A 115,343-nucleotide genomic window follows, 5' to 3' on the forward strand; every position below is an offset into this window, starting at 1 on the left:
ACGAATGCAGGCGCGGGTGCAGGCGGGGCGGCGGGCGCGGGTGCCGCGACGGGTGCGGCGGCGACCGGGTTTGGCGGAGCCACCCATTGCGTGGGCGGCGCGGGCGGCGCGGGCGGCGCGGGTGGCGCAGCATTCGGTGGAGCTCCCCATTGCGCGGGTGGCGCAGGTGGAGCCGCATTCGGTGGAGCTCCCCATTGCGCAGGCGGTGCAGTCGGCGACGGCGGCGCCGCATTCGGCGGAGCCCCCCATTGCGTCGTCGGCGTCGTGCTCGGCTGCGCGTTCCACTGCGCGGGCGCGGGCGGCGCCGCGTTGGGCGGAGCCCCCCATTGCGCCGTCGGCGTCGTGCTCGGCTGCGCGTTCCACTGCGCGGGCGCAGGCGGCGCCGCGTTCGGCGGAGCCCCCCATTGCGCCGTCGGCGCCGCGTTCGGTTGCGTGTTCCATTGCGCGGGCGGCTGCGCCGGTTGCGCCGGCGGAGGCCCACCCCAGCCCGCTTGCGGCGGCCCCGCGTTGGGCGGCGCTCCCCATGGCTGCGCCGGCTGCGCCGGGCCGCCCTGCGGGCTCCCCCAGGGCGCGTGTCCCTGCGGCGCCGCGGACGCGCTCGTCCCCCACGTCGACGGATCGTTGTGGTAAACCGGCACCCCGAAATTCGTCGCGCCGCCCCCCTGCTGCGCCCCCGGCGGAATCGGCCCGGACGTCGACCCCATCAATTGATTGAAAAACCCTTGCTGCTGCGCAGGCGCCCCCGGCATGGCCGGCATCCCCGGCGCTCCCGGCATCCCGTGCATCCCCGGCGCCCCCGGCATGGCCGGCATCCCCGGCGCCCCCGGCATCCCCGGCGCCGCCGGCTGCTTGAAGTGCTGATACGCCATGTACGCGAGCCCGCCCGCCGCAGCGACGCCGGCCGCCCCCGCGAGCAACGTGCCCGCGCCGATCCCGCTGTCGTCCTCGCGGCGCTCGTACTCCTCGTCGCGATCACGCCGACGACGACGGGAATCGCGGAAGTTCCCGTCTTCGATTCCATCCGAGACCAGCGCGCCCAGGATCCTCTGCGCATCGAACATGGACCGCATGTTCGCCAGAATGCGCGCAGCTTTCAAGGCCGGCGGGGTTGGGGGCGCCTCGCTGGGGCTTTGCCCCAGGCCCCACCAGGAGCTGTCCGCTCCTGGACCTGGACCAGCGCCCGCGCTGGACCGAAGGTCGATGAACTGCGCGATGCGCAGTTCATCGAACGGGCCGCGTCAAGACCACGAACGATCCTGCCCATCAAAACAGCCGCGCTGACGGTTCGATCGACAACGCCCCCCATGGTCTTGCCACCGGCCTGTGGGAAGAACTGCGCACCGCGCAGTTCTTCCCCCAAAGGTCCAGGGCTGGCCCTGGTTCGGGTCGAGGGGCGAACAGCCCCCGCGGGGCCCGGGGCAGCGCCCCGGCGCGGCGCTTCCCGATGATTCCGTCAGATCGACAGGTTCGCGATGTAGTCCGCGAGCTCGTCACGCGCGACCCGCACCGACGCCTCTGCTGCGTCGATCGTCCGATCGAGCTCGCCGATCCGATCCTCGGTCGACGCGAGTGCCGTCAGGTACCGCGTGTGCAGCTCGCTCCCTTGGGGCGCCGATGCCAGGTTCCTCCGCAGCCGGTCCTGGTCCGACACCAGCGTTTGCCGCTCGGTTCGCAGGAGCGCGAGTGCTTGCTCCCGCGATGCGAGTGTCCTCTGGAGCTCCGCCACGTGCGTCAGCGCTGCCCGCACCGCCGGCGACATCTCCGTTGAAGAGAGCAGCACCCCGAGCTCCTGCGCCGTGATCGACCCGATCACGATGCTCTGCTCGATCGGCCGCTCCAGCACGGCCTCCACGACCACGGTTTGTCCGGCTGGAACCTCACGCCGGATTCGCACGTGCGTGTCCGTCGTGCCGATCACGCCCTCTGTTGGCGCTGCCAGCGTAAAACCCTGGATGCGCGGGTGCTCCACGACGAGGACACGATCCTCGTCTGCTGCGCCCTTGATCGTGTAGTCCGTCGTGCGCCGCTCCACGCGACGCACCTCCAGCACGCCTCGCGCGATCTTTGCGCCGGTCACGACCTGCGCGAACTTTTCCTCGCGGTCCACGCGCACGTCGAGATCGACGGCGTAGCTCACGAGCCGATCTTCCCCGGCGGGCAGCGCGCCGAGCCGCGCGTCTCCGACGAATGCGGTCGGCTCGTTTGCCTTCGCGTTCTCGTAGATCGACAGGATCCCGGGCGGCAGCCCTGTCTCCGTGTCGTTCTTGAGCCGCACCGAGGCGAGCGGATTCTTCGGGTCGACGTCGTAGCGATACCAGGACACCCGCTCGATCGGGATCGACTCGCTCACGATCGGCACGAGCAGCGATTGCCCTCGCGGCAGATCCACGGGTTCCGGGAAGTGGAAGACGACCTGCGTCGCGCCCTCGGTGGGCTCGGCGATCGGCGACGGCGCGGGCGCCGGCGCCCCTTCGGCCGACTCCGACTCGAGCATCAACGCGTCGGCGGCCGAGGGCGCGGGCATGAAGCCGTGCATGAAGCGCCCTGCTCTGCCCGCTCCGTCGGCCTCCTCGGCCTTCGGCACGGCCCCCACGTCGACCGGCGGGAGCCTTCGCCCGAGCACCTCCACCGGCACCTCCGGTCGATTCACGAAATATGCTTCGTACACCGCTTGTCGCAGCGTCACGGGGTTGCCCGACGCCACCGACAGATCGACGTGGTTCCAGTCCTGCCCGCTCATGTTCTCGAGCAAGGCCCAGCCTTCGAGCTTCGCCTTGCCCTCGCCCTCGGGCAGCACGAGCCGATACGTCGACTTCCACAGCGGCGCGGCGACCACGTACCCCACGCGCACCGCCCGCTCTCCCTGCCCGTGCACGTCGATCGTGATCGTGCGCCGATCTGCGGCGGCGTGCTCTGCGATCGCGGCCAGCGCTTGCTCCACCTGGCTGCGCAGCCGCGCGTCCACGATGTCGATCTGGTCCGCCTCTTCGAGCACGAACTGCCGCATGCCCGTCGCCGTCATCAACGACACGCGGTTGCGCACGATCGTGCCTTGCCCCTCGCCGAGCGAGACTTTTTCCTCGGTCACCGAGACGAGCCGCCCCTCCATCGTCGAGCCGTGCGCCGACACGCGCAGCATTTGTCCTCGCAGCGCGCGGAGCAGCGACGCCGTGGAGGACAGGTCCTCCTGGGAGAACGGTAGATCCCGGAAGATCTCGGACAGCGGCGCGCGCCCTGGCAGGCTCGCTTGCCCGAGCCGACCTTGCGGATCCATCGCGAGCAGGCTCTTCAGCACGTCGCTCACCTGATCGAGCCGCACGTCGAACGTGAGCTCGGCGTCGCCCGACACCTGCGCTTCGTGCTCGAAGTACCCGACGCCGCCCGTCGACAGCATCACGCGCCGGAGCGCGAGTTCCTCGGCCGACGCGGTGCTTGCGACGAACGACGTGGTCATCAGCCCGAGAGCCCACGCGGCCCCGATCCTCGATTTTCTCATGTGCCCTCCCCTTCCGCGCCCCTCGGGCTCCGCCCGGCTCGCCCGCGCTCCCCCGGAGGCCTGCGCCCTTTGGCATGCCGCCCGAGCGCGCTGCCATGTTCGTCGAGCACGGGGCGAAGCTCGTCAATGCGCCCGAGCCCGCCTCCCCGCTTTTCGCTCTCTCCCGGGGGGCGCCCGAACATCGTGCCCCCTTTCGCTCGGCCTCCCGCGGCATACAATCTGAGCCTCGTGGAGCCGCGGTTCTTTTGTGACGCGATGCTGGGAGGGCTCGCGCGGTGGCTGCGCGCCGCGGGCTACGACGCCGCGTTCGAGCAAGGCATCGACGACGCTGTCCTCGTCGCGCGGGCCGGCGAGAGCGGGCGCATCCTTTTGAGCTCCGACGGTGGCATCTTCGAGCGCACGCCCGTCCGGGAGGGCCGCGTCCGCTCGCTCTACGTGCCGCGCGCGCTGGGTTTGTCGGGGGAGCTCCGGTTCGTCCTCGGCGCGTTCTCGCTCCCGCTCTTGCCGCCACGCTGCATGACCTGCGGCGGCGCGCTCCTCGAGCTCACGAAGGACGAGGCGCGCGCCGAGGCGCCGGCGAAGACGCTCTCGAGGATCGATACGTTTTACCGCTGCGAGGGCTGCGGCAAGCTGCTCTGGAGGGGCTCGCACTGGGAGCGCATCTCGCGCGTGCTCGCCGAGGCGGAGGACGCCGCGCGTGGGCGCCCGAGCGACGCGATCACGGCGTGCCCGGACGAACCTCGACGTTCGTGACCTTCGCGCTCCACGGACAGTATTGCTTCACCTCTTGGATCCACTCGGCCGTGTGCGCCTCGACGTACTCGGGCGTGCCGTCGCAGAGCTCGATCGTGAAGTCCGCGAAGGACACCTTCTCGGGGTCGACGTGGAAGGTCCACTTCGGATCGCAGTCCTGCCCGTCGACGACCACCTCGAAGTTCGGGATGCGCGCCGTGCCTTGTTCCTTCAGCAGAATCGCCTCGTCGATGAAGGCCTGGTTCGTGATCCAGACCGTGAACGACTGCCCGGCGACGTCGAACGTCACGAGCGCGCCGCCCGTCCGATCCTCGCAGAGCGCAGCCCCGCCGCCGCCCGCGCCGCCTTGTCCCCCTGCGCCGCCCTGCCCTCCGGCGCCGCCTTCCCCGCCCGCGCCACCCTGCCCGCCCGTGCCGCTCGGGGGCGGCCGTTCCGTGCCGATGCAGGCGCAATCCTCCTCGGGTGTGCAGCCTCCGAGGAACGCGGCGGTCGTGGTGAATGAAAGAGCCATTGCAAGAACGTGAATCCGTTGCATGCCCCGCCATCCAGCACGCTCCATGCCAGCGGAAAAATTGATTCTCGACACACCGGCGCCGCGCCGCGTCTGGCCCTGGCGCCGCGCGTGGCACAACCTGGGCCGGTCGAACGGCGTCTCGACGTCTTGCGGGGTGGGCGGGTGTTTCGTTTAGAATGCGCTCATGCACCCCACGCTTCGGCTCTCGGCAGGTTATCCTGACAAATCCCCGCACCTGCGGGACGAGGTGAAGATCCTCCAGCGCGCGCTCATGGGCTGGGGGTTCGATGTGCAGCCCGACGGGAAGTTCGGCCCCGGCACGGAGCTCGCCGTGCGCAGCTTTCAGCGGCGCCAGGGGCTCGTCCCCGACGACGGCGTCGTGGGGCCGAGGACGTGGGAAGCGCTCCTGCAGAAGAAGGCCACGCCCGTCGGCACCTCCGTGCGCGACACGCCGATCATCACGGGCAGCGAGTGCTTCCCGCTCAGCAAGCTCCCGTCGGTGAACTGGACGAGCTCGCCGCGCTCGTTCGGCTCACGCCGCAGCGGCGGCACGCGCGCGCACGCGGGCTGCGACCTCTACGCCTCGCTCGGGACGTGGATCCACGCCATCGCCGACGGCGAGGTGATCCAAGGGCCGTATCCGTTCTACTGCGAGACGTACGCGCTCGAGGTGCACCACGGCTCGTTCGTCATCCGGTACGGCGAGATCCAGAAGTTCACCACGGTGAAGACCGGTGAGAAGGTCAAGGCCGGGCAGCGGATCGCCAAGGTCGGGCACCTCGTGGGCATCAAGGTCCCGAGCGACATGCTCCACCTCGAGATGTACAAGGGCAACCTCTCCGGGCCCCTCACGCAACGCTCGGGCGGGGCGAAGACCGAGAGCGGCGCGTCGTTCCAGCGCCGCGCGGACCTCATGGATCCCACCCAGCACCTGCATCGCTGGTCGGGCAATTTGCCGCACGATTGACGCGGCTCCGCGGGCCGGGCCGCGCCGCTTGCCAAGCGCCGCGGATTCGCTGTACCAAGTTTCCATGCGCCCGCGTCGCCCGCCCTTCGCCCTCCTCCTCGCCTCGCTCCTCGCCCCCACGCTCGCCGGATGCGGCGGAGAAGAATCGCCTCCGGCCGCCACGCCCCCTGCGCCCACGCCGATCACCGACGATCAAGGCAAAGCGACGAACCTCTCGTGCCCGGGGGCGGTCGGGTGCGAAAAGGCCGAAGGCGACCTCCTGGTCGGCGCCTCGACGCAGAAGATCACGCCCACGATCGAGCCCTGGACCGATACGAACCAGAATGGCCTGTGGGACGAGGGCGAGGCATTCGAGGACAAGAATGGGAACGGGGCGTGGGACGGCGTCTGGCTCGCGGGTTTCGGCAATGGCCGCGCCGCGACGAGCGTGCACGACGACGTCTGGGCGCGCGCGGTCGTCCTCGAGAAGGGCGACGTCTCCGTGGGCATGGTCGCGCTCGACCTCGTGGGGTATTTCCAGCAATACGTGCTCGACATCCGCAGGGCCGCCGCGGCCGAGGGGCTCGATTTCGATCACATCCTCGTCGCCTCGACGCACGTGCACGAGGGGCGCGACACGATGGGCATGTGGGGCAAGAGCCCGAGCAGCACGGGCATCGATCCGGCCTACATGGACTACATCGTCAAGCAAGCCGTCCTCGCGCTGAAGGAGGCGAAGGCGGGCCAGAAAAAGGCCAACCTCGTGGTCGCGCAAGCCCAGTCGCCGGAGCTCGTGAACGACACGCGCAGGCCCTTCGTGATCGATCAGAACATCACCACGCTCCAGTTCCGGGACGAGAGCGACGCGGTCCTCACGAACGTGGTCTTCTGGGGCAACCACCCCGAGTCGCTCGGCTCGGACAACACCGAGCTCACCTCCGATTACCCGCATTTCCTCCGCGAGACGATGGAGGCGAAATGGCCGGGCGCCCCGGCGGTCTTCTTCAATGGCCCGCTCGGCGGCCTCACGACGACGATCGGGATCGTCGGTTGCCCGGATTTCAGCGGGATGGAGACGTGCAAGCAGGGGACGTGGGAGCGCGCGGAGTACGTCGGCAAGGGCGCTGCGGAGGCGGCGATCGCGGCGCTCGAAGGGGCGAATGCGACGAAGGACGAGGCGCCCTCCCTCGAGGTGCACCGCCGGGCGTTCCTCTTGCCCGCGACGAACACCTCGCTCGGGATCGCGGTCCTCTCCGGGCTCATGCCGCGCGACGTCTACTGGTCCGACGGACGACGCGTGACGGCGGAGGAGCAGCCGAGCCTCGGCGTCGGCCTCTTGCTGAACGGCGACGTCGTCATCGCGACCGAGGTGAACGGCATTCACATCGGCCCGGTGGCGATCGCGACCGTGCCCGGCGAGCTTTACACGGAGCTCTGGCTCCAGAAGCCGGACGGCAGCTCGTACATCGAAAAACCCGAGGGCGCCGATTACCCGGACGCCGTCCCCGAGACGCCGATCCAGGCCGTCTTGCCGAAGGACGCGATCAAGGTGATGGTGAACAACGCGAACGACGCGATCGGCTACATCATCCCGCTTCCGCAATGGGACGCCGTGCCGCCGTACGATTACGGCGACGACGACAACGAGTACGGCGAGGAGAACTCGTCGGGGTTTCAGGCGGGGCCGACGATCACGAGCGAGTTCGGCAAGATGTACTCGGAGTGAGGGCTCAGCGGTCCTTTCCCAGGATCCCGTCCACGGTCGCGACGTCGATTTCGGGGTTGAAGCTCGCTCGTTTCACGGGATCTGGACGCAACACCACGAAATCCGGGTGATCCGCGCGCGAATTCCCGGTCCACGCGCCTCCGCGCACGACGAAGCGCCGCCCCTCCCACACGCCGCTGAGGTCGTAGGTATATTCGCGGGTCGTCACGTCCGAGCCCACGTAATCGTACGTCTTCACGTCGGGGGTCGCGACGAACAGGACGGTCCGGACGTGCACGGTGTCGCGCGCCCTCGCGTCTCGCGTGATCTTCGTGATGGCCTTGTACACCGGCAGGTTCCAGACCTCGTGCCCGGCGTCCCTGTCGATGATGAATGGACGCTTCTTCTGGAAAAGCTCGGCGACGAGAACCCGATGGAACCTGTGCGGCAAGATGTCCGCGTACGCATCGTCCCACTCGCCGTCATTGCGATCGCCGATGGTGGGCGCGTCGGTCACGGCCTCGTACGTCTTGAGAAGGAGCGCCTTGAGGTCACCGACCTTGAAGCGCAGCGAGCCGTAGACCATCGGCTTCGTCGGCTCGGGCTCCATGATCGAGGCGAGCGCCCACGCGAAGCAGAGACCCGACCATGAATCGGCCCGCGCATCGTAAATCTTCTCGCGCTCGTAGGCCGCCGCCCTCGTCGTCTTGTGCAGGAGCGTGCTGTTGTAGAGATCGTATTTCTGGAGGGGCGACAGCTCTCCGTTCTTCTCCGCGAAGAGGAAATCGTCCACCGTCGGGAACCACCACGAGGACCAGGGCTTGATCGTCGCTTCTGCGGAGAACTCCCCTTCCGATATCACGAGGTTTTTCCGGGTGCTCCCACGTCTCTCCGTGACTTCCTCCACGGAAATCGCCATATCGCCGTCTTCATCCGGCGCGTCATCGCCGCACCCAACGAGCGTACCGAACAACATCAGCAAGAGGGCAGCATGATGGATACGAGACGCCATGGTGGAACACCTCCGTGCAAACGAGCGATTTGTCGCGTTCTGGACTCCAAGGGCTACAGACGGAAAGAGCCGGAGAGGCCGACCGCAAAGCGGCCTGCCTCCCCGGCGTGAGACGGATCCTTCTACCGCTGCGGCGTCTGCGTACCCTGCGCACCCTCGCCGCAGGTGTCGAAGTTGCGTATCTCCCTCGATCCCACGAAGGCCCACGCTCCCGGGGCCCCCTTCAGCTTGGCATCGCACAGATCGGCGACGCTGCTGAACGACAAGAGCTCATTGCAGTCGGAGACGGTCACATCACGGCTGAACGTGGTCTCCAATTCGGTGAACTCCCGACAAGGCGCGTTGACCACGATGGTCTTCGAGTGATCTTTATCGCCCATGTCGCTGACGCAGGCCTTCTCGCAGCTCAGCGTGGCATGCGTCGAGCTCGTCACCTCGAGCTCGATCGGCACGAAGAGATCCTTCTGCTTCCACGTGCGCTCCGTGCGCTCACACGAAATGCTGAACCACTTCGGTCCCCTCTGCCAGCCCATGGCTTGCGGGTTTCCGCACTTGTCCTGGAGGTCCGCGAAACTGAATTGCCTGGCGCAGGTGGCTTCGGACTCGATGGATCGCTGGTCTTCCTGCCCCGTGGCGGCCTCCGAGGTGGACACGTCCACGAATGCGAGAGAACCGAACGCGACGGCAGTCAGACCGATGGCGAAAATACGCTTCAACATGGCTTCCTCCGGTTTGCGTGGAAAGGGCGCCCGCTCGTCGAGAGCCACCCACGCTCGGCGTCCCCAATGCAATCGTTCTGCCGTGGGCAAACCCGGACGAACGGCACGCCATGGCCCGCGCTCTTCCGGACAGGCCAGGGTTGCCTGGCCTCGGACGCGATCGTCAGGGGCGCAAATTGCTCCGTGGGTAGGCCCCGCGCAGACGCGCGGGGCGTCGGGATCTCGCCGACGGCATGAACCGGGAGGGGAAGACCCGGGAGGTTGCGTATCGACGGCCGTGGAGGGGCGCAGCCGGGACGTCGTGGGGCCCTACGAGGGCTGCCTCGGCCTCAATGCGAATGCGCCTCGACGGGCGTGCCGACCTGGACATCGGCCATCATTCCGTTCTCGCTGTGCTCCGAGATGTGGCAGTGGACCATCCAGCGCCCGTGATTCTCGAAGTACGTGAGAATCGTGGCGGTCTCGTTGCCGCGCACCTCGACGGTGTCGCGCAGCCCGGGCTCGACGACCGGTTTTCCGCCGCGCTCGAGGATCTGAAAGAACTGGCCGTGGATGTGGAAGGGGTGCCGCGGGCTCACGTTGCTCGAGAGCGTGATCTTCACGGGCACGTTCGGTTCGAACGTGTCGAGCAGCACGTGCTCGTGCCCCTCGCCTACGTAGGACGGCACGCCGTTGATGGTGAATTGCACCTGGCCGTCCACGACCCCGCCCGAGAGCTTCCATTCGTGCGAGGCCGCCTCCACGTTCGTCGCGGGCAACGTGACCTTCGGATAGTTGGGCTCCGGCGTCTCGATTTCGCCCTCGATGGTGCCGCGCGCGAGCTCGAACGGCGCCTCGACGACGTTGTCGTTCTCGTCGACCACGAGGACGAGCGCCTCCAGCACGACCTCGGTGGCGTCCGGCTTCGGGCGCACCTCGAAATCGTAACGTTGTCCCGGCGCGATCTCGACGCGCTCCAGCGTGAAGGGTTCCGGCAAGAGCCCGCCGTCCGTGGAGATCACGCGGGCGTCGGCGCCGCGGATCCGCAGCCCGTACGACAGCGCGTTCGTCGCGAGCACGAACCGCCACCGCTCGATGGCCCCGCGCGGGATCGTGAACGTCACGGGCCCGTCACCGTCCTCGCCGTTGACGATCCGGCCATTCGAGAGGAGCCGGTTGCCCACGCGCCCCGCGCCGATGTCGGGCCCGCTCGTGAGAAAGCCCGAGACCTGGTTGTTCGTGGTCCGCAGCCGGATGTCGTCGCCCATGAAGATCCGCTCGGCCGAAAATGCGGGGAAATCGCGCTCGTGGACCACGATGGCGCCGTAGAGCCCGTATTCGAGCTGCTTGATCTGGTGCAGGTGCGTGTGAAACCAGAACGTGCCGGCGTCGGGGACGACGAAATCGTACGTGAACGACGCGCCCGCCTGCACCGGATTCTGGATCACGGGGGAGCCGTCCATTTGATCCGAGATGCGGAGCCCGTGCCAGTGCACGACCGTCTCCTCGGCGAGCTCGTTCTTGAAATGGACGATGACCCGATCGCCGGCGCGCGCGTGGAGCAACGGCCCCGGAAACTGATCATTGTAATTGAAGAGCTGTGTCGGTTCGCCGGGGAGGAGCTGCACGGCGTGAGGCCGCGCGACGAGGTCGACCTCCACGATGTTCGGGTCCGGGTTCAGGTCCGGCAGCGGCGTGAGCCCCGATACCTCGGGAAGAGGCGGCAACGCGGGGTGAACGACCTCCCCGCTGAACGGACCCGGCGCGGGCGCATCGTTCCCGCAGCCCACGAGGATCCCAACCAGGGCAAACACGCCCAAGATGTAACGATTCATGGAAGTTGAAGCTACCAGCCCCTGACCATGATGAAAATGAAAATCGTTCTCATCTTTGCGCGAGGGGGCGCCGGTGTTGCTAGCCACATCACACGAACATCGCGGCCTCGACTGCACGTTTTTGAACGAACCGCGCGAGCCTCGGCTCCCACTTGACGTCCTGCGCGTGCTCGTGTCCCGTCGGGGCCATGCGCACGTCGCTCGTCCTTCCGCTCTGTTTTGGTGTGGTGGTCCTCGGCTGTGGTGACTCCGGCGAGATCGGAGAAACCGCATCGGGATCGAGCTCGGTCGGGTCCGGAGGCCGCGGAGGAATGGGCGGCGGCGGCGGCGTGGGCGGCGAGGCCGGCAGCGGTGGCAATGGCGGAACCGGAGCCGGAGGCACTGGCGGCACTGGCGGCACGGGCGGCAATGGCGGCACGGGCGGCAATGGCGGCACCGGCGGCGCGGGCGGCAATGGCGGCATGGGCAGCGGCGGCATGGGTGGCAGCGGCGGCATGGGTGGCAGCGGCGGCATGGGCAGCGGTGGCATGGGCAATGGCGGCATGGGCAATGGCGGCAATGGCGGCGCCCCTCCGTTTTGCATCCCCGGCTCGGTCGAGCCCTGCTACACGGGCCCGCGCGGGACCCAGAACGTCGGCGTTTGCAAGGCCGGCACGATGACCTGCAATCCGGATGGAATGGCCTATGGCCCCTGCACCGGCGAAGTGACCCCGGCCGCCGAGGTCTGTGCGACGATCGAAGACGACGATTGCGACGGACAAACCAACGAGGAGGGCGCCGACTGTGTCTGCGCCCCCGGCACGTCCGTGCCCTGTTACAACGGACCCATGGGCACCGACGGCGTCGGGCTCTGCATGGCGGGCACCCAGCTCTGCAACGATCTCGGCACGGCCTACGGCCCCTGCATCGGTGAAATCACGCCCGCGGCCGAGACCTGCGCCACGCCCGGCGACGACGATTGCGACGGACAAACCAACGAGGAGGGCGCCGGTTGCGTCTGCCCGCCGAACGCCGTCCTCCCCTGTTATACCGGCCCGATGGGCACGCTCGGCGTGGGCATCTGCAAGGCCGGGACCGCCATGTGCGACGCGCTCGGCACCTCGCTCGGGCCCTGCATGGGAGAAACCCTCCCCGCGGCCGAGACCTGCGCCACGCCCGGCGATGACGATTGCGACGGACAAATTAACGAGGAAGGCGCCGGTTGCGTCTGTCTGCCGAATGCCGCCGTCTCCTGTTACACCGGGCCGACAGGCACACTCGGCGTGGGCCTTTGCAAGGCCGGGACCGCGATGTGCGACGCGCTCGGCACCTCGCTCGGGCCCTGCATGGGAGAAACTCTCCCGGCGACCGAGACCTGCGCCACGGCCGGCGACGACGATTGCGACGGACAAACCAACGAGGGCTGCGTCTGCTCCCCGGGCACGACGCAGAGCTGCTACACCGGGCCCGCGGGCACGGCGGGCGTCGGCGCCTGCAAGGCCGGCACGCGGACCTGCAATGCGCAGGGCACCGGCTACGGCGCCTGCACCGGCGAGGTCCAGCCGCAGCCCGAGACGTGCATGACGTCCGCCGACGACGATTGCGACGGACAAACCAACGAGGGCTGCGCCAACCAGACCTGCGCGGTCTACCAGGAGAACTTCGACGACGGCAACGCGAGCCCGCTCACCGCGGGCGTGTACAAGATCGACTGGTGCGACGATTACATCCCGATCGCCTCGAACACGCCTCCCTGCATGACGGGCCGCACCCTGCGGACGAACGACTCCACCATCGATCCCACGATCTGGGTCTACAAGGGCGACGCGAGCTGCACGTCCGTGCGATTGAATTACACCTATTATCAGTTCGCGCTCGCGAACCTGAACGTCTCCTACCAGCAGAGCAACGACACCGTCGAGTCTTGCGAAAAATCAGGCAGCTTCACGACCCTCGCGGGCCATACCCCGCTCCAGGCGTGCACGGCGCAGACGCAGCTCACGATCCCGTTCGGCAGCTCGAAGGGCGTTTACATCCGCTTCGACCACGGCACGGGCGGGAACGCGATCTGGATCGACAACCTCTCCCTGGAGCTCGTCGGCTGCGGCTGTTGAGCCTCGACGCGAGTCGCGTTATCGTCGGGCATGGCCTCCCGCGCCCGCCGCTCGCCCTCCCCTGCCCTCGCCGCGCTGCTCGCCGCTCTCCCCCTCGGATGCGGCGCGCCGCAAAGCCCGGCGAAGGTCGACGCGCCCCCCTCGAAGCCCACAGGCGCCGAGGTTCCACGCGCGAGCACGGCGCCGCCGCCCGCCGACGCGTCCTCCACGCAAGAAACGTCGGGCCCCGCCGCCGCATCTGAAAAACTCGCGCGCCCGCCGAGCCCCTTCCACCCCCTGGTCGTGCACGGGCAGTCGAGCTTTCGGATGATTGCGCTCCCCTCGTTCGTCGCGGCGATCAGCGGCGATTACCTCTCGACGCCCATTCGCATCGACGGAAGCGGCGCGCGGGTCGACGGGAGCCTCTACGCCGGGCTCAAAGGCCTCGGCGAGCCAAATGCATTTTACGTCATGTGGATCACGGGGGATCCGCCGAACCACGGCAAGCTCGGGCTCAACCTGCCCGGCGAGCGCGGCGGCGAGGACGTGTTTTATTCCTGGAAAGGCTCGGCCTGGGCGCGCGACCCCGACAAACCCATGCCGCCCGCCGTCTCGTCCGCGTATTACGCAGGCGCGATCTATTCGGCCGCGCCCTGGGGAGATCGGACGCTCTACGAGATCAACGATCCCAAGCTCGACGAAGCGAAGCCGATCTTCGTGCTCGGCGCCGGCGGGAGCAGCCCGCCCGCGCCCGAGATCGCGAAAGGCACGGGGCGCTGCAAGACGAAGCTGCTCGGGCACGCCGACCTCGAACGGCTCTCATCGGGAGATCTGATCGGGTTTGGAAAGGTATGCCGCGAGGGAGACGTACCCTCGTTTTTCGGGCAATCGGGCGCGGGGCCCCTCGCCGTGGAGCGGTGGGCCAAAGGCTCGCGCACGTCGGTGATCGACGTGCTCCCGGGCTCCGAGGCCGTGACCTCGCTCCTGCCCGGCTCGCGACTCCACGTCCTCGGCCCGAAGGATGTCCTCGTCGTGGCCCAGCCGGCCGACCATGGAGCCTACGTGGCGCACTGGAATGGCACGGCCTGGAGCGACATCTCGCCCGGAGGAAAGGAGAGCGTGAACGACGCCTTCCGCACGAAGGACGGCGCGCTCTGGCTCGTGCGCGAAAAAGGGCTCGATCGATATACGTCCGAGAAATGGACGACCTTCACGCCCGACGGCATCCACCACCCGCTCGAATGGGCGAAACTCGACCCGAACGGCACGATCTGGGCCGGGCGCACCGAGGAGCTTTTGACCCTCGAAAAGGAGACCTTCCGCGTCGTCCCGCTGCCGGAGCTCGATCCCAAGGAAGAAGGCACGCCGATTGACATCGTCTTCCGCGGCGACGAGACGCTCGTCGCGGCGCGCGCCGGCGGCCAGGTGACGGTGCTCTCCACGAAAAAGCCCACGAAGGTGCTGGATCTCGACGCCCCGGAGGAGCCCCGGGAGGGCGGGCCGCCTCCGCCGCGCCCTGCGGCAAAGAGCGAGCTCCACGCGTTCGCCCGCATCACGCCCGGCACGCCGGGCTGCAAGGAGCTCTTCGTCGTGCTCTACAAGCTCGCGAAGGTGGCCCCACCCGATTTCGACTTTCCCCTCACCCGCGCCGCGCTCAAGGGCCACACGGAGCTCTCGGGCGTGCGGTTCGCCGAGACCGAGGAGGCGGGCCGCCGCTATTTCGTGGCCTTCGTGCCGAGCTTTTCCATGGGCCAGAAGCTCGTGAAGACCGTGCAGGAAGGCGTGAAAAACGCGACGCCGCAGCTCCTGTGCGGAAAACCCGCCCGGACGAACCGGGACATCCGCATCGACCTGCGCACCGGGGAGATTGTCAAGGCGAACCCATGACCTCCGGAAGGCTCGTCCTCCTCGCCACGCTCGCCGCGGGGCTCCTCGGGCTCGCCGCCGCGCAATCGGCCGAGCCCACGAGAATGCCCGGGCCCGCGCCCGTGCCGCGCACGGCCCACGCGGTCGAGGAGAATGCCCGTTGCGAGGGTTGCCACGCGGACATCGCCGCGGAATGGCGCTCGTCGCTGCACAAGAAGGCGCACGACGATCCGGCCTATCGAAGGGCCCTCGCCATCGAGCCCCTGCCCTTCTGCCGCGGCTGCCACGCGCCGGAGGCCGATCCGATGCAGGATCCGCCGCCCGAGCTCGGCGCCCTCGGCGTCGCCTGCACCTCGTGCCACGGTGACGCTTCGCATGTCCTCGCCGCCCCGCGGAAAATCGAGCGATCGGCGCCGCACCCGGTCGTACGCGCGGCCGACTTCGCCTCGGCCTCCGCCTGCGCCCATTGCCACGAGTTCTCCTTCCCCGACCCCGAACGCCGCTTCACGCCGCTCTTCATGCAATCGACGGTGAGCGAGCACCGGGCCTCGCCGTTCGCCGGCGCGAGCTGCGCCGAATGCCACATGCCCCTCGTGGGCGAGGGCGCTTCGAAGCACCGCAGCCACGTATTTTCGGCCTCGCGGGATCCCGCGCTCCTGCGCGCCTCCGTCCGCATCACGGCCACCCGCCGAGGCGCGGGGACGGTCGCGATCCATCTCGAACCGCTCGCCGTGGGACACGCATTCCCGACGGGAGATCTCTTCCGGCGCCTCGCGGTCCATGCCGAGGCCGTGGGCCCGGATCAAAACGTCCTCGCCGAGGACGTCCGTTACCTCTCGCGGCGCTTCGGCCGCGGCAAGGGGCGTGACGGCCACTCCATCAAGGTGCTCACGGGCGACGATCGCGTGATGCCCGGCGCGCCGTCCGTCATCACGCTCTCGCTCGGCGAAAAGGCGGAAGGCGCGCCGATCCTCTGGCAAGTCGCCTACGAGCGGGTGGAGCACCCAATTGAAGAGAGCTCGGATCAGGCCGTGGTGGAGGGCGAAGTCGTCCTCGCGAAAGGCACGCTCGCCCCGCCCTGAACATTACGCGGGAATCTCCGATCCCGGCACCCACCACGCGTGATACCCGGTTGGCACGCGCTGCGGGAGTTTTACCCGCGCGAGGGGCGCTCGGGTGACGTCCTTCGCGTCGAGCACGTACGCCTCGCTCTCGCCGCTCGCCTCGTCGACGACGAACGTCACGAGGTACCCGTCGTCCTCGCCCGCCGAGCCCACGCGCGGGGCGAACACGGCCTCGCTGCCGAAGCGGCCCGCCGGATACGAATGCACGGCGCTCGTCCCGGCCTCGTAATCGTACTTGACCACGCCGTCGAAGAGCAGCGTCGGCGCGGACGCGTGGAGCCGCGGATTGTAGCTGTACCGCGTCTTCCGGCCGAGCGCGCGGTTATCCATGCGCGGGAACTCCGTGAGCACGTCGTCGAGCCGCGACTCCTTCACGGCGCCCGTCTTCAAGTCGAGCTCCCACCGATACAGGTTCGGTTCGAGCCGCAAGAACCCGATCGCCGGCACCTCTCGCGCCGGATTCCGCGGATCGCCGACGACGGGCGCGTCGATCTTGCAGCCGACGAGCACGATCCGATCCCCCTCCTCCCACGCATTGATCGTGTGGTACATGTAAAATGGCTCGGTCTCGAACCAGCGCACCTCGGACCCCGGCGCGTGGCGCGGGAGCACGCCGATGCGAGCAGGTTTGTCCCGAAAATATTTTACCTTCGTCTTGCCGACGGCGAGCAGCTCCGGGTCCCATTGCATCGACATGTCGAAGAACAACGTAAAATGCTCGGTGATCGCGAGATCGTGCTGGAGGCGCGGGCCAGGGAGGTCGATCTCGGTCCTGTGCACGAGCTCGCCCGAGGGCGAGACGACGGCGTACGTGAGGTACGGCGGGAAGGGCTTGTAATCGAAGAGCATCATCTCGCCCGTGATCGCGTCGACCTTCGGGTGCGCCGAGATCGTGGGCATCTTGCCGCCCCACGTCTCCGTGCCGCACGTGTCGAGCGACCTCGGATGCACGACGTACGCGGCGCCGCCGAGCCACCAGAGCGAATACAGCCGGCCCCCGTGAAAGACGAGGTCGGTGTTCGAGGTGTCCTTGAAAGGCCCGCGCGGATTCGTGAAATCGGGCCGCTCGGTGACGCCCGTCCAGAGCGACGCGCCCGCCTTCTCCTCCTCGAGGAACGCCCACGTGCGCACCCAGCGGTTCGCATACCGCGCGCGCCCGTCCTCGAAGCCGAGCGCGTGGATCATCCCGTCGCCGTCGAACCAGTGGTAACGCCCCTTCTGCCGGAATCGCGGGTTCGACCCGTTGCGCACGAACACGCCCGCGAGGTCCCTCGGGATCTCACCGATCACCGGCAGATCGTGCGCCGTGATCTCACGATCGACGGGCGCATAGTTACCCGAAAGATAAGGCGGCGCGGGGCTCTCGGCGCTCGAAGTCATGGACGTCGTCATGGCTCTCTCCGGCGTGGACGGGGCGGCTCGCGCGCCCTTCGTGTGCGAGTCGGGGAGGATAAGGAAGCCGGTTTCCGTGCGCAAGGGCCCACGCCCCCGCGAAACGATGCTCTCCGAAGGGGCGTGGCGGCGGCCCGCGCACGTGCTAGCCGAAAGCATCCCGTGGCAAAGCCTTCCACCGCTCCCGTCCTCGAAAGCCGCCCCGCGCACATCCCCGTCGGCCCACGGCTCGAAGCCGTGCTCGAGCTCGCCTATCGAGCGCGCCGCCCCGTGCTGCTCGAAGGGCCGACCGGCATCGGCAAGAGCGACATCGTCAAGAAGCTCGCCGATCGCCTCGGGATCGCCCACGTGGTGCTCGACCTGTCGCTGCTCGAGCCGCCGGATCTCGTGGGCCTGCCCGTCATTCAGGACGGCCGCACGCGCTACGCCGTGCCCGAGATCCTGCCGCAGGACGGAGCAGGCATCCTGATGCTCGAAGAGCTGAACCGCGCCGAGCGATACATCCAGCAGCCCGCCCTGCAGCTCCTCAGCGCGCGACGCCTGCACGGATACGAGCTGCCGCCGGGCTGGGCCTGCTTCGCCGCCGTCAACCCCGAAACCGAGGGGTATCACGTCACGCCGCTCGACAGAGCGCTCCGGGCGCGTTTTTTGAGCCTGCCCGTGCGCGCCGACCGCCCGAGCTGGCTCGCGTGGGCGCAGGTGAACGACGTGCACCCGGGCGTCATCGCGATCGCGCAGGCGCACGAGCGCGTGCTCGACGACGTCCCGCCGCGGACGTGGACCTATGTCTCGCACCTCTTGAAGACGCTGCGGCCCGACGAAATCGAGAACGTGGGCCTCTTGCGCGACGCGCTCTCGGGGTATTTGCCGGCGTCGTGGATCGAGCTCGTCGTTTCGAGCCGCGGCGTGTGGTCGAGCCGCCTGCCCTTCGACGTGCGCGCGCTGCTCGCCGACTACGATCGCCGCGTCGATCTCTCGCGCGCCGTGCGGGGCTTCGCCGAGGCGGGGCAGACCGATCGTCTCGACGAGATCACGACGCGCCTCGTGCGCCTGCTCGAAGGCCCGGAGGCCGGCGTGCTCGCGGGCGAGCGGCAAATCACGCTCGCCTCGTTCGAGGCGCTGCTCGGGGATCTTCCCGGCGATCAGCGCGACAAACTCGTGGAGGCGCTCGGGCGAAACCCCACGGCGACCTCGCTCATCGACGTCCGCCCCGAGGAGCTTTGCGAACGCTACGCGAATAGCCCCGCGCAACGAAAACTGCAAACCTGGGCCGCCGAGCCCTTGAAGCAGCACCGCGTGGGGCTCGCCGTGACGGCCCTCTCGTCGCACCTCGAACGACAAACCAAGCTCGCGGAGGTCAAGCGCAGCAACGTCGTGCGCGCGAGCCTCGGCGTGCTGCTCGCCGAGCTGCCCGAGCGATGGGCGCTCGATCTCGTGGCGACGTGCAAGCGCCTCGGCATCACCCCGATCCGCCCGGGTTGACGGTACATCATGGTCGATCCCGTCCGCGCCTTCCTCGACGATTTCGTGCAGACGAGCGATTTCGCGCGGCGCTACCCGTATTACACGGCCGTCCTCGCGAACATGGTGCCGGTGGCGGATCCATCGGTGAAACGGATGGCCGTCTCGCTCCACGAAGGGCGTTTTTTCCTGCACGTGAACGTCGACTCGTTCCTGCGCGAGCCGCAATGGCTGCGCGGCGTGCTCCTGCACGAGGTGCACCACGTGGTCCTCGGGCACCTCTCGCACCCCAAATTCGCCGATCCGGCCGAGCCGGAGCTGCTCGAGCTGGCGCTCGAAATGAGCGCAAACGAGTTCATCGAGGAGCCCCTGCCCGACCCGATCACGTGGCAAAAATACACGGCATTCGGCATTCGCGCGGGGCAGAGCAGCCTGGAGCGTTACGAAAAACTGCTCGAAGCGGCGCGGGCCGGCAAATTCACGGCCAAGCACGCGCCGGGCGGCGAGACCGTCGACGAGCACAGGCTGCTCCGGCGCGCGGCGGGTGCGCCCGGATCGGCGGAGCAAGCCCGGATGCTCGTGGCGCGGGCGATGGACGCCGCGGGGGACGTCGGGCCGGAGGGGCCGCCCGAACGCAGGTTGCTCGCAGGAAAGGAGCCGGGGCGGCTGCTCGCGGAGCTCGACGGCGTGCTCGGGCCGCCCGAATGTTTCGTCGACTGGAAGACGGCGCTGCGCATGTTCGCGTCGCGGCGGCGCACGCCCGTGGGCACGTTCGCGCGGCCGAGCCGGCGTTTTCCCTCGCGGATCGGCGAAGTCCCGGGGCGCGCGTGGTCGCCGCGCGCGATGGCGCGACCGCGCGTGCTCGTGACGATCGACACGTCGATGAGCATGACGGACGCCGAGCTCGCCGAGATCGCAAAGCAGCTCGCGCTGATTGCGGAGGAGGCGCGGATCACCGTCGTCGAATGCGATAGCGAGATCCAGCGCGTCTACCCGTTCACCGGCGCGATCACCGATGTGCAGGGGCGCGGCGGCACCGATCTTCGCAAGGTCTTCGCCGAGGGTTTTTGGCGCCCCCACGCGCCCGACGGAATCGTGTATTTCACGGACGGCGAGGGCCCGTTCCCCGAGGAGCCGCCGCCCGTGCCGACGCTCTGGATCCTCACGAAGCCGCAGAGTTTTGCGTGCCCGTGGGGCGAACGAGCGATCCTCGAGCGGCGCCCGCGTGCGGTGACGCATAGGTAAAACGATGGGAGCCTTCGACGACGTCCTCGGAATGGTGTCTTGCCCCGCGTGCGGCGCACGGCACGATCGTGGCCTGCAAACGACGCTTTTCGAGCCCGACTACCACGACCGCCCCGGGGGGACGTTCGAGATCGGAGGGGCGCCGATCCGGGTGCACCTCTCGGTCGAGCACTTCGAGAAGCGCGCGGGCCGCGAGGGCTGGGATGACGATTGGATCGCGCTCGCGCCGTGGCAGCGGGGTACGCCGCTCGTGGTCATCGCCGAAGATCAGGCGTTTTACTGCTCATGTGCCGCGTTTGTCGTGCCGGAGCTCCGCTTCGACCTCTGCGCGGACGGCGACCACACCGACGTCCGCCTCGTCGCCGTCGAATCGGAGCTCCTCTCGCGCGAGGACACGCTCGCCGGCGTTCATTTCTCCGAGCTGATTCCACCGGTGCTCGTCCCGATCGCGGAGCGTTCGCCATGGGCGAAGGCTCTGAAGGACGCGACGCCCGAGGAGCGCCGGCGGATCCTCGCGGCAAAGTATCGAGAGCATGCGTTCCTGCCGCTGGTTTCCGAGCCCCGGCGGCCGGCGAGCTTGGGGTCGGATTTCCTCTCGGGTCCGATGCGTTGCAGGGCGTGCGGCGATCGTCGGACGCGCTTTTGCCATACGTCTCTCTTTCAAGATCCGGAAGCGCCGACCTACGCGCAATGGATCGCGAGCGAAGTGATCCCCGTCCCGATTCCGCCCGGCAGCACACGCCTTTACCACGCAAAACGCCCCGTCGTCCTCGGCGAGCGATTCGGCGTCCTCGAAGCCTCTCATCGCTGGTGGTGCGCCTGCGGCGCCGGGCCGGTGATCCCGCTCCTCTGGTTCGCCGCCGGCCCGGAATCCGTGACGCTCATCGAGATGGAGGCGCTCGATCACGTGGACGACGAGACGCTCTCGCGCGTAAGCTTCGTCCACGTGGAGCATCTCTCGTCTCCGCGCCGAAGCTCCCCATGACGAAGCAATGCGCATGCGTCGGTTGCCGGTTGAACACGTTCAGCGAACAGGCCGGCATGTGCATGCAATGCGACGACGCCCTCTTTTGCCGCCATTGCATCGAGTGCGGGCGTAGGGAGTTCGAGATGCCCGATCGGGATCATCCACGCTGCCACGCGTGCGCCTCCGTGCGCGCCACCGAAACGTGCACCGTGGTCGTCTTCGGACGCGACAACTCGGAAAGGTTCGCCTTGGAATGCATGAGCGCGGCGCAGGTCGACGGGGTGTCCGTCATGACGGGCGGCAACACCAGCTACGTGCGCGGGCTGCGGCGTGACGCCTTCTCGCTCTCCCTTTATTTGTTCCCGGCGGGCGTGATGAAAGACGAACAGGAGGCACTCAGCTGGCACGGACGTGCGGACGTCGTGCTCCTCGTCCGAGGCACGATCGTGCCGCTCGACCTTCCGCGCGCGCCGCAGGCGCATATCGACAAGGACACGACGGCCACGGACCTCGTACGCGCGATCGAGCGCGAAGCGGTGAGGAGCGGCTGCTTTCGCCGCCCGTGGATCTCGGGGTGACCCTCTCCGCCTTCAGGGAATCGGTCGAGGCGTCGCTCCGCTGTCGGACGCGGCGGAACGCTTGTGCGCGCGGTTCTTGTCGATCACCGCGAAAATGATGAGGGCGTTCGCGACGAGTCGCACGAGGTACACATAGGGAAAATCGTTCTCGGGCAGCTTCACGATGGCGAGGAGGAGGCGGTTCACGGCCATGAGCGTGAACGAGAGCGCGAAAATGGCGAAGAGGCGATCCCGCGTGCTGCGCCAGAAACGCAGGAAAAACAGCGCGATCACCACGAATCCGAGGATCAGGGCCCCGCTGAATAGATCGTTCATCTCGGCATCCCCTCCCCTGCCCGCGCCTCAATCGCGCAAGTCGTACACCAGCCCATAAAGGAGACACGTGACCCCGATCAGGGCGGGGACCTGCCGCACCGTCGATAGGTCGTGCTCCGGAACGACGATGATATCCACGAAAAGGAGCACGTTGTTGAGCGCGAGCCCGGCGAAGCAGAGGCCGCTCCACAACAAGAGGCGCACCCTGCGCGCGGCATACGCACGCAAGAGCAGCGTCATCGCGATGAGGCTCGTGAGCGTGCATAAGATGTACACGACGGCCGGTATCATGCTCCCCCTCATTTTTTCTTCAGCATGAATGCATCCGCGAACGCACGGAGATCGCTCTCGGGACGCCCGTAGACGAGGTCGATCACGGCGAGCCGCCTCTCCTTGTAAAGCTTCGCCGTGGCGTCGATCAGCGCCGCGAGCTCCTCGGATGCAGGGCCGTGCTGGTACGCAGGTCCGCGCTCGGTGTGGCGGACACCGATGAAACGCTGCTCCGCGAGGTGCTCGAGGCGGCGGCCGATCGACATCAAGCTCGATCCGATCTCGCGGCTCACCTCGTCGGCGCGCCATTCCCGTGGCGCGGTGTCACGCAAGAGGCAGATCACCTCGAGCTGCTCGAGGGAGTGGACGTGCTCCTGGATGAAGCGCGCGAGCTCTGCCGGAATGGGCCCCGCGGGCATCCTGATCCCGCTCTCCGTCTTCGAGCCTCGATCGTGCGAATCCGCCATCGCCACTCATCCGCGCTCGCCGTCAGGGGACCTCGCGGAGGGCCACCGCCTCCACGGTCTCCACACGCGCGCAGGGCGCGCCCACGAGCCCCGCGATGGCGCGGACGAGCTCGGCAGGATCGATCGGCTTGGCGGCGTGGCGCTGGAAGCCAGCCGCGAGCGCGCGCGCCTGATCCTCCGCGCGCGCGTGCGCCGTGAGCGCGAGCGCGGGCACCGCGCCCCCGCGCTCGGGCGTGCGGCGACGGACGAAATCGATGAAGTCGTAGCCGTCCTCGCCCGGCATCGCGATGTCACTGACGAGCACGTGCGGTCGCGCGGCGTCGAGCTCCGCGATCGCCTCGCGCACCGTGGCCGCGATCCGGACGTCGGCGCGGTGCGCGGCGAGGACCTGGCGCAGGATCTCGCGCGTGTCCTGATCGTCGTCGACCACGAGGATGCGCAGGCCGCTGAGATCGGGCAGCGCGGGCCGCGATTTGCCGTAAGGCGGCGGCGTCGGGCCGTCGCCTTCCCGGGGCAGGAACGCCGAGGGCAGGCGCACGGTGAACGTCGAGCCCAAGCGCGGCCCCTCGCTGTGCGCGGAGACCGTGCCGCCGTGCGAGACCACGATGTGCCGCACGACCGCGAGGCCGATGCCGAGGCCGCCGTGCATGCGGCGGCTGGAGCTGTCGCCCTGGCGAAATCGATCGAAGACGTACGGGAGAAAGTCCGGGCGGATGCCCTCGCCGTTGTCGGCGACGGCGAGCTCGAGCTCGTCCCCCACGCGGCGCAGGCGCACCTCGACGCGGCCGCCGCGCGGGGTGAACTTGATGGCGTTCGAGAGCAGGTTCGTCGCGACCTGCCGCAGCCGCTCCGGATCGCCCTCGACCGAGTCCTTGCCCGCCGAGCACACGACCACGAGCGTGATGTCCTTGGCCTGCGCGGCAGGGCGGAGCGCGTCGACGGAGGCCTCGACGAGCGACGCGAGGCGCACCTGCCGCTGCTCCATGCTCATCTTGCCCGTGACGATCCGCGAGACGTCGAGCAGGTCCTCGATGAGCTTGTTTTGCGCCCCGGCGTTGCGATCGATCACCTCGAGCCCGCGCGCGAGCTTGGCCGCGTCGGGCTGGGTTTCGCGCAGGATCCGCGTCCAGCCGATGATCGCCGTGAGCGGCGTGCGCAGCTCGTGCGAGAGCGTCGCGAGGAACTCGTCCTTGAGCCGGCTCACCTCACGCTCCTCGGCGTGGAGGAGGTTCTGCAGCGCGACCGAGGCGAGCTGCGCGGAGAGCAGGAGCAGCGACTCGTCGTCCTCGCTGAAGCCGTCGGCCTCGCCGTTCGTGACCTCGATCCACCCGACGCACGTGCCGTCCGCTCCGACGAGCGGCACGGCCATGAGCGGCCCGGGTTCGTCCGCGTGCTCGGGATCCCTCTGCGCGCGCTCCGACGCGGACAACGTGACGACGCTCCCTGCGGTCGCGACGCGGGTGAAGATCCAGTCACTCGCGGGATCTGGAGGGACCGTCCGCGGCGCGGCGAGGCCGCCCGCCGAGGACGCGGCGGTCCCGTGCTTCGATCCGAGGACGAGCGCGACAAACGACGACCTCGCCCCGAGCGCGGCGCGCGTGCCCGAGGCGATGGCGTCGAGCATCGCGTCGAGCGATCGCGCCCCGTTGATCGAGAGCGACGCCCGCGCCAGCGCCGCGAGCTGACCGGCCTTCCTGGCGACCGCCTGCGCCGCGAGGTTCGCCTCCTCCGTCTTGCGGTAGAGCTCGACGAAGACGGAGACCTTCGCGCGCAGGATGTCCGGATCGACCGGCACGAGCATGTAGTCGACGGCGCCGAGCGCGTAGCCCTTCTCCGCCTGGATCGCGTCGCCGAACGCGGTGAGGAAGATGATCGGCGTCTGCCGGGAGCGCTTGCGCTGTCGGATGAGGCGCGCCGTCTCGAAACCGTCCATGATCGGCATGTCGACGTCGAGCAGGATGACCGCGAAGTCCTCCTGCAGGAGGAACCGCAGCGCGTCCCGCCCGCTCTGCGCGAGGACGACCCGCTCGTCGAGCTCGGCGAGCATGGTCTCGACCGCGAGGAGCCTGTCCCTGCGATCGTCCACGACGAGAATCCCGACCTTGTCGCGAGCGTGCTTCATGCCGCTCTCTCCTCTTGGTGGATGCTCCGCGCTCATCGATGCAGCCAGAACCGCAGCCGCGCGAAGAGCTGCTCGGGATCCACGGGCTTCGCGATGTAGTCGGTCGCCCCCGCCTCGAAGCACTTCTCGCGATCGCCCTTCATGGCCTTCGCCGTCACCGCGACGATCGGCAGCGCTCTCCACTCCTCACGCCCGCGGATCGTCCGGATCGTATCGTATCCGTCCATCTCGGGCATCATGATGTCCATCAGGACGACGTCGATCTCGGCGCTCTCTTCCAGCACCTTGATCGCGTCGCGCCCCGTCTCCGCCGCCTGCGTGATCATCCCCTGCTCTTCAAGGATGGTCGTCATGGCGAAGATGTTGCGGATGTCGTCGTCCACGATGAGCACGCGCTTGCCGGCGAGCACCTGCTGCGAGCTGTGAAGCCGCTCGAGCGCATGCCGTTGCGGCGGCGTGAGCTTGTCGAGCGGCAGATGCAAGAAGAGCGCGACCTCGTCGATCAAGCGTTCGTCCGAGCGGCTGTGCTTGAGGACCCCGATGTGACCGAGCCGCTCGATGCGCTCCTCGTCCGCCAGCGCCGTACTCCCGGGCGCGTGCACGATGAACGGCACGGTCGCGACCATCCCGATCGCGGAGGCGCGACGCACGAGGTCGAGCCCGTGCCCGTCGGGCAGATCGACGGCCGTGACGACGGCGTCGGGGCGCTCGATCGAGAGCATCTCCATCGCCTCGTCGAGCGTGCCGGCGACGCGGACGTCGACCATGTCGTGCTGGAGCAGGCGCACCTTGTCCGCGCGCTCCGGCCCGTCGGGCTCGACGACGAGGAGCGAGCGCCGCGGCGCGTCGATGAACTCGATGAGCCGCCCGATCGCGTGGGCGAGCGCGTCGCGCGTACGGACGGGCTTCGACAGCACGTCCCGCGCGCCCATCCGCAGCGCGCGCTCGCGCTCGTCGACGTCCGTCGTGATCACCTGCACCGGCACGTGCCGCATGCCGAGGTCGTGCTTGAGCCGATCGAGGACCCGCAGGCCGTCGATGTCGGGCAGATGCAGATCGAGCGAAACCGCGGCGGGCCTGAGCTCGCGCGCCATGGCGAGCGCGTCGGCCCCGCGATGCGCGACCACGGCCTTGAGCCCGCGCTCGCGCGCGACCTCCACGATGAGCCGCGCGAACGCGAGATCGTTCTCCACGACGAGGAGCGAGCGCTCCCCCGGCCGGAGGACCGTGCGATCGTCCTCGATCGACACCGGCAGGAGCGGCGGGGTGTCGATGAGCAGAGGCTCGGGCACCTCGTAGGCGGCGATCACGTTCGCGGACTCGAGCATCGCGGCCGGGCGCACGCGGGCCACGCGCTGCGGCGCCGCGTACACGTGCGGCACGTAGAGCGTGAACGTGCTGCCGCGCCCCGGATGGCTCGACAGGCGCAGCTCGCCGCCGAGCAGGTTCGCGATGCCGCGGCTGATGGCGAGGCCGAGGCCCGTGCCGCCGTACTTGCGGCTCGTCGAGCCGTCCGCCTGCTGGAAGGCCTCGAAGATGATCTGCTGCTTGTCGGCGGAGATGCCGATGCCGGTGTCGTGCACGCTGAACGCGATCGCCCAGCCCGCGCGGCCGATGTGCTCGTTCTCGGGGCTGTAGCCGTCCGAAACGGTGCGGACCTCGAGGCGCACCTTGCCGCGCTCGGTGAACTTGAAGGCGTTCGAGAGCAGGTTCTTCAAGACCTGCTGCAGGCGCTTGGCGTCGGTGTGGATCGAGCGCGGCAGCATGGGCGCGAGGTCGAGCTCGAACTCGAGCTTCTTCGCGTCCGCGACGTGCCGGAACGTGCGCTCCACGTAGTCGGCGAGGTCGCGGAACCAGACCTCGCCGACGTCGACGACGACGGTGCCCGACTCGATCTTCGATAGATCGAGGATGTCGTTGATGAGGCCGAGCAATTCGTTGCCGGACGAGTGGATCGTCTTGGCGAAATCGACCTGCTTGGCGAAGAGGTTGCCTTCCGTGTTCTTCGAGAGCTGCTCGGACAGGATGAGCAGGCTGTTCAGCGGCGTCCGGAGCTCGTGCGACATGTTCGCGAGGAACTCGGACTTGTACTTCGAGGTCAAAGCGAGCTGCTTGGCCTTCTCTTCGAGGGCCTGGCGGGCCTGCTCGACCTCGCGGTTCTTGCGCTCGACCTCCACGTTTTGCTGGGCGAGCAGGCGCGCCTTCTCGCCGAGCTCCGCGTTCGTCTGGCGCAGCTCCTCCTGCTGGCTCTGCAGCTCGCGGGCGAGGGACTGCGACTGCTTGAGCAGATCCTCGGTGCGCATGTTCGCCTCGATCGTGTTGAGCACGATGCCGATCGACTCCGTGAGCTGATCGAGGAAGGCGAGGTGCGTGGGGCTGTACCGCTCGAACGAGGCGAGCTCCAGGATGGCCTTCACCTGGCCCTCGAAGAGCACGGGCAGGACCACGATGTTCACGGGCGCGGCCTCGCCGAGGCCGCTCGTGATCGTGATGTAGTCGGGCGGCGCGTTGACGAGCAGGATGCGCTCCTTCTCGAGCGCGCACTGGCCGACGAGCCCCTCGCCGAGGCGGAACTGGTTGTCCGAGTGCTTGCGCTGCTTGTACGCGTAGCTCGCGAGCAGCTTCAGGATCGGCTCCTCCCGCGAGACGTCCATCGTGTAGAAGACGCCTTGCTGCGCGGAGACGACGGGCGCGAGCTCCGAGAGGATCAGCCGGCCGACCGTGAGCAGGTCCTTCTGGCCCTGGAGCATGCGCGAGAACTTGGCGAGGTTCGTCTTCAGCCAGTCCTGCTCGCTGTTCTTCAGCGTGGTGTCGCGCAGGTTCCGGATCATCTCGTTGATCGTGTCCTTGAGCGCCGCGAGCTCGCCCTGGGCCTCGACCTTGATGCTCCGCGTGAGGTCACCCTTCGTGACGGCCGTCGCGACCTCGGCGATCGCGCGGACCTGCGTCGTCAGGTTCGCGGCGAGCTGGTTGACGTTGACCGTCAGATCGCGCCACGTGCCCGCGGCGCCCGGGACGCTCGCCTGGCCGCCGAGCTTGCCCTCGACGCCGACCTCGCGGGCGACGGTCGTCACCTGATCGGCGAACGTCGCGAGCGTGTCGATCATGCCGTTGATCGTGTCCGCGAGCTCGGCGATCTCGCCCTTCGCGTCGACGGAGAGCTTCCGCTTGAGGTCGCCGTTCGCGACCGCGGTCACGACCTTCGCGATGCCGCGGACCTGGTTCGTCAGGTTGCCGGCCATCGAGTTGACGTTGTCGGTGAGGTCCTTCCACGTGCCGGCGACGCCCTTCACCTCGGCCTGACCGCCGAGCTTGCCCTCCGTGCCGACCTCGCGCGCCACGCGCGTCACTTCGGACGCAAACGAGTTGAGCTGATCGACCATCGTGTTGATGGTGTTCTTCAGCTCCAGGATCTCGCCCTTCACGTCGACCGTGATCTTCTTGGAGAGATCGCCGTTCGCGACCGCCGTCGTCACGGCCGCGATGTTGCGGACCTGCGCCGTGAGGTTCCCGGCCATCGAATTGACGGAGTCCGTCAGGTCCTTCCACGTGCCCGCGACGCCCTTCACGTCCGCCTGACCGCCGAGCTTGCCCTCCGTGCCGACCTCGCGCGCCACGCGCGTCACTTCGGATGCAAACGATCGGAGCTGATCCACCATCGTGTTGATGGTGTTCTTCAGCTCCAAGATCTCGCCCCGGACGTCGACGGTGATCTTCTTGGAGAGATCGCCGTTCGCGACCGCCGTCGTCACGGCCGCGATGTTGCGGACCTGCGCCGTGAGGTTACCGGCCATCGAGTTCACGGAGTCCGTGAGGTCCTTCCACGTGCCCGCGACGCCCTTCACCTCGGCCTGACCACCGAGCTTGCCCTCCGTGCCGACCTCGCGCGCCACGCGCGTCACTTCGGAGGCGAACCCCGAGAGCTGATCGACCATCGTGTTGATGGTGTTCTTCAGCTCCAGGATCTCGCCCTTCACGTCGACGGTGATCTTCTTGGAAAGATCACCGTTCGCGACCGCCGTCGTCACGGCCGCGATGTTGCGCACCTGCGCCGTGAGATTACCGGCCATCGAATTGACGGAGTCCGTCAAATCCTTCCACGTACCCGCGACGCCCTTCACGTCCGCCTGACCGCCGAGCTTGCCCTCCGTGCCGACTTCGCGCGCCACGCGCGTCACCTCGGACGCGAACGAGTTGAGCTGATCCACCATCGTATTGATGGTGTTCTTCAGCTCGAGGATCTCGCCCTTCACGTCGACGGTGATCTTCTTGGAGAGATCACCGTTCGCGACCGCCGTCGTCACCGCCGCGATGTTGCGGACCTGCGCCGTGAGGTTCCCGGCCATCGAATTGACGGAGTCCGTCAAATCCTTCCACGTCCCGGCGACGCCCTTCACGTCCGCCTGACCGCCGAGCTTGCCCTCCGTACCGACCTCGCGCGCCACGCGCGTCACTTCGGCCGCGAACGAGCTCAGCTGATCCACCATCGTATTCGTGACGTTCTTGATCTGGAGGATCTCGCCGCGCGCATCGACGGTGATCTTCTGGGTCAAGTCGCCGTTCGCAATGGCCGTCGCGACCTTCGACACGTCGCGAAGCTGCACCGTGAGGTTACCGGCCATCGAATTGACGGAGTCCGTCAAATCCTTCCACGTGCCCGCGACGCCCTTCACGTCCGCCTGACCGCCGAGCTTGCCCTCCGTGCCGACCTCGCGCGCCACGCGCGTCACTTCGGCCGCGAACGAGCTCAGCTGATCCACCATCGTGTTGATGACGTTCTTGATCTGGAGGATCTCGCCGCGCGCATCGACGGTGATCTTCTGGGTCAGATCGCCGTTCGCAATGGCCGTCGCGACCTTCGACACGTCGCGAAGCTGCACGGTGAGATTACCGGCCATCGAATTGACGTTGTCGGTGAGGTCTTTCCACGTGCCGGCGACGCCCTTCACCTCGGCCTGGCCGCCGAGCTTGCCCTCCGTGCCGACCTCGCGCGCCACGCGCGTCACTTCGGACGCAAACGAGTTGAGCTGATCGACCATCGTATTGATGGTGTTCTTCAGCTCCAGGATTTCGCCCTTCACGTCGACGGTGATCTTCTTCGAGAGATCCCCATTGGCGACGGCCGTCGTCACGGCCGCGATGTTACGCACCTGGCTCGTCAGGTTGCCGGCCATCGAATTGACGGAGTCCGTCAGATCCTTCCACGTGCCGGCCACGCCCTTCACTTCGGCCTGACCGCCGAGCTTGCCTTCCGTGCCGACCTCGCGCGCCACGCGCGTCACCTCGGACGCGAACGAGTTCAGCTGATCGACCATCGTGTTGATGGTGTTCTTCAGCTCCAGGATCTCGCCGCGCACGTCGACCGTGATCTTTTTCGAAAGATCGCCATTGGCGACGGCCGTCGTCACGGCCGCGATGTTTCGCACCTGGCTCGTCAGGTTGCCGGCCATCGAATTGACGGAGTCGGTCAGATCCTTCCACGTGCCGGCCACGCCCTTCACGTCCGCCTGACCGCCGAGCTTGCCTTCCGTGCCGACTTCGCGCGCCACGCGCGTCACTTCGGACGCAAACGATCGGAGCTGATCGACCATCGTGTTGATGGTGTTCTTCAGCTCCAGGATCTCGCCGCGCACGTCGACGGTGATCTTCTTCGAAAGATCGCCGTTCGCGACCGCCGTCGTCACGGCCGCGATGTTGCGGACCTGGGCCGTCAGATTGCCGGCCATGAAATTGACGGAATCGGTCAGGTCCTTCCAGGTGCCGGCGACGCCTTGCACCTCGGCCTGACCGCCGAGCTTGCCTTCCGTGCCGACTTCGCGCGCCACGCGCGTCACTTCGGACGCGAACGAGCCGAGCTGATCGACCATCGTGTTCACCGTCTTCGCGGTGCGGAGGAACTCGCCTTCGAGGGGGCGGCCGTCGACTTCGAGCGCCATGGCCTGCGAGAGATCGCCCTTGGCCACGGCGCCGATGACGCGCGCCATCTCGCTCGTCGGGTGCACGAGATCGCTGATCAACGCATTGACGCTGCCGACCTTCTGCGCCCACGCGCCGGAGAGCCCCTCGACCGCCGCGCGATCGCCGATGCGCCCCTCTTTGCCGACGACGCGGCTCACGCGTTCGAGCTCGCTCGTCACCCGGCTGTTCAGCTCGACGACGTCGTTGAAGGTATCGGCGATTTTCCCATCGAGGCCCTCCCAGTCGATGGGCAGCCGGACCGAAAAATTGCCCTTCTTGAGCGCCGTCAGCGCTTCGAGCATCAGGCGGCGATCGAGGAAGCCGCCCGTCACCGCGTCGTGCGTCGCCTGGGGTGCGGCGCTCGGCTGGCCCCGCGTCTTCTTCACATCCGCCGGAGCATTCTTGGACTTGGACCCGACGGGTTTGGTGCCGGCGACCCTTTTCTCACGAGCGCTCGATGCCCGCGCAGCGCGGGTCGATCCATCCAGAGCACGTTTGGGCATGGTACCCCCTGGGACGACGACGCGCCGCCCGCAACAAAGGGCATCCTACCGAGGGCTCCCCTTTGCGGAATCCGGCCGCACACCGGTTCCGGCGTAGGGCACACCCTTATGCCCCTGTGGAATTCGTGCTCGCCGATTGTGCGCGGCACAACGGCTCGGAAAAACCCGTTCGAGCACCAATCGTCGCCCGGGACAACCAGACTGTTTTTTGCTGCTACGACGCGAATCGGCGAATGTCGTCGAAGGTACGGACACGGACGCCGGCCGTGCCATCGGATACCAAGCTCGCCACCATTGCGGCCGCGACGTCGTCTGCCTCTATCGGACGATAAACACGGAGCGGCCCCATCATGGCCCCGCTCACGGCGCGCAGGATGGGGGCGGCGAGCGCCTCGCCCGTCCTGTGCTCGTGGCGATCACCCAGGAGCATGCTCGGGCGCAGGATATCGACGCATTCGTAGCCGAGATCGCTGATATCGCGCTCGGCCTCCCCTTTGACACGCAGATAAAAATTCATGGCCGTCGAATCCGCCCCGACGCTCGATACGAGCGAGAGCCGGCGGGCTCCCGCACGTTTCCCGAGCTTCGCGACCGAGACCACATAATCGTGGTCGACCTTGTAGAATGCCGGTCGGGATCCCGCCGCCTTGATGGTCGTGCCGAGGGCGATGAATACGTCATCGACGGGGGGCAAGGGCGTGAGGCCCTCGAGCGCGTCGAAATCGGCGCGGATTTCCTGCAGTTTGTCGTGGCTCGTGCCCGTCGGCCTGCGCGCGAGCACGACGACACGCGCGTACGCCGGGTGTTCGAGCAGGCGCGCGAGGCAGCTCTGGCCGACGAGGCCCGTCGCGCCCGCGAGGAGCGCGGTTCGCCCTTGCAAACTCATTTCGATGTTCCTTTCCCTCGACGAAGAAAAAACAAGCCGTAACACGCGAGGACCACGGCGACGATCCCGAGGACGATGCCCTTCAGGCCGAGCCCCGCGCCCGACGGCGACCTCGACTGGCTCGTCCCGGCAGACGCAGGCGGAGGCGCGGAGGCGCGGGCATCGAGGAGGTTTTGCTCGGTCGTGGCCACGCGGCGGGTCTCGGGATCGGGGTGCGACTTCGCCACGCGGGCGAGGATCTCCCGCGCGGCCGGCGAGCCGACGCGGCGCAGGCTGCCGAGCGCGGCGAAGCGCAGCTCGTCCGGCTCCCGATCCACGGCGCGCCCGAGCGGCTCGACGGCGGCCGCGTTCCCCTCGGAGCCGAGCGCCCGCGCCGCCGCGATGGCCGCGTCGCGCTCGCCCTTCTCCAGGATCACGCCGAGCTCGGCCGTCACGGCCGGAACGAAGGCGCGCGCCGCAGCCGCGCGGATGACCTGCACGCGATCGTTCGGCGGCGCCGCGCGGAGGAGCGGGATCCAGCGCGGTCCCACGGGCACGAGCTTGCGGCGTTCGAGCTCCATGAGCAGGCCGACGCGCAAGGTCGCGGGCCGCGCGGCGTCGTCGAGCAGCGCGGTGAGCGCAGGGACGTCGGCCTCGCCGATCAAGGGCGCGGCGCCGGCGAGCGTGAGATCCCGGAGCGCGAACGTGGCGATCCGCGCTTCCGCGGAGCCGAGCATGGAGAGGGTGACGCGCCCGAGCGCGGCCGCATCGCCGCCCGTCCGCTCGCCCTTGCCGAGCGCGGCATAGGCGCGCGTGGCGTCGATCCACGTCGCCCGCGTGGCGGGCACGAGCACGATGCGATCGGCGATGGCCTCGACCGATTCGTACGGCACGGCCGCGGCGTCCTTCGCGTCGGGGCGCCTGCGTTCGAGGAAGAGAAGGATCTCCTCGCCGACGACATAGCTCTCGCCGGCGTGGCGGTGCGGCACGAAGCGGATCGGCCCCACCTTCGCGTCGCCCTCTCGAAAAAGCTCGAGGATCCGGGCCTCGACGGGCGGCAGGGGGCCGGCGCCGCGGGGCTCGTCGCCGGCGCGCTCGATCCGCGCGGCGGCGATGACGTCGGCGGCGCGCGCCATCTGGTGCAACGTGAGCCCGCCCGGGATGATGTGGGCTTCTGCGATCGCCGGCACGAGCGCTGCGAACACGAGGCTCGCGGCGGAGACGAAGAGCGACGCGCGGGCACGAAACACGGCGCGGATGCTACTCGAAATCGGCCCGGAATGGCGGCGGCGCGCCGTAGCAGGATCGAGGTCCACCGCAAGCCGCGGATCCTTGCTCGCCGCGAGGAAACACGTCAGGATCGGTCCCCAACATCGGGGGCGAATGACCTGGGGCGGGGAATTCGGGAGAAAAACCATGACGGATCGCGAAGACCCGCAGGAGATCGTCGATCAGCTCGAGGAGCGGCTCGATCTCCCGATCCACCCCACCTACCCGCTCAGGGACCGGGAGATCGTGGGCATCTGGCGCAAGCGGAGCGTCGAGGCGGTCCGGGAGCTCGCGACCCGGGGGTTTTTCGCGCGCAAGGACGCGCTCGGGAAGCGGCTGCACGAGAGCCTGCTCGCCGTGGCCGACGCGCCGATGGTGCCCTCGTTCGAGGAGGCGCCGGGACGAACCCTCCTGCTCGGCGAGCTCATCCGCAACATCGTGCAGCCGGGCCGCATCACGCAGGGCCTCAAGGGCACGTGCGCCGCGACGTGCGTGGAGATCTACGTGGCCGAGCGGGATCCGGCCGAGTACGCGCGGATCATCGCGGGCCTCGTGAGCCCCGCGGGTCGGGTCGCGCTCCGCAGCGGCGGGGAGCTCGTGCGCGACGAGGACGTGCTCGAGCCGGACGAACACGAGTACCGCAGGAGCCCGGTGAGCCGGTTGTTCCAGGTCGCCTGCATGGAGTACGCCTACCCCGAGCTCGACTACCACAACGCGGAGGACGGGCAGTTCGAGGGCGTGAAGAACACCGGCACGGGCCTGAGCCTCGGCGCGTTCGATCGGCTTCTCGTGGGGATCACGGGGCACCGCTGGGAGACGCTCTCCGACGGGCACGCGCGTTTCGCGGCGCTCTTCAAGCGGTTCGGCCTGGACACGAGCGGCGTCGCCGACCTGCACCGCGACGCGCTCTCGATCATCGAGCGCGTGACGAGCGCGGGCGAGACGGTCTTCGCCACGCTGGAGCTGCCGAGGGTGCGGAGCCCCGTGCGGAGGGCCGCGGGCGGCGCCGATCACGCGGCGCACAAGATCCGGGTGCTCGAGCTCGATCGTCCGAACGGAACGGTCGTCTACGACGATCCGATGGACCCGCAACAGAGCTGGTTCGAGGGGATTCGCACGCGCATCGTCGACCGGTATGGCCGCTGTACGATGCCCATCGCGGATTTCGAGAAGCTGCTCGTGGAGCTGAGCTATCCGCCCGAGCTCTGGCCCGGGCCGGAGAAGGCGCGGCCTGCTCCGACCGAGACCCAGCCCGAATCACGTTAACGAGGCGGCGCAGGAGGAGGCGGGGGCGGGGGCGCGTCCGCCCTTCGCGCGGCGTCCACGCAGATCTGCGCGACGTGGTTCTCGAAGTGCTGCCTTCGCTGCCCGCCATGACAACGCAAGCTCGCGAAGCCGGCGGCATATCCGCCGATGGTCCCCAGGGTCAAAAGCACGATCGCAACTCTTCGCTTCATGGTCTCACCTCTCGTTCGCTCGACGTCTCGTTGACGTCGGGGGCTCCGCGCGGGCGAGCCGCGCTCTGCCCCCGAACCCCCGCACGCCGCCCCGCGTTTCAAATCTCCACGCCTCGCCCGCCGAAACCGCCCCAGAACCCCGGGGATTGCTCGATCAAGTCCGCAAGGCGCGCCCGCTGCCGCTCGTCGAGCACCTCGTGCACCTTCGCCAGCGAGCCCACCATCGCCTTGCGCATCGCCTCGAGCGCCGCGTCATGCCGCGCGAAGAGCTCGCCCATCACGGTCTCGTCGAAGCTCGGCGTGCGCATCGCTTTCGCCACGTCCTCGCGGCTCTTGCGGAGCTCGCCGCGGTGCCTCGTCGCGACCTCGCGCATCTCCTCGAACGCCGCCGCGATGGCCTTCTCCTGGCCCGGCGTCGTGTCGAGCGCCTCGAACAGCCGCCGCAGCACGAAGTGCGTCATGCCGTAGCCGCCGGGCCGGAAGCCCGCCCGCCCGTGCGTGCGGAAGGGCCCGCCGTGCTCGCGGTCGTATCCACCCTCCCAGCCGCCGTGGCCGTAGCCGCGCCCGCCCCAGCCGCCGCCTCCGTACGAGCCACAACCGCCGCCGTACCCGAAGCTCCGGTACCCGTAGCCGCGGTTGCACCCCCCGTGGCGCAGCACCTTGACGAGGCCGATGAGGCAAGCGGTTCCGATCAGAAATCCGAGCATGTTCCGTTCTCCTCCGCGGCTTGTCGCGCGCCGCGTCGTTCACGCAGAGGAACATCACTCGCTCGTGTGAAGGGCGCGCCCCGCTCGGTGTGAAGAAGCGCAAAGACGCGCACGCAAGAGAGTGGCCAGGTCCGGCCGGCCGCGGGTATAGTCCTGTCGATGCGGCGGTGGTTCTTCGGGCTGGTTTTCCTGGTCTTCCCCGGCTGCGCGGCCACCGCGCCCGCAGAAGCAGGCCCGAAGACGAGCGCACGCGCGCCCATCCTGGTGCAGCCGGTGCAAGCCGCAGCACCAAGGCCCGCGCCGAGCCCGACGCCGGTCGCGAACGAGGCCGCCGCCGATCCGGACGCCGATGACGAGGAAGGGCCGGACGACGACGAGGCCGAGGCCGCCGAAGCGGAAGGCCCGGAGGCCGAAGCCCAGGCCCCTGCCCCGCCGCCGCCGAAGCCTCCGTCGCCGTTGCTGGCGCTCAGCGTGACCCAGCTCGAAGCGCGCTACCGCAGCGATCCGGCCTCCGTCGGGCCGCTCTCGCTCGGCGCGACGAATGCGGGCGCGCTCGTGAACGGCGTGCAGATGCCGAGGAGCGACAAGTGGATCGTGCAGGATCCCTCGTGCGCCTGGGGCACGCAGGAGACGGTGGACGCGATCGCGCGCAGCATCGAGAAGGTCGCGGCCGAGCACCCCGGCGCCCCGGCCCTCGCCATCGGGCACATCAGCAGCAAGAAGGGCGGCCACCTCTCGCCCCACAGGAGCCACCAGTCGGGCCGCGACGTGGACATCGGCTACTACCACAGCCCCCCGAAGACCACGTTCGTCCGGGCGACCGAGGCGAACCTCGACCTCGAACGCACCTACGCGCTCGTGAAGACGATCGTGAGCGACGCCGACGTGGAGCTCGTGCTCATCGACACGTCCGTGCAGCGCCTCCTCGTGGCCCACGCGCTCCGCAAAGGCGAGGACGAGGCGTTTCTGGATCAGGTCTTCCAGGTCCGCGGCAAACACCCGAGGCCCCTCGTGCGGCACGCGCGCGGGCACGGCAACCACCTGCACGTGCGCTTCGTGAGCCCCGTCGCGCAGGAGCTCGGGCGCCGCGCGGGGGCGTTCCTCAAGCGGGAAAAGGTCGCTCCGCCGCACGTCGCGGACGCGGTCGTGATGCACAAGGCCCGGAGCGGCGACACGCTGCAAATCCTCGCCCGGCGCTACGGGACGACGGTCGAGGCGATCCAGGGGGCGAACGGGCTCAGGACCATCGACATCAAGATGGGCCGGACGTACCGGATCCCGGTCCCCAAGCCGCCGACACCACCAAAGTCCGCCGTCCCCAAGCGGCCGACGGCCGCGCCTCCGCGGACCGCGGGCGCGACGCGCGGCCCCACGCAGGGGCGGTAGCGCCATGGAGTACCGGAACAACCTCGACGCGGCGCGGATGCGCATCGAGACGCTCGAAGCGAAGCTCGCCGAGCGTGAGGCCTCGCTAAGGGCGCGCGAAGCGGAGATCGCCGAGCAGAACGCCGTGCTCACGCGGCTCCGGCAGACCGGCGGCAAACCCGCGAATTCGCGCGGCGTTTGGATCGCGCTCCTCGCGTTCACCCACGCCATCGTCGCGGGCCTCGGCGGCCTGATCTTCCTCGGCGCCTTCGGACGGTCGTCGCCCTCGTACATCAACTGCCCCACGTGCCCTTCCCCGCTGGCCCTCGTCGACGACCCCGCCGCCCACCCCCCGGCCCCGATCGTCGAGGGCAAGGCCACGGACAGCGGCGCGGAAGAGAGCGCGGTCACGCAGTCGAACGACCGCATGCGCCCCGAGATGCGGGCCTGCCAGCTCGAGCAGCTCAAGAAGCACCCCGACGCGCACGGGTTTCTCGCGGTCGTCTTCGAGGTCGAGCCCGCGGGCAAGGTCGGCGGCGTCGTCCTCCAGGGCATGTCGTCCACGGACCGCTGGTGGAGCGCGGACTTCGAGGCCTGCGTGGCCAAGGCGTACCAGGGCCTCGCGTTCCGGCCCTTCAACGGGGCGAAGACCACCGCGAGGCACACCTACTTCCTCTCGACGAACCCGAACCTCGGCTTCTGAAACCCGTGCACGCGCGCGCGCGCTGGCAGTATCCTCGCGCGCATCGTGCGTCTCCCCCGCCCCTCCTCTCCGGCAAACGCGAGCCTCGCGCTCGTCCTCGGCTCGTGCCTCGCGGCTTGCGCGTCCGAGCCGCTGCTCCTCGAAAGCCCCTGTCCGCCGCCCGCGAAGAGCACGGCGCCCGTCGTCACGACGCCGCCGAAGACCGAGAGCACGACACGCACGCTCGAAGTGCGCCTCACGCCGACGCGTGACGGAGGGAGCGAGGTCGTCGCGCTCGACGTGTCGATGCGCTTCTCCGTGCCGCCCGTGGACTTCGGCGAGGCGCGGCCGCTCGTGTTCCGGCTGGACGACGCGCGCGTCGAGGACCTCGACGAGCTCACGGCGCGCGACGCCGAAGGATCGCTCCCGCTCGTGCGGAACGAGGGCGAGGGCAAGGACGCGGCAGGAGCGCCCGCCGCGTGGCGCGCCGAGCGTCGCGCGCGTGGTCCGGTGACCGTGAGCTACACGCGAAAGCTCGCGGCGGGCAGCGCCGCGCAGGCCGCCGCTCCGCTCTCGGCGTCGGCGGGAGGGTTCCTCGGCGTCGGGCGCGCGTTCTTGCTCGTGCCGGAGACGACCGAGCCGCACGAGATGCGCGTGCGCTGGGACGTCTCGGGACTCGGGGAAGGCGCGAGCGGCGCGTCGTCGCTCGGCGCGGGCGACGTCGAGGTGAGCGGCTCGCCGACGGCGCTCGCGGCCGCGACGTGGGCCGCGGGGTCGCTCCACCGGGTGACGATCGAGCGGCCGGCGACGCGCGAAGGCGAAGGCGCCTCGTTCGCGGTGACCTCGCTCGGCCGCGGCGTCTTCGACGTGCTCGACGCGGGCGCCTGGGCGAGCCGGGCCTGGGCCTCGGTGCGCCCGCTCGCGGACGCGCCGCTCGGCCATTTCGATATTTTCCTGCGCTCGAGCGGGGCTTCGGGGCGCCGCTTCGACGCGTCCGTCGCGGGCCGGAGCGCGATCGCGGTCGGCGACGAGGGACTCACGTTCGGTTGGCCGGAAAAACGCATCTTGGCAAAAGCCATGGCGCGGGCGAGCCTCGGGTATTCGGTGGCTGGCTGGTTCGACGAGGGGTTCGTCTCGTATTTCGCGGTCGACGCCCTGCGCCGGGCGAATCTCGTGGCGGCGCGGGACGTGCTCGCCGAGGTCGACGCCCGCGCGACGCAGTATTTTTCGTCGGCCGAGGCTCGAGCCGAGGATCGAGGAATGCTCTTCGCGGCCGAGCTCGACGCGCGCATCCGAGCGAAGAGCGGCGGCAAGCGCTCGCTCGCCGACGTGGCGCGCGAGATCGCGCCGAAGGCAGGAGACGGCGAGGCCCAGGCGACCGGCCCGCGCCGCGTGCCCGAGGCCGCGCTGCGCGAGGCGATCGTGAAGGAGCTCGGGGCCGAGGGGGAGGCAAGGTTTGGCGCGGTGATCGGCAAGGGAGGCGTCGCCGAGGTGCCGGACGACGCATTCGGGCCGTGCTTCGTGAAGGTGAAGAAAAAGGTGCCGCGCTACGAGCTCGGCTTCGATCCCGCGTCCGCGACCGAAAAGAAGGTGCGCGGGCTGTCGAAGAAATCGGCGGCGGCGAAGGCAGGGCTCGCCGAAGGGGATCGCATCACGGCGGCGGATCTCGGGGACGGGACGATCGATCGTCCCGTGGAGATCGAGGTCGACCGCGGCGGGAAGCTGACGAAGGTGCGGTGGCTGCCGCGAGGCGAAAACGTGGATGGGTTTTCGTTCGCGTTTGGCCCGAAGGCGCCCGCGAGCTGCGACGCGCCGAAGGGGCGCTGAGCGCCCGTCACCTCGCCGTCGAACGGCAGCCGAAGGCAGCTCAGGCGAGGCGCCGGAGGCAGAGCCTGAGCCCGTCGCGCAGGTTGGCGCGCGTCTCGAGCCCGCGCAGATCGACGCAGGAGGAGACCAGCGTGCGGGCGGCGCTCGCGTGCAGCCCGGTGATGAGCGTCCGCGCGCCGAGCAGCTCCACGGCGTGCCCGATGCGCACCAGCAATTCGGCCGCCTGCCCGTCCAGCGTGTCCACGCCGGTCACGTCGATGATCGCGAAATGCGTCGCCGAGCTCGCCACGCGCGAAAGCAGCCGCTCGGTGATCTCCGCGGCCCGCGAGCCGTCGAGCGCGCCGATGAGGGGCAATGCCAGGACCCCGTCCCAGACCTGGAGGATGGGCGTCGAGAGTGCCCGGATGAGCTCGTTCTGGCGCTCGATGAGGGCATGGCTGTGCGCGAGCATCTCCGCCTGGCTGCGCTCGCGCTCGCCGCTCAAGGTCACGATCTCCGCGTGCGCCTCCTCGAGCGCCCGGGTCCGGTCCTCCACCTTGCGCTCCAGGCTCGCGTAGAGCAGCGCATTCTCGATGGATATCGCCATCTGCGTGGAGAGCATCCGCAAGAGCTCCACGCGATCGGGCGTGAATGCGAAGGCGGCGAGCTCGTTCTCGAGATAAAGCACCCCCACGATCCGCCCGCGCTTGCCCACCGGCGCCGCCAGGAGCGACCGCGCCTTGCCCTGCGCGAGCCAGCGATCGCCGGGGAACTGCTCCGCGCTCGCCGCGTCCCCGAGGACCACGCTCTCGCCCGTCCGCGCCACGTAATGCACGATTCCCGTGGGCAGATCCTCGCGCGTCTCCAGGGGCACGCCCGCGAGGAGGGTGACCTTTCCGCGCTGAAGCTCCTCCTCGGCCTGGATCAAGAGATCGTCATTCTCTTTGAGGATCAAAATGCCCCGCGTCGCCCCGGCGCTCTCGAGGGCGATCCGCAAGAGCCTCTCGAGCAGGCGCGAGAGCACCACCTCGCCGGAGATGGCTTGCATGGCCTTGATGGCCGCGTGCACGTCGAGCGCCCGCGCGCTTTCGTCCGGTGCCCCTGCCCGAGCGCCCACGTGCGGCCCGTGGGCGGCGCGCGGCAGGAGCGCGAAGAAGCTTTTTTCGAGGCGCTCCGTCGCCGCCACCGCCCCCCATTGACCGTAGAGCGCGTGCGCCTCGTGCAGGTACGTGCGCGCGACCTTCGTCTTTCCGAGGCGCAGGTGATAACGCGCGCACAGCTCGTTGCCGAGCGCCTCGTCCTGCACGAACCCTCCCGCGGCCGCCGCCGCGATGCCCTCATCGTAGAGATCGACGGCCAAAAGGCGCTCGCCGCGGGCCCGGGCAATCTCGGCGCGCAAGAGGAGCGCGCGGTGTCGGTGGTTGTCCGGGCATAGATCGGCCCAGCAAGAGAGCTTGGCGGCGGAGGCCTCGGCGCGGGCCAGGTTTCTCGCGCGCACCTCGGGTGCGGCCTCTTCCGCGGCCAAGAGCAGCGCCAGGGAGGCATAGAAGTGATAGACGACGCTCACGTGCCAGCTCACGACCGAGGGGATGTCGGGCTCGGCCCTGAGGGCCACCTCCGCCGCCTCGGCGTAACGGCCCTGGAAGACGTCGTGCATGATGGTGAAGTTGTCCGCGAAGAACAACACGGCGCCGTTGCCCATCGCGGTCGCCGTGCTCCGGACGGCGTCGATGTCGAGCCAATCCCCCAAAAGCCTGTCGCTCTGCGCGGACGGGTTGGAAAGGTTCTGCGCGATCTGGGCGGCGGCGTTCACGATCCAGGTGAAGCCGCCGGAGACGTCGAGCTTGCACACCGGCGCGAGCGCCGCCGCCTCCTCGAGGACCTCGGCGAGGCGCGCGCCCGCGAGCAGGCTGTTCGTGGGGATGTTCGTCGCATTGTAAAAGGCCCAGACGTACTGGCCCGTCTCGAGGCCCACGTGCACGCCCCGCGGGAAGTTCTCCTTGTACTTCGAATAGGGCTCCTTCCAGTGCTGCACGAACGCGCCCCACATGTTGCAGAGCATCGATTCGGATTTTTTCTCCGGATGACGCTCGCTCACCCGCACCGCGAGCTTTCCGAACTGGTAGCCGAGCTCGATGTCCCCCCGCACGCAGAGGAACATCCCGAAATTCACGAACGCATAGATCGTGTGCTTCGACAACCCGTGCGCGAGCGCCTGCTGCACCATCTTCGCCACCGTGATCGCGTGGTTGTTCGGCGAGACGAAGTAGCAGGGCGAGAGCATGTCCTCGAGCACGTCCTGGAGGGCCATGATCTCGGGATCCGCGAGGAGCGGCAGATCGACCAGCGAGTCGATGGGGCGGCCCTCGAGCGCGGCGAGGGTCGCGTCGAGCTCGGCGCTGCTCGCCTCGTCGCTCGGAAAGCGCGGCAGATGGATGCCGAAGGGCTCGAGCGCGGCGAGGCCCTCATCGAGCGCGGCGAGGAGATCGTTCGTCAAAATGTGAGCATTCATCACGAGCCGCCGGACCTGGGTGCGCTCGAGGCGGCTCCGGGCGTGCGTGAAGGCCTGGCCGAGCGTCTCCCGCGCCTGCGCGTGACGCTCGCACAGGGCCTCCATCTCGCCCTTCTTCATGAAATAGCGGAGCGCGAGATCGTAATGGGCATCCCAGGCGTCCGCGGGGAGCAGGACGATGCCGTGCTCGAGGTAGCGGAGAGCGGCCGGGAATGCGGCTGCCCCCTCGGCGCGCTCGGCGGCGGCGAGGTTCATTTTGCAGAGCGCGAGGAGCTCCTCGGCCCCGAGCACCAGCCCGCGCGCGCTGTTCAGGTGGCCCGTGGCGTCGAACAGGCTCTGCGCGTCGCTCTTCTTCGATAAGAGGCGCCCGATGTGCAGGTGGAGCGCGGCCCGCTCGTCCTCGGCGAGCATTGCATAGGCGGCCTCCTGGATCTTGTCGTGGGTGAAACGGTAGAATTCGCCGGCGCGCGCCACGAGCCCTGCCTCGAGGGCCGGGGCGAGGCGGCCGTACGCCTCCTCCGGCGCGCATGCGGTGACGATGCTGAGCGTGCCGAGCTCGAACGGGCTGCCAATGGCGGCGCCGATCTCCAGCGCCTCCTGCGTGAGCCGCGGCAGGTGCCGGATCGCGTCGAGCATCAAGTCCACCACGTTGGCCATGTGTGGCATCGCGGCGATCGCCTCGAGCGAGCTCCAGCCGAGCGATCCGTCCGGTCCGGGCTCGAGGGCCCCCTTTTCGTGGAGCGACCGCAAGAGCTGCCGCACGAAGAATGGATTGCCTCCCGTCTTTTGCAGCACGAGCTCGGCCGCGCCCTCGGGGCTCGGCGCGCGCAGGCTGTCCGCGAAGAGCTCTTTCACGTGCTCGAGCCGGAGCGGGCCGAGCACGATCTCCCGCAGGCCGAGGCCGCCCTTTCGCAGCTCCGCGAGTGTCGTGCGGAGCGGATGCGCGCCATTCACCTCGTTGTCGCGGTACGCGCCCGTGAAGAAGAGAGCCTCGATGCTGTCGTCGAGCAGGAGCGTGGTGAGCAGGCGCAGACTCGCCGCGTCGGCCCATTGCAGGTCGTCGAGGAAGAGCACCAGCGGATGGGCGCGCCGGGCGAAGACCGAGACGAACCTCCGCATCGCGAGGGTGAATCGATTCTGGGCCTCGACGGCCCCGAGGGCCGGCGCGGGCGGCAGATCGCCGAGAACGTGCGCGAGCGACGGGAGCACCTCGCAGACGACGGACGCGTTCGTGCCGAGCGCGGCGAGGAGCGCCTCTTTCCACGCGCGCACGCGTCCCTCGCTCTCGCAGAGGAGGGTCCGGACGAGCCCGTCGAAGGCCTGGAGGATGGCGCTATAGGGCGCCTCGCGGTTCAACTGGTCGTACTTGCCCGTGATGTAATAGCCCCTGGCCCGCGCGAGCGGCTTCAAGATCTCCGCGACCAGCGAGGACTTCCCGACGCCCGAATAGCCCGAGACGAGCGTGATCTCGCGCGCCCGGTCGAGCACCCGCTCGAAGGACGCGACGAGCTCCGCGACGTCGTTCTCGCGCCCGTAGAGCTTGTTCCGGACGAGCAGGCGGGCGTTTTCGTGCAGCACGCCGAGGGGGAATTCGTCGATGCCGCCATCGGGGCGGAGCCGCTGCCGGCACGCCTCGAGGTCGGCGAGGAGGCTCTTCGTGCTCTGGTAGCGATCCTCGGGGTTCTTTTCGAGCAGCCGGAGCACGATCGCCTCGAGCGGCGGCGGCACGTCGACAGCGATCTTGGAAGGCCGCTCGGGCGCGAGGGCGAGGTGCGCGTGGATGAGCTCCAGCGGGTCCCGGGATCGAAATGGCAATTGCCCGGTGAGGAGCGCGTAAAAGATGACGCCCAGCGAATAGAGGTCGGAGCGCTCGTCGACGCCGCGGTTCATGCGCCCGGTCTGCTCGGGGGCGAAGAAGGGCAGGGTCTCGGCGACGAAATGCGGTTCGTAGAGGGCGTCGTTTTCGCGGGTCAGCGCCGCATCCGTGCCGAAGCTCGTGATGGTGGGGCGGCCGCTCGCGTCGACGACGATGCTCGCCGCCGAAAGCCCCCGGTGCACGACGCCGGCCGCGTGGATCGCGCCGAGCGCCGTGGTGAGCGGGATGGCGAGGTCCAGCATCCCGCGCGTGCCAGCAGGCGACGTCAGGCGGGCCGAGAGGGGCTCGCCAAGGACCTCGGCGAGGACCATGGCCATGCCCTCGCCGGTCGGCTCGAAGCCGTGCACGCGCACCACGCCAGGGGCGCGCAGGCGCGACAGACGTTGATAGTCGTGCTTGAAGCTGGCGACGTCAGCGACGCGATTGGACTCGGCGCGAAGCACCTTCACGCGCACCTGAAGGCCGTCGCTCTTCCTGCGACCACGAAACAGCCGTGACATCGCGGTCGTTGCGAGCTCTTCCGTGATCGTTACTTCTTCCAGCCGGGTCATGTCGATGCCTCACACGCGCCCCCCCGTTTGTCGCCGACCCCCCAGGCTATACGCCGCGCGGGATCCGCGTCAATTGTCGCGGCGAACGTGCAGGCGCGAGAAGGCACGCAGGATGCGTCGGCGCGTTGACACGTGCTCGCCGCGCTCGGAAAAGGGGCGTGCACGAATATCAAGAGATACGGGCGCTCTGGTGTGGGCCCGACATTTCGAGCATTGAGATGCACGCGAGCGGGGGATTGTCGTCACTTCCGCGAACGACGATTGCGGTCAGGCGATGCCACTGTTTGGCGATGCACGGGTGATGGACCGAATGGACCACGTCATCGCCCCCCTGACCCGCCTCGTCTACCGCCGCGCTGCGTAGAAACAAGCCGCCTGGCCCCTCTCGCGGGACGGGCGAGGGGTCGGGGGTGAGGGAATCCCCCGGTCAAACCAATTCAACTTTTATTGTTGAGTTCGCCCGCGATTCGTGAGACAAAACAAGCGACGCCAGCCGGTGCTACCAACACCGACCGGCGTCTGACCCACGACACCACTACCCGGAGCCATGAGCTAATGGTCACGCTACTCGTCCATCCTCCGCCGGCAAACTTTTCGGCGTCGCACGCCTTGCTCGGCCGCCTCTACCTCGAACATCGCGATTTCCTGCGTCGCCTTCTTCTCGGTCAGGCCGTACCTCCCCGCGACGTGGAGGATGTCCTGCAAGAGGTCTTCTTCACGGTATGGCGTCGCCTCTCGTGCCTGGTCACGCCGGAGCAGGCCCGGCCGTGGCTCCTGGTGATTGGGCTCAACCATGCGCGCAATTATCGAACGCGCCTACGGTACGAGCGCGAGGTTCTCGTCGGTTTCTCGGAGGATTTTCCCGAGCAGGAGGACGCGACGTCGCCGGACACGCTGCTGCATGCGATCTACGGCGTGTTCCGGCTCAAGCGTTTCCTGGCGAAGATCAGCCCGCGCATCCGGGACGCGGTGATTCCGTACCTGGAGGGATCGTCGATCGCGGAAATCGCCGCGTCGCTCGGGATCAAGGCGAAAGCTGTCTACAGCCGCCTGCGTCTCGCGCGGAAGCGGTTGGAGATGCTCTCGCTCGCGTAAGACCCGCGTCCACTCCCGCTCCCGCTACGGGGTCCGGCACCCCTGACCCGGCGCAACCCGCTGGCTCCGCGTCCTGCCAAGGGGAGATCATGGCGGCGGCGACAGGCGACATCGACGCCGCGCTGGTGGCGCATGACGCTGCCGACCGGATCCTGGGGATGATCGCGGACACCGTATTGCGGAGCTCGCTCGTAAGCTTTGGCCGAAGGGCGAACGCCGAAAGCTCCGGAAAGAACTCGAAGCGCGCACGTCGCGCGAACCCCCGACGTAAGACGTAGTATTCGGCAGGACCGCGTGCCGACGCGGACGCGGGCCCGACGAACCCGACGCCGTGCAATGCGCGCTCGGGTCCGCGGGCCCCTCTCAGAGCTGATCAGCGAGCGCCCGTGAAGATCGCGGTGCACTCCGGAACGCGCGCCCAAGCGCGCTCGCGGATCTGGGCCACGAGCGCTGGACCGAAAAATTCGCCGCAAATGCGCGCCGCGGTCTCGACGTCGGGGAACACGTAGTCGGTGCGCACCCAGCGGCGCGAAAGCCCATGCGCGTGCTCCAGATGCGCGAAGTACTCGTCCATGCCCGGATGGACTCGCGGCGTCTCGTGGCCGGTGCCAAGCGTCTCGATGACCATGAGCGCACCGCCGGGACGCACCACACGGAGCATCTCCGACAGCGCCGCGTCCACTTCTTCGCGCCAGCCCTCCGGCATCCAGTGACGAAAATGCCCGAACACCCATCCGGCCATCGCGACATCGACGCTCGCGTCGGGCAACGGCAACGAGCGCGCATCCGCGTTGTGGATGGTGAACGGCACGCCGGCCTGCGATAGATGCCGCCGCGCGATCTCCAACATAGGCGCCGCGCGATCGACCAAGTGCAAGCGAGACGCGCGCGCAGAGGCGATGCGCGAGAGCCGCCCGGTGCCCGCGCCGACGTCGAGCGCCACTGCCCCCTCCGGCAGCCATTCGCGCACCACGCGTGCGAGCGCCTCGTCCGCATCCTCCGCGTTGATCAGCGCGTCGTACGCGTCCGCCTTCTCTTGGTACACGCGCGCCTGCGCATCGCTCACTCGGTCGCTCATCGGCGCGACCTTATCGCACTCCCGCGCGACGTGACAGCGACTCGACAGGAACCCGTTTCGATGCCCGGAGCGTGCGAGCGCGATCAGCCGGGCGGAAGCAAAGCGAGGAGCGCGTCGCAATCTCGTTCGTGACCCTTGCACTCGCGAACAACAGGACAGAAACGTGGGTCCAGGATCGGACGGGGCATCAGTCCAGCGACATGATCAACCGCTATCGTCGTGCTGCGCGCACGGCGGCGGAGTTGGGTCTCGGGGAGTGCTTGCCGCTCGACCGGTCGATCCCCGAACTTGAAGCGGCGACGGTGGAAAAGGCGGCGGAAAGGGCACCGCGTCGGCGGCAAGGGGGCCCCCAGCCCGTGGAGATCCAGCCAAGATCCGCGGGGTTGGCGACCCCGAGTCCGAAGGACCGGAACCCTAACCCGCCCCCGCCTCCGCCTCCGCCTCCGCCTCCGCCTCCGCCTCCGCTCCCGCCGCTGCCCTGTGCCAGCGGCCACAAAACGGCCTTGACCTTCCCGCCTCCCTCCGGTTTTCCTTCGAGCCGCACCTTTCTGGAAAGGATCCTCTCGATGGCAACCACCCCCGCATGGAAGCTCCGTCGCCTCGCGACCCGCGCCAAGCGCGTGCAGGAGCGTAGGGCCTCCGAGTCGCCCGTCCTCGCCGCGTATTCGACCACCTTGCCCCCGAAGGTCGACGCATTCGTCGCCGCATACGACGCAGCCGCGAAATACGAAAACACCTGGCGACGTGAAATGCGCGAGGGCAAAGGCGCGGTCGCCGCCCTGCTCCGGCACATTCAGAGCTGGCTGCCCCTCCTCACGCGTGACCTCCCGGGATTCGACCCGTCGACCTTCGGCGACAAGCCCGACGTTCCCGATGACGTGATCGAGGACGGGAACCGGCTCGCCGAGGTGCTGGAGGAGGCGACCACGGCAGACGGCAAACCGCTCGCCTACAAGCTCGCCGCGCTCGACGCGCTGAGCCCCTCCCTCGTGGCGGCAAACAAGGAATGGTCCGAGGCAGAGGCCGCGGATGCGACGTACCAGAAGCTGCTCAAGGAGAGCCGCGCCACGGCCGTCGTGCTCGACAAGGAGATCCAGACGTTCCGCCGGAGCCTCGCGCATGCGGTGGGTCGAAACGACAAGGATTTCCAGAAGTTGCGCGTCGAGCGGGCCTCCCAGAAGGACGACGAGGACGACGCGGCGGCGCCCTCGCCGCCGGCGCCCATCACGCCCGCGGCCGAAGGCGCGGCGCTTCCGACGGGCAGGTAGGGCGCGGGATCCTCGGGGGGACGTCCGGAAACCGGTGCGCGGGGTCCGGCGACCGGTGCGCGGGGTCCTTCCATCGGTCGGCGGCCTCCTTCGCTCGGGGGGCGGGGGCCCTGCGCCGGGGTGGCCTTTCCGGAGGAAGGTCGGCGGGGATGGTTCGCGGGGGAGGCGCGCCGCAGGTCGAGGGGCGCGGGGCGCTCGTGACCGGGAGGTGGCGCGCGTCGCGACGAGCCCGGGGCGCTTCGCGAGGGCGGGAATGTCGGGCCGCATCGCGTAGGGCTCCGGTGGGGGATCCTATCCGACGCGGCAGCGGAAGCGAAAGCCGTCGTGCCCAAGCACCCTTTGCCCCCACAGGCCGAGCATTCGTCTCAGCGTAGGCCGTCGCGCCGGGGCGCTGCCCCGGGCCCCGCGGGGGCTGTTCGCCCCTCGACCCGAACCAGGCGCGGCCTGGACCGGGGGTGGAAGAACTGCGCTCCGCGCAGTTCTTCCAACGGGCCGGTGGCAAGACCAGGTAGGTGCGTTTCAAGCTGACGACGGGCACGTTGCCGGTTGAACCTGCAGCGCTGCCGTCGTCGCCCGTCTTGATCTGGCTGTTCGATGAACTGCGCATCGCGCAGTTCATCGACCCCGCGTCCAGCGCTTGCGCTGGTCCGGGTGCAGGGGTGGACAACCCCTGCTGGGGCCTGGGGCAAAGCCCCAGCGCCGCGCCTCAAGCCGGCGGCTTGCAGAACACGCCGACGATCGTGCCCAGGTTGTTCCCGGGTTTGCATTCGGCATACGCGCCGTCGTCGTTCGGAATGACGGTCACGTCCACCTTGTCGGCTTCAATCGTCGGCACCATGCTCCAGTTGCAGGAGACGAGCCGGCATTCGCCGGGCGGCAGGACCTCGGTGGTCTTCGCCTCGCAGACCTTCATCTGCCCGACATAGAAGCCGACCGAGAGCCCCGCGCCCACGGGATCGGCGCCGCGGTTGCAGATCGGAGCGCCGATCTCCGCGCCGTCTCCACTGCAAGCGAATTGCGTGCTCGCGCCCGCCGTGGGATCACCCGTGGCCGCGCCGTTCGCATTGCCGGGGACGTTCTGGCGGAAGTTGTTGAGGTCCGGGTTGTCCCAGTTGTTCGTCCACGCGCTCGTCTTGGGAATGGTCCCGTCCTCGTTGACGTGCGTCACCGCATACGGGTGCTGATTCCAGATGGTCCGCGAGCGGACCCATTTGTCGTTCGCGTCCGAGTACACGCGGATCCCGGACACGCCGTGCGGGTGGCCGGCGCGGCACGTATTGCCGGTCCCGGGCGTGCCCGCGGGCGGCGGCGCGCAAAGGAGCCCCTCCTCGGTGCAGGCCGCGTCGTCCTGGGCCGCGCAGCATTGCTTCGTCTCGGTGCAGCGGCAGAACCCCGCGTCGCACACGCCGGAGATGCAATCGCCGGCCTTCTGGCAACGAACGCCGGGGAACTGCGCGTCGACGCCGTTCGCGTCGAGGGTCTGGCACGGAATGCCCGTGCCGTCGGGCGAGCAAGCCTTGTTCGACGGCGTGACGAGATCCGCGCGGAAATTGCCGTCGACGTCGGCGATGATGGGGTTTTCGTACCAGGTGCACGACGAGCGATACTGGCTGAAGAGGACGTCGCCCGTGTCGCCGTCGTACACGCGGACGAAGCACTCGTCGCCGTAGACGACCTCGCTCGAACCGTCGGCCTCGAAATCGAAGACGCTGGAGCCCGTGACGTTCGACGAGAGGTCCTGCGTCGATTTCGACCAGAGGATGTAGCCGCCCGCGGGGCAGGTGCCGCCCGCAAAATCACATGTGGCGAGGTTGCACGTCCCGCCCGGCCGCGGGGCCGGGCCGCAATCGAGGTCGTAGATCGTGTAGAACGCCTGCCCGGCGACCGCGACCTCGGGCAGACCATCTCCGTCGAAATCGCTGACCGTGGGCGGACCGCCGCCCCCTGCCCCGGGCACGGCCACGGGCGGCTGCACGAGCGTGCCGTCGATCGCGTAGATCATGACGAGGCTCGATCGCACGACCACGATCTCGGGGTTCGTCGCGGGCACGCCGGCGCCGTACGCGCCGAAATCGGCGATGGCCACGTGCCCCGGCGCCGACGCCGACGCGCCGGGGAAGCCCGGCTCCTGCACCCACGCGCCGCCCGCCCACTCCCAGATGAACTGCCCGTTCGTGAACTCGACGTTCGGATCCTGATCGAGGTTCGCCACCACGGAGAAGAGGCCCGCGGAATAACTCGAATAAAGCGGCGGAGCGCCCGACGCGAGCGTTCCGTCGGCGCGGAGGACGGCGCCTTCGCGCAGGATCTCGGGCTTGCCGTCGTCGTCGATGTCGTGAATGGAAGGCCCGGCCCAGCCCACGGGGCAGCGGTGCTGGATGAAATCGCAGGGGCCGCCCGGGATGCCGGCCTGATACGGAGATTTCCACAGCAATCCCCAGGCGCCGGACTTTTTCGTGAACGCGAGGGTCGAGCCGTCCGCCCCGTACGCGACGATCTCGGCCACGCCGTCACCGTCGAGATCACCCGACGCGAGCGTGGACGAGGAGACGATCCAATCCGCCGCGCCGTCGCCGTCCACGTCGGTGCCGCCGAGGTTCGCCTCGAGCGAGCAATCCTTGCCGCTGAGCACGCGGATGACGCCCTGATCCTCGGTGTAATTGGCGATCACGGTCGGCGTGAACGCCGCGGCGATGCTCGGCGGGCCCGCGGCCGCGGGCTTGTTGAAGTTCGTCACGATCGGCGTGCCCTGCACGTCGACGTGGCCGGGGAACGGATCGCCGGCGGGCGCCTGGCTGAACTCGCATTTGACGCGCGGCGAGAATTGCCCGGCGGCGATGACGTTGATGCACGTCGGGTCGTTCGGCGGCGACGCGCTCTCCCACGGCACGCATTGCTTGAGCGTGGGCTCGCAATACGTGTCGTTCTCGCAATCCGCGTCGTTCGCGCAGCCGGTCACGGGCACGCAGACGCCGTGCGAGCAGACCTGCGTCGCGGGCTCGCACGTGGGATCACACGTGCCCGGAAACCCGCCGCCCTGCGCCACGCCGACGGTGAACGTCCCGCCGTCGCCCCCCTGCCCGCCCGAGCCCGGGCCGCTCCCCCCCGAGCCCCCGCCGCCCGTGGCCGTGCCGTCGCCGCAGCCCTCGGCCAGCGCAGTCAGGGCGAGCGCGAAAACGCCCGCCGCGGCGAGCCAGCCACCTTGAATCGATCTCCTCGTCATTCTTTCCCTCCTCGGGAGGATTCGTGGGAGGGAGAGATTAGCGGAGTCGGCTCAGTAATAATACACTTGCACCACGTGCAGCGCGACGAGCACGGGCAGCGGCCAGAACACGATGAGGTGCGCGCGCGACGAGAGGAGCCGTCGATCACGCGCCTTCAGCGCGCCCCATCGATTCGACACGGCCGTCACCACGCCCGCGATCGCGCCGAGCACGCACACGGCGAGGAAATCAATCGATAGCGCGAGATTCAGGTGATGGCCGAGCCGGAGGCCCGTGTGCACCACGAGCGCGAAGAGCGTCGAGGCGCCGATGACGCCGTGGATCGCGCGGAACATGGGCACGTCGAGCCACGTGAATCGCTTCCACCGCTTGCGCAGCGAAAGCACGAGGCTCAGCACGCAGAGCCCGAGCAGCACGTAGCCGGAGATTTGCTTGAGCGTGTCGTCCGTGAAGATGCGCGCAGGGCCGAGCCGGCCCGCGATCGTCGTCGGCACCGGCATCGGTCGCGACGCGACCGCGACGGCCGACAGGAGGAACGCGCCGATCGACGCCACGAGCAGCGGCCGGACCCCCGACTCGGGCGGTATCGACTCCTTGCCCCGCGGCGAGGCGAGCGTCGTGGCCGAGGTTTTCTGCTGCTCGGGCGGGAGCATGCCGACCCGCTTCGGCGGCACCCAGCTGCGCCGGCCCTGCACGTAGCCGTAGTCGTAGCCGCGATCGTCGAGCGCCTCGAACGCCGCCTCCGCCTCCTCGGCGTACTCGTCCTCCGCGTCGTCGTCGACCTCGTCGTGGAGCGAAGGATCCTCGAAGAACGCCGGCAAGGGCGGCAGCGGCGTGATCTGCAGGTCATCCACCGCGCGCGCGGGCTCCTCGGAGAGCAGCGCGGGCGAGCGATCCGACGAGAGGCCGACCTCCGCCTCGTCCTCGGGCAGCGCAGGCGGCGCGAGCGCGCGGATCGCCGCTTCGAGGCCCTCGACGTGCGAGGGCGTGGGCGGGCGCGAGGACGGGCGCGGCTTGAGCCCGGGCGGGCGCGAGGAGGGCGCGCGCCTGCTGCTCGGCGCGCCGCCGATCTCGGTGTCGCGCGAGGAAGGCTCGGGCGCGAACCCCGCCGACTCGGCGCCGAGATCCGCGAGCCCGGGCGGGATCTCCATGAGCGGGAGCGTCTTGCGCCGCACGCGCCCGCCGCTCGACGACGGCGGGCTGCCCGGCATGACGATGTTCATCAGGGTCGACGACCGCGGCACCGCGCCCGGGAACGTGGGCCTGCGCTGCGAGACCGGCGCGGGCGTCATCGTGCGGCGCGACGTGGGCGCCCGATCCTTGCGCAGCGCCGGGCGCTCGCCCATCCGCACGGAGGTGACGGGCACCGCGACAGGGACCGAGCCGTGCTCGTCCACGCCGAGCAGCTCCGCGATGAGCGGCTTGCACGAGCCGCAGACCGTGCCCGCGCCCGTCTTGCTGCAGAGCGCCTCGACCGACCCGCAGCCCTCGACGATCGCGAGGCTGAGCGCGCCGCGCGTGACGCGCATGCAGCCGCAGACGACGGCCTCGTCGGCCCACTCGGTGACCTTCTTCGACTCCTCCTTCGCGAAGAGGTTGCCCGTCGAGCGGAAGCGCCGCATGTCGAAGAACGACATCGGCACGGGCGAGGTGAGCGCGTCGCGGATGCGATCGAGGTTCTCCCAGTCGCCCACGGTGACCGCGCCGATGAGCTTGCCCTGGCGCGTCACGAGCTTGCGGTAGACGCCGCCGGTCGTGTAGCGCAGCGCCGACGAGAGCGGCTTCGTGTCGCCGTCGTACTCGCCGAGCGCGGCGACCGTGACCCCGAGCAGCTTGAGCTTCGCCGACTGATCGGCGCCCTTGAACTCCGCGTTCTCGCCGAGCAGGTTCGCCACCAGGACGTTGACCATCTGGTAGCCCGGCGCGACGAGGCCGTACGTGATGCCGCCGTGGCTCGCGCACTCGCCGATCGCGAAGATCTGCTCGTCCGACGTCTGCAGCCGATCGTCGACGAGGATCCCGCCGTTCGGGGCGCACGTGATGCCCGCGGCCTTCGCGAGCTCGCCGCGCGGGCGAATGCCGGTGGACACGATGATCATGTCGACGGCGAGGATCTTGCCGTCGTCGAACTCCAGGACGAGCCGCTCGGTCTCGTCCTCGAGCGTCTCCTCTTCGGGCTCCTCGACGTCGACGGCCTCGTCCTTCGGCTCGTCGGTGAACTCCGCCGGATCCTCGTCGGCGTCGCTGCGCGGCTGCGTGAACCGATACGGGCCGGCGTTGCCGGGGGCGAGCTCGCCGGGCGAGAGCCCCTCGAGCGCCTTGCGCGCCTGCCGCTTCGCCTCCTGCTCCCGCCGCTTCGCCTGCTTCTCGGCCTCTTGCTCGGCCTTCTTCTTCGCCGCGAGGTGCTCCTTCATCGAGAGCACGCACTTGATCTTCTTGCCGACCTGGACCTTGACGCCGAGCTCCTCGATCTTCTCCTTGAGCACCACGGCGCCCTGCGCGTCGAGCTGCCGCGGCATGAGGCCCGGCGCGACCTCGATGACCTGGACCTCGATCGGGTGCAGCCTGCGCCCGAGGTCGTAGATCGCCTTCGCCGCCTCGAGGCCGAGCAAGCCGCCGCCAATCACGGCGACGCGGAGCGAGCCCTCGACGTGCGACTCGATGTTGTAGACGTCGTCGAAGGTCCGGTAGGTGTAGACGCCCCGGCGCAGCCGCTTCGTGTCGTCCTCGCCCTTGACGTGCATGCCCTCGATGGGCGGCACGAACGGCTCGGAGCCCGTCGCGAAGACGAGGCGGTTGTAGGGGACGCGGCGGCCCGAGTACGACTCGACGAAGCTGTGCTCGCGATCGATGTAGATGATCGGATCGTCGAGGCAGAGGTCGATGTCGTGCGACTCGTACCAGTCCTCTTCCGCGAGGATCAGGCTCTCGCCGTCGCGACCGCCGAAGATGTCGGTCAGGTGGACGCGGTCGTAGGCGGGGAAGCGCTCCTCGCCGAAGACCACGATGCGGATGGAGCGGTTGACACCGTTCTCGACGAGCTTCTGGCAGAGCCGATAGCTCATCATCCCATTGCCGATGACGACCAGCGTTTGCCGGTCGTCATCGACAAGAGGCTCGTCGGCGTCGGGGAACCCCCCTGCCTTGCCGTCGTATGTGCCCCCCAATCCGGACGTCACCGGCCTCGGTTCTACACCAGCAGGGGGGCGGCGGGCATCTTCTCGACGGCCCTCTCAGGACGGCCCGCAAAATTCACACGCTCGGCGTTACGCATCCCACGTGTCCGACGAACCGCCACCGACCCTTCGCGCCTGGCGTGGCCGCGCGCTCAGGCGCGCCAGCGTGTCACGCGCTTGACGAGATCGGGCATGCCGAGCGCCTCGCAGAACGCCCGGAGCTCGGGCCTCGCGCCCTGGTACGCGAGATCCTCGAACCGCTCCGTCAACGGGACGTCGGTCCGGAGCGTGGCGAGCTGCTTGAAGAGGCGCGCGTCGTCGGAGCGCGCGGCGAGGGTCGCGGCGAGCTTGTCGGCGCCCCGCACCTTGATGCCCCACGCGGAGGCCTCGCGCGGGATGCGCTCGATCGTGCCGAACACGGAGAGCACGGCGGAGGCCGACTTCTCCCCCCACCCCGGCAATCCGGGATATCCATCCGCCGAGTCCCCCACGAGCGCGAGGAAATCCGCGATGGAGGCGGGTTTGACCCCGAACTTCTTCGCCACCCCGTCCTCGTCGAGGACGGCGTTGTCGTTTTTCCGGTCGAGCATGACGACGCGGGTGCCGTCGACGCACTGCGCGAGATCCTTGTCCACCGAGGCAATCAGGACCTGCCCTGCCTCGTCCGAGAAGCGCGCGGCGGCTGCGGCGATCGCGTCGTCGGCCTCGAATTCGACCATGGGCCAGACCACGAGCCCGAGCGCGCGCATCGCGTCCTCGGCCAGGACGAACTGCGAGGTGAGCTCCTCGGGTAGGCCCTCGCCGGTCTTGTATCCGGCGTACAGGTCGTTGCGGAACGAGCGAACGACGTGGTCCGTGGCGCAGGCGACGTGCGTCGCGTCGCGGCTGAGGACCATGAGCGTCGAGAGCAACCCGCGAACGGCGCCGACCTCGCGGCCGTCGGGGGACTTTCGGGACGGCTGCGCGAAGTAGGCGCGGAAGAGCTCGTACGTCGCGTCGACGAGGTGCAGGCGCGGGCGGTCGGGATCGGCTTGGCGCATGGATTTGCAGCGGAGAACACGGTTCGGGGGAGGTCGATAGGGGGCGTATCCTACGGCGCCGTACGCGGCCTGGGAAGACGTCGGTTCGCCCACTCGGGCGCGCCCTGAATCGCGGATACGAGCTTTCCGCAGCGCGCGGGCGCGCGCAGGAATCTTCAGCGTTTTCCGCGGGCTCGGTGGGCCCTTGGGCCGGTTTGTCGCCTGTGCGTCGGCCTTTCCTTGCGCCTTTCGCTCGTGCGTAAGATGACTTGACGGGCGAGGCTCACCTCGCGGGCGGGGGACGAATGGGTTCGATCGACGCACGGCACCCGGCCCAGAGCCGGGGACGGAAGCTCGCCGCGCTCGGCGTGGGCCTCGCCTCCGTGGCCGTCGTCGTCGGCGCGTGGCTCGGCTTCGCGGAGCTCCTCGGAGGCCGCGCGCTCGTCGTCGTGCTCGTCGCGGCCTTCGTGCTCGTCAGCGCGATCGGCGGCTGGCTCTGGCGCGCCCTCGCGCGCGCCGAGGCCCGCGAAGCGGAGCTCGAGCGGCGCGTCGAGGAGCGGTCGCGCGCGCTCGAGCAGATCGCCGGCGCGCGCACGGCCGAGCTCGCGTCGCTCCTCGCCCACGTGCCCTTCGGCTTCGCGTTCCTCGACCACGCGTGCCGGTACGAGCTCGTGAACACGACGCTCGCGCGGATGAATGGTTTGCCCGCAAAGGATCACCGCGGTCGCACGCTCCACGAGGTCGTCCCGACCTTCGCCCCCATGGTGGAGCCGCTCGTCCGCAAGGTCCTCGCGACGGGCGAGAGCATCGAGGGCATCGAGATGACGGTTGCGCCCATGGATCGCGCCGACGAGGAGCGCGCCTATCGGCTCGATCTGTTCCCCGTGCTCGCGCCGGACGGCGCCGTCGCCTCGGTCGGCGTGCTGCTCGTCGACATCACCGAGCGCAAGCGCGCCGATCGGATGGAGGGGGAGATACGCGAGGCCCGCGCGCGCGCCGAGCAGAGCCTGTCGAAGCTCGAAGCGATCCTCGGGAGCATGGCCGAGGCGGTCCTCGTGAGCGACGCGCAGGGCAACTTCGTCTCTCTCGACCCCTCCACGCGAAACCCCTCCGGCAGCGGGATCCGCGCGGACGGGCGGCCCCTGTCCCCGGCCATCGGCATGAACCTGCGCGACTTCGCAGGCGAGACCGCGCTCTCGACGCTCGACGGGCGCGAGCTGCCCCTCGCCGAGTGGCCCATCTCCAGGGCGATCCGCGGCGAGGTGTTCAACGATCTGGATCTGCGCCTGCATCGCACGACGGGCGAGATGCTCGTCGTCCGCTACGCCGGTCGGGCCGTACGCGATGCGCACGGCCACGTCGAGCTCGGCGTCGTGACGATGCGCGACGTGACACGCGAGCTGCGCGCCGCGGAGGAGCGCGAGGCGCTGCTCGCGAGCGAGCGCGCCGCCCGCGCCGAGGCCCAGCGCGCGAGCCGGCTCAAGGACGAGTTCCTGGCGACCGTCTCGCACGAGCTGCGCACGCCGCTCACGGCCATCGCGGGCTGGTCGCAGATCCTGCGCAAGCCCGGCCTCGCGCAGGCGACGGTCTCGCGTGGGCTCGAGGTCATCGACCGCAACGCGCGCCTGCTCACGCAGCTCATTTCGGATCTGCTCGACGTCGGCCGCATCGTGAGCGGCAAGCTCAAGCTCGACGTGTCGTCCGTGGATCTCGAGGTCGTGATCGACGCGGCGCTCGAATCGGTGCGCCACGCGGCGGACGCGAAGAGCATCGAGCTCTCGCGGTGCGAAGGCGAGCGCGGCAGGACGATCCTCGGCGATCCGGCGCGCATCCAGCAGATCGCCTGGAACCTCCTGTCGAACGCCATCAAGTTCACGTCGCGCGGCGGGCTCGTCGAGGTCTCGTGCACGAGCCACGACACGCGCGTGGAGATCGCGGTGAAGGACACGGGGCAAGGGATCACGCCGGAGTTCTTGCCGCACGTCTTCGAGCGCTTCCGCCAGGCCGACGCGTCGGCGGCGCGCCAGCACGGAGGGCTCGGCCTCGGGCTCGCCATCGTCCGGCACCTCGCAGAGCTCCACGGCGGGCGCGTGCGCGCCGAAAGCGAAGGTCCGGGCAAAGGGGCGCGGTTCGTGGTGGAGCTGCCCGTCGCGCCCATCTCGGACGACACCGAGCCGAAGGCGCCCTCCGCGCGGGCCCCGAGCCCCGAGCGCGCGCAGGCTTCCCTCGCGAACGTGCACGACCTCTCGGGCGCGCGTGTGCTCGTGGTCGACGACGAGCCGGACACGCGCGACGTCGTGCAACGCCTGCTCGAGGAGCACGGCGCGGACGTCGTGGCCGCGGCGAGCGCGGAGGAGGCGCTCGCGCTCGTCGAGGCGCGCTCCATCGACGTGCTCGTGAGCGACCTCGGCATGCCGGGCATGGATGGGTTCGCGTTGATCCGCGAGATTCGCAGCGGCAAGAGGCTCGAACCTTCGCGCCTGCCCGCGATTGCGCTCACCGCGTTCGTGCGCGCCGAGGACAGGCGACGCGCGCTCGCCTCGGGCTACCAGGCGCACATCGAGAAGCCGATCGAGCCGATGGAGCTCATCGCCGCCGTGGGAGCCCTTTCCCTCGGCCGCAGAGGCACGCCCAGCGAGAGAAAGGGCGCCTGACGAGGCCTACCTCTCGAGGAGGCTCTGGAGACGCGCGAGGGCCGCGGGTTCGGCGCGGAGCACGAGGTGCGCCCCGGCTTCGTCGTACGTCTCGGACAGGACCTTCGCGTGCTCGTAGACCTCGCTCACGAGGGCCTGCTTCGCGTACGGCACGACGAGCTCGCCGGACACCATGAGCGCGTCGAAGAAGTCGATGAGGATCTGCCGCAGGCGCGCGACGTCCTCCGCATCCTTGGCCGACAGGAGGATCGCCTCGGGGAACTCGCGCTGGAGGATCGTCCGATCCTCCTCGGCGATCCGATCGACCTTGTTCAGCACGAGCCTGTAGGGCACGCCTTCCGCCCCGATCTCGGAGAGCGTCGAGCGCGTCACGTCGAGCTGGCTGCGGAAGGTGGGGTCCGAGGCGTCGGCCACGTAGAGCAGGAGCGAGGCTTCGAGCGCCTCGTCGAGCGTCGAGCGGAACGAGGCCACGAGGTCGTGCGGCAGCTTCTTGATGAAGCCGACCGTGTCGGAGACGAGGATCCGGGGTTTGATCTCGGGGTAGAGCGCGCGCACCGTGGTGTCGAGCGTCGCGAAGAGCTTGTCCATCACGTACACGTCGCTGCCCGTGAGCGCGCGCATGAGCGACGACTTGCCCGCGTTCGTGTAGCCCACGAGCGCGACGCGGCGCGCGTTCTGGCGCAGCGCGCGGCGCGTGGCCTGCTCGCGCTGGATGCCGTCGATCTCCTTGCGCAGCTCGGCGATGCGATCGCGGATCTTGCGCCGATCGAGCTCGAGCTGGCTCTCGCCCGCGCCGCGACCGCGCTGCCGATCGCCGCCGCCGCTCGACTCGCGCATCCGCGGCGCCACGTAGTTGAGGCGCGCGATCTCCACTTCGAGCCGCGCCTCGCGGCTCCGCGCGTGGCGGTGGAAGATCTCGATGATGACGCCGCTCCGGTCGAGCACCTCGATGCCCGTGCACTTCTCCAGGTTGCGGAGCTGGCTCGGCGAGAGGTCGTGATCGACGACGACGAGCGTCGGCGCCTTCGCCGCGGGCACGACGCCCGCGCCCTCGTCCATGTCCTCGTCGTCGCCCGGGGCGCTCTCCGGCGCCTCGTCGTGCTCGTCCTCGTCGTCGCGCTTCTGCCCGGGCTTCTTGAAGCGCATGCCGGCGGGGCCCGGCCCGCCCGTCAGCTCGGCGAGCACGCGCAGCTTCCCTTCCCCGAGCACCGCGCCCTTCGAGACGTGCGAGCGGCGCTGCGACACCGTCGCGACGACGTCGTAGCCGAGCGTGTTCACGAGCCGCCCGAGCTCGGCCATGTCGGCTTCGTGGTCCACGTCGGCGACGGTTGCGAGCTGGACCGCGACGAGCACGGCGGCGGGACGATCGGTTCCGGTTTTGGACATAGAGGATGCGATTTCGATCGAGGGAGCGGGCTCCCGCGCCCCTCCTAGCACGGCGAGGGCATGCGCGTGGAGCTTTGCCGGGGACGTTTCAACGGGAAGGATGGCCGAGCTCGGCGGGATCCTGCTGATAAAAGGCGCGCATCTGCTCGTAGAGCGCGGGGTGCTTGGCCCGGAGGGCGCGCGGCCGCTCGAAAAAAACCTCCGTCACGACGGCGAAAAATTCGGCCGGGTTCGTCGCGCCGTACGAATCGATGACCGTCCGGTCCCCCGACGCGACATCCCGCAAGAGCCCGTCGTACGCCGCGCCGAGCACCCGCGCCCATGGCCCGTAGGCCGCGCGCCGCGGCAGCACGGGCGCGCCGTCGGCGGAGCCGTCCTCGGTGTCGAGCTGGTGCGCGAACTCGTGCAGGACCACGTTGTGACCGTCGCGGACGTCGGCCGCGCCGCGCAGCACCGCGTCCCACGCGAGCACGACGATCCCCCTGCCCCACGACTCGCCGAGCCTCGTCTCTCCGTCCTCGACGACGATGCCGCCCTCGACCGTCCGCGGGCGGTTGTCGACGTACGTGCTCGGATAGACCAGGACGATCTCGAGATCCGGGTAGACGTCGCTTTCGCGGTTGAGGAGCAGGACGCAGGCCTGGGCTGCGATCGTGACCCGGATCTCGTCGTCGATGTCGAGCCCGCCCGCGCCCTCGAAGCGCTTCTCGTCGAGGAAAATCTGCACGAGGCCGCGGATCTCGTCCTGGTCGTCCGGCGAGAGCTTTCCGAAGTAAGGCACGTTCTCCGCGAGGATGGCCTCCCACGCGGGCGGAAAGGGTCTTCCCCGGACGGCAGAGCGCCTTCGTTCCTTGAAGAAGCCGAGCATCGGTGTCGAGGATGCCATGATTCCGGGATCGGGAAGAACTTGAAATCAAACATCTCGCGATATCGATGCTATGCTGAAGGGTCGAGACGCCCGGCGCTCGCCGGCCAGCGTGGAGGAATCCAATGGCTTATCGCCTCGTGCAGCGTGGAGAGGGAGAGCAGCGGCCGCTCCTCGTTCTTTATCTGGTGGGCGCGCACGTCGACGCCGATCTGCGGGCCGCGCTGGGGCCCGAGGCGAGCATCGCGGCCTACGACGATCCCACGGGCGAGCCATTGCCGCAGACCGTGGCGCGCGTCGCGGCGGCCACGGGCGCGCCCGTCGGCGACGTCATCCTCGCGGGCTTCTCCGCGGGCTGCCAGGCCGTGCGCCGCGAGCTCATCGCGGGCCGTGATCCCGCGGGCGTGCTCGCGATCGACGGCACGCACGGGGATTTGCCCCCGGCCGACTGGCAGCTCACGCCGTGGCGCGCGCTCGCCGAGCGTGCGCGGCGCTGCGAGCGTCTCTTCGTGGCGACGTGCACGCAAAACACGTACGTCGAGACGGACCTTCCGAAGCCGAAGCGATACAGCGCGACGGTCACCGTGCTGCGGCTCGCGACGGGCTTTGCGCTCGCGCCCTCGGCGGCGCCGGAGGGCGAGCACGACGGCGAGCTGCACGGCTACAGCTACGCGAGCGCGCGGACGGACGCCGAGGCGCACATCCGGCAGCAACGCTTGGTCCTGCCCGACGTCCTGCGCCGCCACGTGCGGCCTTGGCTCGCCGCGCGGACGACGCTGGGGCCCGCGGATCGCGCGATGGCGCAGGCCGCGGTCGCGCTCTCGCTCGACCGCATGGCGCGGGCCGAGCTCTCGAGCCAGCACGAATCCGTGCCCCCGCCGAGCGCCTGAGGCGCTATCGCGCGGCGCAGGCGTCCCTCGCCCGCGTGCAGCAGCAAGGATTGCGGCTCGTGCTCCTTGAAGTCGGCCGAAATGACGCAGGCGGCGGTCAGGGCTTTTTGGCGTCGACCATGATTCGATCCTTCGGATCGAATTTCGGCGAGAACGTCGAGACGACCACGGTCACGCCGGGTCCTTCGTGCACGTAGGAATGCACCGCGCCGCGGGGAATGACCTGCACGTCGCCCGCCTTCACCACGCGCGTCTGCCCCTCGACAGAGAATGTCCCGCTGCCCTCCAGGATCACGACGAGCTCGTCGTGTTCGGCGTGATAATGCAGCGGCACGGTCCCCCGGGTCTGGATCACGTTGACCGTGTGATCGGCATTCTCGACGAGCGGGACGAGCTTCGTCTTCTCGTCCGGCCCGATCGGGTTTTTCTCGACGACCTCGCGGGCATTGCCCATGAAAAACTCGTTCCGGGCCGCGCGCGGCGACGCGGCGGGTGGCGCGGGCGCGGCGGCGGGCGTTTCCGCGGGCGCCACGGTGGCTGGATCCGCGCACCGCTCCTGCGTGGGGGCGCAGGCGGACAGGACGAGCAAGGACGCGGCGAGCAGGGCGATCGGGGTCGTAGAGGGAAGCGGCGCGGGCATGGCGCGCCGAGCGTACCAAAAGGTCCCGGGCAGGGTCGAGCGAATGGCAGGCGTCAGCGCCGCAGGCGTTCGAGCTCCGCACGCATCCGGGCGAGCTCGAGCTCGAGGTTCCGGCGGGCCACGCGCTCCGCGTCGAGCGTTTCCCGCGCCGCGAGCTCCGCCTTTCGGGCCTCCTCGGCCTCGCGCTCCGCCTCCTCCGCCTTGCGCGCTGCGATCTCGGCCTTGCGGTTCGCCCCCTCTGCGGCCTCTGCCTCCGTCGGGAACAGCTCCTCGCCCTCGGCATCCACGGCCAGCCGAAGCCGCATCGCGTCACCGCCGCCGACCGCGCGGAGGACGCAGCCGAGCACCTCGCTTCGAATCCTGTCCGCGTTCGTCGCTTCGACGAGCACGAGCTTCTTTTCCTCGTCGCGCCGATGGACCCGGAAGCGCGTGCGGCCCGAGCGGACGTCGACGTAGGGGTCGAATACGACGAGCTCCCGCGTGCCGAGCTCATCGTGCCGCTGCGGGGACTGGGAGACGTCCTTGTTCTCGTCTTCCTCGGCCACGATTTCGAGCGCGAAGCTCGGCGCGACGCCCGTTTGCCAGACCTTCCAGCACCGGGGAGCCACGTCCGGCGGGAAGCCCGGCATCACGTACACGTCGGGCGCCACCACGGCCTTCGCGTTGCCCTTGATCCAGTAGATGAACTGGTCGGCACCCACGAAGGCCTGGACGCCTCGTTCGGCGAGGAACCGCGCAATCAAGGGGCGAAGCAGCTCCGTCATGAGGCGCTGGAGAGCGCTTTCACCCATGTCGTCGAAGACGGGATAGAACGTGGGATCGTCCGGATCCTCCGCCCCGAGTCGCCACGCCGCGCTGCCCATGGTGGAGAGACGTTAGCACGGTCGCAGACCCAGGGGAAGAGGAAGGGAACGGGGAAAGGGCACGGGACGCCCCTACCACGCGCGGGCTGGCAGACCAAGAAAAACGTTTTTCCGGGGAGGGTTTGTCTTGCTTTCAGGGCAGCTTCGGCTGTGGGTTCTTGTGGCCCCGATCCTTCACGTCGACCTCGACCACCGCGAAATGGTCGAGCACCCCGCTGCCGATCGCCTGGTTCGTCACGTAAAGCCCGCCCTTGCCGTCGAACGCCACGTGCGCAGGCCCATCGAGCGGGACCTCTTCGTTCGTGGCCGCCGAGAATCGGCCAAGCTCGCCGCCCGTCGGCTTCACGACCGCGATCTCATTGGTGATCGAGAGCGCCACGAAGAGCGCTCCGTCCTCGCCGAGGCCCAGGCCCGCAGGCGCCTCGAAATTCGAAAACACGTGCACGAGCGTGATATCGTCTTCGCTCGGGGCCACGACGCGCCGGATCTTGTAAATGCGGCCCTCCCACGCCGCGCCGGCCGAGAAGGCCACGGTCACGTAGAGGCTCTTGCCGTCGGCGCTGACGAGGATCCCCCGCGCGCCCTGGAGATCGTAATACCCGGCGAGCTTCGCGCTCCGGAGCCAGATCTCGGGCGTGCCGCCGCCCGGCGGGATTCGATAGATCGTGGCCTGCGCGGCGTCGGTCACGTAAGCGTAGCCGTCCTTCGCGAGCGCGATGTCGCTCGGCATCGGCGGCAATTCGTAGGGATTCGGCGAGCAGAGGTCCACGGGATTGACCGGATCGCAGGAGGGCAAGTCGGGGAAAGGCCCGGCGTAGACCGATTGTTGCCACATGCCGTGCTTCTTCTCCGAGAGCCGAAGGACCCCGAGCTGCGAGCTCACGGCATACAGGCGCCCATTGCCGTCGACCGTGAGGCCGGTGAGCGCGTGAGGCGCGGCGACGTCTTCCCCCTGGATGGGGATCGTTTCGAGAGGCTTCCCAGTTTTCTCGTGGAACACCGCGATCTCGGAGGGAGCCCCGCCCGCGTCGACGCCGAGCGCGGGGCCGGCGACGTACACGCGGTTCTTGCGCAGGACGATCCCATCCGGATACCCCGGCAGATCCGAGACACGCGCGAGGAAGTCTTTCTCATGATCATGACAAGGCGCGGCCGAAGGCGACTGCGCTTGGAGGACCAGAGCGATCGCCACGGCCGCGCCGAAAAAAGACCCGATGCGATTCCCACCCAGCCGAACCCTGGATCGCGTCATACACGCCCTCCCTTGAAAGCTCGATCGGCGCCCCGTGCGCCGTCCTCGGACCCTCGAAATGAGTCCAGCATGGACCTCGAATGCTGATGAATTCGATGGCATCTCGCCATCAGGGAATTCCGGGAATACCCGACGTCCCTACGCCCGACGATATACATCCAACGACGGGAAATGGATAAGCACGTCCCATACCGAAGAACGCGTGGATCCAGGACGGAGCACGAAGAGGCCCCGGGCAGAAAATGTTTGCCGCCGAGGAAACCAGCAGGGACGTACGCGCCAAACCAAGCGGCAGCCCAAGGGCCACGCGCGCGGCGTCCGTACGCGCGCGCACGGCAATGTCAAGGACGGACCGGCGAGCCAGTGGAACGTCGCCTTGCATTCTCCGGTGACCAGGCGCCGGCGGCGAGGCCGTCGTGGACAAACCCATCAGGGTTTGGTAGGAAGCACCATTATGGACGGATTGGGGTTCGAGCCCTTCGACACGCCCCTCGGTCGCGTGGTCGTAGCCTGGAGTCCGAGAGGCATCTTCGCGCTCGCGCTACCAAGCGAGCGAGAGGAAGAGACGATCGCATGGATCAAGGCAAGCGCGCCCGGAGCCCTACGCCAAGAGCCCCCCGCGTGGGTCCAGGACGTGATGCGCCTCGTCGCCACACACCTCGGCGGCGCGCCACAAGACCTTTCGAAGGTGCCCGTCGACCTCGAACGCGTGTCGCCGTTCTACCAAGCCGTCTACCACGCCGCGCGGGACATCCCGTCCGGCCAAACCGTCACGTACGGCGAGCTCGCAGCACGCCTCGGCAAATCCCGAGCCGCCGCCCGCGCCGTAGGACAAGCGCTGGCAAAGAACCCCATCCCGATCGTGGTCCCCTGCCACCGCATCCTGGGCGCAGCCGGCGCCGCCGTGGGCTTCTCCGCACCAGGCGGCGTGCAAACGAAAGCGCGCCTGCTCGCCCTGGAAGGAGCCCGCATCCCACGCGTTCGGTAGACGCCGGGGCGCTTCGCTGGGGCTTTGCCCCAGGCCCCACCAGGAGCTGTCCGCTCCTGGACCTGGACCAGCGCCCGCGCTGGACTGAAAGTCGATGAACTGCGCGATGCGCAGTTCATCGAACAGCCAGGTCAAGACCACGGGCGATCCTGCCCATCAAGACAGCCGCGCTGACGGTTCGACCGGCGACGCGGTCCCACCGGCCTGTGGGAAGAACTGCGCATCGCGCAGTTCTTCCCCCTGAGGTCCAGGGCTTGCCCTGCAAAGAGGGGGCGGACAGCTTAAAAAACTCTCCCCGCATCGACTGCGCGAAGCGCAGTCGATGCCCAGAGGTCCAGGGCTGGCCCTGGTTCGGGTCGAGGGGCGAACAGCCCCCGCGGGGTCCGGGGCAGAGCCCCGGCGCGGCGCCTCCTCGACGCGATCAGGCCTGAAGCGCCGTGCCGTTGAGCTCGGACGGGTCGTGGGTCTCGTCGAGGGTCATCGTCGAGGGCCCGAGCTCCATGACGGGCGGGGCTGCCGGGGTCGCGTCCGTCGGCTCGGCTGCCGGCTCGGCTGCCGGCTCGGCTGCCGGTTCGGCTGCCGGCTCGGCTGCCGGTTCGGCTGCCGGTTCCGCGCTTGCCGCCTTTGCCTTCGGTGGGCGGCCGCGACGCTTCGGCGAGTCTCCGCTGGCTTCCCGGGACGAGGGTCCGGGTGGGGAGGACGTCGTGCCTGCGATGCGCGCGACCGAGTCGACCTTCGACCGGATGTCGGGGTGGTCCTCGGCGTAGACGCGTGCGTAGGCGAGTGCTTTTTGGGTCTTGCTCGACAGCGTCTCTTCGCTGTCGCGCAGGGCCGCGCGCGCCGCTTCGAGGGCTGCTTCTGCCTTGGCCACGGCCTCGGTGTGGGTCCGGACCTCTGTGACCACCTGCTCGAGGGTCGCCCGGTCGACGCCGGGGAAGCTCACATGCGAGAGCTCGCTCGCGAACAGGTCCATGAGGGCCTGGACCGAGGGAGGAATGGGATCTGCCACGTCCATGGTCGTCTCCGTATTGCCGTTGCAGGGGCCGGGGCGCGCGCCCGGTGCCTGCGCGATCCGCTCGGGCGGGTCGCTACCCCAGGTCGTGGCCGCTGTCTAGATGTACAGTGGCGGATCGATGGCGAGGGGGGTTCAGGCCGTGGGGATGGGCCCGATGTAGCGCGATGCGGGGCGGATGAGACGGCCCGCTCGCCGCTGCTCCTCGACGTGCGCGCACCAGCCTGCGGCCCGCCCGACGGCGAACGTCGGCGTGAAGAGCTCGCGCGGCAGGCCCACGGCGTCGAGCAGGACCGCTGTGTAGAACTCGACGTTCGCCTTGAGCGGCCGGTCCGGGTGACGCTCGGCGAGCTGGGCCTCGGCTGCGCGCTCCGTCGCCCGTGCGAGTGCGAGGCGCGCCCCTGCCCCGGCGCTCCCGTCCCGCTCCAGCTCGCTGATGGCTCGCTCGAGCACGGCTGCCCGCGGATCTCGCACCCGGTAGATCCGATGCCCCATGCCCATGATGCGCCGCCCTGCCGCGAGCTCGGCTGCGATCCATGCTGCGGCTCGCGACGGATCGCCGATGGCGTCGAGCATGTCGAGCACGGGCCCGGGCGCGCCTCCGTGCAGCGGACCCTTGAGCGCGCCGATCGCGGCTGCGATCGCCGAGACCAGATCCGAGCCTGTCGAGGCCACGACCCGCGCGGTGAACGTCGAGGCGTTCATCCCGTGATCCGCCACGGTCACGAGGTAGGCGTCGAGCGCTCGCGCTGCCGCCTCCGTCTCTGCTGCGCCGCGCACCATGCGCAGGAAGTCCGCCGCGTGCCCGAGCGCCGCGTCCGGGGCGATCGGCGTGCTTCCCGAGCGCCGCCGCGCCCAGGCTGCCGCGAACGTCGCGACCGCGCCCGTCACGTGCGCGAGTTCGACCCACCCGCGCTGCCCCTCGGACCGCCACGCCGCGCGCGCGCCGAAGTGCGCCACGCACGACAGGAGCGCCGCGCTTCCATCCTCCGCCGTGAGCGTCTCCTCGAGCGACGGGATCTGCTCGAAGGCGAGGGCCCTCCCCTCGGCGAGCGCGGCCGCGATGGCGCCTCGGGTCGCCGCGTCCGGCAGTGCGCCCGTCCAGAGCAGCCCGCAGAGATCCTCGAAGCCGACCTTTCCCGCGAGCGCTTCGATGTCGTGCCCGCCCACGATGAGCCGCCCGCGCTCGCCGTCGACCTCGCTCAATGCCGTATCTGCCACGACGACGCCATCGAGCCCGCTCGCCTTCGCCGCGTGCTTTGCCCCATTCTGCTTCGCAAGGTCCATCGTTTCCTCCTTCGTTGATGGTATCCTTGATGTCGTGAGCAACGTTGATCAACGTGGATTGATCAATCAATCCACTGGATTCGACAATCAACCATCGAACCTCCTGTCCGGGCCCGAAGCCGCCGCGCTGCTCGGCGTGAAGCGCGAGACGCTGTATGCGTACGCGAGCCGCGGCCTCCTCCGCAGCGTGCCCAGCGAGGGCGGGCGGAGCCGCCTCTACGTCCGCGAGGACCTCGAACGGCTGAAAGCCCGGAGCGACGCGCGCCGCGGTCACGGCCCGGTCGCCGCCTCCGCCTTGCGCTGGGGCGAGCCCGTCCTCTCCTCGACCATCACCACGATCGGCCCCGAGGGCCCGCGCTACCGCGGCCACGCCGCCACGGATCTCGCCGCCTCCGGCGTGCCGTTCGAATCCGTCGCCGAGCTGCTCTGGACTGGCTCGCTCCCCGACGAGCGCCCCGTCTGGACCCTCCCCCAGGACCCCGCCCTCCCCGCCGCCCGCCTCGCCGACCTCGTCCCCGAAGGCGCCTCGCCCCTCGCCATGCTCGCCCTCGCCGCCCCGGCCCTCGGCGCGCGGGATCCCCTCCGCTTCGCCGCGACCGAGGAGGCCGAGCTGCCCCGCGCGCGCGCCTTGATCCGCCGTCTCGCCGCGCTCTCCGCCCTGCCCTCGGGTGCCCGCCGCGCCAAGGCCGCCCTCGCCGAGCCCACGATCGCGCGCGCGCTGCTCGTCGCCCTCGGCGGCAAGAAATCCGAGCGCGCCGAGGCCGCCCTCGAACAGGCGCTCGTCCTGCTCGCCGATCACGAGCTCGCCACCTCGACCTTCGCCGTCCGCGTCACGGCCTCGACCGGGGCCGATCTCTACGCCTGCGTGAGCGCCGGGCTCGCCGCGGTCTCCGGCCCCAAGCACGGCGGCGCCTGCGACCGCATCGAGGCCGTGGTCGCCGAGGTCGGGCGCCCCGAAAAAGCCCGCGCCGTCGTCGCCGCCCGCGCGCGACGCGGCGATACGATCCTCGAGCTCGGACACCCGTTCTACCCCGACGGCGATCCCCGCACCCCACCCCTCCTCGGGGCCGCGCGCGCGGAAACGCCACGAAAGACCAGCGTCGCCGCCCTCTTCGCATTGCTCGACGCGACGAAGGAGGCCGGCCATCCGCCTCCTTCCGTCGACGTCGGCCTCGTCGCGCTTTGCCTCGCCCTCGGGCTGCCACCGGGCGCGGCGACCACGATCTTCGCGATCGGCCGGCTCGCCGGCTGGATCGCGCACGCCCTCGAACAACGCAAAGATCCTACGCTCTTGCGCCCGCGCTCCCTCGCATCATGACGCCCGCGCCATCGGCCGACCGTGCGGCGTGACGTGCGCCTCGAACCAGTGACCCGCGAGATCCGCGACCTGGTCGAGCGCCCCCGGCTCCTCGAAGAGGTGCGTCGCGCGCGGGATGATGACGATCTCCCGCTCGCACCGGAGATCCTCGAACGCCTGCTGGTTCAGGTCGATCACCAGCGTATCCGCCCCGCCCACGATGAGCAGCGTCGGCGCGAGGACCCGCGAGAGCGAAGGGCCCGCGAGATCGGGACGCCCGCCGCGCGAGACCACCGCGGCCACCGACTCCGGCCGCTCCGCTGCGGCCACGAGCGCCGCCGCCGCGCCCGTGCTCGCCCCGAACAGACCGACGCCGAGCCCCGCTGTCGACGACGCCCGGCCGAGCCAATCGACCACGCCCGCGACACGCCGCGCGAGCAGGTCGATGTCGAACCGGATCTCGGCCGTCCGCAGATCCATGGCCTCCTCCTCGACCGTCAAGAGGTCCACGAGCAGCGTCGCGAACCCACGCGCCTGCAAGCTCGCCGCGACGTGACGATTGCGCTGGCTGAACCGGCTCGACCCGCTCCCGTGGGCGAAGAGCACCACGCCTCGCGGCGCCGCCGGCATTCCGAGATCCCCGTTCAGCAACACGCCGCCCGCCGGCATGCATACCGGCGAGGCCTCTGCTCGCTCGTTCACCATGATGCGCGTCCTCCCCGTGCTCCCTCGGGCATCGGGCAGAGACCCCGCTTTCGGTAGCGGCTTGTCAGAGGTCGATCTGCATGCCGAGCTCCACGACGCGCCCCGGCGGCAGGCCGAAGTACGCGGTGGCGGGGCGCGCGTTGCGGGAAATGAAGGCGAAGAGGTCCTTGCGCCATTTCCACATCTTCGAGCGGCCCGTCGGCAGCAGCGTCTCGCGGCCGAGATAATAACTCGTCCGCTGGAGCTCGATCGAGAGCCCGTGCTCCTTGCACGCGTCGAGCAGGCTCGGCACGTTCGGCGTCTGCATGAAGCCGTACCGGGCATTGACCCGGTAAAACCCGTGGCCCTTGTGCTCGACGATCACGCGCTGATCGGGCGGGATCTCGGGGACGCGCTCGTTCGTGATGGAGAGCAAGACGACCTGCTCGTGCAGGACCTGGTTGTGCTTGAAATGGTGAAGCATGACGGGCGGGGTGCCGTTCGGGTTCGAGGCCATGAAGACGGCCGTGCCCCGGACGCGGTGGGGCTTCGTGCGCTCGACGTCCTCGAGGAACAGCTCGAGCGGCAGGATGCCGTCCGTGAAGGATTCGGCCAGGATCCGGCGGCCCGCCTTCCAGGTCGTCATGACCGTGAAGATCACGAGCGCCATGGCCACGGGGAACCAGCCTCCCTGGAGGAATTTGGCCGCGTTCGCCGCGAAAAACGAGAGGTCGACGGCCAAAAAGACGGCGACGGGCGGCAGCGCCTTCCAGAGCGGCCAGCCCCAGCGCTTCGTGACGACCACGAAATACACCGTCGTGGTGATGGTCATCGTGGCCGTGACCGCGATGCCGTAGGCCGCCGCGAGCGAGGTCGAGGTGCGGAACGTGAAGACGAGCAGGATACACGCCACGAGGAGCGCGCGGTTGATCTCGGGGATGTAGATCTGCCCCTCGGTGTCCTTCGAGGTGTGGACGATCGTGACGCGCGGGAAATAGCCGAGCTGCACGGCCTGCTGGGTCAGCGAGAACGCGCCCGAGATGAGCGCCTGCGAGGCGACGATCGTGGCCCCCGTGGCGATGGCGACCGTCGGATAGAGGGCCCAGGACGGGACGATGGCATAAAAGGGATTCGTCTTCCCTTCCGGGTGCTGGAGCAGATACGCGCCCTGGCCGAAGTAATTGAGCAGGAGCGCGGGCCAGACGATCGCGTACCAGACACGCCGGATCGGACCGCGCCCGAAATGGCCCATGTCCGCATAAAGCGCCTCGCAGCCCGTGATGCAGAGGACGACGGCGCCGAGCAACAAGAAGCCGTGGCCCCGGTGTTCCAGGAAAAACCTCACGCCGTACCGGGGATCGACGGCGGCGAGCACGCTCGGATGGGCCAGGATGCACCGGGCGCCGAGGACGGCAATCGTGACGAACCAGACGAGCGTGACGCTCCCGAAGACATTTCCGATGCCCCCGGTGCCGCGCTTTTGCACGAGGAAGAGCCCGAGCAGAATGGCCACCGTGAGCGGGACGACGACGTGCTTGAGCGGCTCGTACGCGACCTCGAGGCCCTCCACGGCCGAGAGCACCGAAATCGCGGGCGTGATGACGCCCTCGCCATAAAGGAGCGACGCCCCGAGGAGGACGAGCAGGACGAGCGGTCCTGTCCCCCGGCCCTTGCGCGTCGGGACGAGCGCGAGCAAGGCCATGATCCCGCCCGAGCCCTGGTTGTCGGCCCGGAGGACGAACGTGAGGTACTTGACCGTCACGACCATCAGGAGCGACCAGAAGACGAGCGAGAGGATGCCGAGGATGTTCGCCGGCGTGGGGCTGACGTGATGCGGGCTCTCGGGGCTGAAGCACTCCTTGATCGCGTAGAGCGGGCTCGTGCCGATGTCGCCGAAGACGACGCCGAGGGCGCCGAGGAGCAAGGCCCAGCGCGCGCCCCGGGTCGTCGCGCCGTGCGCCCCGGCGCCGTGCGTCGCGGCGGCCTCTGGCAGCGCGCTTGGGTTTGGCGCGTCTCCGGCCGCGCTCGCGTCTGGGACCGCGCTGCCCCCCCCGTCCGCCGCGGATGCTTCGGTGGAGGGGAGCGTTCCCGCTTGGTCTTCCGTCATGGCGCGCGGATGGTACCCCATCCGAGGAGAGAGGCGAGGCGGGCCCCGCGCACCGGGAGGCTTGACCACGCCGGCGGTGTGCACTTCTGTAGGGCGATGCCGGTTTGGAGGCGCGCACGCCGATGGGGATGAAGCTCCTGTGGGTCTGCATCGGCGGCGCGATCGGCTCGGGGGCGCGGTTCCTCGTGACGACCTGGTCCCTCGCGCGGTACGGCGCCGCGTTTCCCTACGGGACCCTCGCCGTCAACGTCGTCGGATCGTTTCTGCTCGCGCTCCTGTTCCAGCTCTCCCGGAGCGCGACCTGGCTCGGCCCCACGCTCCAGGTCGCGCTCGGCGCGGGCTTCCTGGGCGGCTTCACCACGTACTCCACGTTCAACCTGGAGCTCGTCCAGTACGTCCACAATGGCCAGCCCCGCCTCGCCGCGCTGTATGGGGCCGCGACGCTCGTCGGTTGCCTCGGCGCCGGGTTCGTCGGGATGTACCTCGGGCGGCTGCCCGGTTCGCGCTGACGAACACGCGGCCACGATCGGCCGATCCCGCGGCGTCACCCGACCGGTCGAGAAAAACTTCGAATCCGCGGTGCCTGAAGACATTCCTCGTCGTGAACACGACGACGAGGCAACACGGGCAAGGCTCCGTCGGTGAGCCAATTCTCGATCATGGCCGAGATTCCAGCGACCGCCGGGCGCGCGACAGGGCCGCAGCGGCACGGTTTTTGGGCACGCACCGGCACCGCCGCAGGTTCAACGTGGTCGGGCCCTGCCATGACGAACTGCATTACATGCTGGCCGCGAGCGCGCGGCGCGCGGAGGTGCCGGATCTGGTGGCGCGTGGAGCGTACGTGGTGGTGCACGCGCCGCGGCTGCATGGGCGCACGACGTGGCTGCGGGGGCTTGCGGCCGGGCTCGCGGAGGCGGGCGCATGGGCCGTGGTGCGTGCCTCGTGCCGGCCGAGGCGCGGCGCGGAGGGGGTGAACGGCGAACGGGCGCTGCTCGAAGCGATCGCGCATGCGGCCGGGGAGCAGCTCCCGGCGCCGCTGCGGCCCCCGCCCTGGCCCCCTTCGTACGACGTGCGGTTCGCGGGCGTCGTTTTGTCGGCGTGGGCGCGAGCCTGCCCGCGACCGCTCGTCCTCTTGCTCGACGACGTGGAGCTCCTCCCGCGCGAGACCCGCGCGAGCCTGCTCGCGCAGCTCCGGGCGACCTACGAGGCACGGCCCCGCGCGGCGCCGTGGTCGGTCGTGCTCTCGGGCTCGGACGAGGTGCAAGCCTCGGCCGTGGAGCTCTTCGGCCCCGCGGCGGCGGCGCTCCGGCTGCCCGATTTCACGGCGACGCAGGTGGCCCTCCTCTGCGCGGAGCACACGGAGGAGACGGGGCAGCCGTTCCGGGACGAGGCCGTGGCGCAGATCGCCGCGATCTCGGGCGGGCATCCGTGGGTCGTGAACGTCCTCGCGCGCGAGATCGTGGAGAAGCTACGCCCTCCGCTCCGGCAGCCGATCACCGCCGCGCACGTGCTCGCCGCCGCCGAGCGGCTCCGCGGCGCGTGGATCTGAGCGTCGCATGTCGGCTTCCCGTGGCGGTTCCGCTCGGGCACAATCCGACGCGCGTTCATGTCGATCGGCCAGGACGATCCAGGCGAGACGGCTCCGCTCGACGCCGAGACCACGGAGCTTTCGACGGAGCTTTCCCCGGAGGTCGACACGGCCGCCGCCGCGGAGACGCCGCAACCGACGTCGCGCATCGCGGCCCTCGCGCTCGCGCTCCCCCTCGATGACGAGGCCAGCGCGCACCTCGCCGATCCGCTCATCGGCCTCGTCGTCGCCGGCCGCTACCGCATCCTCACGCCGATCGGCCGAGGCGGCATGGGCGTCGTCTACAAGGTCGAGCACGTCCACCTCGGCAAGCTGCTCGCGATGAAGCTGCTCGCGGGCGAGCTCAGCATGAGCCCGGAGGTCGTGCGCCGCTTCAAGCGCGAGGCGCTCACCGTCTCGCGCCTGTCGAGCCCGAGCACCGTGCACGTCTTCGACTACGGCGTGGACGCGGGCCTCACGTACATCGTGATGGAGCTCGTGACGGGCCGCGATCTCGCCGCGGTGCTGGCCGACGGCGGCCCGATGCCGTTCGCGCGGCTCGGCAAGATCGTCCTGCAGATCCTGAGCTCGCTCGGCGAGGCCCACGGCAAGGGCATCGTGCACCGCGACGTCAAGCCGCAGAACGTGATGATCACGACGACGGAAGGCGGCACCGACATCGCCAAGGTGCTCGACTTCGGCATCGCGAAGCTGCGCGAAGAGGCCGACGCAAACGCGGGCGGCGAGGTGACGCGCCGCGATCAGCTCATCGGCACGCCGTACTTCCTCGCGCCCGAGCTCATCCGCGGCGACGCCGTCGATCACCGCGCCGATCTCTACGCCGTCGGCGTGCTCCTCTACCACGCGCTCACCGGCCATTACCCCTTCCACGCGAAGACCTCGGCGAGCATCCTCGTCAAGCACGTCACGGAGAAGGCGGTCGCGCCGTCGATCCGCGCGCCCTCGCGCGGCGTCCCGCCCGGAGTCGACGCCATCGTCTTGCGCGCGCTCGAAAAGGAGCCCGCGGCGCGATGGCAGAGCGCCGAGGAGCTGCAAGCGGCCATCGCGACCGAGCTCCGCAGGCTCGGAACGGAGGACGTCGAGGCGCTGCTCGACGCGAACGCGCTCCAGAGCCTCACGCGCGCGGCGCTGGCGGAGGCGGCGCAGAGCCCCGGCGAGATCGCGAGCCGCGACGAGGTCGAGGCATACGAGCGCAAGCTCCGGAGCCGGCGACACCTCGCCTGGTTCGCGTCGATCCTCGTGCTCGTCCTCGGCGCGGGCGCGGGGCTGTTTCTGCTCTGGCGACGGCAGACGCCGCGCTTCGTGGGCGCGGAGATCGAGCCAAACGACACAGCGGCGAACGCGACGCCGCTGCCGCTCGGCGCCACGGCGTCGGGGCTGCTCGGCAAGCGCATCGACGCGCAGCGCAGCGATCGGGACTTCTACGCGTTCGAGATCCCGAAGGGCTCGGACGACGCGCCGCGGCTCGCGCGCCTCGTGGTCACGGCGCTGCCGAACATGGAGACCTGCACGCTGCTCTACCGGCAAGGCTTCCACGCGCCGATCGCGCAGTACTGCGTGGGTCGACCCGGACGCGATCTCTCGATCCCGCGCCTCAGCATCGAGCCCGGCCGCTACTACGCCTCGGTGCTGCAAGACCTGGATCCGCGCGGCGATCGAAGAATCCCCTTCGTGCACGAGAACGTGTCCGACGCCTATGCCATCACGGTCGCGCTCGCCGAGGAGAGCTCCGCGCACGAGATCGAGCCGAACGACGAGCTCTCCTCGGCCACGTCGATCGAGCCCGGCGAGACACGGACAGGCGCGCTCGGCTGGATCGACGATGTGGACACGTACTGCGTGGGCGCGGCCGCGCATGGCAAGGCGATCCGCTGGACGGCGCGCGACGTCGTGCGGGACGCGGGCTCGGTGCTGGAGGTCACGACGATGCGAGGCCGGGATCTCGGGGCGCGAGTCCGCGTGCACACGGCGGACGAGGGTGCGCTCTCCCTGGAAGATACACGCTCTCCCTGGACCGGCCCCGCGATCGCCGACGAGGAGGGCACGCCGCGCTGCGTGCGCCTCCGGCTCGCGCGTGATCCGTGGGCGACCGAGGCGCCGCGGGCGCAGCCTGGTGGGCTCGAGGCCTACGTCCTCGCGGTCGACGTCGTCCCCTGAGCTGTGAGGGACAAAAACATCACTTCCTCGTGACGAGCGGGTACACTCTTCGAGGCGCGGGGGGCACGAGGAACCATCGATGTCGGAGAACCAGCGTTACCGGGTCATCAAGCGGCTCGCCTCGGGCGGTATGGCCGAGGTGTTCGTTGCGGAGAGCGCAGGAATCGAGGGCTTCCGCAAGCAGGTCGCAATCAAGCGCGTCCTCCCGCATCTCAGCAAGAACGAGCAGTTCATCGACATGTTCCTCGACGAGGCGCGTCTCTCCGGCCGCCTCGCGCACTCCAACGTCGTGAGCGTCTTCGACATCGGCGTCGGCGACAGCACCTACTTCATCGTCATGGAGTACGTCGACGGCGCCGACTTGAAGCAGGTCATCGAGCACCAGAAGAAGGTCGGCCGGACGATGCCGGTCGAGAGCGCGTGCTTCATCGCCGCGAAGATCTGCCAGGGCCTCGCCTACGCCCATGATCTCCACACGCCCGACGGCGAGCACCTCAACATCGTCCACCGCGACGTCACGCCGGCAAACGTGCTCATCACGCGCCACGGCGAGTGCAAGATCGTGGACTTCGGCCTCGCCAAGGCGTCGAGCCAGCTCGCCAGCAGCGACGCCGGCATGATCAAAGGCAAGTTCGGCTATCTCGCGCCCGAGACGGTCATGGAGCTCGGCGTGGACAAACGCGTCGACGTCTTCGCCGCCGGCATCATCCTCTGGGAGATGCTCGCGGGCCGCCGCCTCTTCCTCGGCGAGACCGACCTCGGCACGGTCAAGCTCGTGCGCGACGCGAACATCCCGTCGCTCCGGCCCATCAACCCGGACGTCCCCCCGGAGCTCGAGGAGATTCTCCGCACCGCGCTCGCGCGCGATCGCGACGTCCGTTACCAGACCGCGCGTGATTTCGGCCGCGATCTCACGCGGTTCCTCTATCGCTTCGGCCGTCCGGTCAGCGAGTACGAAGTCGCCGAGCTCGTCCTCGGCGCCGCGGGCGCGCCGGCGAAGAAGGTCGATGGCCTCGCGATGATCGGCGAGATGCTCGACCTGATGCTGCTCGAGTTCAAATCCCTCACGCAGCAGGACAACGCGGGCGGGCCGAACAGCCTGCAGCCCGACCTCTTCAAGCTCACGGGCGCGAACCCCGCCGCCCCTGCCTCGCTCGACTCGTCGGACATCGACGAGACCTTCTCCGGCCTCAGCGACGAGCTCGAGGGCCCCGATCTCACGGACAGCCCGCAGGACAAGGGCCGCGCCCCCACCGCCTGGTGGCGAGGCCTCATTTCCCGCTGAGCAGGCGTTCCGCAGCGCCTCGCCGGGGTTTCACCCCAGGCCCGTCTGGTCGACGATGGGGCTACGCTCGGCAAGCCGAGCGTAGCCCCAAACCCCGGGGCTCTTCGCCCCTGGACCCGAACCAGGGCACAGCCCTGGACCTCAGGCGCATCGACCGCGATGCGGTCGATGCGTCACGGACAAAGGAAAAAATTGATTTCCAGCCCGCTACGCTCGTAGCTTTCCTTATCCGGGCTCCCGCCTTCGGACCATTGCGATGACCCAGACAGACAAGCCGAACCACGTGCATGTCCCCCGCGACGGCCGCGGCGCTTCGCGGAGCGCGCGCCTTGGCCTCTTCCTTTCGGCCCTCGTCACGGCGAGCCTCGCGCCTCTCGCGATGGCCGACGCCGCCGACGCCGAGGCGCTGCTCAAGGAGGGCAAGAAGCTCGTCACGGAGAAGAAGTACGACGAGGCATGCCCCAAGATCGCCGAGTCGTACAAGCTCTCGCCGAGCCCCGCGACGCTGCTCGATCTCGCGCTCTGCCACGAGAAACAAGGCAAGCTCGCGACCGCGTGGGGCGAGATGCTCGACGCCGAGGCCGACGCACGCAAGGCCGGCCGCGCGGACGTCGAGGCGCGCGCGCGCGGGAACAGCAAAGCAATCGAGCCGAAGCTGCCGCGCGTGACCGTGTCCGTCGCGACGAACACGCCCGGCATCGAGATCGCGATCGACGGACAGAAGATCGATCTCGGCGCGCTCGGCAAGGGTCGCCCCGTGGATCCCGGCGAGCACAAGATCGTGGCCAGCGCGCCTGGCCACAAGCCCTGGGAGACCACGCTCAGCCTGAAGCAAGCCGAGCGCAAGAGCGTCGTCGTCCCGGCCCTCGTCGAGGACGGGAGCGCCGCGGCCACGCCCGACAAGGCCCCGGACAAACCCGCCGGCGGGGACACCGGCGCGGCGGCGCAAACGGGCGGGACGACCACGCCGAGCGACACGAAGACGAACGGCGGGGGCGCGGTTGATACGAACCCGAAGGAAAAACCCGAGGAGCCCGACGACGGCAAGGGTCCGATCCATCGCGCGAAGCGCCTCGTCGTGGACGTCGGCGCGTTCGGCGGCGGGCAGCTCTTCCTCGGCGGCGGCAGCGTGGACGCGCTCTCGGCCCTCACCTACGAGTATCGCATCACCTACCCGCTCGGCGGCGAGGCGGCCGAGTACAAAGCTTGTGATTCGAGCGCTTGTTACGCCACGGTCGATCCTGCGATCGGCGTGCCCGTCGGCGGCCAGGTGTTCGTCGGGTACGCGGTCAGCGAGAAGATGCACGTCGGCGGCCGCTTCTTCGGCAGCTACCTCGTCACGGGCGGCTACTCGCTCCTCGTCGGCCCCGCGCTCTCCGTGCGCGTGAACGATCGCCTCTGGGTCGGCGGCACGCTCGTCGTCGGGTTCGGCGGACAGAACGCGACCATCAACGGCGCGCGCGGCGAGGTCCCGAGCGAGTGGTCCGACCTCAACGGCACCGACGAGGTGGAGCTGCAGCTCAGCCGCACGATCCCCGCGGAAAACGAGACCGGCTTCGGCTTCTCGTTCGGCGCCGCGGCCGAGGTCTCCTACACGCTCGCCGAGTTCGGCAAGGGCAAGAGCCTCACGACGGGATCGCTCGTCGTGAGCGCGTGGCCCACGTTCCTCAAGACGTGGGACGGCTTCGCCATCGCCCTGCCCATCGGCGTCGGCTACCGCTTCCACTGAGCCAAACCTCCGCGCGCTTGCGCGTCCCCGCGTCCCGGACAACCGCGCCGTGATCCTGCGCGTCGAGCTCGCGCCCGCCGCGTGCGCGTCGCGCATCCATGTGCGAGGCTCGGCCCGTGCGCAGCCACCGTGCACAGGCCGAGTGCCTGGGCCGCCGCGCGCTCGCGGGCCCTCGCTGGGCGACCCTCCTGCTCCTGCTTGTGTCCTGCACGGCGGCGCCTCCGCGCCACGGCGGCGAGGTGCTCAGCGAGAATCGCGACGCGCTGCTCGACGAGGCGAGGCGCGCCGCGTACGGCGGGGATCGACCCGCGGCGCGGCGGCGCTACGAGGCGCTCCTCGCGCGCGATCCGAAGGACGACGAGGCGCGGACCGGGCTCGCGCGTCTGGACGCCTGGGAGGGGCACCACGCGCGCGCAGCGGCCGCGTATCGGGACGTCCTCTCGCGCCACCCGAGCGACGACGACGTCCGCACGGGCCTCTTCGACGTGCTCACCTGGCAGGGCCTCTGGGACGAGGCCGAGGCGACGCTCGACGCCGCACCGCGCAAGGACACCCCTGCCCTGCTCGCTTGTCGCGCGCGGCTCGAATACGCGCGGGGCGACCTCACGACGGCACATGCGCTCGCGAACCGAGCGTACGTCGCGTCCGGAGGCAACACTGAGCTCCGGGCGCTCGCGCGAAGGCTCTCCACGGGATATGCGCGCGTCACCACGCGCGTGCTCGTCTTCCCCGCGCCCATGCCGACGCTCGGGCAGGTCGAGGTCGAGGCCTCGCAGGCGTGGCGCAGGCTCCTCCTCGGCGTCGAGACCGAGCAAGGAGGGCGCCCGTCCTCGGCGTCGGGCGGGTGGGCCTATGGCGCGACCTGGGGCGCCCGGGCCACGTGGCTCTTCGGGCACGGGTTTTCCCTGGGCGGCGAAGCCGCATTCGGCGCGCCGGCGGAGAGCGTCCCAATCCTCCGCCTCCGCGCGCACGGCACAGCGCCGATCCGCCCCTGGCTCACGAGCGGTCTTTCATACACGTATCGTCGGTATACAGGCGGCATAGAGACACACGGGGCGAGCCCCGCGCTCGGCGTCGTAATCGGCGACGAGCTGCGGCTCGACGCGACATACTGGCTCACGCACGTCCGCGTCGAGGATCCGCGGGGCGCAAGCGAAGGCCGTCTCGTGCACGCATTCTCGCTCTCGGCGGGCCGCACGCTCCTGCCCTGGCTCGCGCTCCGGGCCGGATATGCGCACGGCGCCGAGGCCGAACGATTCCCAGCCGCCTTCCAGATCCTCGACCTCGTCACGGACGCCGCCTACGTCGGTGCAGATCTCTGGCCGTACGATTTTTTGCGCGTGATGCCGCTCTACAACCTCACGTTCCGCGGCCCTCCGGGCGAAAAGCGCGCGGCACTGCACACGTTCGAGCTCGGCGCGCTCGTGCGCTGGTGAATGCGGGCGGGGTTTCATCTGGGGAGCGCTTCGCTGGGGCGTTGCCCCAGGCCCCACCAGGAGCTATCCGCTCCTGGACCTGGACCAGCGCAAGCGCTGGACTCGGGGTCGATGAACTGCGCGATGCGCAGTTCATCGAACGGGTCAGGTCGAGACCGGCGGCGATCCTGCCAGCCAAGACAGCAGCGCTGCCGGTTCAGCTGGCGAGGCGGTACCACCGGCCTGTGGGAAGAACTGCGCGTTGCGCAGTTCTTCCCCAAAGGGTCCAGGGCTGGCCCTGGTTCGGGTCGAGGGGCGAATAGCCCCCGCGGGGCCCGGGGCAGCGCCCCGGCGCGGCGCTCCTCGATGAGATTCAGGCTCGGCGAGAAGCCGCGCGCAGGCGCTTGGGCCTCAAGGCGTGCTCGTGGGATCTGCGGGGCTGCTGCCCGCGGCGATCTCGTCGCCGTCGAGGTATCCGTCGAGATCCCGATCGATGCCGATACGCGCCCCGGAGCCCGGTGGCACGCAGGTGTAGGTGAGCGAGCTGTTGTTCGCGAGGAAGATCGTGCGCAATACGGCGTCGGGGATCGGCGAAATGCCCTGCTGATCGACCACGAAGCGATTGAGCTCCGGGATGTAGAGGTAACCGACCTCCACCTCCGAATAGGAGCCTGACACCCCCTTCGCCACGAGATCACATTCGAGGGCGTTTGCGCGTTGCAAGAGTAGATCGATGCGCGCAGCGGCCGACGCCTGGTTCGCTACGGTGAGCGTCACCTGTTGCCCGACGATGGGCGCGAGGTTCGTGTCGAAGGCGAGCTGGTACGCTTCCATGTCGCGCTTCGCCTGCACGCCCGCGGCGTTGGTGGGGATTCCGGGAGCGACATTGACGACAATGGGAAGGGTCTCGGGGAGGACTTGCGTGCCTGCGTCGAAGATGCCGCTGCGCTGGAAGAGCGTCGGCGTGGAGCCGTCGTGGGTGAAGCCGAAGCCACGGATCTGATCGCCCAGGAAGGGATCGGGCGGCTGCGAGCCGAAGGCGGCGGCCGAGCCGAACATGCCGACCTTCTGGTACTGGCCACGCAGGTGCACGTTCTTGAAGATCTGCGGCTGGCCGCCGAATCCCAAGGTTCCATCGGCCCCGAAGAACCCGGGGGCGGAATCGAATGGGTTGCCGTTGGGATTGACCGTATGGCACGTCCCGCACGTGAAATTCCCGGGAAGGATCACCGTATTGAGGAAGAAGTTGCGGCCTGCCTGCTGCGAGGGCGTCAGAGAATTGTCGAGGTTCCGGATCGGGTTCGGCGGATAGGCGACCTGGAGGATGAACTCCGTGAAGGCCTGCATCTCGTCATCGCCGAGCTGCGCCGTCCGGCCGAGCAAGCTCACGAACGCAGGGTTGAAATTCCTGAATGCGGCTTCCTCGTCGAACGACCCATCGTCCGGCTGCGCGCTCGGCTCGTCATTGCCGCCCGTGCGGTCGGCGCGCCAGTGCATCGGGCCGTGGTTTGCCATGCCGCGCAGGCTCTGGGTCACCATCGGGCCCTTCAGCGGGTGGAACTCTTGCGGCAGGTTGAACAGGGGTCCCTTGAACGGCCCTGGGTTTTTCAGGACCAAGCCGTCGGGATTGCCGAGATCCCAGGCGAGATCGTCCTGCTCGCCGAAGATGTGACAGCTCCCGCACGCCGCCTCGCCATTGCTGGAGGACCGCTGCGCGTCGTAAAGCAAAGGCCGCCCCGCCACGACGCTCTTCGGCTCGGGGTTGTACATCCTGATGTGGGCGATCTCCTTTTGCGTCGACAGGCTCACGACGGAGATCGCATTGTCGAAGCGCGTGAGGACGTACATGCGGCTCCGCCCCTCGTCGAGGACCATGCCCGTCGGTCCGCCGCCGCTCAAGGGAATGTGGCTCGACGCGCTGGGGACGAAGCTGTTGTTCTCCAGCTCCGCCGTATTGAACACGCCGATCTTCGACGACCCGAACGCGGCCACGTACAGCTTGGTGCCGGTGCTCGAGACGGCCATGCCGAGCGGCTGCGCGAGGCTCCGCTGGCTCACGGACGGGGGCGCTGGCCGGACGTCGTAATCGATGTGCTTGTTGAGGTGCCGCGGGGTGACGGTCCCGGTCCCGAGCACCGTGATGCGGCTCTCGTGCAGGTGGCCCTGGAGGGTCTCGCCGGCGAAGAGCCCGTCCCCCTCGAAGCGCAGATCATTGCGTGCCTCGGTGTTGCTGACGTAGACCTTTCCGCTGGCGGGATTGACGGCCATGTTGAAGAGGACCGTCCCCACGCCCTTGAAAACCCCCGCGGAGCCCGTGAACTGCTTGGGCGGGCTCGCATTGGCGTCGATGACGAAGACGTCCTTGTCGGGCAGCGAGAAATTCACCGCGTCGTCCCAGGGGCGACCGAGCACGTCCCTCCAGGCCGTACCGTCGTGCTTGACGAGGACGCCGACCTCGGGCGCGGGTTTCCCCTCGAAATTGGTGTTCGGTCCGGGCACGCCGCCCACGTCCTCGCCGCCGTTCGGCACCAGGGATTCGTCGACGATGGTCGTGCGGTTGCCCGAATGGAACACGGCCGCATAGACGCGCGATCCGTCGGGCGTGGCCGCGAGGGCGCGGGGCGTGTCGCCGAACAGATTGAGGATCTTGAGCGGCGTGCCGCCCATCGTGTTCCCGAGGTTGTAGGCGTCGAAGACCCAGACGTCCGCGCGGCCCACGCCGGGCGTCGTGAGCTGGGGGTCGAACGGCGCATTCTGGCCGCGGTGGGCCGCGGTGATGAACGCGCGGCTCTTGCTCGGCCCGGCGAAAACGATGTCGCGCGGCTCGTCGCCAACGTGCAGCGTGCGCACCACCGAGCCCCTCCCGGCCCCGTGCACATTGACGATGCTCACGCTGTCGGACAGGTGGTTGACGACCCATACCTCGCTATTGCTGCGCGCGGCGACCGCGACGGGCTCGAGTCCGACGGGCACGGAGCCGGTATGCTCCAAGAGACCGCTATACGTGAGCCGGAAGATCTCGAGGCGATTGTCGGGTGTATTGGCCACGAAGAGCAGGTGTCCGCTCGGTGACATCGCCATCGGACGGACCTGGCCGCTCTCGAACAATGTATAGGGCGACGCAGCGGACACCTCCGAGGTCTGCGAGAGCGTCGCGCCGAGCGCGGCGCCAAAGAAGGCCAAGCACTTCAGTCGCATGAGCGGCGTGGCCGCGTGGAGAACAGATCGCATGGCACCTCCCAGGGCAGTGGCGACGGCCATACACACGCCGCCATGGGTCAGGAAGAAAAAACCCAGCGAGAGGATTGCCCGCAAATTGTGATCTGTAAAGGTAGGATGTTCCCGATTACGACGGGGAATGCCGCAGCAAGGAACTTTCAGATGGCATGGACGACGCCGCGCGGAAGAGCGTCCAGGGCTCGCCTGCGCCCGCTCTGGCCGGATGGCGCGCGGGCGGGCTTAGGCACGGCCCCGCCGCGGCCCCGTCAGGCGGCGGTCTCACCGGCCTCCTCCAGGTAGGGTTTCCCCGTCGTTCGTCGAGACGCACCATTTCGATCCGACGGCGCGCCGCCCTCCGAGGAGCGCCTCCCCTTCTTGTCCTCGCCCGCGGCCCCGTGCCCGAGCGCCTGCGACGCCTCGAAGACCACCTCCGGCGACGGATCCGACAGCGCCCGCACGAGCGCGGGTACCGCGAGCCACCGCTCCTCCGCCTTCGCGAGGCTCCGCGCCGCGAGCGCGCGCGCCTCCGCGGAAGGATCACTCACCACGACCTCCGCGAGCGCCGCCGTCGCCTCGGGCCCAGGCCGATCGGAGAGCTCCAGAATGGCCCGCACCCGATCTTCGAGCCGCGCCGCGCGCCGCGCCGCAATGGCGAACCGCGAGAGCGTCACCATCCTGCGGCCGCTCTCGGCCGGGCGCACCGGGCCCACCTTCGCCTCGAACGCCCGCGCCACGGCCTCGCCCTCCCCCTCGCAGACCGCCCGCGCCTCGGCGGCGGAGGCCGGATCCAGGACGAACGCCCGCGCCTCGGCGACCCACGTCTCCACGCCCGTGAGCGCGCGCGCCACGATCCACGCCGCCGGCGCCACGCCCTCGGGTTTGTCCCTCCCGAGCATTGCGACCGCCTGCTCGCCGCCGATCCGCCCGAGCGCGAGCGCCGCGCTCTCCCGCGCCTCCACGGCCGCGTCGTCGAGCGCCCGCCCGAGCGTCGCCGCGTGCCGGGACGAACCAATCTCCCCGAGGATCCGGAACACCCCCGCGCGCACCGCGCCCGCCTCGTGGCGCGCCGCCGCGACGATCGCCTCGGACAAACCCGCGCGCCCCACCGCGACGAGCGCCGCGCGCGCCGCCGCGCGCCCCTCGCCCGTCGCGTCGCCGAGCGCCGCGGCCCAGGCCGAGACCATTCCGATCCGATCCATCGCGAGCGCCGCGCTCCGCCGCACGTCGGCGCATGGATCGAAGAGCGCGCGCTCGATCGCCGATCGATCCTTCGGCGATAGCGCCGCGAGCGCGTCCACCGCGCGCGATCGCACCTCCGGATCGGGGTCGCCGAGCGTGGCCACGAGCGTCCCCACGACCTCCTCGTCACCGACGCGCGCGAGCGCCGCCGCGGCCCGCGCGCGCACGGCGCTCGCCGGATCCCCGAGGACGGCGGTCACGAGCGGCCGCGTCGCCCGCGGGTCGCCAATGAAACCGAGCGCCTCCGCGGCCGCCGTCCGCGCGGATGCATTGCCGTCGCCGAGCTGCGCCACGAGCGGCAGCGTCGCCCCCGGATCCCCGATCTTCCCGAGCACCCGCGCGGCCCACGTCCGCGCCTGCGCGCGCTCGTCGTCGAGCATCCCCACGAGGGGCCGCACCGCGTCCGATCCGAAAGAAATGAGCGCCTCGGCCACGACCTTCGCGCCCCCCTCGCCCTGCGACGCGAGCGCCGCGCAGAGGTGCGGCAAGACGGCGATGTCCGGAATCGATCCAATGGCCTCGGCCGCCGCCAGCCGCACCGTCGTGTCCTCGTGCGGATCGGCGAGCGCCGACGCGAGCGCGGGGCTCGCCGAGGCGGATCCGAGCTTGCCGAGCATCCGCGCCGCGTGGGCCCGCTCGTTCCACGATTTCGATTCGCGCAGCGTGCGCTCCCAGGCCGCGCGCAGCCCGAGCTCCTCGCATACCATCGCGCACCGCGCCTCCTCGTCGAGCGCCTGCTCCAGCGCCGCCAGGATCGTGCCCCGATCGAAGCCTTGCGCGAGCGATCGCGCCACGCGCGCGGCCGGCTCCGCGCGCAGCCTCGAAAGGACTTTTCGCGCGTCCGCGAGCCTCTCGACCACGCGCCGCTCGCGCCGTCGCCGGAGCGCCTCGCGCCCGATCACCGAGATTCCGGGCACGAGCGCGAGGACCGCGATCCCGAGCCCCACGTACAGGACCAAGACAAGGACGCTCACCGTCTCCCCCGATCCCCTTCGAATGCCGGCGTCAGGCCCGTTGCGGGGCGGGGGCCGCGGGAGCAAACCCTTTGCGCCCGAACTTGTCCCAGCCCTTCTTCCCCTTCAAGAAATCGTAGAGCCCGCGGAGCTGCCAGAACACGAGGTACTGGCGATACCCGAGGTTCGACAAGACCCCCACGAGCACGAGCACCACCGCGTCCCAGGCCCGCGGATACGGCACGAGCGACGCGGCTCCGTGGAGCCCCCGCCCGGGCCGCGCCGAGAACGTGCAGAGCACGACCGACAGCGTCGACAGGCAGAAATTCATCGCCATCGCGAGCCCCAGGAACGCGAGCAATGCCTTGCCGGAGAGCGCGCCGAAGATCGCGGTCAGGACGAGCAGCAGGTATCCGACGCACTCGATCGGCGGCGCGAGCGCCTCGAAGACGAGCTGATACGGCATCGCGAAGAGGCCGATCTGCCGGAACTGCGGCCGGAACAGCATCGCCCGGTGATAACTCATGACCTCCCAGAGCCCCCGGTACCACCTTGCTCGTTGCTTTCCCAGATCCCGATAATTCTCGGGCGCCTCCGTCCACGTGACCGCGAAGGGCAAACAGACGATCCGCCCCGGCCTGCCCTTGTCGAGCAGATACCGGTGGAGCCGCACCACGATCTCCATGTCCTCGCAGACCGTGTGGGCCCCTTCCGTGCAGTATTCGATGCAGATCCTGGAGCGAACGTGGCGCGTGAGAAAGCCGCCGACCTCGAAAAGCACGTCGCGCCGGATCAGCGCGAAAACGCCGGAGAGAATGAGCACGGCGTTGTCCTCGGACAGGGCCGTCCGCCCCTTCGCGAAGGACCGCATGTATTCCACGATTTGCAGCTTTCCGATGAGGCTCGTCGGCAGCGCGAGCTCCTTCACCTCGCCCTCGCGGATGATCGATCCATTCGAGAGCCCGACCTGCACGCCCACGGCAACCGTATCGTCCGGCGACTCCATCACCTTGCGCACGGCGAGCAGGAGCGCGTCCGGGACGAGCAGGCTATCGGCGTCCATGCTGGTCACGAACTCGCCGGCGGCGACGCTCGTGCTCGCATTCAGGGCGTCCGCCTTGCCGCCGTTCTCCTTGTCGATCAGCACCATTCGCTTGACGTTCTCGGGCAGGCCCGTCCTGCACTCCCACATTCCGCGCACCTCGGCCGTATCGAGCCCGCTCGCCCGCTCGAGCACCGCCGGGACGAACGGGAACGACGAAAGCAGGACCTCGACCGTCCGGTCCTTCGATCCGTCGTTGCAGATGACGATCTCGTACGCCGGATATCGCAGGCGGAGCTGCGACTTCAGGCTCTCCACAATCGTGACCTCCTCGTTGTAGGCGGGCACGAGCAGCGAGACGACGGGCAAGAATGCGTCGCGCTCGGAGAGCGCCGCGGGCCGGACGAGCTCGGCCGTGAGCTCGCGCCGAATGCGACGATGACTCACCAGGACGAACCGCAGGTTGAGCAGGAAAAACACGGTTACGTACCCGACGATCACGAGATCGAGGATACGCACGAGCCAGACGAGCGCGCCCAATGTCACCCCTCCCCTTCGGCGCCTGGGGGCTCGCTCGAACGAGCCGAGCTTTGCCTCCCAAACCCCCGCACTTCCAGAACCCAGGACAGGACGCACCGCGCTTCCCGGTCCCCCGAGTCTCCGGGGTGGTCACGAAAACACCATTCTACCGTGTTCCTCGTAACGCGGTATACATGGACGCGTATTCGAATGCGAACGGACATGGCGTTTCGGGAAGACAGGGACGGACGAACGTGCTATCGCCGAGGCGCGCGCGATTCACCGAGGACAAACCACCGCCCATGCGCAAGACCAGGACGAAGAACGAGATCCCCGCCGCCCGCGAGCCCGATTTCATCGTCGTGAAAGGCGCCCGCGAGCACAACCTCTGCATCGAGCACCTCGAGGTCCCCAAGCGCAAGCTCGTGGTGTTCACCGGGCCGAGCGGCTCGGGCAAGTCGAGCCTCGCGTTCGACACGCTCTATGCCGAGGGCCAGCGCCGCTACGTCGAGACGCTCTCGGCCTACGCCCGTCAATTCCTCGGCCAGCTCGATCGCCCCTCGGTCGAGCACGTCTCCGGCCTCTCGCCCACGATCGCCATCGAGCAAAAGAGCGCCTCCTCGAATCCGCGCTCCACCGTCGGAACGATCACCGAGATCTACGATTACCTGCGCGTGCTCTACGCCCGCGCCGGCGAGCAGCGCTGCACCACGTGCGGCAAGGCCGTGGCCTCGCAGAGCGTCGACGAGATCGTCGAGACGCTGCTCGAGCTGCCCGAGGGCACCCGCGCCACCCTGCTCGCGCCGCTCGTCGTGCACCGAAAAGGCGAGCACAAGGAGATCTTCGAGGATCTCGCGACGCGCGGCTTCAACCGGGTGATCGTCGACGGCAAAATGGAGAAGCTCGATCCGCTCCCCCGCCTCGACAAGAAGCTCTGGCACGACATCTCGCTCGTCGCCGATCGAATCACGGTGCGCGCCGAGGACCGGCCGCGCATCGCCGAGAGCATCGAGCTCGCGCTGCGCGAGGGCAAAGGCGAGATGCTCGTCGAGGTCGAGGGAGAAAAACCCCGACCCTTCAGCCAGGCGCGCATGTGCTGCGGCAAAAGTTATCCCGAGCTCAGCCCGCAGAGCTTCTCGTTCAATAGCCCGCTCGGCATGTGCCCGAAATGCAGCGGCCTCGGCACGCGCCTCGAAGCGGACCCGGACCTCATCGTGCCGAACCCTGCGCTCTCGCTGCGGGAAGGCGCAATCGCGCCCTGGGCCTCGGCGATGTCGCGTGGCGAGGGCTGGACGTTCCGCATCGCGGACGCCGTGGCCAAGGCGACGGGCGTGGATCTCGACGCGCCGTTCGGAAAGCTGCCCGCGAAGAAGCGCGAGCTCATCCTGTACGGGCTCGAAGGCAAGAAGATCGCGGTGCAATGGGGCAAGGAGGGCTCGGAGAGCCACGGGACCTTCGGGATGAAGTTCGAGGGCGTGATCCCGAACCTCGAGCGGCGCTTCCGTGACACCACGAGCGACATGGCGCGGGATCTCTACCGGAAGTTTTTCCGGGAAATGCCCTGCGACGCCTGCGAAGGAAAGCGCCTCCGCCCGGAGACGCTCGCCGTCATCGTGGCCGCGAAGAACATCGCCGACATCACGTCGATGACGGTGGGCGCCGCGATCGATTTCGTGGACAAACTCACCCTGTCCGGCGGAAAGGCCCGGATCACGGAGGGCGTGAAGCGCGAGATCGAGGCGCGGCTCGGGTTCTTGATGAACGTGGGGCTCGATTACCTGACGCTCGATCGCTCGGCGACGACGCTCTCCGGCGGCGAGGCGCAGCGCATCCGGCTCGCCAGCCAGCTCGGCAGCGAGCTGTCGGGCGTGATGTACGTGCTCGACGAGCCGAGCATCGGCCTGCACCAACGCGACAACGAAAGGCTGATCGCGACGCTGCGGCGCCTCCGCGACCTCGGCAATACGGTGGTCGTGGTCGAGCACGACGAGGAGACGATCCGCGCGGCCGATCACGTCGTGGATTTCGGCCCGGGCGCCGGCCACGAGGGCGGGCGCGTGCTCTTCGCCGGCACGCCGGAGGCGCTCGAAGAAACGAAAGGCAACGTGACGGGCGATTACCTCGCCGGCCGCCGCCGCATCGAGATCCCCGACGAGCGCCGCAAGCCGAGCGGCTGGATCAAGGTCAAGGGCGCGCGCGAGCACAACCTGAAGAACGTGGACGCGCGGATCCCGCTCGGCGTCTTTTCAGCCGTGACGGGCGTCTCCGGCGCGGGCAAGAGCTCGCTCGTCAATGGCATTCTCCTGCCGGCGCTGAGCCGCGCGCTGCACGACGCGACGGGGCCCGTGGGCGCGCACGATTCGATCGAGGGGCTCGACGCGCTCGACAAGGTGATCGCGATCGATCAACAGCCCATCGGCCGGACGCCGCGCTCGAACCCGGGCACGTACACGAAGGCGTTCGACCACATCCGCGAGGTCTTCGCGCTCCTGCCCGAGGCGCGGGCGCGCGGCTGGGATTCGGGGCGATTCAGCTTCAACGTGAAGGGCGGGCGCTGCGAGAGCTGCCACGGCGACGGCGTCGTGAAGGTCGAGATGCATTTCCTCGCCGACGTCTACGTGCCCTGCGAGGTCTGCGGCGGAAAACGCTACAACGCGCAGACGCTCTCGGTGCGCTTCAAAGGGAAGAACATCAACGAGGTGCTCGAATCGAGCGTGGAGGAATGCCTCGGGATGTTCGAGCACCACGTGGCGCTGAAGCGGATCCTGACGACGCTCGTGGACGTGGGCCTCGGCTACATGAAGATCGGCCAGCGCGCGACGACGCTCTCGGGCGGCGAGGCGCAAAGGGTCAAGCTCAGCCGCGAGCTCGGAAAAACCCAGACCGGACGCACGCTCTACGTGCTCGACGAACCCACGACGGGCCTGCATTTCGAGGACATCCGGCGCCTGCTCGTCGTGCTCTCCCGGCTCGTCGAAGCGGGGAACACCGTCGTGGTGATCGAGCACAACCTCGACGTCGTCAAATTCGCCGACTGGGTGCTCGATCTCGGCCCCGAAGGCGGCGCGCGCGGCGGGCGCGTCATTGCGGAGGGCGCGCCGGAAGCGGTGGCGCGCGTGCCGGAGTCCCACACCGGGCGGTTCTTGGCGGATATCTTCGGCCGCGAGCAGGTCAAGGCGAAAGCGCGGAACGGCAAGTCCACGCGGGCGCACGTCTGATCGTCAGGACGATTTTTTCAATTTCCGCTGGAGCGTCCGGCGATCGATCCCCAGAAGCTTCGCCGCCACCGCAATCACCCCACCCGAATCTTTGAGCGCGGCGTTGATCGCGTCGCGCTCGAGCTCGTCGAGCTTGTACGTCGTCCGGCTCGACGGCGGCGCCCCCGAAAACGGCGCGCGCGGGCGCTCGAAGAGGGTCGTCCCCTCGCGCAACAAACGATCGGCGTCGATCGGCTTCGTCAAAAGCGTGTCCGCGCCCTCGCGCACCGCCGCCACGGCGAGCGGGATGTCTCCGAATCCCGTGAGCATCACGATCGCCGCCTCCGGGCAAAGCCTTCGCAATCGCGGCAGCGCCGTGAGGCCGTCGACGCGCGGCATGCGGTAATCGACGACCACGAGATCCACCGGCGCGTCCTCCAGCGAGACGAGCCCCTCCTCCACCGTCGCCGCCGTCCGCGCCTGCACCCCGCGCCGCCGCAACGCGCCCTGGAGCGTCGTGCGAAATGCGTCGTCGTCGTCGATGAGCAGCGCCGTCTCGATTTTGCGAGGCATCCTCATACCTCCGAGTCACGCGACGCCACACGGCGCGCGAGCCGGATCGTCACCCTTGCCCCGCCCTCGGACCCATTGTCCACGCTGAGCGTGCCGTTCATCCGATCGAGCAGCACCGAGCTCACATAAAGCCCAAGCCCCATCCCGCCCTCGCGCTCCTTCGTCGTCTGAAACGGCTCGCCGAGCCGCGCGAGGATCTCCGGCGCAAACCCCGGCCCGCTGTCGTCGACCACGATCTCGGCGTGATCGCCGCCGTCCCGCACCGCAATCGCGATCCGCGGATTCGGCGTCCGCACCATCGCCTCGGTCGCGTTCGTCAAGACGTTCACCAGCACCTGCAAGAGGCCCGCAGGCATGACCGTCACGTGCACCGGCTCGGGGGCGTCGATCGAGATCTCGCCACGATATGCGAGCCGCTTGAGCTCGCGCCCCGCCATCTCCATGACCAGCGTTCCGAGCTCGACCTCCTCGCGCCGCTGATCCGGCCGGATGTACCCACGCACGAGGCCGATGATGTCGCTCGCCCGCTGCGCCTCGCCTGCGATCGTACGCGCGAGCTCGGCGGCGTCGGGCGAGGCGTCCTTCGTGAGCTCCGAGAGCTCGCGCCCCGCGAGCAGGATCGTGGCGAGCGGCGTCGAGAGCTCATGCGACATGCCGCCGACCACACGGCCCAGCATCGCGAGTTTGTCGTTCCGAAGCGCGCGTTGCCGGAGCTCGTCGAGCCTCCGCGCATACACGGACAAGAACACGCCGAGGAAACCCGCCACGGATGCGAGCGAGACGAACGCGCCGAGATGATGGACGCGCTCCTTGCCGAGCGGCGCCGAGGCGAGCGGCAGCGGATCGGCGAACGAGACGAGCGCGCCGACGGCCACGGTCAGACCCGCGATCGCGAGGACGGCGCGCCCGCCGCTGAGGAGCCCCGCCAGGGCGATCTGAAACACGAGGAACGCGGCAAACGGGTTTCCCGTGCCTCCCGTGACCCAGAGCACGGCGCCGAGGGCGAGCACGTCGAACGCGATCTGCGCCGCGACGATGCGCTGCTCATGCCGCAGGATGCGGCCGAGCACGAGCGCGAACGACCCGTTCAGGATCACGAGCAAGCCGAGGATCAGGAAGACCGGCACGACCGCGAGCTCCGGGACGAACCATTTTCCGGTCGCCGTCGTCGCGCCCATGCCGAGGATCGCGAGCCAGCGGAGCTGGATCAGCCACCGCGCCGCGGTCCCCTCGGGGATCGGATCCGCGCTGGAAAGGACGGCCCGGACGGACGATTGTCCCCCGGAGGGCGCACCACCCGCCGCACGCGCCGTCGCAGGCTCGACGACGGCGATGGGGGGAACGGAGACACGGGCCGACATTGGTCGCCAGACTATGGCGAGTCCGAACCCGGTGTCGAGCAGTTCGCGGTGGAGGGGAGGATGGCAGAAGCCGGGGGCTGAGCTCGCCTGGAGCGTCGAGCCCCCGAGAGGGGGAAGGAAAAACTCAGTGCTTGGCGGGGACCGCGGCCGGCGCGGCCGAACCGGCGGCCGGAGCGGCCGATCCACCGGCAGCGGGCGCGATCTCCTTGGGGATCGCGATGTCGCCGGTGCGCTGGGCCTTGAACGGGTCCTTCAGATCGACCGGGTTCTTCGCCTCGATCGCCTCGGCTTCGCCGCGGAACTCCGTGTCGCTCATCGTGATGCCGATGAAGACCGCGAGGAAGAGGAGCGCGGAGACGAAGATGATCCCGTGGAACTTATGGTCCCACTTGAGGTGCATGAAGATGAGCGCGACGACCGACGCCTTGATCGTGGCGATCAAGAGGGCGACGATCAGGTTGCCCGTGTGGCCGATGTTCACGTAGCTCGCCGCCACGGTGACGACCGTGAGGAAGAGCAGCGTGGCGAACGTGCCGATGTAGACCTTGAACGGCAGCACGTGCGGAACGTGATCGCCGTTCGTGCTTCCGTGTCCGTGCTCGTGGTCGTGCTCTGCGTGCGAAGTGCTCATGGTGCGCTCTGCTCCGGGGATCAGCCGACCAGGTAAAGGAGCGGGAAGAGGAAGATCCAGACGAGGTCGACGAGGTGCCAGTAAAGGCCCACGTTCTCGACGGGCGCGTAGTAACGGCTGGAGAACTCGCTCTTCTGGTTCCGGAGGAGGATCCAGAGGATGAGGCCCATGCCGATGACCACGTGAACGCCGTGGATCCCGGTCATCATGAAGTAGATGGCGAAGAAGATGCCCGGGTGACCCGAGGCGAAGTCCGCCGCCGTGAAGTTACCGCCGGGCAGGAGCCCGTCGTGGATCTTGTGGCTGTACTCGAAGTACTTGACCACGAGGAACATCGCCGCGCACGCGAGGGTGATCGCGAGCAGGAGCGTCGTCTTCTTGGTCTCGTTCTTCTGCGCGGAGCGGACCGCGAGCGCCATCGTGAAGCTCGAGGTGATCAGCACGATGGTGTTGATGCCGCCCATCACGCGGTCGAGGTGGTGGTGCGCCTCGACGAACGACGGGAAGTACTTGCTACGGAAGATGGCGAAGGCGCAGAACAAGCCGCCGAACAGCAGGATCTCCGTCACCAAGAAGAGCCACACGCCCATTCGACCTGCGTCGAACTGGGTGTCTGCCTTGTCGAAGTGGTGGGCGACGTGGAACTGGGGGGAGAGCTTGCTCTCCCCAGCGCCGCCCAAAGCCTCGGCTTTCGCGCTCATCAAGCAGTCTCCTCAGCGGGACGCTCGTACGCGTCCAGCGTCACGATGGGGGCCTTCTCGAAGTTCTCCGTGATCGGCGGCGACTGCGTCTGCCACTCGAGCGTCGTGCTGTCCCACGGGTTCGCCGGCGCGGGCGCGCCGCTCTTGAGCGAGCGCGCGAGGCAGATGAACGTGATGAGGAAGCCCGTGCCCAGGACCCACGAGCCGTACGTCGAGAACGCGTGCAGCGGCTGGAACTGGTCGAGGTAGTTGTAGTAGCGGCGCGGCATGCCACGCGTGCCGAGGATGAACTGGGTGAAGAACGTCCAGTTGAAGCCGATGAACGTGAGGGCGAAGCCCACGCGCGCCAGCTTCTCGTCGTACATCTTGCCCGTCATCTTGGGCCACCAGTGGTGGAGGCCGCCGAAGAACGCGATCGCCGTGCTGCCCATCATCACGTAGTGGAAGTGGGCGACGACGAAGTACGTGTCGTGCAGGTGCAGGTCGACGCTCAGCGTGCCGAGGAAGAGGCCCGTCAGGCCGCCGATCCCGAAGAGGAAGAGGAACGCGATGCCGTAGAGCATCGGAACCGTGAACTTGATCGACCCGCCCCAGAGCGTGCCGAGCCAGTTGAACATCTTCACCCCGCTCGGGATGGCCACGAAGAACGTGAGGAAGGAGAAGATCGCCGAGGAGAGCTCGCTCTGCCCCGAGACGAACATGTGGTGGCCCCACACGAGGAACGACACGAGGGCGATGGCCACGCTGGAGAACGCGATCGCCTTGTACCCGAAGACCCGGCGCTTCGAGTGCGTCGTGAGGATCTCCGTCGCCACGCCCATGCCCGGCAGGATCATGATGTAGACGGCCGGGTGGCTGTAGAACCAGAAGAAGTGCTGGAAGAGGACGGGGTCACCGCCGAGCGTCGGATCGAAGATCCCGATGTGGAACGCGCGCTCGAAGATGAGCAGGAGCAGCGTGATGCCGAGGACCGGCGTCGCGAGCACCTGGATGATGCTGGTCGCGTAGAGCGACCAGAGGAAGAGCGGCATGCGGTACCAGCTCATCCCCGGGGCCCGGAGCTTGTGCAGCGTCACGATGAAGTTGAGCCCCGTCAGGATGCTCGAGAACCCCATCACGAACACGCCGAACGTCGCCGAGATGACCGACGTCGTCGACACGCCGGAGGCGTAGGGCACGTAGAAGGTCCAGCCCGTATCCACGCCACCCGTCACGATCGCCGCGAGCATGAAGACCGCGCCGATCCAGAACAGGTACAAGCTCAACAAGTTGAGCTTGGGGAAGGCCACGTCCTTCGCGCCGATCATCAGCGGCAGGAAGAAGTTGCCGAGCGACGCCGGGATCGACGGGATGATGAAGAGGAACACCATCGCTGCGCCGTGCAGCGTGAACGCCTGGTTGTACTGCGTGGCGTCCATGATGGTCTTCTTCGCCGTCAGGAGCTCGAGACGGACCAGAAGGGCGAAGATGCCGCCGAGGCCGAAGCCGACGAGCACCGTCACCAGGTACATGATGCCGATGCGCTTGTGGTCGACCGTCGTCAGCCAGGACCAGACGCCAGCAGTTTGGTTCAGGTAGTTTTTGCCTTGAACCTCGGGCGAGTGCCCGAGTTCGTCGACCGTAGCCGTGTTTGCCATGATCGAGCCTCCGATTCCTACTGGACCGTCTTCAGGTACGCGATGATCGCGTCGATGTCCGTTTCTTTGAGCAGGCCCTTGTAGGTCGGCATGACTGCCGGATACCCCTGGACCACCTTCTTGTTCGGCTCGAGCAAGCTCTCGCGGATGTAGTTCTCGTCGACCTTGATCGACGATCCGTCCGCGATCTGCTCCGTCCGGCCGAAGACGCCCTTGAACGTGGGGCCCTGGATGCGGGACCCATCGAGCGAATGGCACGTGTTGCAGCTACGCGTCGCGTAGAGCTTCTTGCCGAGCTCCGCGGGCGGGAGCGGCTTCTCGCCGGGCTTGAGGCCCGTCTCCTGCCACTGGTCGTACTCGGGTTTATCGAGCACCAGGACCTTGGCCATCATGTCCGAGTGGCCGACGCCGCAATACTCCGTGCAGAACAGGATGGTATCGCGGTTCTCCGTGGCCTCGAACCAGACCGTCGTGTACGTGCCCGGGACGACGTCCTGCTTCACGCGGAACTCGGGCACGAAGAAGCTGTGGAGGACGTCCTTGGAGCTCATGATGAGCTTCACGGGCTGACCCTTGGGCACCACGAGCTCGTTCACGCTCACGTTCCCGTTCGGGTACGTGAACGTCCACATGTACATCTCCGCCGTCGTGCGGATCTCGAGCGCATTGCCCGGCGCGACCATCGCCTTCATCCAGCCCTTGAGGCCCACGAAGAAGAGGGCGATCACGAGGATCGACGGGATGATGGTCCAGGAAATCTCGAGCGTCGTGCTGTGGGTGACGTCGCTGAGCTTGTCCTTCGGGCCGCGTCGCTTGTACTTGTACATGAAGTACGCGAGCGCACCCATCAGGAGCACGAACATCACGACATCCAGCCAGTAGACGATGTAGTACGCAGTATCGATTTCCTCTGCGATCGTCGAAGACTGTTTCGGCATCCAGAACGAGCCGAGTTCGATCGGATCCAACCTCATGCCAGAGCTCCATCCGCCGACTTCGACGCGCGACGACGCTCACGCCGCCAGAACCCGAAGAGCATGCCTCCGAGGCCCAGCACGGTGAACGCGCCGCCCGCCTTCATCAGACGCCTCGTCGCGAGGACGTACTTGTTTTCTGCGGGATCGTAATGAAAGCAGAACAGGAGCACGCGACCCCACGCGGACGCGAGCTTGCCCTGCGACGCCTCGAGCAACGATAGCTCGAGGTCCTTCGCGCTGTAATTGAGCCCGTACAGCGTCCGCGAGAGCTTGCCATCGGGCGTGAACACGAAGACACCCGCCGCGTGGGCGTACTGCTGCGTCGCCTCTTCCCAGCGGTACCGGAAGCCCACCGCGTCGGCCACCCGACGCGCCTGGGCCTCCTCTCCCACGAGGAAATCCCATCCCCGATCCGCCACGGGCCGGCCATACACGCCGACGTACGAGTCGCGCTTCTTGCGGGCCGTCTCGGGGGTATCGCGCGGATCGATGCTGACGACGACGACGCGGTACTCCTTGCCCGCCGTCCAGACGAGGCCCTTCATGCCCTGCAGCAGGCCGTTCACGACCAGCGAGCAGAGCATCGGGCACTCGTAATACGCGAGCACCAGGATCACCGGGTGCTCGCCGTCGAGGTAGTTGCCCAGCGTGACGTCGCGCCCCTGCTGATCGCGGAGCTTCGCGTCCGCCGGAAGGACGGCGCCGGGTCGCTCCTCGATGTCCACGCCCTCGAGCTCCTTCGGCAGCGCCGGATCCCCCGCGAACGCCGATGAAACAGGCGCAAGCGTGACCACGGCCGCCGTGAGCGCGGCAGCGACGAACATAAGGAAGCGGCCCGGACGAACCATCACTTCTTGGGCTCCTTGGGCTTGTCCTCGGGCTTCTTGTCCGTGGATTCGCCCTTCTTGTCGCCCTTCTCCTCGAGCTTGGCGCCGTCCTTCTTCTCCTCGCCCTTGTCCTCGCCCTTCTTCTCCTCGGGCTTGTCCTGCTGGGGCGCGGGGGCCGGCTCCTCCTTCAGAGGCGGGGCCATGGGCGGCTGCCGATACGCCGCGATCGTCAATTCGACCGCGCGATCCGTCGGGATCCGCACGACGCCGTCCTTCTTGCTCACCCACTGGTAGTGCGTGAGCTTCTGCTGCTCGGACGTGCGAAGAGCCCGGAGGTCGCTCGCTTGCAACGAGAGGACCTTGTCGTGGAGCTCGCGATCCACGTAGTAGTTGAAGATCTCGCGCACCGCGACGCAGAGGACCACCACGACCACGCAGGTGATGACCGTGATGAGCGCGATGAGGCCGTTGCGCGGCCTGTCGTCCTCGACCGGGTCATGCCCGCCGTGCCCGTGACCACCCTCGTGCGCGTCGCCGTGAGCGTCGTGCTCCTCGTCGTGCGCGCTGGCCTCGGCGCCGTCCTCGCGCTCCTCGGAGGTGGACTCATCGTCGCCCGAGGTCACCTTCGAGGTCTCCTCGGTAGCGGCCTCCGCGCGGCCCTGGTTCTTCTTCTTCTTCTTGCTCATGGATTGTCCACCTTCACGGTCTCGGCGAGCCGAGGATCACGGAGCGGGTAGAGCGGTCCCTGCGCAGCTTTCCGCGCGACCAGGAACGCCGCGATGCCGAGCGGTCCGAGCAAGCCGCAGATGTCCACCACGCTGAAGTGGAAGTGGTGGTCGAACGTCGGCATGACGAGCCAGTAGAGGTCGACGTAGTGCATGACCAGCATGATCACGGCGCCGACCGAGAGCCCCAGCGCATTCCGCTTCGCGTGCCGCGAGAGCAGGAGCAAGAAGGGGATCAGGAAGTGGCCGAAGAAGATCGCGAGGCTCACCTTCGCCCAGCCCGCGTCGTCCCAGCGGTGGTGGTACCACACCGTCTCCTCGGGGATGTCGGCGTACCAGATCAGCAGGAACTGCGAGAAGCCGATGTACGCGAAGAAGACGATGAACCCGAAGAGCAGCTTGCCGATGTCGTGCCGGTGCTCGATCGTGCTGACCTTCTTGAAGTAGCCGCGCTGCTGGAGCTGCACCGTGATCAGCGCGAGCACCGAGAGCGAGCTCGTCGCACAGCCCGCGAACACGTACACGCCGAAGATGGTCGAGTACCAGTGCGGGTCGAGGCTCATCACCCAGTCGAACGCCGCGAACGTCGTCGTCAGGGCGAAGAGGATCATCGCCGGCGCGCTCGCCGCCTGCATCTTCTCGGTGAGCTTGGCGTCCCCGCTCTCGTCCTGCGCGCTGCTCTTGCGCGTGAAGTAGAGCCCGAGGGCCACCCACACGATGACGTAGAACGCCGACCGGCCGTAGAAGAACGAGGGGTTCAGGTACCCCGCCTTCTTCTGGAGGAGCGGATCCGTCGCCGCCTGCGGCCCCATCCAGTGGTGGTAGAGGTCGTGCGCCCAGACGAAGATCGGAATCGAGAGGACCGCGACCGCAGGCAGAAGGCTCGCGAGCCACTCCATCTGCCGCCGCGCCGCCACCGACCAGCCCGCGCGCGCGAGGTGCTGCACCAGCACGAAGAACAGACCGCCGAGGGCGATCGTCGCGACGAACAGGAAGCCGATCAGATACGAAGCCGCGAATCGCTTCGCGTCCATCGCATACCCGGCGCCCGCCGCCAGCACACCCACGACCGCGAGCCCCATGCCCGCCTTCGTGAGCGTGTCGCCCACGTCTTTCGGGAGCTTCCGGGCGTCTTCGGCCTTCGCCTTGCCGCCCGTGGCCCGACCTGCGGTCATCGCCGCCGCCTGGCTCATTGCGCGTCTCCTTCCGGCTCGATCGCGCTGCGCTTGTCGGCAGGCACGTCGTCGACCGAGGCATGCTGGCTCTTGCCGAGCACCCTCACCCACGTGACGATGGCCCACCGGTCGGCCACCGGGATCTGCTTGCGATACGACGGCATGTTGCGGACGCCGTGCGTGATGGTGTCGAAGACCTGCCCGTCCGGCATGGCGCGGACACGATCCGACGAGAGCTCGACCGGCGGGGGGAACCCGCGCTGCACCACCATCCCGCGGCCGCTGCCCGTCATGTCGTGGCAGGGCGCGCAGTAGATGTTGAAGCGCTCCTGGCCACGACGAACGAGCTTCTCGTCCACCTCGGTCGGGACGCGGGCGATGAACTCGCCCTTCGCGTCCTTGCCGCGGTAATACGCGTCGTCCTCGTCCAGGTGGCCAACCGGCACCGTCCCGTCGACGATCGGCCGCATCGCGCGGCCGTCCTCGAAGAACGGGCTCGCCTCACCCCACTGGTACTTGGGCTGCCAGTCCATGTCTCCGAAGACATGGACCGGCGGTTCCTCGCCTTTGCCGCCGCGGCAGCCCGCGAGGGCCAGCGCGAACAGCAGGAATGCGGCGGGCCTCATTCCGTGACCTCCACGATCTCGCGCGCGCCGAGCTCCTCGAGGAGCTTCCTCGTCTTCGACGCGTCGTATTTGGGGTCCTTCGCCTCGACGGTGACGAAGAACGCGTCGTCCGTCGCCCGCGGGAAGGACGGGTGCTTCATCGACGGGTGGTAGAACATCGGCAGGCGGTTCATGCCCCACAAGCCGAAGAACGCACCGAACGCCGAGAAGAGCACGGTGAGCTCGAACATGATCGGGATGTACGCCTGGTACGAGAACGACGGCTTGCCGCTGATGACGAGCGGGTAGTCGACGGAGACGAACCACGTCAGCGCGATCGCGCTGGCAAGGCCCGTCGCGCCGGCCATCAGCACGATCCAGGGCATCTTCGACGGGGGCAGCCCCATCGCCTTCTCCAGGCCGTGCACGGGGAACGGCGTCTGCGCGTCGAAGTCCTTGTACCCCGCGTTCTTCAGCTTCTCACAGGCGTGCATCAGCTCGCCGGGCGTGAGGAAGTAGCCCATGAGGCCGAACGGCTTGGCCGCCTCTTCCTCGAGCTCTTCGTGACGATGAGCCTTATCCACGGGACTCCTCCTCGTCCTTCTCCGCGTCGTCCGACGCCTCCTCGCCCTCGTCGCCCTCGTCCTCCTCGGCCTTCGCGCTCGCCTCCTCGTGGTGGTCGTCGTGCGCGTCGTGGCCGTGGTCGTCGCCGTGACCCGCGTGCGGATCCGCCTGCGGCATCACGCCCTTGACCTCGCTGATGGCCACCGCCGGCATGAACCGGAGGAAGAGGAGGAACAGCGTGAAGAACAGACCGAACGACCCGAGGAACGTCGAGATGTCGAAGAGGCTCGGCCGGAAGTACGTCCAGCTCGAGGGGATGTAGTCGCGGTGGAGGCTCGTCACGATGATGACGAAGCGCTCGAACCACATACCGATGTTCACGAAGATCGAGATCACGAACATCGCCGGGATGCTGGTCCGGATGCGCTTGAACCAGAAGAGCTGCGGCGAGAAGACGTTGCAGCTCCACATGGTCCAGTACGCCCACTTGTACGGACCGAACGCGCGGTTGATGAACGCGAAGCGCTCGTACTCGTTGCCGCCGTACCAGGCGATGAAGTACTCGATCGCGTAGGCGTAACCGACCATCGTCCCCGTGAGGAGGATGATCTTGTTCATGTTCTCGAGGTGCTTGATGGTGATCAGGCCCTCGAGACCGTACGCCTTGCGCGCGAGCACCATCAGCGACACGACCATCGCGAAGCCGCTGAAGATGGCGCCGGCGACGAAGTACGGCGGGAAGATCGTCGTGTGCCAGCCCGGCATGATCGAGACGGCGAAGTCGAACGAAACGATCGTGTGCACCGAGAGAACGAGCGGCGTCGAGAGACCGGCCAGGATGAGGTAGGTCTTCTCGTAGTTCAGCCAGTTCCGGTGCGAGCCGCGCCAGCCGAGCGAAAAGATGCCGAGCACGATCGAGCGGACCTTCGTCTTCGCGCGATCACGCAGCGTCGCGAGGTCCGGCACGAGGCCGACGTACCAGAACAGGATCGAGACCGTCGCGTACGTCGAGATCGCGAACACGTCCCAGAGCAGCGGGCTCTTGAAGTTCGGCCACATGCTCATCTGGTTCGGTATCGGGAAGAGCCAATACGCGAACCACACGCGACCGACGTGGAACACCGGGTAGATCGCCGCCGACATGACGGCGAAGATCGTCATCGCCTCCGCCGCGCGGTTGATGCTGGTGCGCCACTTCTGCCGGAACAGGAAGAGGATGGCGCTGATCAGCGTGCCGGCGTGGCCGATACCGATCCAGAAGACGAAGCCGGTGATGTCCCAGGCCCAGAAGACCGTGTTGTTCAGACCCCAGATACCGAGGCCTTCCGCGACGAGCTTACCGAGCGAGCCGAGCAGGATGAGCAGGACGCTCAACGCGAGGCCCAAGAGAACCAGCCACGACGGGGTCGTCTTTTTCTCGACGATCCCCGCGACCGTCTCGGTCACCGCGTTGAAATCGCGGTGGCCGAGGACGAGTGGAGCACGCTTGCCGGGCGTGTCTTCTTGCAGGGCGGCGGTGGTCATGCCCCCTCCAGCTCAGGGTTGGGGTTCTTGATCTTGGCGAGGTACGACGTGCGCGGGCGGATGTTGAGCTCCTCGAGGAGCTTGTATCCGCGCGGCCCGGCGGCGCGCTTGGCCACCTCGCTCTGCTTGTCGTTGAGATCGCCGAAGTGGATGGCCTGCGCCGGGCAAGCTGCCTGGCACGCCGTCACGACCTCGCCGTCGTGGAGACGATCGCGCCCTTCCGCCTTCGCGGAGATCTTCGCGCGATTGATGCGCTGCACGCAGTACGTGCACTTCTCCATGACGCCTCGGCTTCGCACCGTGACGTCGGGGTTCATCTGCATCTTGTGCTGCTCGATCGTGTCCTTCGTGTAGTCGTGGTAGTTGAACCGACGCACCTTGAAGGGGCAGTTGTTCGCGCAGTACTTGGTGCCGATGCACCGGTTGTACGTCATCTCGTTCAGCCCCTCGGGGCTGTGCGTCGTCGCCGCGACCGGGCAGACCTCTTCGCACGGCGCGTTTTCGCAGTGCACGCACATCATCGGCTGCGAGACGCTGGTCGGGTTCTCGAGGTCGCCCTCGAAGTACCGATCCATGCGCATCCAGTGCATCTCGCGCGACCTCTGCACGCCCTCGGCGCCGACGATCGGGATGTTGTTCTCCGCCTGGCAGGCGATGCTGCAAGCGTTGCAGCCGACGCACGCCGCGAGGTCGATCGTCATGCCCCAGGCGTGACCCTTGTCGTACTTCCGCTCCTCGAAGAGGCTCAGGTACTTCTTCGGCGGCGGGACGACCTGCGGGTTCTCCTGGTACTTGGCGAACGACGCCTCGAGCACGAGCGGCCGGCCTTCCGTGAGGAAGTGCTCCTGCGTCCGCGAGAGCTTCGTCGAGCCGCCCGCCTTCGTGATCGACGCGCCGTCGGCGATGTGGAAGGCCGCGCTCGCGCGCAGCGCCCCCGTATCGACGCCGATGTTCTTGCCGACCCGACCCACGACGCTCCGGCCTTGGCCGACGGTGACGAGGATCGTCCCGTCCGCGAGGCCCGGCGCCACGAGCGCGGGCAACGTCACCGTCGTCCCGTTCGCGCCCACCGTGACCAGATCCCCGTCGACCACGCCGAGCCCCTTCGCCGTCTTGGGCGAGAGGGACGCGACGTTGCCCCAGGTGAGCTTTGCCATCGGATCCGGCATCTCCTGGAGCCAGCCGTTGTTCGCGTAGCGGCCGTCCCACGTGTGCGGATCCGGGTCGAAGACGATCTCGAGGTCGCCCTTCGGCGCCACGGCCTTCTGCGCCTTGATCGCCGCGCCGACCTTCGCCGCGTCGAGATCCGCCGTCTCGGCCGGGAACGCGCTGTCCTTCCAGACGCCGTCGTGCAGCGCGCGCCGGAAGTCACGCTCGAAGTCGACGACGAGCGACTGCGCGCCGAGCCAGCTCGCACGAACGAGGTCGTAGCCCTTGCGCGTGCCGCCGAGGAAGATCTCGAGGATCTCCGCGTCCGTCTTGCCGCCGTACATCGGCGCGATGAGCGGCTGGATGATCGAGCCCGTGCCGTCTTCGGACCGGACGTCGCTCCAGCTCTCCAGCGTGTGCGCGCGGTTCAGGTGCCACGTCGCGGCCGCGCCCGTCTCGTCGACGTGCGTGCCCACGTGGATCAGCGTCTTCGCCTTGGCGATGGCGCCGCGCACGTCCGCCGGCGCGTTGAAGACGGGGTTGCCGCCGAGCACGAGGAGCGTGTCGACCGTGCCCGCCTGGAGGTCCTTCGCGAGCGCCGCGATCTCCGCCGGGCCGCCCTTCACCTCGTCGAGCGGCTTGACCAGCTTCACGGTCTTGCCGACCGCGCCGATCGCGCGGTGCACCGCGTGAACGAGCGCGTGCACGGCCGCGGGCTGCTTGCGACCCACGACGATCGCGACCGCGCCGTTGCGCTTGGCGATGTCGCCCGCGATCGCCTTCACGAGCTTCGCGGCCTGCGGATCGAGCGCAGGCGCGCCGCCGAGCGCGGACGTGATGTCCGCCGGCAGCTCCACCTTCGCGGCCGTGGCGATCTCCTGCGCGAGCGCGTAGGCGAGCGCCGGGATCTTGTGGCTCGAAAGGCGCAGCCGATGATCCGCGCTCGTCCCCGTGACCGAGAAGGTGCTCTCGATCGCGTAGAACCGGTTCATCGGTTTGTCCTTGCGGTCCGGGTCTCGCCGCGCCGCGAAGGCGCGCACGTTCTTCACGACGCTGCCTTCGTTCAGCAGGAAATCCCCATCGAGCGAGACGACGACGTCGGCCTCGCCGATGTCGTAGACGGGCACGAGCGCCTTGCCGAAGGCGATGCGCGCGCCCTCCTCCTGGACGTCACGGCCGAACGCGTCGTAACGCACGACGCGCGCGTCGGGCATCAGCTTGAGGAGCGCGTCGAGCTGCGCCGCAAGCGTGGGCGAGCGATGATCCTCGACGAGGACCGCGAGGCCCTTGCCGTTCTTCTTCTTCGCATCGTCGCCGAGCTTGCGCAGGAACGAGCTCGCGTCGTCCCACGTCCGCGCCTGGCCCTTCTCTTGCGGGCTCTGGCTGCGGTCGGGGTCGTAGAGGTCGAGCACCGTCGCCTGCACGAACGAGTTCGTCGCGCCGAGGCTCTCGGGGTGCCGCGGGTTGCCCTCGATCTTCGTCGGCCGGCCCTCGTGCGTCTCGACGACGAGGCCGATCGCGGTGCCGAGGATCGGCATCGCGGTCGAGAAGAAGAGGGGCTTGCCGGGGATCACTTCCTCGGGCGCGCGCGTGTAGGGGACGATGACCTCTTCGGGCCTGCGGCACGCCGCGAGTCCGCCGAGGGCCATCGAAGCGCCCATGATCGTGAGGAAGTCCCGGCGGCTCGTCCCTTGCGGAGGCTCTGCGGCGCCCTCCGGGAACTCGCGCTTGAGGTCCTCTGCGAACGACGGCGACTTCTCGAGCTCGTCGACGCTCCGCCAGTAGTTCTTTCCGGACGTATCCGGCTCGATGGGATACGGAGCTCGCTTCATCGGTGGCACCCCGAGCAATGAACGGGAGGCGAGACCTTGCGCTGCGAGGGCGGGGCCGCGAGGTTCGCGACGCTCGCCGGCACGGTCTCGTCGACCATCTTGGTGATGTCCTTCGGATCTCGGAGGTTCGGCTCCGGGTTCCGATGGCAGTCGAGGCACCAGCCCATGGAGAGGGGCTGCGCTTGACTCACCTTGATCATCTGGTCGACGCGGCCGTGGCAGCTCTGACAAGCCACTCCTGCGGTCGCGTGGGCCTGGTGGTTGAAGTACGCGTAGTCGGCCAGGTTGTGGACGCGCACCCAGGGGATGGGGTTCCCCGTGGCGAAGCTCTCCCTCACGGGAAGGAGCTTTTGACTATCCGTCTTCACCTTCGAGTGGCAGTTCATGCACGTCTCGGTGGGAGGGACGGACGCTTGGGCGCTCTTGTCGACGGCCGTGTGACAGTAACGGCAGTCGATGCCGAGATCGCCGGCATGCAGCTTGTGGCTGTAATCCACGGGTTGCGTGGGCGTGTAGCCGACTTCGACGTGCTTGTTGGTACCGTAGTACCAAAGGCCGCCGGCAGCCGCGGTGCCAAGCGGAGCAAGTACGAAGGCGGCCACCATCGGCAGCACCCGGTTGGACCACTTTGGGAATAGGTATCTCGCCATGTGGACGCTCGATCATCGGGAATTCCCGACGACGCGGGCGGGTTTTGCCGTCCCCAGCCGACGAGGGCAAGATGGCAAAGCGCCGCACGGCTGCGGCAACTTGCCGCGCCCCCTCCCTTACGGTCCGACGAACGGTTCGTCAGGCCACAACTAGGGGCATTTCGGCCACAGAAGAAGGTTCCGTAGGGACACGTTTCGGGTTCGTCGAGCCCGGGTTCGGCGGGGCGCGAGGTACGCGGGCCCCCCTCCCCTGCCCCCACGACGGCTACTGCTGCGCGAGTCGCCAGAGCAGATACGCGTCCGACTGCATCGCCTCGGGGATCGACTCCATCGGATCCCGCGACAAACGCGCGATCGCCTCGGGATCTTTCGCGCCTTCTTCAGGCGTGCCCGCGGCGACGAGGGCCTCGACGTGCGGCACAGGCGGCAGATCCACCATGAGGTGAATGCGCGGCGGGCCGAGGTTTTCCGCGCCGTGCGGCACGCTGTTGTTGAAGGCCCACACAGAGCCCGCGGGCAGATGCAGGAAGCGGCCCGCGACGCAGAGACGCGCGGCGGGCGTCGTGATCAGCGGGACGTGGAAGCGGTGGTGCTCGTCCCAGTGAGGCGTGTTGTCGACGTGCAGATGGATGCGCGAATCGGGCGGGCTCAAGCCGAGCCACGCGGAGACGGGGCGCGCAGGAAAGGCCGTGTCGAGGAGCTCGCGCAGGCGCGGGAGGCCGGCGAGCGCCGGGGCGTCGATGCCGCCGCCGCTCGTGAGTCGACTGCCGGGCCAGCCGCGCTCCTCGCCGCCGCGCAGGATGCAGAACGACGTGCCGAGGTGCCACTTCCACTGGCTCGGCAGCCACGTGATGTCCGCCGCCTCGATCTCGGCGACGATCGGCGCGACGTCGATCGCGAGCGGAAGCCGCAGGAAACGATAGGTCTTCGGAAGCGCGCGCGGGCTCGGGACGTGACGCCTCTGGTACATCCGCTCTCTCTCCTGTCGAGAGGCCGAGCATCGCAGCCGACGCGGGCCTCCCGTGTCAAGTTCCGAGCGTGACGCGAAACGGCTCGAACATCACGGAGAGATCGTCGTCGCTGCGCGATGCGTTCCCGCGCGCAACTCTCCCGATCCGGGTGGTCTCGTAAGCCGCCCTCGCGATCGCCTCGCGTTCGTCGTGCGAGAGGCCGGAGGCGAGCGTGACGATGTCGTCGACGTGATCGGCGTCGGTGCCGGCCGCGCTGTGCACGCGCAGGCATCGCGTGGCGTCGACGCCGCTCGGCAGCACAGCCGAAACGGCGCGCACCTCGGCCGCGCTCCGTGTCGCGGCGAGGCGCTCGAGCGCGAACGCGTACCCCACGCACCGCGCGGGATCTCCGGGGCCGCGCACGAGCGACGTGAAGAAATCGACGAGCGCCGCCGCGGTTTCCGGCACGTGCGCGGCGACGAGCGCGCGGGCGTCGTAGCCGAGCGACGCGAGATCTCGCAGCGCGAGCGCATCGTGCCCCTGCTCGTCGCGCGACTTCTCGTGCGCCCACGCCGCGAGCGCCGCGCGCCCCTCCGCTTCGAAGCGCGCCGCGGCCTCGATCATGAGCCGCGGCGTCGCGTGGGTCGTGTGAAAGTACCCCGCGAGACGGTGGATCCAGCCCGTGAGCGTGAGCTCTCGCCGCGGCGGCGCGGCCCCTTCGCGTTGCGCGACGCCCACCGCGCCGTCGAGCAGGTTCCGCGTCGCCGCGAGGGTCACCGGGCCCTCCGGCGGCACCGAGAACGGGCCTCCGAACGCCGACGTTTCCTCGTGCAGGAAAGCCCGCGCGCTCGTCGCGACCACGATCTTCCCCTCCGCGATCCGCGCCCACGTGATGTCGGAACCCTGCACGACTGGCGACTCCTCCCCGGCCCTCGGGGCCCACGGATACCGCATCGGGCGCGAAGCTTCCAGGCGCGCGCGCCGCATGATAATCGAGGCCGAATCATGGGCATCGAGCGTCGCGACGTGGTCGTCCTCGGCGGAGGTCCTGCAGGCAGCACCTTCGCCGCCACCCTCAAAAAGTACGAGCCGAACCTCTCGGTCACGGTCCTCGAGAAGGCGCGCTTCCCGCGCTACCACATCGGCGAGTCCCTCATCCCCGCGCTGAACCCTGTGCTCCGCGATCTCGGGATCTACGACGATCTCGGCCGCGCCGGGTTCATCCGCAAGATGGGCATCACGTTCGTGTGGGGCCGCGATCGAAAGCCCTGGGACGCCGACTACCTGAAGCTCGGCGACGTACGGGTCCACGACGGCGCCGAGGTGCTGAACGTGCTCGGCCAGGATTTTTCGAAGCTGCTGCGCCGCCCCGAGGAGCGCGACGAGACGTTCAACGCCTTCAACGTGCGGCGCGCCGAGTTCGACCACATGATCATGAACCGCGCGCGTGATTTCGGCGCCGACGTGCGCGAAGGGACGCGCGGACGAACCATCCACAAGGACGGAAGCGGCCGCGTCACGGGCGTCGACTGGGAGGACGATCAGGGCCGCGAGGGCACGATCGAGACCTCGTTCGTGCTCGACGCGAGCGGACAAGGCACGCGCTTCACGCCGGGGGGCCGCATCTTCGATCCGCACATGAACAACTACGCGGTCTACGGCTACTGGTCCGGCGCCGAGTGGAAGATCCTCTACCGGGGCACGCGCGATCGGACGAACGTGTTCATCTGCTCGGTCGACAAGGGCTGGATCTGGTACATCCCCGTCGCGCAGGACCTCATCAGCGTCGGCGTCGTGACGAACACGACGCACTTCAAGGACGCGCTGCAAAACCAGGATCCCGAGTCGTTTTACCACGAGACGATCCAGGGCTGCGACGAGGTGCGGGGCCTGCTCTCCAAGGCGACGCTCCGCGACGATTTCATCGGCGGAGGCAAGCGGATCTCGGTGACCCGCGACTGGTCGTCATGGGCGAAGAGCCCGGTCGGCCCGGGCTGGGCCACGGCCGGAGACGCGGCGATCTTCGTGGATCCGATCCTCTCGTCGGGCGTGACGCTCGCGATGCAGAGCGGCCATCGCGCGGCGTACACGTACCGCACGGCGCGTGCGCGCAAGGATCTGCCCGAGGACGCGCTCTGGCGCGCGTACGCCGACTACATCCGCGGCGAGGCAGGATCGTTCCTGCGGCTCGCGCGCTACTTCTACGGCAACAACAAGGCCGCGCCCTCGTGGTGGTGGGAGGCGCAGCGGCTCGTGAACGCCTCGGGCAAGCTCGCGGTCGACGATCGGCAGGCCTTCACGATGGCGAGCGCCGGCTTCTTCCCGACGCTCCGCGCCGTCACGGACGACACGGTGATCCCGCTCGTCGCAGGCATCACGGGCCTCGAGGGCGACGTGTACAACGTCTTCTACGAGGACGGTTTGCCGCCGCCCGATGCGCTGCCGAAGCACGCGATCGAGCACCTCGCGCCCTTCCGGCTGGCGCTGCGCACCGAGCCCATGGCGAGCGAAGGCAAGCCGACGGGCCAGCTCGACGTCTTCTACGATCTCGTGAGCGACGACGCGGACTTCACGCATCGCACGCACGCAGCGCCGAGCAAGATCGCGCCCGCACTCGGCCCGGTCGTCGAGGCGATGAGGCGCCACCACGAGGTCGCGTCCCTGCTCGCCGAGGCGCCGCAGCTCCTGCCCGAAGGATACGCCTCGCCCGAGGCGATCCGCGCCGCGACGCTCTCCGTCGTGCGCGCAGCCGCGAAAAAAGGTTTTGTAAAGCTCGCGCCGGGAGCCACGGCTTGAACGCTTACGCGAGCGACGAGCTGACCCTCGTCTTCGTCCTGCACGAGCACGATCGCGAGTCGATCCGGCGCGCAGCAGAGGCGGCGAGCCACCCGGACGATCACAAACGCGCGCGGCACCTCGAACGCGAGGAGCTGCGCAAGTTCGTGGCGCTCCCCTCGGACGAGCGCCGCGCCGTGCTCGAATGGCTCGAAGAGCACGGCATGCCGCACATGGACGTGCGCAGCGTGTCGGGACAAACGATCTTCGTGAAGACCACGAAGGAGGCCGTGGGGCGCACGTTCGGCGCGGAGTGCCGGCGCTGGCTCGACGACAAGGAGAAGGACGAGCGCGCGCTCACGCCGATGGAATGGCCGATCCCGCGGCAGATCGCGCGGTACGTGCAGTCCGTGAAGGTCCGGCAGAGCGGCAACCGCGCGCGCAGCACGATGGTCGCCGACGCAGGCTCCGAGCACCCGATGCAGTTCCCCACGCTCGAAGGCGCGCGCGAGAGCCGCCCCGAGCCAGGCTTCGGCCTGACCCCCGCAGACGTGCGCGAGATCTACCGCTTCCCGCCCATGAGCGAGCTCGACGGGTCGGGCGAGACGATCGCGCTGCTCATGCTCGGCGGCGCCCTCGAAGAGAGCGATCTCCACGCCTTCTGGGACGCCCACGGGATCCCGCACCCAGCAGAGATCAAGACGTACCACGTGGGATCACGGCCCTCGAAGGTGACGAGCGCAAACAAGCTCTACACGCTCGAAGTCGCGATGACGGTGGAGTGGGTAGGCGCGATGGCGCCAGGCGCGCGGATCCTCGTGTACTTCGTCGACCCGATGGTGATCGCAGACCCATGGGTGACGTTTCTGCTCAAAGTGATCGGCGACCGCGAGAACACACCGACGATCGTCTCGACGAGCTGGATCACACCCGAGCGCAGCTACTACCGCGTGCACGGCAGGCGCGTCGTGAGCGGCCTACTCGACCAAGCCGCGGCCATCGGCGTCACCGTGATCAGCGCAGCCGGCGACTGGGGCGCCTTCGACGGCGTGCCACGCACGATCAAAGACGGGAGGTACGTCGGAGACGCCCCCTGGCCCCACGGCGTCTTCCCCGCCGTGGAAGAGCGCGTTCTCTCCGTCGGCGGAACCATGATCACAGGCCGCGCGCCCCTCACAGAGATCGCCTGGAGCGGCCCACCCCCGCCCGGGCTCGGCCGGGTGCTCCACTTCGTAAGGCTCGCATCGAGCGGCGGCTTCAGCCGCGAGGTGCCCGTCCCGAAATGGCAAACCGACGCAATGAAAGGCTGGTACGCACGCGGCGAAGGCGAGCCCGCCGTCGTGCCCTACGGCCGAGGCTTCCCCGACGTCGCACTCATGGCCTCAGGCTCCGCCGTCCAACGCGCACCCAACCAGCCCCTCACGATGCAAGGCTACCAAGCCGTCGCATGCGGCCAATGGGTCGACTACGCAGGCGGCACAAGCGTGGCCGCCCCGATCTGGGCCGCGATCGTAGCCCTCATGAACCAAGCCCGCCGCGCAGCCGGTCTCGGCCGGGTCGGCTTCATCAACCCGATGCTCTACGCCCTCCGCAAGGAGACCCCCGCCCCCTTCCGCGAAATCTCCGAAGGCAGCACCGACGTCGCCATGAACGTCCTCAACGCCCACGGCAAAGCCGTGATCCACAGACTCTCGGGGTACTCCGCCGCGCCTGGGTGGGACCCAGCCACAGGGCTCGGTGTGCCCAACGTGACGCGTCTCATCGAGCTCGTCACGCGGCGAGGCAGGAAGCCGTAGCGCTGGGGTTTCACCCCAGACCCGACCAGGGGTTGTCCACCCCTGGACCCGGACCAGGGCCAGCCCTGGACCTTTGGTGCAAAAACCGCGCGATGCGCGGTTTTTGCACCGGGCCCGTGGCAAGACCAGGAGCGACCTTGCCGGTCAAACCGCAGCGCTGACGTGTCTGCTGGAGGGTGGGGCGGCGCCGCTGTCTCAGCTGGCGAGCCCGCTTGTGGTCTTGCCACAGGCCGTCGTAGAAACCGCGCGGAGCGCGGTTTCTACGCCCCCGGTCCAGGCCGCGCTTGGTCCGGGGTGCAGGGGGCGGACAGCCCCCTGCTGGGGTCCGGGGTGAAACCCCGGCGCTACGCCGCTCGCAGCCTAGAACCCGGGGTCGTAGTCGTGCAGCGGCGACGTATCGAGCGGCAGCACGGACACATCGCCTGCAGGAGCAGACGGCAAGACGATGTGGCGGCGGTCGTGGGTGTTTTCTGCGACGACGAAGCGGACGCCGGGGGGGATTTTGAAGCCGAGCTCGGTGAGGACGGCGTTCGGGTCGTCGATGAGTTTTTGGCGGAACTCGGGGTCCTGCCAAGCGCGGAGGACGGCGCGATCCCAGACGGCGAGGTTTGCCATCTCGTCGGCCGACATCTCGATGTGCTTTGTGTAGGTGGTCTTGTTCGTCATCGGAAATCTTCCCCGTTCACGGCGGACGACGCAATGCGCCGAGGATAGCCACCGACGGGTGGCTCGTCACGTGGTTCCGACGACTTTCAGTCTGTGAGCAAAGTTTCGAGCTTGGCGCGACCTTGGGTGGGATCGGGGTTTTGGGACTCGATCAGGGCGCGGAGTTGGGCGATCGCGCGGCCTTCTTGGATGGCTTTTCGTGCTTGATCGACGCCTGTGGGGAGGGAGTCGACTTTGCCCATCAGCTTCAGGCTCGCGGCGGCGTTCAGGAGCAGCACGTCGACGATGGGGCCTTCGAGTTTGCCGGCGAGGGCTTGGGCGAGGACGCGGGCGTTTTCTTCGGCGGTCCCGCGGGAGGCGATGGCTTCGAAGGGGGCTTCGCGGAGGCCTGCGTCTTCGGGGCGGATCGTGTACTCGCGGATTTCGCCGGTGGGGAGCAGCTCGGCGATGTGGGTGGGGCCGACGTTTCCGAGCTCGTCGAGGTAGCGGCCGGGGTGTGCGGTGGATTCGGCGCAGGGGACGAGGGCGCGTTCGTAGCCGAGGTCTCGCATCACTTCGCAGACGATGCGGACGAGACGGGGCTCGGGGACGCCGGCGATCTTGTGGCGTTCGCCGACGTGCCTCACGAGGGGGCCTCCGATGTGGAAGGAGGTACCGATGCGGATTTGGCTGATCACGCGGGCGAAGCCGCTCGTCATGAAGGCGCGGCCGACGACGGAGGTGAAGCCGAGGCGGCAGGATTCGGTGCTCTTGACTTGGGCTTCGCCTGGGGCGTCGAGGTCGACGCCCCAGTGGGCGAACATGTCGGCGGCGCCGCTGACGCCGGTGAGGGCGGGGGCGCCGGGTTTGTGGACGTAGAGGCCGCAGGCGGCGGCGAGGACGGCGGCGCCGCTGGAGACGTTGATGGTCTTCAGGGTGTCCATGCCGACGCCGGCGATGCTGAGGGGGGGTTCGGGGGAGCGGACGACGTGGGGGAACCAGAGACGCCACTCGTCTTGGAAGGCTTCGACGACGCCTGTGAGCTCGGCTTGGGACTCGCCTTTTGCGCGGAGGGCGGCGATGAAGGCGCCTTGGTGGAGCTCGGGCTGCTCGTTGCGCCAGATCTGGCGGTAGGCTTCGCGCACTTCGTCGCGGGTGAGGTCCTCGCGCTGCTGGAGCTTGACCACGAGGCGGCCGAAGGCGCGCAGCTTGTCTTCGTCGAACATTGCGCGGCGGAGCCTAGCCGGATCGCGACAAACCGAGAAGGGGGCGCGGGTGGGGTCGTGGTCCCCTGCCCTGGACGGGTTTTGGATGCGCGGGGGTGTTCGAACGGCCGAACGGTCGTGGGAGAGGGTTGCGCGCGGGGGATCGAACGTTTGGGGAACTGCGGGAGACGGTGACGCGCGGGGGATCGAACGTTCTGAGGTTCACAAGCAACGGTGACGCGCGGCGGATCGAACGGTTGGAGACGCGCGCGAGACGGTGACGCGCGACGGATCGAACGTTCCGAGGGTCACAAGCAACGATGACGCGCGGCGGATCGAACGGTTGGAGACGCGCGCGAGACGGTGACGCGCCGGGGATCGAACGGTTGGAGCCGCGAATGCGGGCCTGCGCCCCCGCTTTGCGTTCGAAAAAGGCTCCCGGCGCCCTCCGCGTCGGGCCCCTCCGCCTTAGATTCCCCCCGAAAGGGAGGGACCACAATGAAAACGACGAAACTCTTCGCCTTGCTCGCGACCTGCATGATGTCCGTCGTCTCCGCGAATGCGTTCGCGGACGCGTCCGCGGCTCAGGCGAATGCGGAGGAGGACACCGAGGACCAGGCCGTGACCGTGACCGTCGCCGCGGCCCAGACCGTGACCGTCGTGGGGCTCGGGGAGGTGATGGTGATGCCCGATTCGCTGCGCACGAGCATTTCCATCCGGGCTCGGGCCGAGACGCTGGCCGAGGCGCGCGCGGAGGCCGCGAGGAAGACTCGCGCCGTGATGCAGGCGCTGGAGGAACTGCGGATTCAGGATTTGCAGGTCCGGACCGCGGAAATCACGGTGACGCCGATTCCGGAGCGCCAGCCGGAGGTCGGGGAGAGCACGGAGCCGCGGATCATCGGCTATCAGGCGGATAGCACGCTCTCGGTCGCGCTGCGGGGCGTCGGGCGCGAGGTGCTGCGTGTCCAGGGTCCGCGGATCCTCGATAGCGCGCTCGGCGCGGGCGCCAATGTCGTCGGCGGGATCGACTTCTTCCTGAGCAAGCCGCGGGAGGCGCACCGGCTCGCGCTCGCGGCAGCGGTGCGCGACGCGGAGGAGAATGCAAAGGTGATGGCCGGCGCGGCGAGCATCGAGCTGCGCGCGCACCGGACGCTCTCGACGGAGGTCGCGACATCCATCGATTATGCCCAGCAAGCCTTGTACAGCGGCGCGATGGAGGCGGGCACGGTCGAATTCCCGGTCGAGCCCGGGGAGATCCGGGTGACCGCGCAGGTGACGGTGAGCTTCGAGTTCACGGAGTAGGCCAAGGACCTGAGCATGGGTCTCCTCTGGGAGGCGCTTCGCTGGGGCGTTGCCCCAGGCCCCAGCAGGGGCTGTCCGCCCCTGCACCCGGACCAGCGCCCGCGCTGGACCGAGGGTCGATGAAATGCGCAATGCGCAGTTCATCGAACGGCCGATTCAAGACTGGCGACGACCCTGCCCACCAAAACAGCAGCGCTGACGGTTCAACTGGCGATGCAGTACCACCGACCTGGGGAAGAACTGCGCATCGCGCAGTTCTTCCCCAAAGGGCCCAGGGCTGGCCCTGCAAAGAGGGGACGGACAGCTTAAAAACTTTCCCCGCATCGACTGCGCGGAGCGCAGTCGATGCCCAGAGGTCCAGGGCTGGCCCTGGTTCGGGTCGAGGGGCGAACAGCCCCCGCGGGGTCCGGGGCGGCGCCCCGGCGCGACGGCTCCTCGATGAGACCAACGACCTCTCGCGTTCGCGAGAAGGCTTGGTACGCTCACCCCATGCCCTCCACGCGAGCCGTCCTTGGCGCGAAGGTCCTGTCGATAGGAGCCGCGCTCATGAGCTTGACCGTGACGACCTCTCTATACGCCGCCGAGACGAGCTTTCCGGCTCCGAAGACGGAGTCGTCGGGGTTCGCCTTCGGCACGAACATGTCCCTCGCCCTCGTCGACGAGCAGGACGACCACCTTCGCGAGGAGCTTTGGGTCGGGTACAAGTTCGCGAACGTTTTGCTCGGCGTCTCGGGGTATTTCTCCACCAGATACTACGATGCCAAATACGACACCGGCAACGAAACACATGTCAAGGAGGAGACGTTCCTGATCGGCCCCGAGGCCCAGTTCGTCCTCCATCGCTCCGCGAAGGCGCGCGTCGAGGTCCTCGGACTCCTGGGAGCCGCTGCAGGGACGTGGCGGCGGTGGAGATCGCATGTGGACCGCGGCTGGCCCGTCGATATCGGCGATCCGGTGACCACAGTGACGTCGGACCAAGGGATACGCGTGCGCTGGCATCTCGGCCCCGGCGTGCGGTTCTGGCCTTCCCCCGCTTTCGGCATCCACCTCGCCGGTGGGGCCCTCGGGGATTACCGGCTGATTGGCTCCAACAGCATTACCGAATCTCCGATCAATGCATTCTTCCAGGCTGGCTTCGTGGGTGTCACCGGGGTGCCCACCAAGGCAGATACGGAAAAACAAGCGCGCGCCGGATCGCCGACCTACGGAGTCGCGCTCCAAGCCGGAATCTCGACCTCGCCGCGCGCCAACGTCGACGGAAACCTCGGGCTCGGGTTCTCTGCAGGCCGTTTCTTGATCGCGCTCGGCGTCGATGTCCCCCGGATCTTCGATTTCGAAGAGACCATCGCGAACGCCGAGCTCCAGTTCACCACCTTCCGCTCCGACGATCGGCGCCTGGAGCTCTTCCTGTCCGGCGCCGTCGGGCACTCCGTCGTCGATAGCACGATGCTCTCCACGTTCCGCTGGAGGGCAGCGCCGGGGGTTCGATTCTGGGCGGCGCCGGGCGTCGCGCTCACGGGCGCCGTGGGGGTGCTGGGAGACCATGACGAGATAAATACCGGCGACGAGGAATCGGAACGCCAGTACATCACAATGTTCTGGCGGGCCGGGCTCCTCTCGGTCTTCGGGCTCTGACGTCCCGCGTTTCTATTTACACGCGGCTTCGAGATCCTTGGCTGCCTTGCTCCAGGCTTCCTTGTCCGCCTCCGACCACGCGCTCGGATCCTTCTGCGTGAGCGCCGTCCGCGCTGCCGCTCGTTTCTGCTCGATGGAGGCGAAAGACGCGGATGCGCCGTGCATTTTCGATTCGCCGGGCGAGATGACGAGCGTCACGACCGAGCCCACGGCGCCGAGGCCCGCCGTCACGATGCCCGTGATTCCTGTCACCTTCTTGATGGTCTCGGGGGAATCGATCACATACGCCCCCACGCCGCCGACGGCGCCGCCCACCGTGCCGACGCCGCCCGTGATCGAGCCCATGATCGTCTTGAACTTCTGCTGGTCCTGCTTGGCTTCTTCGTAATCGTAGAGGAGCTCGGCCTGGCGCTGGCCACAGAGGCGATCGGCGCGCTCGGCCTGCCGCACCACGTCCTCCGGCCATTGCGGCTCCCCGGTCACGAGCGGCGCGCTCGGGCGCTTGAGCGGCGTCGTCGCGTTGCTGCTGCTGCACCCGATCGACATCGCCGCGAGCGCCATTCCAAGGACGCTCACCCACCCGAAGC

82 protein-coding genes and 1 pseudogene are annotated in these 115,343 nt (G+C 68.8%); 31 read left to right on the forward strand and 52 right to left on the reverse strand.

Translation table 11 applies throughout. From position 1 onward, the window contains the following. A pseudogene (locus tag QHF85_RS15675) lies at positions 1–1,061 on the reverse strand (hypothetical protein); the annotation flags it as partial. 392 nt (positions 1,062–1,453) lie between these two features. Further along, positions 1,454–3,496, reverse strand: a complete 2,043-nt coding sequence (locus tag QHF85_RS15680) for a DUF4139 domain-containing protein (protein WP_281327985.1) — start codon at positions 3,494–3,496, stop codon at positions 1,454–1,456. Positions 3,497–3,724: 228 nt separating this feature from the next. Here QHF85_RS15680 and QHF85_RS15685 point away from each other — a divergent pair, with 228 nt between their 5' ends. Next, complete coding sequence (locus tag QHF85_RS15685) at positions 3,725–4,249, forward strand: Mut7-C RNAse domain-containing protein (protein ID WP_281327986.1); 525 nt, start codon at positions 3,725–3,727, stop codon at positions 4,247–4,249. Here the strand turns inward: QHF85_RS15685 and QHF85_RS15690 are convergent. Then, a complete protein-coding gene (locus QHF85_RS15690; RefSeq protein ID WP_281327987.1) occupies positions 4,215–4,760 on the reverse strand; it encodes a hypothetical protein in 546 nt (181 codons plus the stop codon). The genes QHF85_RS15685 and QHF85_RS15690 overlap by 35 nt on opposite strands. A gap of 187 nt (positions 4,761–4,947) precedes the next feature. On the opposite strand from QHF85_RS15690, the gene QHF85_RS15695 reads away from it, so the two are divergent. Continuing rightward, a complete protein-coding gene (locus QHF85_RS15695; RefSeq protein ID WP_281327988.1) occupies positions 4,948–5,730 on the forward strand; it encodes a peptidoglycan-binding protein in 783 nt (260 codons plus the stop codon). 64 nt (positions 5,731–5,794) lie between these two features. After that, positions 5,795–7,435 (forward strand): hypothetical protein, encoded by a 1,641-nt coding sequence (locus QHF85_RS15700; RefSeq protein WP_281327989.1) that lies wholly within the window; start codon positions 5,795–5,797, stop codon positions 7,433–7,435. Positions 7,436–7,439: 4 nt separating this feature from the next. Here the strand turns inward: QHF85_RS15700 and QHF85_RS15705 are convergent, their stop codons facing one another. The 3 genes from QHF85_RS15705 to QHF85_RS15715 all read right to left on the reverse strand — a co-directional run bounded on the left by QHF85_RS15705 (position 7,440) and on the right by QHF85_RS15715 (position 10,959). Beyond that, positions 7,440–8,333, reverse strand: a complete 894-nt coding sequence (locus QHF85_RS15705) for a hypothetical protein (RefSeq protein ID WP_281327990.1) — start codon at positions 8,331–8,333, stop codon at positions 7,440–7,442. A 215-nt stretch (positions 8,334–8,548) separates the two neighbouring features. After that, positions 8,549–9,145, reverse strand: a complete 597-nt coding sequence (locus QHF85_RS15710; protein ID WP_281327991.1) for a hypothetical protein — start codon at positions 9,143–9,145, stop codon at positions 8,549–8,551. A gap of 329 nt (positions 9,146–9,474) precedes the next feature. Further along, positions 9,475–10,959, reverse strand: coding sequence for a multicopper oxidase family protein (locus QHF85_RS15715; RefSeq protein WP_281327992.1), 1,485 nt, complete (start codon positions 10,957–10,959; stop codon positions 9,475–9,477). A 188-nt stretch (positions 10,960–11,147) separates the two neighbouring features. Between QHF85_RS15715 and QHF85_RS15720 the strand changes: the two genes are divergently transcribed. From QHF85_RS15720 to QHF85_RS15730, 3 genes are read left to right on the forward strand one after another with little or no spacing between them, the layout of a single operon-like run. Then, positions 11,148–13,052, forward strand: a complete 1,905-nt coding sequence (locus QHF85_RS15720; RefSeq protein WP_281327993.1) for a MopE-related protein — start codon at positions 11,148–11,150, stop codon at positions 13,050–13,052. A gap of 30 nt (positions 13,053–13,082) precedes the next feature. Continuing rightward, positions 13,083–14,918 (forward strand): hypothetical protein, encoded by a 1,836-nt coding sequence (locus QHF85_RS15725; protein ID WP_281327994.1) that lies wholly within the window; start codon positions 13,083–13,085, stop codon positions 14,916–14,918. Then, positions 14,915–15,979 (forward strand): multiheme c-type cytochrome, encoded by a 1,065-nt coding sequence (locus tag QHF85_RS15730; protein WP_281327995.1) that lies wholly within the window; start codon positions 14,915–14,917, stop codon positions 15,977–15,979. The genes QHF85_RS15725 and QHF85_RS15730 overlap by 4 nt, the downstream gene beginning before the upstream one ends. A 3-nt stretch (positions 15,980–15,982) precedes the next feature. Here QHF85_RS15730 and QHF85_RS15735 read toward each other — a convergent pair whose 3' ends face one another. Next, positions 15,983–17,413 carry a carotenoid oxygenase family protein gene (locus QHF85_RS15735; protein WP_281327996.1) on the reverse strand — a complete coding sequence of 477 codons (1,431 nt, stop codon included), beginning with the start codon at positions 17,411–17,413 and terminating at the stop codon, positions 15,983–15,985. Positions 17,414–17,575: 162 nt separating this feature from the next. On the opposite strand from QHF85_RS15735, the gene QHF85_RS15740 reads away from it, so the two are divergent. The 4 genes from QHF85_RS15740 to QHF85_RS15755 are packed head-to-tail and all read left to right on the forward strand — an operon-like array spanning position 17,576 to position 21,664. Beyond that, positions 17,576–18,895, forward strand: a complete 1,320-nt coding sequence (locus QHF85_RS15740) for a MoxR family ATPase (RefSeq protein WP_281327997.1) — start codon at positions 17,576–17,578, stop codon at positions 18,893–18,895. Positions 18,896–18,904: 9 nt separating this feature from the next. After that, on the forward strand, positions 18,905–20,119 hold the full coding sequence (locus tag QHF85_RS15745; RefSeq protein ID WP_281327998.1) for a VWA-like domain-containing protein: 1,215 nt from the start codon (positions 18,905–18,907) through the stop codon (positions 20,117–20,119). A 4-nt stretch (positions 20,120–20,123) separates the two neighbouring features. After that, a complete protein-coding gene (locus tag QHF85_RS15750) occupies positions 20,124–21,104 on the forward strand; it encodes a hypothetical protein (RefSeq protein WP_281327999.1) in 981 nt (326 codons plus the stop codon). Continuing rightward, positions 21,101–21,664 carry a hypothetical protein gene (locus tag QHF85_RS15755; RefSeq protein ID WP_281328000.1) on the forward strand — a complete coding sequence of 188 codons (564 nt, stop codon included), beginning with the start codon at positions 21,101–21,103 and terminating at the stop codon, positions 21,662–21,664. The genes QHF85_RS15750 and QHF85_RS15755 overlap by 4 nt, the downstream gene beginning before the upstream one ends. Positions 21,665–21,676: 12 nt before the next feature. Here QHF85_RS15755 and QHF85_RS15760 read toward each other — a convergent pair whose 3' ends face one another. The 7 genes from QHF85_RS15760 to QHF85_RS15790 form a co-directional block, all read right to left on the reverse strand. Further along, positions 21,677–21,979: a DUF5985 family protein gene (locus QHF85_RS15760; protein ID WP_281328001.1), complete on the reverse strand. Its 303-nt coding sequence runs from the start codon at positions 21,977–21,979 to the stop codon at positions 21,677–21,679. A gap of 27 nt (positions 21,980–22,006) precedes the next feature. Then, positions 22,007–22,270, reverse strand: coding sequence for a DUF5985 family protein (locus tag QHF85_RS15765; protein ID WP_281328002.1), 264 nt, complete (start codon positions 22,268–22,270; stop codon positions 22,007–22,009). A gap of 8 nt (positions 22,271–22,278) precedes the next feature. Beyond that, complete coding sequence (locus QHF85_RS15770) at positions 22,279–22,716, reverse strand: hypothetical protein (RefSeq protein WP_281328003.1); 438 nt, start codon at positions 22,714–22,716, stop codon at positions 22,279–22,281. Positions 22,717–22,738: 22 nt separating this feature from the next. Beyond that, positions 22,739–24,838, reverse strand: a complete 2,100-nt coding sequence (locus QHF85_RS15775) for a response regulator (protein WP_281328004.1) — start codon at positions 24,836–24,838, stop codon at positions 22,739–22,741. Positions 24,839–24,870: 32 nt separating this feature from the next. Beyond that, entirely contained in the window at positions 24,871–31,098 is a 6,228-nt protein-coding gene (locus tag QHF85_RS15780) for a HAMP domain-containing protein (RefSeq protein WP_348652740.1), read from the reverse strand. A 415-nt stretch (positions 31,099–31,513) separates the two neighbouring features. Continuing rightward, on the reverse strand, positions 31,514–32,185 hold the full coding sequence (locus QHF85_RS15785) for an NAD(P)H-binding protein (RefSeq protein WP_281328006.1): 672 nt from the start codon (positions 32,183–32,185) through the stop codon (positions 31,514–31,516). Next, positions 32,182–33,414 (reverse strand): HEAT repeat domain-containing protein, encoded by a 1,233-nt coding sequence (locus QHF85_RS15790; RefSeq protein WP_281328007.1) that lies wholly within the window; start codon positions 33,412–33,414, stop codon positions 32,182–32,184. The genes QHF85_RS15785 and QHF85_RS15790 overlap by 4 nt, the downstream gene beginning before the upstream one ends. Positions 33,415–33,580: 166 nt before the next feature. Here QHF85_RS15790 and QHF85_RS15795 point away from each other — a divergent pair, with 166 nt between their 5' ends. Beyond that, positions 33,581–34,699 carry a hypothetical protein gene (locus QHF85_RS15795; protein WP_281328008.1) on the forward strand — a complete coding sequence of 373 codons (1,119 nt, stop codon included), beginning with the start codon at positions 33,581–33,583 and terminating at the stop codon, positions 34,697–34,699. Here the strand turns inward: QHF85_RS15795 and QHF85_RS15800 are convergent. Then, positions 34,696–34,890 carry a hypothetical protein gene (locus QHF85_RS15800; RefSeq protein ID WP_281328009.1) on the reverse strand — a complete coding sequence of 65 codons (195 nt, stop codon included), beginning with the start codon at positions 34,888–34,890 and terminating at the stop codon, positions 34,696–34,698. The genes QHF85_RS15795 and QHF85_RS15800 overlap by 4 nt on opposite strands. A gap of 98 nt (positions 34,891–34,988) precedes the next feature. Further along, positions 34,989–35,597 carry a periplasmic heavy metal sensor gene (locus tag QHF85_RS15805; RefSeq protein ID WP_281328010.1) on the reverse strand — a complete coding sequence of 203 codons (609 nt, stop codon included), beginning with the start codon at positions 35,595–35,597 and terminating at the stop codon, positions 34,989–34,991. A gap of 159 nt (positions 35,598–35,756) precedes the next feature. Here QHF85_RS15805 and QHF85_RS15810 point away from each other — a divergent pair, with 159 nt between their 5' ends. Genes QHF85_RS15810 through QHF85_RS15820 form a run of 3 tightly spaced genes read left to right on the forward strand, consistent with a single transcriptional unit; the run spans position 35,757 to position 39,471 of the window. Next, positions 35,757–36,983, forward strand: coding sequence for a penicillin-insensitive murein endopeptidase (locus QHF85_RS15810; protein WP_281328011.1), 1,227 nt, complete (start codon positions 35,757–35,759; stop codon positions 36,981–36,983). A gap of 4 nt (positions 36,984–36,987) precedes the next feature. Then, positions 36,988–37,665, forward strand: coding sequence for a hypothetical protein (locus QHF85_RS15815; protein ID WP_281328012.1), 678 nt, complete (start codon positions 36,988–36,990; stop codon positions 37,663–37,665). A 45-nt stretch (positions 37,666–37,710) separates the two neighbouring features. Further along, the gene (locus QHF85_RS15820; RefSeq protein WP_281328013.1) at positions 37,711–39,471 is read left to right on the forward strand and encodes a hypothetical protein; all 1,761 of its coding nucleotides are present in this window, start codon (positions 37,711–37,713) and stop codon (positions 39,469–39,471) included. 40 nt (positions 39,472–39,511) lie between these two features. On the opposite strand, the gene QHF85_RS15825 is transcribed toward QHF85_RS15820, so the two are convergent. Continuing rightward, positions 39,512–44,389 carry an AAA family ATPase gene (locus QHF85_RS15825; RefSeq protein WP_281328014.1) on the reverse strand — a complete coding sequence of 1,626 codons (4,878 nt, stop codon included), beginning with the start codon at positions 44,387–44,389 and terminating at the stop codon, positions 39,512–39,514. Positions 44,390–44,839: 450 nt separating this feature from the next. Between QHF85_RS15825 and QHF85_RS15830 the strand changes: the two genes are divergently transcribed. Then, positions 44,840–45,484, forward strand: a complete 645-nt coding sequence (locus QHF85_RS15830; RefSeq protein WP_281328015.1) for an RNA polymerase sigma factor — start codon at positions 44,840–44,842, stop codon at positions 45,482–45,484. Between the two features lie 373 nt (positions 45,485–45,857). Here QHF85_RS15830 and QHF85_RS15835 read toward each other — a convergent pair whose 3' ends face one another. After that, entirely contained in the window at positions 45,858–46,550 is a 693-nt protein-coding gene (locus QHF85_RS15835; RefSeq protein WP_281328016.1) for a class I SAM-dependent methyltransferase, read from the reverse strand. 578 nt (positions 46,551–47,128) lie between these two features. On the opposite strand from QHF85_RS15835, the gene QHF85_RS15840 reads away from it, so the two are divergent. Continuing rightward, the gene (locus tag QHF85_RS15840) at positions 47,129–47,830 is read left to right on the forward strand and encodes a hypothetical protein (protein ID WP_281328017.1); all 702 of its coding nucleotides are present in this window, start codon (positions 47,129–47,131) and stop codon (positions 47,828–47,830) included. A 706-nt stretch (positions 47,831–48,536) separates the two neighbouring features. Here QHF85_RS15840 and QHF85_RS15845 read toward each other — a convergent pair. From QHF85_RS15845 to QHF85_RS15855, 3 genes are all read right to left on the reverse strand, one after another. Next, positions 48,537–51,053, reverse strand: a complete 2,517-nt coding sequence (locus tag QHF85_RS15845; RefSeq protein WP_281328018.1) for a VCBS repeat-containing protein — start codon at positions 51,051–51,053, stop codon at positions 48,537–48,539. 51 nt (positions 51,054–51,104) lie between these two features. Next, positions 51,105–54,233 (reverse strand): FAD-dependent oxidoreductase, encoded by a 3,129-nt coding sequence (locus tag QHF85_RS15850; RefSeq protein WP_281328019.1) that lies wholly within the window; start codon positions 54,231–54,233, stop codon positions 51,105–51,107. A gap of 149 nt (positions 54,234–54,382) precedes the next feature. After that, positions 54,383–55,270, reverse strand: a complete 888-nt coding sequence (locus QHF85_RS15855) for a 5'-3' exonuclease H3TH domain-containing protein (RefSeq protein WP_281328020.1) — start codon at positions 55,268–55,270, stop codon at positions 54,383–54,385. Positions 55,271–55,518: 248 nt separating this feature from the next. Between QHF85_RS15855 and QHF85_RS15860 the strand changes: the two genes are divergently transcribed. Further along, positions 55,519–57,903, forward strand: a complete 2,385-nt coding sequence (locus QHF85_RS15860; RefSeq protein ID WP_281328021.1) for an ATP-binding protein — start codon at positions 55,519–55,521, stop codon at positions 57,901–57,903. Between the two features lie 6 nt (positions 57,904–57,909). Here the strand turns inward: QHF85_RS15860 and hflX are convergent, their stop codons facing one another. Next, entirely contained in the window at positions 57,910–59,289 is a 1,380-nt protein-coding gene (gene hflX / locus QHF85_RS15865) for a GTPase HflX (RefSeq protein WP_281328022.1), read from the reverse strand. Between the two features lie 88 nt (positions 59,290–59,377). Further along, positions 59,378–60,175, reverse strand: a complete 798-nt coding sequence (locus QHF85_RS15870) for a M90 family metallopeptidase (RefSeq protein WP_281328023.1) — start codon at positions 60,173–60,175, stop codon at positions 59,378–59,380. A 104-nt stretch (positions 60,176–60,279) separates the two neighbouring features. Here QHF85_RS15870 and QHF85_RS15875 point away from each other — a divergent pair, with 104 nt between their 5' ends. Further along, complete coding sequence (locus QHF85_RS15875; RefSeq protein WP_281328024.1) at positions 60,280–61,044, forward strand: hypothetical protein; 765 nt, start codon at positions 60,280–60,282, stop codon at positions 61,042–61,044. A 97-nt stretch (positions 61,045–61,141) separates the two neighbouring features. Here the strand turns inward: QHF85_RS15875 and QHF85_RS15880 are convergent, their stop codons facing one another. From QHF85_RS15880 to QHF85_RS15890, 3 genes are all read right to left on the reverse strand, one after another. Continuing rightward, positions 61,142–61,684, reverse strand: a complete 543-nt coding sequence (locus QHF85_RS15880; RefSeq protein ID WP_281328025.1) for a cupin domain-containing protein — start codon at positions 61,682–61,684, stop codon at positions 61,142–61,144. Between the two features lie 53 nt (positions 61,685–61,737). Then, positions 61,738–62,547 carry a Uma2 family endonuclease gene (locus QHF85_RS15885; protein ID WP_281328026.1) on the reverse strand — a complete coding sequence of 270 codons (810 nt, stop codon included), beginning with the start codon at positions 62,545–62,547 and terminating at the stop codon, positions 61,738–61,740. 133 nt (positions 62,548–62,680) lie between these two features. Beyond that, positions 62,681–63,739: a hypothetical protein gene (locus QHF85_RS15890; RefSeq protein WP_281328027.1), complete on the reverse strand. Its 1,059-nt coding sequence runs from the start codon at positions 63,737–63,739 to the stop codon at positions 62,681–62,683. Between the two features lie 697 nt (positions 63,740–64,436). Between QHF85_RS15890 and QHF85_RS15895 the strand changes: the two genes are divergently transcribed. After that, on the forward strand, positions 64,437–64,787 hold the full coding sequence (locus tag QHF85_RS15895; RefSeq protein ID WP_281328119.1) for an MGMT family protein: 351 nt from the start codon (positions 64,437–64,439) through the stop codon (positions 64,785–64,787). Between the two features lie 421 nt (positions 64,788–65,208). Here QHF85_RS15895 and QHF85_RS15900 read toward each other — a convergent pair whose 3' ends face one another. Both QHF85_RS15900 and QHF85_RS15905 read right to left on the reverse strand, forming a co-directional pair. Then, a complete protein-coding gene (locus tag QHF85_RS15900) occupies positions 65,209–65,760 on the reverse strand; it encodes a hypothetical protein (protein WP_281328028.1) in 552 nt (183 codons plus the stop codon). A gap of 174 nt (positions 65,761–65,934) precedes the next feature. Then, positions 65,935–67,086 carry a citrate synthase gene (locus tag QHF85_RS15905; protein WP_281328029.1) on the reverse strand — a complete coding sequence of 384 codons (1,152 nt, stop codon included), beginning with the start codon at positions 67,084–67,086 and terminating at the stop codon, positions 65,935–65,937. Positions 67,087–67,120: 34 nt separating this feature from the next. Between QHF85_RS15905 and QHF85_RS15910 the strand changes: the two genes are divergently transcribed. Next, a complete protein-coding gene (locus QHF85_RS15910; protein WP_281328030.1) occupies positions 67,121–68,404 on the forward strand; it encodes a citrate/2-methylcitrate synthase in 1,284 nt (427 codons plus the stop codon). On the opposite strand, the gene QHF85_RS15915 is transcribed toward QHF85_RS15910, so the two are convergent. Beyond that, entirely contained in the window at positions 68,399–69,088 is a 690-nt protein-coding gene (locus QHF85_RS15915) for a dienelactone hydrolase family protein (RefSeq protein ID WP_281328031.1), read from the reverse strand. The genes QHF85_RS15910 and QHF85_RS15915 overlap by 6 nt on opposite strands. A gap of 64 nt (positions 69,089–69,152) precedes the next feature. After that, complete coding sequence (locus tag QHF85_RS15920; RefSeq protein WP_281328032.1) at positions 69,153–71,174, reverse strand: potassium transporter Kup; 2,022 nt, start codon at positions 71,172–71,174, stop codon at positions 69,153–69,155. A gap of 128 nt (positions 71,175–71,302) precedes the next feature. Between QHF85_RS15920 and crcB the strand changes: the two genes are divergently transcribed. From crcB to QHF85_RS15950, 6 genes are all read left to right on the forward strand, one after another. Next, on the forward strand, positions 71,303–71,683 hold the full coding sequence (gene crcB / locus QHF85_RS15925; protein ID WP_281328033.1) for a fluoride efflux transporter CrcB: 381 nt from the start codon (positions 71,303–71,305) through the stop codon (positions 71,681–71,683). A gap of 272 nt (positions 71,684–71,955) precedes the next feature. After that, entirely contained in the window at positions 71,956–72,723 is a 768-nt protein-coding gene (locus QHF85_RS15930; RefSeq protein ID WP_281328034.1) for an AAA-like domain-containing protein, read from the forward strand. A 57-nt stretch (positions 72,724–72,780) separates the two neighbouring features. Beyond that, positions 72,781–74,919: a serine/threonine-protein kinase gene (locus QHF85_RS15935; RefSeq protein ID WP_281328035.1), complete on the forward strand. Its 2,139-nt coding sequence runs from the start codon at positions 72,781–72,783 to the stop codon at positions 74,917–74,919. A 79-nt stretch (positions 74,920–74,998) separates the two neighbouring features. Beyond that, a complete protein-coding gene (locus QHF85_RS15940) occupies positions 74,999–76,204 on the forward strand; it encodes a serine/threonine-protein kinase (protein WP_281328036.1) in 1,206 nt (401 codons plus the stop codon). Positions 76,205–76,460: 256 nt separating this feature from the next. Beyond that, positions 76,461–77,933 carry a hypothetical protein gene (locus QHF85_RS15945; RefSeq protein WP_281328037.1) on the forward strand — a complete coding sequence of 491 codons (1,473 nt, stop codon included), beginning with the start codon at positions 76,461–76,463 and terminating at the stop codon, positions 77,931–77,933. Between the two features lie 116 nt (positions 77,934–78,049). Continuing rightward, positions 78,050–79,369, forward strand: a complete 1,320-nt coding sequence (locus QHF85_RS15950) for a tetratricopeptide repeat protein (RefSeq protein ID WP_281328038.1) — start codon at positions 78,050–78,052, stop codon at positions 79,367–79,369. Positions 79,370–79,759: 390 nt separating this feature from the next. Here QHF85_RS15950 and QHF85_RS15955 read toward each other — a convergent pair whose 3' ends face one another. From QHF85_RS15955 to QHF85_RS15965, 3 genes are all read right to left on the reverse strand, one after another. Further along, positions 79,760–82,546, reverse strand: coding sequence for a hypothetical protein (locus QHF85_RS15955; protein WP_348652741.1), 2,787 nt, complete (start codon positions 82,544–82,546; stop codon positions 79,760–79,762). A 287-nt stretch (positions 82,547–82,833) separates the two neighbouring features. After that, positions 82,834–84,780: a HEAT repeat domain-containing protein gene (locus QHF85_RS15960; RefSeq protein ID WP_281328040.1), complete on the reverse strand. Its 1,947-nt coding sequence runs from the start codon at positions 84,778–84,780 to the stop codon at positions 82,834–82,836. 31 nt (positions 84,781–84,811) lie between these two features. Next, positions 84,812–86,341: a glycosyltransferase gene (locus QHF85_RS15965; RefSeq protein WP_281328041.1), complete on the reverse strand. Its 1,530-nt coding sequence runs from the start codon at positions 86,339–86,341 to the stop codon at positions 84,812–84,814. 281 nt (positions 86,342–86,622) lie between these two features. On the opposite strand from QHF85_RS15965, the gene uvrA reads away from it, so the two are divergent. Further along, positions 86,623–89,538, forward strand: coding sequence for an excinuclease ABC subunit UvrA (uvrA, locus tag QHF85_RS15970; protein WP_281328042.1), 2,916 nt, complete (start codon positions 86,623–86,625; stop codon positions 89,536–89,538). Positions 89,539–89,541: 3 nt separating this feature from the next. On the opposite strand, the gene QHF85_RS15975 is transcribed toward uvrA, so the two are convergent. The 16 genes from QHF85_RS15975 to QHF85_RS16050 all read right to left on the reverse strand — a co-directional run bounded on the left by QHF85_RS15975 (position 89,542) and on the right by QHF85_RS16050 (position 106,307). Further along, entirely contained in the window at positions 89,542–90,090 is a 549-nt protein-coding gene (locus QHF85_RS15975) for a DNA-binding response regulator (protein ID WP_281328043.1), read from the reverse strand. Positions 90,091–90,092: 2 nt separating this feature from the next. Next, a complete protein-coding gene (locus QHF85_RS15980) occupies positions 90,093–91,451 on the reverse strand; it encodes an ATP-binding protein (RefSeq protein WP_281328044.1) in 1,359 nt (452 codons plus the stop codon). Between the two features lie 124 nt (positions 91,452–91,575). Further along, the gene (locus tag QHF85_RS15985; protein WP_281328045.1) at positions 91,576–92,082 is read right to left on the reverse strand and encodes a cytochrome C oxidase subunit IV family protein; all 507 of its coding nucleotides are present in this window, start codon (positions 92,080–92,082) and stop codon (positions 91,576–91,578) included. A 20-nt stretch (positions 92,083–92,102) separates the two neighbouring features. After that, positions 92,103–92,783: a cytochrome c oxidase subunit 3 family protein gene (locus QHF85_RS15990; protein WP_281328046.1), complete on the reverse strand. Its 681-nt coding sequence runs from the start codon at positions 92,781–92,783 to the stop codon at positions 92,103–92,105. After that, positions 92,783–94,420 carry a cytochrome c oxidase subunit I gene (gene ctaD, locus QHF85_RS15995; RefSeq protein ID WP_281328047.1) on the reverse strand — a complete coding sequence of 546 codons (1,638 nt, stop codon included), beginning with the start codon at positions 94,418–94,420 and terminating at the stop codon, positions 92,783–92,785. Before ctaD ends, QHF85_RS15990 begins: the two co-directional genes overlap by 1 nt. A gap of 17 nt (positions 94,421–94,437) precedes the next feature. Beyond that, the gene (gene coxB, locus QHF85_RS16000; RefSeq protein ID WP_281328048.1) at positions 94,438–95,388 is read right to left on the reverse strand and encodes a cytochrome c oxidase subunit II; all 951 of its coding nucleotides are present in this window, start codon (positions 95,386–95,388) and stop codon (positions 94,438–94,440) included. Positions 95,389–95,390: 2 nt separating this feature from the next. Beyond that, positions 95,391–96,245, reverse strand: coding sequence for an SCO family protein (locus tag QHF85_RS16005; protein WP_281328120.1), 855 nt, complete (start codon positions 96,243–96,245; stop codon positions 95,391–95,393). Continuing rightward, complete coding sequence (locus QHF85_RS16010) at positions 96,245–96,910, reverse strand: hypothetical protein (protein ID WP_281328049.1); 666 nt, start codon at positions 96,908–96,910, stop codon at positions 96,245–96,247. The genes QHF85_RS16005 and QHF85_RS16010 overlap by 1 nt, the downstream gene beginning before the upstream one ends. Further along, positions 96,907–98,142 (reverse strand): hypothetical protein, encoded by a 1,236-nt coding sequence (locus QHF85_RS16015; protein WP_281328050.1) that lies wholly within the window; start codon positions 98,140–98,142, stop codon positions 96,907–96,909. Before QHF85_RS16015 ends, QHF85_RS16010 begins: the two co-directional genes overlap by 4 nt. Continuing rightward, positions 98,139–98,750, reverse strand: a complete 612-nt coding sequence (locus tag QHF85_RS16020) for a cytochrome c (protein WP_281328051.1) — start codon at positions 98,748–98,750, stop codon at positions 98,139–98,141. Before QHF85_RS16020 ends, QHF85_RS16015 begins: the two co-directional genes overlap by 4 nt. After that, positions 98,747–99,313: a DUF3341 domain-containing protein gene (locus QHF85_RS16025; protein ID WP_281328052.1), complete on the reverse strand. Its 567-nt coding sequence runs from the start codon at positions 99,311–99,313 to the stop codon at positions 98,747–98,749. The genes QHF85_RS16020 and QHF85_RS16025 overlap by 4 nt, the downstream gene beginning before the upstream one ends. Then, positions 99,306–100,817 carry an NrfD/PsrC family molybdoenzyme membrane anchor subunit gene (gene nrfD, locus QHF85_RS16030; RefSeq protein WP_281328053.1) on the reverse strand — a complete coding sequence of 504 codons (1,512 nt, stop codon included), beginning with the start codon at positions 100,815–100,817 and terminating at the stop codon, positions 99,306–99,308. Before nrfD ends, QHF85_RS16025 begins: the two co-directional genes overlap by 8 nt. Beyond that, on the reverse strand, positions 100,814–103,798 hold the full coding sequence (locus QHF85_RS16035) for a TAT-variant-translocated molybdopterin oxidoreductase (protein WP_281328054.1): 2,985 nt from the start codon (positions 103,796–103,798) through the stop codon (positions 100,814–100,816). Before QHF85_RS16035 ends, nrfD begins: the two co-directional genes overlap by 4 nt. After that, a complete protein-coding gene (locus tag QHF85_RS16040) occupies positions 103,795–104,448 on the reverse strand; it encodes a cytochrome c3 family protein (RefSeq protein ID WP_136932717.1) in 654 nt (217 codons plus the stop codon). Before QHF85_RS16040 ends, QHF85_RS16035 begins: the two co-directional genes overlap by 4 nt. Positions 104,449–104,713: 265 nt before the next feature. After that, entirely contained in the window at positions 104,714–105,418 is a 705-nt protein-coding gene (locus tag QHF85_RS16045) for an aspartyl/asparaginyl beta-hydroxylase domain-containing protein (protein WP_281328055.1), read from the reverse strand. A 55-nt stretch (positions 105,419–105,473) separates the two neighbouring features. Beyond that, a complete protein-coding gene (locus QHF85_RS16050) occupies positions 105,474–106,307 on the reverse strand; it encodes an iron-containing redox enzyme family protein (RefSeq protein ID WP_281328056.1) in 834 nt (277 codons plus the stop codon). A 96-nt stretch (positions 106,308–106,403) separates the two neighbouring features. On the opposite strand from QHF85_RS16050, the gene QHF85_RS16055 reads away from it, so the two are divergent. Together QHF85_RS16055 and QHF85_RS16060 are read left to right on the forward strand one after the other, a co-directional pair. Continuing rightward, entirely contained in the window at positions 106,404–108,194 is a 1,791-nt protein-coding gene (locus QHF85_RS16055; RefSeq protein ID WP_281328057.1) for an NAD(P)/FAD-dependent oxidoreductase, read from the forward strand. Then, a complete protein-coding gene (locus tag QHF85_RS16060; protein WP_281328058.1) occupies positions 108,191–109,969 on the forward strand; it encodes a S53 family peptidase in 1,779 nt (592 codons plus the stop codon). The genes QHF85_RS16055 and QHF85_RS16060 overlap by 4 nt, the downstream gene beginning before the upstream one ends. A 360-nt stretch (positions 109,970–110,329) precedes the next feature. Here the strand turns inward: QHF85_RS16060 and QHF85_RS16065 are convergent, their stop codons facing one another. Together QHF85_RS16065 and QHF85_RS16070 are read right to left on the reverse strand one after the other, a co-directional pair. After that, positions 110,330–110,635, reverse strand: coding sequence for an NHLP leader peptide family RiPP precursor (locus QHF85_RS16065; protein ID WP_281328059.1), 306 nt, complete (start codon positions 110,633–110,635; stop codon positions 110,330–110,332). Between the two features lie 86 nt (positions 110,636–110,721). Then, entirely contained in the window at positions 110,722–111,840 is a 1,119-nt protein-coding gene (locus tag QHF85_RS16070; protein WP_281328060.1) for a hypothetical protein, read from the reverse strand. 477 nt (positions 111,841–112,317) lie between these two features. Between QHF85_RS16070 and QHF85_RS16075 the strand changes: the two genes are divergently transcribed. Beyond that, the gene (locus tag QHF85_RS16075; protein ID WP_281328061.1) at positions 112,318–113,121 is read left to right on the forward strand and encodes an SIMPL domain-containing protein; all 804 of its coding nucleotides are present in this window, start codon (positions 112,318–112,320) and stop codon (positions 113,119–113,121) included. A gap of 489 nt (positions 113,122–113,610) precedes the next feature. After that, a complete protein-coding gene (locus QHF85_RS16080) occupies positions 113,611–114,756 on the forward strand; it encodes a hypothetical protein (protein WP_281328062.1) in 1,146 nt (381 codons plus the stop codon). Between the two features lie 12 nt (positions 114,757–114,768). Here QHF85_RS16080 and QHF85_RS16085 read toward each other — a convergent pair whose 3' ends face one another. Then, a complete protein-coding gene (locus QHF85_RS16085; RefSeq protein ID WP_281328063.1) occupies positions 114,769–115,332 on the reverse strand; it encodes a hypothetical protein in 564 nt (187 codons plus the stop codon). Between the last annotated feature and the right edge of the window lie 11 nt (positions 115,333–115,343).

The organism is Polyangium sp. 6x1 (assembly GCF_029946515.1).
In the GTDB taxonomy this organism is placed as follows: Bacteria; Myxococcota_A; Polyangia; order Polyangiales; family Polyangiaceae; genus Polyangium.

Bases quoted from the DNA above. Each gene is read 5' to 3' on its own strand.
- QHF85_RS15880 (WP_281328025.1), bottom strand. From the start codon at position 61,684: ATGCCCGCGCCGCTTCCCTCTACGACCCCGATCGCCCTGCTCGCCGCG.
- QHF85_RS15985 (WP_281328045.1), bottom strand. From the start codon at position 92,082: ATGAGCACTTCGCACGCAGAGCACGACCACGAGCACGGACACGGAAGC.
- QHF85_RS15810 (WP_281328011.1), top strand. From the start codon at position 35,757: ATGCGGCGGTGGTTCTTCGGGCTGGTTTTCCTGGTCTTCCCCGGCTGC.
- QHF85_RS16010 (WP_281328049.1), bottom strand. From the start codon at position 96,910: ATGAGCAAGAAGAAGAAGAAGAACCAGGGCCGCGCGGAGGCCGCTACC.
- QHF85_RS15905 (WP_281328029.1), bottom strand. From the start codon at position 67,086: ATGGACCTTGCGAAGCAGAATGGGGCAAAGCACGCGGCGAAGGCGAGC.
- QHF85_RS15975 (WP_281328043.1), bottom strand. From the start codon at position 90,090: ATGCCTCGCAAAATCGAGACGGCGCTGCTCATCGACGACGACGACGCA.
- QHF85_RS15690 (WP_281327987.1), bottom strand. From the start codon at position 4,760: ATGGCTCTTTCATTCACCACGACCGCCGCGTTCCTCGGAGGCTGCACA.
- QHF85_RS15940 (WP_281328036.1), top strand. From the start codon at position 74,999: ATGTCGGAGAACCAGCGTTACCGGGTCATCAAGCGGCTCGCCTCGGGC.
- QHF85_RS15775 (WP_281328004.1), bottom strand. From the start codon at position 24,838: ATGAAGCACGCTCGCGACAAGGTCGGGATTCTCGTCGTGGACGATCGC.
- QHF85_RS15920 (WP_281328032.1), bottom strand. From the start codon at position 71,174: ATGACGGAAGACCAAGCGGGAACGCTCCCCTCCACCGAAGCATCCGCG.
- uvrA (WP_281328042.1), top strand. From the start codon at position 86,623: ATGCGCAAGACCAGGACGAAGAACGAGATCCCCGCCGCCCGCGAGCCC.
- QHF85_RS15900 (WP_281328028.1), bottom strand. From the start codon at position 65,760: ATGGACCTGTTCGCGAGCGAGCTCTCGCATGTGAGCTTCCCCGGCGTC.
- QHF85_RS16045 (WP_281328055.1), bottom strand. From the start codon at position 105,418: ATGTACCAGAGGCGTCACGTCCCGAGCCCGCGCGCGCTTCCGAAGACC.
- QHF85_RS16005 (WP_281328120.1), bottom strand. From the start codon at position 96,245: ATGGTTCGTCCGGGCCGCTTCCTTATGTTCGTCGCTGCCGCGCTCACG.
- QHF85_RS15720 (WP_281327993.1), top strand. From the start codon at position 11,148: ATGCGCACGTCGCTCGTCCTTCCGCTCTGTTTTGGTGTGGTGGTCCTC.
- QHF85_RS15780 (WP_348652740.1), bottom strand. From the start codon at position 31,098: ATGCTCGAAGCGCTGACGGCGCTCAAGAAGGGCAATTTTTCGGTCCGG.
- QHF85_RS15750 (WP_281327999.1), top strand. From the start codon at position 20,124: ATGGGAGCCTTCGACGACGTCCTCGGAATGGTGTCTTGCCCCGCGTGC.
- QHF85_RS15795 (WP_281328008.1), top strand. From the start codon at position 33,581: ATGACGGATCGCGAAGACCCGCAGGAGATCGTCGATCAGCTCGAGGAG.
- QHF85_RS15930 (WP_281328034.1), top strand. From the start codon at position 71,956: ATGCTGGCCGCGAGCGCGCGGCGCGCGGAGGTGCCGGATCTGGTGGCG.
- QHF85_RS15700 (WP_281327989.1), top strand. From the start codon at position 5,795: ATGCGCCCGCGTCGCCCGCCCTTCGCCCTCCTCCTCGCCTCGCTCCTC.
- QHF85_RS15800 (WP_281328009.1), bottom strand. From the start codon at position 34,890: ATGAAGCGAAGAGTTGCGATCGTGCTTTTGACCCTGGGGACCATCGGC.
- QHF85_RS15705 (WP_281327990.1), bottom strand. From the start codon at position 8,333: ATGGCGATTTCCGTGGAGGAAGTCACGGAGAGACGTGGGAGCACCCGG.
- nrfD (WP_281328053.1), bottom strand. From the start codon at position 100,817: ATGACCACCGCCGCCCTGCAAGAAGACACGCCCGGCAAGCGTGCTCCA.
- QHF85_RS15725 (WP_281327994.1), top strand. From the start codon at position 13,083: ATGGCCTCCCGCGCCCGCCGCTCGCCCTCCCCTGCCCTCGCCGCGCTG.
- crcB (WP_281328033.1), top strand. From the start codon at position 71,303: ATGAAGCTCCTGTGGGTCTGCATCGGCGGCGCGATCGGCTCGGGGGCG.
- QHF85_RS15990 (WP_281328046.1), bottom strand. From the start codon at position 92,783: ATGAGCGCGAAAGCCGAGGCTTTGGGCGGCGCTGGGGAGAGCAAGCTC.
- QHF85_RS15695 (WP_281327988.1), top strand. From the start codon at position 4,948: ATGCACCCCACGCTTCGGCTCTCGGCAGGTTATCCTGACAAATCCCCG.
- QHF85_RS15745 (WP_281327998.1), top strand. From the start codon at position 18,905: ATGGTCGATCCCGTCCGCGCCTTCCTCGACGATTTCGTGCAGACGAGC.
- QHF85_RS15915 (WP_281328031.1), bottom strand. From the start codon at position 69,088: ATGGTGAACGAGCGAGCAGAGGCCTCGCCGGTATGCATGCCGGCGGGC.
- QHF85_RS15715 (WP_281327992.1), bottom strand. From the start codon at position 10,959: ATGAATCGTTACATCTTGGGCGTGTTTGCCCTGGTTGGGATCCTCGTG.
- QHF85_RS15840 (WP_281328017.1), top strand. From the start codon at position 47,129: ATGGCAACCACCCCCGCATGGAAGCTCCGTCGCCTCGCGACCCGCGCC.
- QHF85_RS15710 (WP_281327991.1), bottom strand. From the start codon at position 9,145: ATGTTGAAGCGTATTTTCGCCATCGGTCTGACTGCCGTCGCGTTCGGT.
- QHF85_RS15765 (WP_281328002.1), bottom strand. From the start codon at position 22,270: ATGATACCGGCCGTCGTGTACATCTTATGCACGCTCACGAGCCTCATC.
- hflX (WP_281328022.1), bottom strand. From the start codon at position 59,289: ATGTCCAAAACCGGAACCGATCGTCCCGCCGCCGTGCTCGTCGCGGTC.
- QHF85_RS15895 (WP_281328119.1), top strand. From the start codon at position 64,437: ATGCGCCTCGTCGCCACACACCTCGGCGGCGCGCCACAAGACCTTTCG.
- QHF85_RS15785 (WP_281328006.1), bottom strand. From the start codon at position 32,185: ATGAGTTTGCAAGGGCGAACCGCGCTCCTCGCGGGCGCGACGGGCCTC.
- QHF85_RS15945 (WP_281328037.1), top strand. From the start codon at position 76,461: ATGACCCAGACAGACAAGCCGAACCACGTGCATGTCCCCCGCGACGGC.
- QHF85_RS15770 (WP_281328003.1), bottom strand. From the start codon at position 22,716: ATGGCGGATTCGCACGATCGAGGCTCGAAGACGGAGAGCGGGATCAGG.
- QHF85_RS15855 (WP_281328020.1), bottom strand. From the start codon at position 55,270: ATGCGCCAAGCCGATCCCGACCGCCCGCGCCTGCACCTCGTCGACGCG.
- QHF85_RS16020 (WP_281328051.1), bottom strand. From the start codon at position 98,750: ATGAGGCCCGCCGCATTCCTGCTGTTCGCGCTGGCCCTCGCGGGCTGC.
- QHF85_RS15885 (WP_281328026.1), bottom strand. From the start codon at position 62,547: ATGGGCAGCGCGGCGTGGCGACTCGGGGCGGAGGATCCGGACGATCCC.
- QHF85_RS16055 (WP_281328057.1), top strand. From the start codon at position 106,404: ATGGGCATCGAGCGTCGCGACGTGGTCGTCCTCGGCGGAGGTCCTGCA.
- QHF85_RS15955 (WP_348652741.1), bottom strand. From the start codon at position 82,546: ATGCGACTGAAGTGCTTGGCCTTCTTTGGCGCCGCGCTCGGCGCGACG.
- QHF85_RS15935 (WP_281328035.1), top strand. From the start codon at position 72,781: ATGTCGATCGGCCAGGACGATCCAGGCGAGACGGCTCCGCTCGACGCC.
- QHF85_RS16015 (WP_281328050.1), bottom strand. From the start codon at position 98,142: ATGAGCCAGGCGGCGGCGATGACCGCAGGTCGGGCCACGGGCGGCAAG.
- QHF85_RS16075 (WP_281328061.1), top strand. From the start codon at position 112,318: ATGAAAACGACGAAACTCTTCGCCTTGCTCGCGACCTGCATGATGTCC.
- QHF85_RS15760 (WP_281328001.1), bottom strand. From the start codon at position 21,979: ATGAACGATCTATTCAGCGGGGCCCTGATCCTCGGATTCGTGGTGATC.
- QHF85_RS15875 (WP_281328024.1), top strand. From the start codon at position 60,280: ATGGCTTATCGCCTCGTGCAGCGTGGAGAGGGAGAGCAGCGGCCGCTC.
- QHF85_RS16070 (WP_281328060.1), bottom strand. From the start codon at position 111,840: ATGTTCGACGAAGACAAGCTGCGCGCCTTCGGCCGCCTCGTGGTCAAG.
- ctaD (WP_281328047.1), bottom strand. From the start codon at position 94,420: ATGGCAAACACGGCTACGGTCGACGAACTCGGGCACTCGCCCGAGGTT.
- QHF85_RS15735 (WP_281327996.1), bottom strand. From the start codon at position 17,413: ATGACGACGTCCATGACTTCGAGCGCCGAGAGCCCCGCGCCGCCTTAT.
- QHF85_RS15680 (WP_281327985.1), bottom strand. From the start codon at position 3,496: ATGAGAAAATCGAGGATCGGGGCCGCGTGGGCTCTCGGGCTGATGACC.
- QHF85_RS15845 (WP_281328018.1), bottom strand. From the start codon at position 51,053: ATGACGAGGAGATCGATTCAAGGTGGCTGGCTCGCCGCGGCGGGCGTT.
- QHF85_RS16065 (WP_281328059.1), bottom strand. From the start codon at position 110,635: ATGACGAACAAGACCACCTACACAAAGCACATCGAGATGTCGGCCGAC.
- QHF85_RS16080 (WP_281328062.1), top strand. From the start codon at position 113,611: ATGCCCTCCACGCGAGCCGTCCTTGGCGCGAAGGTCCTGTCGATAGGA.
- QHF85_RS15815 (WP_281328012.1), top strand. From the start codon at position 36,988: ATGGAGTACCGGAACAACCTCGACGCGGCGCGGATGCGCATCGAGACG.
- QHF85_RS15980 (WP_281328044.1), bottom strand. From the start codon at position 91,451: ATGTCGGCCCGTGTCTCCGTTCCCCCCATCGCCGTCGTCGAGCCTGCG.
- QHF85_RS15755 (WP_281328000.1), top strand. From the start codon at position 21,101: ATGACGAAGCAATGCGCATGCGTCGGTTGCCGGTTGAACACGTTCAGC.
- QHF85_RS16035 (WP_281328054.1), bottom strand. From the start codon at position 103,798: ATGAAGCGAGCTCCGTATCCCATCGAGCCGGATACGTCCGGAAAGAAC.
- QHF85_RS15825 (WP_281328014.1), bottom strand. From the start codon at position 44,389: ATGACCCGGCTGGAAGAAGTAACGATCACGGAAGAGCTCGCAACGACC.
- QHF85_RS15730 (WP_281327995.1), top strand. From the start codon at position 14,915: ATGACCTCCGGAAGGCTCGTCCTCCTCGCCACGCTCGCCGCGGGGCTC.
- QHF85_RS15870 (WP_281328023.1), bottom strand. From the start codon at position 60,175: ATGGCATCCTCGACACCGATGCTCGGCTTCTTCAAGGAACGAAGGCGC.
- QHF85_RS15805 (WP_281328010.1), bottom strand. From the start codon at position 35,597: ATGCTCGGATTTCTGATCGGAACCGCTTGCCTCATCGGCCTCGTCAAG.
- QHF85_RS16040 (WP_136932717.1), bottom strand. From the start codon at position 104,448: ATGGCGAGATACCTATTCCCAAAGTGGTCCAACCGGGTGCTGCCGATG.